The sequence below is a fragment of the Flagellimonas algicola genome (assembly GCF_005937185.1).
Classification (GTDB): domain Bacteria; phylum Bacteroidota; class Bacteroidia; order Flavobacteriales; family Flavobacteriaceae; genus Flagellimonas; species Flagellimonas algicola.
This window is the reverse complement of record NZ_VCNI01000002.1, coordinates 980,412-1,095,754: the sequence shown is the minus strand read 5'-3', so window position 1 is coordinate 1,095,754 and position 115,343 is coordinate 980,412. Positions and strand designations below refer to the sequence as shown.

The 115,343-nt window shown below is 42.0% G+C and carries 103 protein-coding genes and 1 tRNA gene (2 of these 104 cut by a window edge); 56 read left to right on the top strand and 48 right to left on the bottom strand.

Annotated elements, in window-relative coordinates:
* The 6 genes from FGG15_RS13790 to FGG15_RS13765 form a co-directional block, all read left to right on the top strand.
* Nucleotides 1-132 carry the end of a carbonic anhydrase family protein gene (locus tag FGG15_RS13790; RefSeq protein ID WP_138837199.1) on the top strand. 495 nt of this gene lie to the left of the window's left edge, so only the last 132 of its 627 coding nucleotides appear in the window; the start codon falls outside the window, past its left edge; it ends in the stop codon at nucleotides 130-132.
* 111 nt (nucleotides 133-243) lie between these two features.
* Nucleotides 244-2,100 carry a SulP family inorganic anion transporter gene (locus FGG15_RS13785; RefSeq protein ID WP_417936051.1) on the top strand — a complete coding sequence of 619 codons (1,857 nt, stop codon included), beginning with the start codon at nucleotides 244-246 and terminating at the stop codon, nucleotides 2,098-2,100.
* Nucleotides 2,101-2,106: 6 nt separating this feature from the next.
* Nucleotides 2,107-2,820 (top strand): ceramidase, encoded by a 714-nt coding sequence (locus tag FGG15_RS13780; protein WP_237561821.1) that lies wholly within the window; start codon nucleotides 2,107-2,109, stop codon nucleotides 2,818-2,820.
* Nucleotides 2,813-3,832, top strand: a complete 1,020-nt coding sequence (gene pheS, locus FGG15_RS13775; protein ID WP_138837197.1) for a phenylalanine--tRNA ligase subunit alpha — start codon at nucleotides 2,813-2,815, stop codon at nucleotides 3,830-3,832. The genes FGG15_RS13780 and pheS overlap by 8 nt, the downstream gene beginning before the upstream one ends.
* A gap of 7 nt (nucleotides 3,833-3,839) precedes the next feature.
* Entirely contained in the window at nucleotides 3,840-4,316 is a 477-nt protein-coding gene (locus tag FGG15_RS13770; RefSeq protein ID WP_138837195.1) for a GyrI-like domain-containing protein, read from the top strand.
* 116 nt (nucleotides 4,317-4,432) lie between these two features.
* Entirely contained in the window at nucleotides 4,433-5,728 is a 1,296-nt protein-coding gene (locus tag FGG15_RS13765) for a M20 family metallo-hydrolase (RefSeq protein ID WP_138837193.1), read from the top strand.
* A gap of 3 nt (nucleotides 5,729-5,731) precedes the next feature.
* Here FGG15_RS13765 and FGG15_RS13760 read toward each other — a convergent pair whose 3' ends face one another.
* On the bottom strand, nucleotides 5,732-6,400 hold the full coding sequence (locus FGG15_RS13760; protein ID WP_138837191.1) for a lysoplasmalogenase: 669 nt from the start codon (nucleotides 6,398-6,400) through the stop codon (nucleotides 5,732-5,734).
* Nucleotides 6,400-6,873 (bottom strand): CYTH domain-containing protein, encoded by a 474-nt coding sequence (locus FGG15_RS13755; protein WP_138837189.1) that lies wholly within the window; start codon nucleotides 6,871-6,873, stop codon nucleotides 6,400-6,402. Before FGG15_RS13755 ends, FGG15_RS13760 begins: the two co-directional genes overlap by 1 nt.
* A 27-nt stretch (nucleotides 6,874-6,900) precedes the next feature.
* Here FGG15_RS13755 and dinB point away from each other — a divergent pair, with 27 nt between their 5' ends.
* Together dinB and FGG15_RS13745 are read left to right on the top strand one after the other, a co-directional pair.
* On the top strand, nucleotides 6,901-8,001 hold the full coding sequence (gene dinB, locus FGG15_RS13750) for a DNA polymerase IV (RefSeq protein ID WP_138837187.1): 1,101 nt from the start codon (nucleotides 6,901-6,903) through the stop codon (nucleotides 7,999-8,001).
* A gap of 37 nt (nucleotides 8,002-8,038) precedes the next feature.
* The gene (locus FGG15_RS13745; RefSeq protein ID WP_138837185.1) at nucleotides 8,039-8,617 is read left to right on the top strand and encodes a TetR/AcrR family transcriptional regulator; all 579 of its coding nucleotides are present in this window, start codon (nucleotides 8,039-8,041) and stop codon (nucleotides 8,615-8,617) included.
* A gap of 48 nt (nucleotides 8,618-8,665) precedes the next feature.
* On the opposite strand, the gene FGG15_RS13740 is transcribed toward FGG15_RS13745, so the two are convergent.
* The 4 genes from FGG15_RS13740 to FGG15_RS13730 all read right to left on the bottom strand — a co-directional run bounded on the left by FGG15_RS13740 (nucleotide 8,666) and on the right by FGG15_RS13730 (nucleotide 10,760).
* Nucleotides 8,666-9,058, bottom strand: coding sequence for a cupredoxin domain-containing protein (locus FGG15_RS13740; RefSeq protein WP_138837183.1), 393 nt, complete (start codon nucleotides 9,056-9,058; stop codon nucleotides 8,666-8,668).
* Between the two features lie 27 nt (nucleotides 9,059-9,085).
* On the bottom strand, nucleotides 9,086-9,631 hold the full coding sequence (locus FGG15_RS13735) for a carboxymuconolactone decarboxylase family protein (protein ID WP_138837182.1): 546 nt from the start codon (nucleotides 9,629-9,631) through the stop codon (nucleotides 9,086-9,088).
* Nucleotides 9,632-9,661: 30 nt separating this feature from the next.
* Entirely contained in the window at nucleotides 9,662-9,820 is a 159-nt protein-coding gene (locus FGG15_RS20105; RefSeq protein ID WP_161991972.1) for a hypothetical protein, read from the bottom strand.
* 91 nt (nucleotides 9,821-9,911) lie between these two features.
* Entirely contained in the window at nucleotides 9,912-10,760 is an 849-nt protein-coding gene (locus FGG15_RS13730; protein ID WP_138837180.1) for a helix-turn-helix domain-containing protein, read from the bottom strand.
* Between the two features lie 174 nt (nucleotides 10,761-10,934).
* Here FGG15_RS13730 and FGG15_RS13725 point away from each other — a divergent pair, with 174 nt between their 5' ends.
* Entirely contained in the window at nucleotides 10,935-11,453 is a 519-nt protein-coding gene (locus tag FGG15_RS13725; protein WP_138837178.1) for a PAS domain-containing protein, read from the top strand.
* On the opposite strand, the gene pyk is transcribed toward FGG15_RS13725, so the two are convergent.
* From pyk to FGG15_RS13700, 5 genes are all read right to left on the bottom strand, one after another.
* Nucleotides 11,450-12,892 (bottom strand): pyruvate kinase, encoded by a 1,443-nt coding sequence (gene pyk, locus FGG15_RS13720; RefSeq protein ID WP_138837176.1) that lies wholly within the window; start codon nucleotides 12,890-12,892, stop codon nucleotides 11,450-11,452. The genes FGG15_RS13725 and pyk overlap by 4 nt on opposite strands.
* A gap of 2 nt (nucleotides 12,893-12,894) precedes the next feature.
* Nucleotides 12,895-13,359, bottom strand: coding sequence for an IPExxxVDY family protein (locus tag FGG15_RS13715; protein WP_138837174.1), 465 nt, complete (start codon nucleotides 13,357-13,359; stop codon nucleotides 12,895-12,897).
* A gap of 111 nt (nucleotides 13,360-13,470) precedes the next feature.
* The gene (gene rnc / locus FGG15_RS13710; RefSeq protein WP_138837172.1) at nucleotides 13,471-14,208 is read right to left on the bottom strand and encodes a ribonuclease III; all 738 of its coding nucleotides are present in this window, start codon (nucleotides 14,206-14,208) and stop codon (nucleotides 13,471-13,473) included.
* 12 nt (nucleotides 14,209-14,220) lie between these two features.
* Nucleotides 14,221-15,471, bottom strand: coding sequence for a beta-ketoacyl-ACP synthase II (fabF, locus tag FGG15_RS13705; protein WP_138837170.1), 1,251 nt, complete (start codon nucleotides 15,469-15,471; stop codon nucleotides 14,221-14,223).
* Nucleotides 15,472-15,571: 100 nt separating this feature from the next.
* Nucleotides 15,572-15,805 carry an acyl carrier protein gene (locus tag FGG15_RS13700; RefSeq protein WP_009778413.1) on the bottom strand — a complete coding sequence of 78 codons (234 nt, stop codon included), beginning with the start codon at nucleotides 15,803-15,805 and terminating at the stop codon, nucleotides 15,572-15,574.
* A 130-nt stretch (nucleotides 15,806-15,935) separates the two neighbouring features.
* On the opposite strand from FGG15_RS13700, the gene purN reads away from it, so the two are divergent.
* From purN to FGG15_RS13680, 4 genes are all read left to right on the top strand, one after another.
* Nucleotides 15,936-16,529 carry a phosphoribosylglycinamide formyltransferase gene (gene purN / locus FGG15_RS13695; protein WP_138837168.1) on the top strand — a complete coding sequence of 198 codons (594 nt, stop codon included), beginning with the start codon at nucleotides 15,936-15,938 and terminating at the stop codon, nucleotides 16,527-16,529.
* 1 nt (nucleotide 16,530) lies between these two features.
* A complete protein-coding gene (locus FGG15_RS13690; protein WP_138837166.1) occupies nucleotides 16,531-17,166 on the top strand; it encodes a ribonuclease H1 domain-containing protein in 636 nt (211 codons plus the stop codon).
* A gap of 96 nt (nucleotides 17,167-17,262) precedes the next feature.
* A complete protein-coding gene (locus tag FGG15_RS13685) occupies nucleotides 17,263-18,189 on the top strand; it encodes a PfkB family carbohydrate kinase (protein ID WP_138837164.1) in 927 nt (308 codons plus the stop codon).
* Nucleotides 18,190-18,234: 45 nt separating this feature from the next.
* Nucleotides 18,235-20,133 (top strand): amidophosphoribosyltransferase, encoded by a 1,899-nt coding sequence (locus tag FGG15_RS13680; RefSeq protein ID WP_138837163.1) that lies wholly within the window; start codon nucleotides 18,235-18,237, stop codon nucleotides 20,131-20,133.
* Between the two features lie 366 nt (nucleotides 20,134-20,499).
* On the opposite strand, the gene FGG15_RS20100 is transcribed toward FGG15_RS13680, so the two are convergent.
* The 4 genes from FGG15_RS20100 to FGG15_RS13665 form a co-directional block, all read right to left on the bottom strand.
* Nucleotides 20,500-20,673 (bottom strand): hypothetical protein, encoded by a 174-nt coding sequence (locus FGG15_RS20100; protein ID WP_161991971.1) that lies wholly within the window; start codon nucleotides 20,671-20,673, stop codon nucleotides 20,500-20,502.
* Between the two features lie 318 nt (nucleotides 20,674-20,991).
* Nucleotides 20,992-22,290, bottom strand: a complete 1,299-nt coding sequence (locus tag FGG15_RS13675) for an Ig-like domain-containing protein (RefSeq protein WP_138837161.1) — start codon at nucleotides 22,288-22,290, stop codon at nucleotides 20,992-20,994.
* Between the two features lie 507 nt (nucleotides 22,291-22,797).
* Nucleotides 22,798-24,360, bottom strand: coding sequence for an Ig-like domain-containing protein (locus FGG15_RS13670; protein ID WP_138837159.1), 1,563 nt, complete (start codon nucleotides 24,358-24,360; stop codon nucleotides 22,798-22,800).
* Nucleotides 24,361-24,771: 411 nt separating this feature from the next.
* Nucleotides 24,772-25,380 (bottom strand): superoxide dismutase, encoded by a 609-nt coding sequence (locus FGG15_RS13665; RefSeq protein ID WP_138837157.1) that lies wholly within the window; start codon nucleotides 25,378-25,380, stop codon nucleotides 24,772-24,774.
* Nucleotides 25,381-25,492: 112 nt separating this feature from the next.
* Between FGG15_RS13665 and FGG15_RS13660 the strand changes: the two genes are divergently transcribed.
* The 4 genes from FGG15_RS13660 to FGG15_RS13645 all read left to right on the top strand — a co-directional run bounded on the left by FGG15_RS13660 (nucleotide 25,493) and on the right by FGG15_RS13645 (nucleotide 34,092).
* Nucleotides 25,493-28,618, top strand: a complete 3,126-nt coding sequence (locus FGG15_RS13660) for a UvrD-helicase domain-containing protein (RefSeq protein ID WP_138837155.1) — start codon at nucleotides 25,493-25,495, stop codon at nucleotides 28,616-28,618.
* 10 nt (nucleotides 28,619-28,628) lie between these two features.
* Nucleotides 28,629-29,831 carry a glycine C-acetyltransferase gene (gene kbl / locus FGG15_RS13655; RefSeq protein ID WP_138837153.1) on the top strand — a complete coding sequence of 401 codons (1,203 nt, stop codon included), beginning with the start codon at nucleotides 28,629-28,631 and terminating at the stop codon, nucleotides 29,829-29,831.
* A gap of 104 nt (nucleotides 29,832-29,935) precedes the next feature.
* Nucleotides 29,936-31,294: an OmpA family protein gene (locus FGG15_RS13650; RefSeq protein WP_138837151.1), complete on the top strand. Its 1,359-nt coding sequence runs from the start codon at nucleotides 29,936-29,938 to the stop codon at nucleotides 31,292-31,294.
* Between the two features lie 71 nt (nucleotides 31,295-31,365).
* Nucleotides 31,366-34,092, top strand: a complete 2,727-nt coding sequence (locus FGG15_RS13645) for a PD-(D/E)XK nuclease family protein (protein ID WP_138837149.1) — start codon at nucleotides 31,366-31,368, stop codon at nucleotides 34,090-34,092.
* On the opposite strand, the gene FGG15_RS13640 is transcribed toward FGG15_RS13645, so the two are convergent.
* On the bottom strand, nucleotides 34,093-34,803 hold the full coding sequence (locus tag FGG15_RS13640) for an SDR family oxidoreductase (RefSeq protein ID WP_138837148.1): 711 nt from the start codon (nucleotides 34,801-34,803) through the stop codon (nucleotides 34,093-34,095).
* 175 nt (nucleotides 34,804-34,978) lie between these two features.
* Between FGG15_RS13640 and FGG15_RS13635 the strand changes: the two genes are divergently transcribed.
* Nucleotides 34,979-36,799, top strand: coding sequence for a sensor histidine kinase (locus tag FGG15_RS13635; RefSeq protein WP_161991970.1), 1,821 nt, complete (start codon nucleotides 34,979-34,981; stop codon nucleotides 36,797-36,799).
* Nucleotides 36,796-37,200 (top strand): response regulator, encoded by a 405-nt coding sequence (locus tag FGG15_RS13630; RefSeq protein WP_138837144.1) that lies wholly within the window; start codon nucleotides 36,796-36,798, stop codon nucleotides 37,198-37,200. The genes FGG15_RS13635 and FGG15_RS13630 overlap by 4 nt, the downstream gene beginning before the upstream one ends.
* Nucleotides 37,201-37,202: 2 nt before the next feature.
* On the opposite strand, the gene FGG15_RS13625 is transcribed toward FGG15_RS13630, so the two are convergent.
* Nucleotides 37,203-37,958, bottom strand: coding sequence for a sulfite exporter TauE/SafE family protein (locus FGG15_RS13625; RefSeq protein WP_237561820.1), 756 nt, complete (start codon nucleotides 37,956-37,958; stop codon nucleotides 37,203-37,205).
* 75 nt (nucleotides 37,959-38,033) lie between these two features.
* Between FGG15_RS13625 and FGG15_RS13620 the strand changes: the two genes are divergently transcribed.
* Nucleotides 38,034-39,842, top strand: a complete 1,809-nt coding sequence (locus FGG15_RS13620; RefSeq protein WP_138837142.1) for a sodium:solute symporter family protein — start codon at nucleotides 38,034-38,036, stop codon at nucleotides 39,840-39,842.
* A gap of 6 nt (nucleotides 39,843-39,848) precedes the next feature.
* Nucleotides 39,849-40,937, top strand: coding sequence for an acyltransferase family protein (locus FGG15_RS13615; protein ID WP_138837140.1), 1,089 nt, complete (start codon nucleotides 39,849-39,851; stop codon nucleotides 40,935-40,937).
* A 64-nt stretch (nucleotides 40,938-41,001) separates the two neighbouring features.
* Here the strand turns inward: FGG15_RS13615 and FGG15_RS13610 are convergent, their stop codons facing one another.
* Nucleotides 41,002-41,592 carry a riboflavin synthase gene (locus FGG15_RS13610; RefSeq protein ID WP_138837138.1) on the bottom strand — a complete coding sequence of 197 codons (591 nt, stop codon included), beginning with the start codon at nucleotides 41,590-41,592 and terminating at the stop codon, nucleotides 41,002-41,004.
* A 58-nt stretch (nucleotides 41,593-41,650) separates the two neighbouring features.
* Here FGG15_RS13610 and pdxA point away from each other — a divergent pair, with 58 nt between their 5' ends.
* From pdxA to FGG15_RS13575, 7 genes are all read left to right on the top strand, one after another.
* Nucleotides 41,651-42,703: a 4-hydroxythreonine-4-phosphate dehydrogenase PdxA gene (gene pdxA / locus FGG15_RS13605; protein WP_138837136.1), complete on the top strand. Its 1,053-nt coding sequence runs from the start codon at nucleotides 41,651-41,653 to the stop codon at nucleotides 42,701-42,703.
* A gap of 109 nt (nucleotides 42,704-42,812) precedes the next feature.
* The gene (locus FGG15_RS13600; protein WP_138837134.1) at nucleotides 42,813-43,346 is read left to right on the top strand and encodes a YceD family protein; all 534 of its coding nucleotides are present in this window, start codon (nucleotides 42,813-42,815) and stop codon (nucleotides 43,344-43,346) included.
* A gap of 6 nt (nucleotides 43,347-43,352) precedes the next feature.
* On the top strand, nucleotides 43,353-43,553 hold the full coding sequence (gene rpmF / locus FGG15_RS13595; protein WP_138837132.1) for a 50S ribosomal protein L32: 201 nt from the start codon (nucleotides 43,353-43,355) through the stop codon (nucleotides 43,551-43,553).
* Nucleotides 43,554-43,727: 174 nt separating this feature from the next.
* The gene (locus FGG15_RS13590) at nucleotides 43,728-44,723 is read left to right on the top strand and encodes a beta-ketoacyl-ACP synthase III (RefSeq protein WP_138837131.1); all 996 of its coding nucleotides are present in this window, start codon (nucleotides 43,728-43,730) and stop codon (nucleotides 44,721-44,723) included.
* A gap of 27 nt (nucleotides 44,724-44,750) precedes the next feature.
* Nucleotides 44,751-45,242 (top strand): acetyl-CoA carboxylase biotin carboxyl carrier protein, encoded by a 492-nt coding sequence (gene accB / locus FGG15_RS13585; RefSeq protein ID WP_138837129.1) that lies wholly within the window; start codon nucleotides 44,751-44,753, stop codon nucleotides 45,240-45,242.
* A gap of 80 nt (nucleotides 45,243-45,322) precedes the next feature.
* A complete protein-coding gene (gene accC, locus FGG15_RS13580) occupies nucleotides 45,323-46,675 on the top strand; it encodes an acetyl-CoA carboxylase biotin carboxylase subunit (RefSeq protein WP_138837127.1) in 1,353 nt (450 codons plus the stop codon).
* Nucleotides 46,676-46,739: 64 nt separating this feature from the next.
* Nucleotides 46,740-47,855: an NAD(P)/FAD-dependent oxidoreductase gene (locus tag FGG15_RS13575; protein ID WP_138837125.1), complete on the top strand. Its 1,116-nt coding sequence runs from the start codon at nucleotides 46,740-46,742 to the stop codon at nucleotides 47,853-47,855.
* 141 nt (nucleotides 47,856-47,996) lie between these two features.
* Here FGG15_RS13575 and FGG15_RS13570 read toward each other — a convergent pair whose 3' ends face one another.
* The 13 genes from FGG15_RS13570 to FGG15_RS13510 form a co-directional block, all read right to left on the bottom strand.
* A complete protein-coding gene (locus FGG15_RS13570; protein ID WP_138837123.1) occupies nucleotides 47,997-48,659 on the bottom strand; it encodes an ABC transporter ATP-binding protein in 663 nt (220 codons plus the stop codon).
* 30 nt (nucleotides 48,660-48,689) lie between these two features.
* A complete protein-coding gene (locus tag FGG15_RS13565) occupies nucleotides 48,690-51,050 on the bottom strand; it encodes an ABC transporter permease (protein ID WP_138837121.1) in 2,361 nt (786 codons plus the stop codon).
* A 40-nt stretch (nucleotides 51,051-51,090) separates the two neighbouring features.
* Nucleotides 51,091-53,400, bottom strand: a complete 2,310-nt coding sequence (locus FGG15_RS13560) for an ABC transporter permease (protein ID WP_138837119.1) — start codon at nucleotides 53,398-53,400, stop codon at nucleotides 51,091-51,093.
* A gap of 7 nt (nucleotides 53,401-53,407) precedes the next feature.
* Nucleotides 53,408-55,822, bottom strand: a complete 2,415-nt coding sequence (locus tag FGG15_RS13555; RefSeq protein WP_138837117.1) for an ABC transporter permease — start codon at nucleotides 55,820-55,822, stop codon at nucleotides 53,408-53,410.
* A 10-nt stretch (nucleotides 55,823-55,832) separates the two neighbouring features.
* On the bottom strand, nucleotides 55,833-58,232 hold the full coding sequence (locus FGG15_RS13550; RefSeq protein ID WP_138837115.1) for an ABC transporter permease: 2,400 nt from the start codon (nucleotides 58,230-58,232) through the stop codon (nucleotides 55,833-55,835).
* Nucleotides 58,233-58,281: 49 nt separating this feature from the next.
* Nucleotides 58,282-60,663, bottom strand: coding sequence for an ABC transporter permease (locus FGG15_RS13545; RefSeq protein ID WP_138837113.1), 2,382 nt, complete (start codon nucleotides 60,661-60,663; stop codon nucleotides 58,282-58,284).
* Between the two features lie 50 nt (nucleotides 60,664-60,713).
* On the bottom strand, nucleotides 60,714-63,086 hold the full coding sequence (locus FGG15_RS13540; RefSeq protein WP_138837111.1) for an FtsX-like permease family protein: 2,373 nt from the start codon (nucleotides 63,084-63,086) through the stop codon (nucleotides 60,714-60,716).
* A gap of 51 nt (nucleotides 63,087-63,137) precedes the next feature.
* Nucleotides 63,138-65,570 (bottom strand): ABC transporter permease, encoded by a 2,433-nt coding sequence (locus FGG15_RS13535; protein ID WP_138837109.1) that lies wholly within the window; start codon nucleotides 65,568-65,570, stop codon nucleotides 63,138-63,140.
* A gap of 34 nt (nucleotides 65,571-65,604) precedes the next feature.
* Nucleotides 65,605-68,040, bottom strand: coding sequence for an ABC transporter permease (locus tag FGG15_RS13530; protein WP_138837107.1), 2,436 nt, complete (start codon nucleotides 68,038-68,040; stop codon nucleotides 65,605-65,607).
* A gap of 50 nt (nucleotides 68,041-68,090) precedes the next feature.
* The gene (locus tag FGG15_RS13525; protein ID WP_138837105.1) at nucleotides 68,091-70,475 is read right to left on the bottom strand and encodes an ABC transporter permease; all 2,385 of its coding nucleotides are present in this window, start codon (nucleotides 70,473-70,475) and stop codon (nucleotides 68,091-68,093) included.
* 97 nt (nucleotides 70,476-70,572) lie between these two features.
* Nucleotides 70,573-71,268 (bottom strand): ABC transporter ATP-binding protein, encoded by a 696-nt coding sequence (locus FGG15_RS13520; protein WP_138837103.1) that lies wholly within the window; start codon nucleotides 71,266-71,268, stop codon nucleotides 70,573-70,575.
* 72 nt (nucleotides 71,269-71,340) lie between these two features.
* Nucleotides 71,341-72,591: an efflux RND transporter periplasmic adaptor subunit gene (locus FGG15_RS13515; protein ID WP_138837102.1), complete on the bottom strand. Its 1,251-nt coding sequence runs from the start codon at nucleotides 72,589-72,591 to the stop codon at nucleotides 71,341-71,343.
* An 8-nt stretch (nucleotides 72,592-72,599) separates the two neighbouring features.
* Nucleotides 72,600-73,940 (bottom strand): TolC family protein, encoded by a 1,341-nt coding sequence (locus tag FGG15_RS13510; RefSeq protein WP_138837100.1) that lies wholly within the window; start codon nucleotides 73,938-73,940, stop codon nucleotides 72,600-72,602.
* A gap of 204 nt (nucleotides 73,941-74,144) precedes the next feature.
* Between FGG15_RS13510 and FGG15_RS13505 the strand changes: the two genes are divergently transcribed.
* From FGG15_RS13505 to FGG15_RS13495, 3 genes are read left to right on the top strand one after another with little or no spacing between them, the layout of a single operon-like run.
* Nucleotides 74,145-75,506 (top strand): sigma-54-dependent transcriptional regulator, encoded by a 1,362-nt coding sequence (locus tag FGG15_RS13505; protein WP_138837097.1) that lies wholly within the window; start codon nucleotides 74,145-74,147, stop codon nucleotides 75,504-75,506.
* Nucleotides 75,507-75,509: 3 nt separating this feature from the next.
* Complete coding sequence (locus tag FGG15_RS13500; protein WP_138837095.1) at nucleotides 75,510-76,859, top strand: sensor histidine kinase; 1,350 nt, start codon at nucleotides 75,510-75,512, stop codon at nucleotides 76,857-76,859.
* A 7-nt stretch (nucleotides 76,860-76,866) separates the two neighbouring features.
* A complete protein-coding gene (locus tag FGG15_RS13495; protein ID WP_138837093.1) occupies nucleotides 76,867-77,319 on the top strand; it encodes a GreA/GreB family elongation factor in 453 nt (150 codons plus the stop codon).
* Between the two features lie 15 nt (nucleotides 77,320-77,334).
* On the opposite strand, the gene arfB is transcribed toward FGG15_RS13495, so the two are convergent.
* From arfB to FGG15_RS13460, 7 genes are all read right to left on the bottom strand, one after another.
* Nucleotides 77,335-77,739 (bottom strand): alternative ribosome rescue aminoacyl-tRNA hydrolase ArfB, encoded by a 405-nt coding sequence (gene arfB / locus FGG15_RS13490; protein WP_138837091.1) that lies wholly within the window; start codon nucleotides 77,737-77,739, stop codon nucleotides 77,335-77,337.
* Entirely contained in the window at nucleotides 77,702-78,712 is a 1,011-nt protein-coding gene (locus FGG15_RS13485; protein WP_138837089.1) for a sulfate/molybdate ABC transporter ATP-binding protein, read from the bottom strand. Before FGG15_RS13485 ends, arfB begins: the two co-directional genes overlap by 38 nt.
* A gap of 59 nt (nucleotides 78,713-78,771) precedes the next feature.
* Nucleotides 78,772-80,925, bottom strand: a complete 2,154-nt coding sequence (locus FGG15_RS13480; RefSeq protein WP_138837087.1) for a prolyl oligopeptidase family serine peptidase — start codon at nucleotides 80,923-80,925, stop codon at nucleotides 78,772-78,774.
* 73 nt (nucleotides 80,926-80,998) lie between these two features.
* Nucleotides 80,999-82,012 (bottom strand): aspartate-semialdehyde dehydrogenase, encoded by a 1,014-nt coding sequence (locus FGG15_RS13475; RefSeq protein WP_138837085.1) that lies wholly within the window; start codon nucleotides 82,010-82,012, stop codon nucleotides 80,999-81,001.
* Nucleotides 82,013-82,210: 198 nt separating this feature from the next.
* The gene (mscL, locus tag FGG15_RS13470) at nucleotides 82,211-82,612 is read right to left on the bottom strand and encodes a large conductance mechanosensitive channel protein MscL (protein WP_138837082.1); all 402 of its coding nucleotides are present in this window, start codon (nucleotides 82,610-82,612) and stop codon (nucleotides 82,211-82,213) included.
* Between the two features lie 78 nt (nucleotides 82,613-82,690).
* Complete coding sequence (gene alr / locus FGG15_RS13465) at nucleotides 82,691-83,800, bottom strand: alanine racemase (protein WP_138837080.1); 1,110 nt, start codon at nucleotides 83,798-83,800, stop codon at nucleotides 82,691-82,693.
* On the bottom strand, nucleotides 83,793-84,437 hold the full coding sequence (locus FGG15_RS13460) for a thymidine kinase (RefSeq protein ID WP_138837077.1): 645 nt from the start codon (nucleotides 84,435-84,437) through the stop codon (nucleotides 83,793-83,795). The genes alr and FGG15_RS13460 overlap by 8 nt, the downstream gene beginning before the upstream one ends.
* A gap of 157 nt (nucleotides 84,438-84,594) precedes the next feature.
* On the opposite strand from FGG15_RS13460, the gene FGG15_RS13455 reads away from it, so the two are divergent.
* The 13 genes from FGG15_RS13455 to FGG15_RS13395 all read left to right on the top strand — a co-directional run bounded on the left by FGG15_RS13455 (nucleotide 84,595) and on the right by FGG15_RS13395 (nucleotide 92,773).
* Nucleotides 84,595-85,269: a hypothetical protein gene (locus FGG15_RS13455; RefSeq protein WP_138837075.1), complete on the top strand. Its 675-nt coding sequence runs from the start codon at nucleotides 84,595-84,597 to the stop codon at nucleotides 85,267-85,269.
* A gap of 61 nt (nucleotides 85,270-85,330) precedes the next feature.
* The gene (locus FGG15_RS13450; RefSeq protein WP_138837073.1) at nucleotides 85,331-85,687 is read left to right on the top strand and encodes a DoxX family protein; all 357 of its coding nucleotides are present in this window, start codon (nucleotides 85,331-85,333) and stop codon (nucleotides 85,685-85,687) included.
* Between the two features lie 9 nt (nucleotides 85,688-85,696).
* Complete coding sequence (gene rsmI, locus FGG15_RS13445; RefSeq protein WP_138837071.1) at nucleotides 85,697-86,374, top strand: 16S rRNA (cytidine(1402)-2'-O)-methyltransferase; 678 nt, start codon at nucleotides 85,697-85,699, stop codon at nucleotides 86,372-86,374.
* Between the two features lie 8 nt (nucleotides 86,375-86,382).
* On the top strand, nucleotides 86,383-86,940 hold the full coding sequence (locus FGG15_RS13440) for a Crp/Fnr family transcriptional regulator (protein ID WP_138837069.1): 558 nt from the start codon (nucleotides 86,383-86,385) through the stop codon (nucleotides 86,938-86,940).
* A gap of 109 nt (nucleotides 86,941-87,049) precedes the next feature.
* Entirely contained in the window at nucleotides 87,050-87,250 is a 201-nt protein-coding gene (locus tag FGG15_RS13435) for a tautomerase family protein (RefSeq protein WP_138837067.1), read from the top strand.
* Between the two features lies 1 nt (nucleotide 87,251).
* The gene (locus tag FGG15_RS13430) at nucleotides 87,252-87,995 is read left to right on the top strand and encodes an SDR family NAD(P)-dependent oxidoreductase (RefSeq protein ID WP_138837065.1); all 744 of its coding nucleotides are present in this window, start codon (nucleotides 87,252-87,254) and stop codon (nucleotides 87,993-87,995) included.
* Nucleotides 87,996-88,005: 10 nt separating this feature from the next.
* Nucleotides 88,006-88,374 carry a nuclear transport factor 2 family protein gene (locus FGG15_RS13425; protein WP_138837063.1) on the top strand — a complete coding sequence of 123 codons (369 nt, stop codon included), beginning with the start codon at nucleotides 88,006-88,008 and terminating at the stop codon, nucleotides 88,372-88,374.
* Nucleotides 88,364-89,425, top strand: coding sequence for an NAD(P)H-dependent flavin oxidoreductase (locus tag FGG15_RS13420; protein WP_138837061.1), 1,062 nt, complete (start codon nucleotides 88,364-88,366; stop codon nucleotides 89,423-89,425). The genes FGG15_RS13425 and FGG15_RS13420 overlap by 11 nt, the downstream gene beginning before the upstream one ends.
* Nucleotides 89,426-89,503: 78 nt before the next feature.
* Nucleotides 89,504-90,556 carry a helix-turn-helix transcriptional regulator gene (locus tag FGG15_RS13415; RefSeq protein WP_138837059.1) on the top strand — a complete coding sequence of 351 codons (1,053 nt, stop codon included), beginning with the start codon at nucleotides 89,504-89,506 and terminating at the stop codon, nucleotides 90,554-90,556.
* Nucleotides 90,557-90,648: 92 nt separating this feature from the next.
* The gene (locus FGG15_RS13410) at nucleotides 90,649-91,002 is read left to right on the top strand and encodes a hypothetical protein (RefSeq protein ID WP_138837057.1); all 354 of its coding nucleotides are present in this window, start codon (nucleotides 90,649-90,651) and stop codon (nucleotides 91,000-91,002) included.
* Nucleotides 91,003-91,247: 245 nt separating this feature from the next.
* Nucleotides 91,248-91,721 carry a YHS domain-containing (seleno)protein gene (locus tag FGG15_RS13405; RefSeq protein WP_138837055.1) on the top strand — a complete coding sequence of 158 codons (474 nt, stop codon included), beginning with the start codon at nucleotides 91,248-91,250 and terminating at the stop codon, nucleotides 91,719-91,721.
* Between the two features lie 4 nt (nucleotides 91,722-91,725).
* On the top strand, nucleotides 91,726-92,079 hold the full coding sequence (locus tag FGG15_RS13400) for an SPW repeat domain-containing protein (RefSeq protein WP_138837054.1): 354 nt from the start codon (nucleotides 91,726-91,728) through the stop codon (nucleotides 92,077-92,079).
* 112 nt (nucleotides 92,080-92,191) lie between these two features.
* Complete coding sequence (locus FGG15_RS13395; RefSeq protein WP_138837052.1) at nucleotides 92,192-92,773, top strand: uracil-DNA glycosylase family protein; 582 nt, start codon at nucleotides 92,192-92,194, stop codon at nucleotides 92,771-92,773.
* A gap of 185 nt (nucleotides 92,774-92,958) precedes the next feature.
* Here the strand turns inward: FGG15_RS13395 and FGG15_RS13390 are convergent, their stop codons facing one another.
* Nucleotides 92,959-93,543, bottom strand: coding sequence for a Crp/Fnr family transcriptional regulator (locus FGG15_RS13390; RefSeq protein WP_138837050.1), 585 nt, complete (start codon nucleotides 93,541-93,543; stop codon nucleotides 92,959-92,961).
* Nucleotides 93,544-93,691: 148 nt separating this feature from the next.
* Nucleotides 93,692-93,964 carry a hypothetical protein gene (locus FGG15_RS13385; RefSeq protein ID WP_138837048.1) on the bottom strand — a complete coding sequence of 91 codons (273 nt, stop codon included), beginning with the start codon at nucleotides 93,962-93,964 and terminating at the stop codon, nucleotides 93,692-93,694.
* 268 nt (nucleotides 93,965-94,232) lie between these two features.
* Between FGG15_RS13385 and FGG15_RS13380 the strand changes: the two genes are divergently transcribed.
* Nucleotides 94,233-94,937 carry a hypothetical protein gene (locus tag FGG15_RS13380; protein ID WP_138837046.1) on the top strand — a complete coding sequence of 235 codons (705 nt, stop codon included), beginning with the start codon at nucleotides 94,233-94,235 and terminating at the stop codon, nucleotides 94,935-94,937.
* Nucleotides 94,938-95,000: 63 nt separating this feature from the next.
* On the opposite strand, the gene FGG15_RS13375 is transcribed toward FGG15_RS13380, so the two are convergent.
* From FGG15_RS13375 to FGG15_RS13365, 3 genes are all read right to left on the bottom strand, one after another.
* Nucleotides 95,001-95,570 (bottom strand): DinB family protein, encoded by a 570-nt coding sequence (locus FGG15_RS13375; RefSeq protein ID WP_138837044.1) that lies wholly within the window; start codon nucleotides 95,568-95,570, stop codon nucleotides 95,001-95,003.
* Nucleotides 95,571-95,927: 357 nt separating this feature from the next.
* Nucleotides 95,928-97,457 (bottom strand): dienelactone hydrolase family protein, encoded by a 1,530-nt coding sequence (locus FGG15_RS13370; RefSeq protein WP_138837043.1) that lies wholly within the window; start codon nucleotides 97,455-97,457, stop codon nucleotides 95,928-95,930.
* A 129-nt stretch (nucleotides 97,458-97,586) separates the two neighbouring features.
* The gene (locus FGG15_RS13365; protein WP_138837041.1) at nucleotides 97,587-98,189 is read right to left on the bottom strand and encodes a carboxymuconolactone decarboxylase family protein; all 603 of its coding nucleotides are present in this window, start codon (nucleotides 98,187-98,189) and stop codon (nucleotides 97,587-97,589) included.
* Nucleotides 98,190-98,244: 55 nt separating this feature from the next.
* On the opposite strand from FGG15_RS13365, the gene FGG15_RS13360 reads away from it, so the two are divergent.
* From FGG15_RS13360 to FGG15_RS13340, 5 genes are all read left to right on the top strand, one after another.
* Nucleotides 98,245-98,667: an OsmC family protein gene (locus FGG15_RS13360; RefSeq protein WP_138837039.1), complete on the top strand. Its 423-nt coding sequence runs from the start codon at nucleotides 98,245-98,247 to the stop codon at nucleotides 98,665-98,667.
* 74 nt (nucleotides 98,668-98,741) lie between these two features.
* A complete protein-coding gene (locus tag FGG15_RS13355) occupies nucleotides 98,742-99,095 on the top strand; it encodes a four helix bundle protein (protein ID WP_138837037.1) in 354 nt (117 codons plus the stop codon).
* 36 nt (nucleotides 99,096-99,131) lie between these two features.
* Nucleotides 99,132-100,835 (top strand): single-stranded-DNA-specific exonuclease RecJ, encoded by a 1,704-nt coding sequence (gene recJ / locus FGG15_RS13350; RefSeq protein ID WP_138837035.1) that lies wholly within the window; start codon nucleotides 99,132-99,134, stop codon nucleotides 100,833-100,835.
* Nucleotides 100,832-101,218, top strand: coding sequence for a VOC family protein (locus FGG15_RS13345; protein ID WP_138837033.1), 387 nt, complete (start codon nucleotides 100,832-100,834; stop codon nucleotides 101,216-101,218). The genes recJ and FGG15_RS13345 overlap by 4 nt, the downstream gene beginning before the upstream one ends.
* 3 nt (nucleotides 101,219-101,221) lie before the next feature.
* Nucleotides 101,222-102,493 carry an MFS transporter gene (locus tag FGG15_RS13340; protein ID WP_138837031.1) on the top strand — a complete coding sequence of 424 codons (1,272 nt, stop codon included), beginning with the start codon at nucleotides 101,222-101,224 and terminating at the stop codon, nucleotides 102,491-102,493.
* Here the strand turns inward: FGG15_RS13340 and FGG15_RS13335 are convergent.
* The 5 genes from FGG15_RS13335 to FGG15_RS13315 form a co-directional block, all read right to left on the bottom strand.
* The gene (locus FGG15_RS13335; protein WP_138837029.1) at nucleotides 102,490-103,257 is read right to left on the bottom strand and encodes a UDP-2,3-diacylglucosamine diphosphatase; all 768 of its coding nucleotides are present in this window, start codon (nucleotides 103,255-103,257) and stop codon (nucleotides 102,490-102,492) included. The genes FGG15_RS13340 and FGG15_RS13335 overlap by 4 nt on opposite strands.
* A 34-nt stretch (nucleotides 103,258-103,291) precedes the next feature.
* Nucleotides 103,292-103,720, bottom strand: a complete 429-nt coding sequence (locus FGG15_RS13330) for a DUF3592 domain-containing protein (RefSeq protein ID WP_138837027.1) — start codon at nucleotides 103,718-103,720, stop codon at nucleotides 103,292-103,294.
* Nucleotides 103,721-103,843: 123 nt separating this feature from the next.
* Complete coding sequence (locus FGG15_RS13325) at nucleotides 103,844-104,611, bottom strand: enoyl-CoA hydratase/isomerase family protein (RefSeq protein ID WP_138837025.1); 768 nt, start codon at nucleotides 104,609-104,611, stop codon at nucleotides 103,844-103,846.
* A 76-nt stretch (nucleotides 104,612-104,687) separates the two neighbouring features.
* Nucleotides 104,688-106,022: an MATE family efflux transporter gene (locus FGG15_RS13320; protein ID WP_138837023.1), complete on the bottom strand. Its 1,335-nt coding sequence runs from the start codon at nucleotides 106,020-106,022 to the stop codon at nucleotides 104,688-104,690.
* A 12-nt stretch (nucleotides 106,023-106,034) separates the two neighbouring features.
* On the bottom strand, nucleotides 106,035-106,535 hold the full coding sequence (locus FGG15_RS13315; protein ID WP_138837021.1) for a GNAT family N-acetyltransferase: 501 nt from the start codon (nucleotides 106,533-106,535) through the stop codon (nucleotides 106,035-106,037).
* A gap of 53 nt (nucleotides 106,536-106,588) precedes the next feature.
* Between FGG15_RS13315 and FGG15_RS13310 the strand changes: the two genes are divergently transcribed.
* From FGG15_RS13310 to FGG15_RS13285, 6 genes are all read left to right on the top strand, one after another.
* Nucleotides 106,589-107,386: a universal stress protein gene (locus FGG15_RS13310; protein WP_138837019.1), complete on the top strand. Its 798-nt coding sequence runs from the start codon at nucleotides 106,589-106,591 to the stop codon at nucleotides 107,384-107,386.
* A 55-nt stretch (nucleotides 107,387-107,441) separates the two neighbouring features.
* Nucleotides 107,442-107,515, top strand: a tRNA-Ala gene (locus FGG15_RS13305).
* A 736-nt stretch (nucleotides 107,516-108,251) separates the two neighbouring features.
* Nucleotides 108,252-111,308 (top strand): SusC/RagA family TonB-linked outer membrane protein, encoded by a 3,057-nt coding sequence (locus FGG15_RS13300; protein ID WP_138837017.1) that lies wholly within the window; start codon nucleotides 108,252-108,254, stop codon nucleotides 111,306-111,308.
* Nucleotides 111,309-111,320: 12 nt separating this feature from the next.
* A complete protein-coding gene (locus FGG15_RS13295; protein WP_138837015.1) occupies nucleotides 111,321-112,877 on the top strand; it encodes a RagB/SusD family nutrient uptake outer membrane protein in 1,557 nt (518 codons plus the stop codon).
* A 20-nt stretch (nucleotides 112,878-112,897) separates the two neighbouring features.
* Complete coding sequence (locus FGG15_RS13290) at nucleotides 112,898-114,361, top strand: hypothetical protein (protein WP_138837013.1); 1,464 nt, start codon at nucleotides 112,898-112,900, stop codon at nucleotides 114,359-114,361.
* Nucleotides 114,362-114,441: 80 nt separating this feature from the next.
* A protein-coding gene (locus FGG15_RS13285) for a glycoside hydrolase family 16 protein (protein WP_138837011.1) crosses the window boundary here: on the top strand, nucleotides 114,442-115,343 show its 5' portion. 106 nt of this gene lie beyond the right edge of the window; only the first 902 of its 1,008 coding nucleotides appear in the window; the start codon lies at nucleotides 114,442-114,444; the stop codon falls past the right edge of the window.

Below are 115,343 nucleotides of genomic sequence, written 5' to 3'. Positions count from 1 at the left end.
AAGAATGTCCAATTGACCATCGACAATATTAGAACCCAAAGCCCTGTTTTGAAAGAAATGGAAGACAATGGGGAGATTCTAATTGTTGGGGGCATGTACGACATCTCCAACGGTAAGGTGAGCTATATGTAAGGACCACTTTCCCCAACATATTTTAAAAGGCCAGTGTTTAACATTTCATTGGCCTTTTTTAATTTTCTAAAATCACTATCTTACATTACAACTTATAACCAACTGTCAGGTATGTTCAAGCATTTTAGAGGGGATTTATTTGGGGGGATAACCGCAGGAATTGTGGCTTTGCCCTTGGCACTTGCTTTCGGGGTAAGCTCCGGATTGGGCCCAAGTGCCGGATTGTACGGTGCAATTTTCATTAGCTTTTTTGCAGCACTCTTTGGAGGCACCAATACCCAGATCTCTGGGCCTACCGCACCCATGACCGCCGTGAGTATGGTTATCATTGGCGGGATTCTTGCAGTTCATGATGGAGATGTGAACAAGGCCTTACCCATAATTTTGGCCGTATTCTTATTAGCGGGTTTAATGCAAATTGGACTGGGGCTCATTGGCCTTGGCAAGTATATCAAATATATTCCGTACCCCGTGGTTTCTGGATTCATGACCGCAATTGGTGTGATTATTCTGGTTACCCAAATTCTTCCCGCAGTTGGTTACTATCCAAAAGAAGACTCCGAATATGTGAATCAATTTAAAGCAGCTGCAGAGGAGGAGATATTGGAAAACATCCTAAAAGAAGAGGCCGGTGAAGGAATTCTGGTATTGGAGGATTTTGAGGAAACCATAAAAAGGGCAAACCAAATCACCCCTGAAGATATGCAGAAAGAAGCCAAGACCTTAGCGGCCAAAGATGCCTCCGGGGTTTTAGGAACCATCAAAGTGCTTCCTCGCGCCCTGCAGAACATCAAATGGTTGGAATTGGGTCTGGCGTTGGCCACTATCTTTATCATTTACGGATTTAAAAGAATTACCACAGCAGTGCCCAGCACCCTTGTGGCACTTATTGTAGTTTCTGGTCTTGCTTATGGACTTGGATGGGGTTATAGACCCATTGAAAAAATTCCGGAAGGACTTCCAATCCTTCAAATGGACATCTTCACCCAGTTTAAATTATCATCGCTCACCCCATATATTTTTACAGCACTTACCCTTTCACTCTTAGGGGCAATAGATTCTTTGTTGACTTCTGTTGTTGCCGATAATATGACACAAACCAAACACAAGCCCAACAAGGAATTGGTTGGACAAGGAATCGGTAATAGTATTGCAGCCGTATTTGGTGGAATTCCAGGTGCCGGAGCTACCATTAGAACCGTGGTCAATATCAATTCAGGTGGTAAAACCCGTCTTTCCGGGATGATCGCAGGTCTTTTGTTATTGGTCATTCTTTTGGCATTAGGGCCCGTGGCTTCACAAATTCCAGCTGCCGTTTTAGCTGGTATTTTGGTTACTGTTGGTATAGGCGTAATGGATTACAAGGGCCTAAAAGCAATTCCTTATCTGCCAAAAGATATGAAGGTGGGACCCATTAAACTTAGTTCCGAAGTTATTGTGATGTTGGTGGTTTTGGTGCTTTCATCCGTTTGGAATCTGGTTTATGCAGTGGGTATTGGACTGGTGATTGCTTCCCTAATGTTCATGAAGAAAATTGGAGATCTTACGGCTACCCGCTCGGACGTTAAACCTTTAAAGGAACAGCCTTGGGCAGATGAAAGGGATTTTCCACAAAAACTTAGGGAAGAAGTGTTCATCAAACACATCAAAGGGCCACTTTTCTTTGGTTCCACTAGCGATTTTCAACAATTGGCTGAACAAATACCCCCCACAGCATCCAATGTTGTCATTAGAATGGACCGCATGCAATATATGGATCAATCCGGTTTATATGCCATGGAAGATGTACTACAAGATCTTCGGAAAAAAGATATTCATGTTTTGTTGGTGGGAATTTTGGACCAGCCCAAGTACATGATGGAGCGCATCGATATAATTCCCGATTTGATTCCAAGAGAAAATATCTTTGAAGGCTTTGACTCCTGTCTGGAGTGGATAAAGGAAAATGTCAAGGATACAGACGCCTAATAGGATTTGATTAAAGAATTTCTTTTGATTCCATTGACCAAATTCCCCAACGATACCGGGCCCATTTATTTGGAAACAATGGCAGGAAGATTTCCAGTGGAACCATTCAACACCTATAGTAATCTAATTTTTGTAGTGCTGGTGGTCTATTGGGGATTGAAGGTGTACAAAAATCCGAGCCAACAGCAGTTTCTGGCCTGGGTGCTCCCTATAATTGCCATAAGCTATGTTGGTGGTACCATGTTTCACGCAACACGTAGCCACGAGTTTTGGCTTCGATTGGATTGGATGCCCATCATGTTACTCTGTTTTGCCTTGGTCATCTATTTTATTTTCAAACTGGCTCAAACATGGTGGTCTCGATTGCTCTTGATTGTGGTTATTTTGGGAGCTTCCTTTTTGCTGCGAAACCTTCCCATCCCATCAGGATTGCGAATCTCTCTGGGTTATGTGATAACCGCACTTACCATCCTATTGCCATTGGGCTGGCATCTGTACAAAACCCAATGGAAAAATGTGGAGCTGGCTAGTTTGGCCTTCTTGATTTTTGCCCTTGCCATTTACTTTAGAAGTATTGATCTTACCCAAACTTTTTTTCCAATGGGCACCCATTGGTTATGGCATTTCTTTGGTGGGGTAGCAGTTCATTTTCTTATAGCCTATATATTCAAGGACAATTTGCTAAATTTGTCGGCCAATACAGCCAACAAAGATGATTGAGACCATAAAGGAGCATTTGATTGAAGTTGAGAACTTTACTTCTGCATCCAAAGATGAAATTGAGGCTTTTCGAATTAAGTACTTAGGGAAAAAAGGGTTGCTGAATTCCTTCTTCGCTGAATTCAAAAATGTTCCTAGCGAACAGAAAAAAGAATTTGGACAGGTGGTCAACCAATTGAAAACCTCAGCTACCGATAAGGTTAACTCCCTGAAAGACGCTTTGGAAAACCAAGCAGAGACTTCAGGTAAATTTGGAGATTTAACACGCCCAGGTGAACCTATTCCCTTGGGAGCCAGGCACCCCATTTCCATAGTGAAGAACCAAATCATAGATATATTTTCCAGAATTGGTTTCAATGTTTCCGAAGGTCCAGAAATTGAAGACGATTGGCATAACTTTACAGCCTTGAACCTTCCTGAATATCATCCGGCAAGGGATATGCAGGATACTTTCTTTATCCAGACTGACCCTGACATTCTTTTGCGCACGCATACCTCCAGTGTCCAGGTGCGGTATATGGAAAATAACCAACCGCCCATAAGGACCATTTCCCCTGGTAGGGTATATCGGAACGAGGCCATTTCTGCGCGTTCCCATTGTTTCTTTCATCAGGTGGAAGGATTGTACGTGGACAAAAATGTCTCTTTCGCGGATTTAAAACAAACCTTGCAGTATTTCACTTCGGAAATGTTCGGTAAGTCAAAAATAAGATTGCGACCATCCTATTTCCCGTTTACAGAACCAAGCGCAGAGGTGGATGTGTATTGGGGATTGGAAACCGAGACCGATTATCGTATGACCAAGGGCACAGGATGGTTGGAAATTATGGGATGCGGGATGGTAGATCCCAATGTACTGAAGAATTGCAATATTGACCCAGAAGTGTATTCCGGATTTGCATTTGGAATGGGTATTGATCGCATTGCGTTGCTACTTCACCAAATTTCAGACATACGGTTGCTGAGTGAAAATGACATTCGGTTTTTAGAGCAATTTAAAAGCTCGCTTTAAAAGGTAAATGGAACCCCAAATCACCGAACTTAAGGAGAAACATCTTGTGGGCATGCATACCACCATGAGCTTGGTTCAAAATAAAACCTTTGAGCTTTGGGGAAAATTTAGGTCAAGGGTCCATGAAATTGAAAATAGGTCTTCTTCTGATTTTATTTCGATGCAAGTCTACGACCCTTCCTATTTTGCAAATTTCAAACCCACTAACACTTTTGTAAAATGGGCCAGTGTAGAAGTCCCAGACCATGAAAATATTCCTTATGGAATGGACAGTTTCACCTTAAAAAGTGGACCCTATGCCGTTTTTCATTACAAAGGTTCCAGTGCGGACACTTCCATTTTTCAATACATTTTTACAGAATGGCTCCCCAATTCCAAATACCTATTGGACGACAGACCGCACTTTGAGGTTTTGGGCGATAAATACAAAAACAACGACCCCAATTCTGAAGAGGAAATCTGGATTCCGATTAAGGAAAAGTAGGTCGCCTGAAATTCCATTAAGCTGGTAATTTACGCTTAGCTGGTTTTATCCTATATTTATGAAGGTGCATTATTGCATCGGACTCTATTTGAGTTAATTTCAGAACGTTTTTGATTATGGGAATTCGTCTTCTTTTCATCTTGCTTTGTTTGGTCCATATTCCCATATTGGGTCAGGAAAGTGAAGTTCGTATCAATCAAAATCGATTGGAATCCCGAATTATGGAATTGGCCCAATTTGGGGTACAAGAAAATGGAGAAACGGAGCGGGTGGCGTTCAGCGATGCCGATATAGAAGCAAGGAATTGGGTGGTTCAAACCTTGGAAAATTTGGGCTTGGCCGTATCTATTGACTATGCAGGAAATATCATCGGACTTAGAAAAGGCAGAAACAAAGAAGCCAAAGCCATTTCCTTTGGTTCGCATATTGACCGCGTCCCCAACGGTGGAAATTATGATGGTTGTGTGGGTTCTATGGCCGCTTTGGAAATCATTGAAACGCTGAATGAAAACAACATCAAGACCAAGCATCCTTTGGAAGTCATTATTTTTTCCAATGAGGAAGGTGGTGTAATGGGCAGCCGCGCCATGTCAGGTCATTTAAGCAACAAGGCCTTTAGGGTAGCAAATTCCACGGGCTATACCATGGGAGAGGGAATTATGCGTTTGGGAGGAGATACGTCCCAAATCAAAAAAGTCGTTCGAAAGAAAAACTCCATGGCAGCCTTTTTGGAACTTCATATTGAACAAGGTGCCATCTTGGAAAAAGAAAATTTGGATATTGGTATTGTGGAAGGCATAGTCGGATTAAAATGGTGGGATGTGATCTTTATCGGATTTGCCAACCACGCTGGCACCACTCCAATGAATGCGCGGCAAGATGCCCTTCTGGCCGCAGCCAAATTCATAGTTGCTGTCAATGAGGTAACAAATAGTTTTGAAGGTGCACAGGTGGGTACTGTAGGCCGAATAAAAGCGGAACCCGGTGCACCCAATGTCATCCCCGGAAAAGTGGTGACCAGTTTAGAAATTCGAGACCTATCTTCCCAGGTAATAGAACATGTTTTTAACGCCATTCAAGCCAAAGCGATGGAGATAAGCAGCGCATCCGGTGTACAGATTGAATTTGTTCCCTTGGATACAACAGCTGATCCAGCATTGACCGACCCAGTGGTACAAAAGGAAATAGAAACTGTCTCCAAAAACTTGGGTCTTTCCTTTAAATATATGCCCAGCGGAGCGGGACACGATGCACAAGATATGGCCCATATTGCTCCTATCGGTATGATATTCGTTCCTAGCAAAGGCGGTATCAGCCATTCACCAAAGGAATTTACTTCGGCAGAAGATATGGCCAATGGAACCAACGTATTGCTTCAGACCATACTCTCTTTGGACCAAAAGTTGGATTGATCCCTATTTATCTTGTCCTTTTAGTTTTAGAAATGTTGCATTGGCGATCAAAGCAATGCTCATCCAATAGGTGCTCAGAATTACAACTCCAGCAAGAGGGAATGGAGATTTAAACTTATTGACAGCAATCATCATATCGGAAAACATGAACAGTGATACGGCAATTGCTATAAAAGCATAAGCAATTATCCTTTTTTTAAGCCAAAGCCCAATGCCTTGCCAAGCCATAAGACTGATAACAAAAATGTAGATGGTTACGGGCAGTTCCAGATTTCCCAAATCAGGTTTTAACCAAAAGAATATAGACAAGCCCAATACCAGAAAAAATAGACCGGAAATCCAATGAAACTGAAAGCCCTCCAATACCACAAATCCGTAAGTCAAAAGCAAGTGGGCTATCAAGAATGCCCCTAAACCAAATACGAAAAACTCGTCCTGAAGCAATAGAATATCCCCCAGCAAGCAGAAGATCAAGGCAGCAACCATAATATTCTTAAACTTGATCAAGCTTGAATTATTTGCAAAAAATAAAAGAGAAATGACCAAAACGGTGGTCAATGGTTTAAGGATTCGATAAAGCATTTCCCAGTTCATATAATCTGCGAACATAGCAGCGCATGCCGAGCAAAAAATCAGCAAATTTATCCCGGAACGAAGCCTAAGCTTTCCCATCACCAATTTTGAAATGGATTTATGCTGAGTTGGGAATTGTAATACCTAACATCCCCTGTTACTTCCTGCCCCAACCATTCAGGTTTGTCAAAGAACTCATCTTCATGTTGCAGTTCCACTTCGGCCACAACAAGTCCCTTGTTCTCTCCAAGAAACTCATCAACCTCAAAAACATGACTACCAAATGGTACTTTGTATCGGTTTTTTTCCAGGATAACAGCTTCGCACAAATCAATTAAGTTAGTCGCCTCGGCAACGTTGATTTCGGTTTCCCATTCAAATCGGGTTGTTCCGGAAACATTGCTTTCTCCCTTCACAGTCAAAAAGCCTTTATCTCCCTTGATTCTTACACGAACTGTACGTTGCGGTGCGGTATTTAAAAACCCTTGGACAATCCGGGTATGCTCATTGGCCTGATGCTTGTAACCCTCTGATTTGACCAAAAATTTCCGTTCAATTTCCAAGTGTTCCATCAAACTAAATATAGCCTAAATTTGGGTATGGAGCTGGACCTTCCATTGCGAAAAATTATTCATGTGGATATGGATGCATTCTACGCATCTGTAGAGCAGCACGACAATCCCGAACTGAAAGGCAAACCCATTGCGGTTGGTGGAGGCTCCAAACGGGGCGTGGTTTCCGCTGCCAGCTATGAAGCTCGAAAATTTGGGGTCAGAAGTGCAATGGCTGGTTATATCGCAAAGCGAAATTGCCCTGACCTTATTTTTGTTAGACCTCGATTTGACCGATACAAAGAGGTCTCCCAACAAATTCGGGAAATATTTTTTGAATACACCGATTTGGTGGAGCCCTTATCATTGGACGAGGCCTACCTTGATGTTACCGAAAACAAAAAAGGGAATCCTTCTGCCACGTTAATCGCCAAAGACATCCGTCAGAAAATTTTTGACAAAACTGGATTGACAGCTTCCGCTGGCGTCTCAATAAACAAGTTTATAGCCAAGGTGGCCAGTGATTATAATAAGCCCAATGGGCAAAAAACCGTTAATCCCGAAGAAGTTATTTCGTTTTTGGAAGAACTGGATATCCGAAAATTTTATGGAGTGGGAAAGGTTACAGCGGAAAAAATGTACAAGCTGGGTGTTTTCACTGGTAAAGACCTCAAGGAAAAGTCCCTGGAATTTCTAGATCAACATTTTGGAAAGAGTGGGCGCTACTATTATCATGTGGTACGGGGTGTTCACACCAGTGGGGTAAAGCCCCACAGAATACCCAAGTCAGTTGGAGCTGAACGCACTTTTAGTGAAAACCTAAGCAGTGAGGTTTTTATGTTGGAAAAGTTGGATCACATTGCCACTGAATTGGAACGTCGGTTAGTTAAATCGAAAATAGCAGGGAAAACCATCACCCTTAAAATAAAGTACAGCGATTTTACGCTTCAGACCCGCAGCAAAACCCTGCCCTACTTTGTGTCCAAAAAAGAACTCATTCTGGAAACTGCCAAGGAATTGTTGTACCAATCCGAGCTTGAAAACTCCGTTAGGCTGTTGGGTATTTCACTGGCTAACCTCAATACCGAGAAAAAAAAGGAGGAATCCCCCAAAGAATTGGTTGTTGTACAATTAAAATTTGATTTTTAAATTTGATGCAACCCCATTTCTTACTTAATTTGTATCAGTGCAACGTCCTGAATTACATGAACATATTATAACCACTGCTGGTAATCTATTTTACATTAACGGTTACAATTCCACGGGAATCAATGAGATTGTGGAGAAGAGTGGTATTGCCAAAGCTACGCTTTACAGTCATTTTAAATCCAAAGAGGAGATTTGTATTGCCTATTTGCAGCAGCGACATGAAGGGCTTTTGGGCTCACTAAAGAGTTTTATTTCCAAACGAAAAGTTGGAAACAACCAGCTTTTGGCCATTTTCGATTTTCTTAGGGACCTGTATCGCGAGGAGAATTTTCACGGTTGCTGGGGGCTTAAGACGTTTGGGGAACTTTCGCCAAAGCAAAAAAAGATCATTACCACCATCCAAAAACATAAGAAGGAACTACTACTTTATCTAGGGGAAGTGGTGGGTGAGAACATCTTCAATGTGTCCAAAGCGGAAATTGAAAAAATATCGGGAGGGCTTTATCTTTTATATGAAAGCGCCATTACCGAAAGCCATCTCTTCCAAAATGATTGGCCCATTTATATGGCAAAAAGCATGGCCCCTTCCCTTTTTGCCAATTCTGAGGTAAAATAAAAGCCCCTTCTTTTCAAAAGAGGCTTCTACAACCATACATCAATCCATCTACTTCACCGTCAAAAGATTGTCTGTTGATGTCGGATTCAAAGGACAGAAATATATATATTCACCCTTTTTTAATTCGGTAGGCTTGGATGTTTGCGAAGCACCAGTTGCAACCGATTTGGTTACATAGGCCGTTTGAATATGGTTTTCCGGCTTGCTCAAATCCTGCCCTTTCTTCACCAAAACAAACCCAACATCATGTCCTACACCGTTATTGGCAATGTCAAAAACATAGGTTCCTTCAGAAACGGTGATTTGCTTTTGTGTAAACTCACCAGAAGTTTGCTCCAAGGCAATAGTTTTCACTGTTTCACTTTTGCCCATCTTGTCCTGCGCTTGAACTGAAAATGCAGTTACCAACGCTACTACTAAAATTGAAATTGTCTTTTTCATAATTACTTGTTGTTTTCTTATTTAAAATTATACTGTTGCTTCTAAGGGTTGTGCCACTGGAAAATCCACTTGGATTTGGGTTGTGTTGTTGATATAATTGGAGATGGTTTTGTCACCAACCAATACTATGGTATCTATCAAATTTTCTTTGGTCCATCCTGCATCGAAGAAATTTTCAAGAACAGCAGCATCAGTTACTCCCCGGTTTTCGGTGATGTTTTTGGCTAATCTGGCCAAAGCGTCCAATTTGTTGTCAAAAGAGGCTCTTCCAGTTCTCAATTCCAAAATCTGATCATCCGTAAATCCATTCATCTTACCAATGGCGGTATGGGCAGATAAACAATATTCACATCCATTTACTTCACTAACTGCAAGGTTCACCGCTTCTTTCTCTTTGGCTTTAAGCGATGTTTTGGCGTTGGCAAAGGTTAGGTAATTGCCAAGGGCATTTTCTGAATATGCATAGGTTGCATAAAGGTTAGGTACAAATCCAACAGCTTTTTCCAAGTTGTCAAAAATGGCCTGATTGGCACTACTTACTTCTTCTCTTTTAGGTACATTAAAATTGCTCATGATTATAAATTCTACTAATTATTATATGGGTTAAAAATTCTTTACAAACGGTTTTTCGGCATCACAATAAAAATCGTGATGGTATTTCTGCTCGCAATGTGCGGGAGAAATAATCGACTTTGTTTCTGGTCTTCTTGTGGACCTGAAAATCTCAATGAGATTGAAAACAGATTTTTCCAGTGATTTCATCTTTACCTTTCTTTTAATTACTGAGCAAAGATGTGACGAAAAAGAGGGGAGGTGTTAGGAGGGATTTCCCGACCGCTTGCCAAAATTTCCCTTAAGGGGCAATCAGTAGGTTTTCTCGGTATTCCGAAGGACTCATATCCGTCATTTTTTTGAAAAAACGGCTAAAATGTGCCGGGTCATTAAACCCCAAATCGTAGGCAATTTCCTGATTTTGTTTTTCGGTAAAATGAATCAGACGCTTGGCTTCCAACATGAGTCGGTCCAATATGATCTGTTGGGGTGTTTTCTGATTGTAAATGGAAAAGAGGTTGGAAAGGGTCTTGGGCGACTTAAAGAGCATATCTGCATAGTCACTTACCTTTCTTTTGGTTTTATAGTGTATGTCCACCAGATAGTTGAACTTGCGAATAGTGTCAACTTGGGCATTGTCCAAACTCTTTACGATCAGTTGCTCCTTGGCCAATCGTGTGCTCATGATAATCAATCTCTTGAGCAACATTTGCAACATATCCCCTTGAATATTGTCCGGAGTGGAAAATTCTTCCACAAAGACTTCATACCATAGATTGAATTTCCGCTCTTGGTCAGCAGGTATGGAAATGATGGGCAAATCTTGGGTGCCAAAAAACAAGATACCGTTACAGGACACCTCGGCATCATGATCGGAGATACAGTAGAATTCCCTATTGAACAATACCGACGACAAGGGTAACTGGGTCTTGGCAAAAGAAACCTGTTGTAGATAGGTTACCGTTACAATTTGGTTGGGTTCCAAAAGTAAATCAAATCCATCTACCTCAAGACTTATGGGTTCGGGGTTTCGGTTCCACAAAAATTTAATGGTATTGGCCGTTGAAGAAAAGTAATCTTTGTCTTTTCTAATATCATCTGTAAGCCCTAATATAGCCCCCAGTTTTGGATCTGAATATTCGTATTTCATGATATGCTGGCTTGACTAATTTCAAGCTCCGATGGTAGTTTTTCTGGTCTTTAGTCCTCAAATACTGTTGATACTTACAGCCAATTTTCGAGCTATAACATGTAAATTCTTAAACAAGAGTGTTAATGTTATGCGTAGATTTTCTGATCAATATTCCTTTTTATAGTATTGGGTATGGAAAAGATGCGATTTTACGACGAAGCCGCACATACTTTTTACAATAAATTGGATGTGCATGGCTACCCTCTCCACTGCATGGATTTGTTTGCCCAATCTTTTGATCGACTTTCTGGCAATCTTGCCGATGTCAAAAGTTTGGAAAGCATGGCATTATCAGGAAAATGGCATAAGATGGCCAATTTTGGTGATGAGATTCTTAAAAAGGATCAGGTGGTGGTGGTTACGGATACCCATTTGAACATTGTTTATGCCACTAAGAATATGGTTGAAATGAATGGCTATCAACCTCATGAGGTTTTAGGCAAACAGCCTAGAATGTTCCAAGGAGAGGCCACCTGTAGGGAAACCACAAGTCAAGTTTCCAAAGCCATTAAGGAACAGCAGCCTTTTGAAGTAGTTTTGACCAATTACAGGAAAGATGGCACCACCTACGAATGCCATATCAAAAGCAGCCCTGTATTTGACAAGGCTGGCAAATTGGTCAATTTTATTGCTTTTGAAGAAGTAGCCTAGAAACTACAGCTCTCTATTTCCGTTACCCTAAGGGTATTCACCATTCCCTTGTCCTTGATGGGCATGGCAGCCAAGCTAATCAGCATATCTCCCACATCCAAATATCCTTTTTTACAGGCAATTTGGTTTACATCTTCAATGGTCTCATCCGTGGAAACATACTTGTCATACATGAACGCTTTTACGCCCCATAATAGATTCAGTTGGGTCAGAATTCTTCTGTTGGACGTAAATACCAAGATGTGGGCGCTGGGTCTCCATGCGGAAATTTGAAAAGCCGTGTAACCACTATTGGTCAAAGTTGATATGGCCTTGGCCTCTATTTCGTTGGCCATAATGGCAGCATGATAACAAACGGATTTGGTAATATATCTTTTGGTACGAATGTGGGGCGGTGTCTGTGGAACATTGATCAGATTGGAACCTTCCACACTCATTAAAATGCTGGACATTTTTTCGATAACCTGAACCGGATAATTTCCAACCGAGGTTTCTCCAGACAGCATCACAGCATCTGCCCCATCCATTACAGAGTTGGCCACGTCATTGACCTCGGCACGGGTTGGTGTAAGACTGGTTATCATGGTTTCCATCATCTGTGTTGCAATGATTACTGGAATTCTTGCTTTTTTAGCCCGCAATACCAATTGCTTTTGGATCAGAGGTACTTCATGCGCTGGAATCTCCACACCCAAATCACCCCGGGCAACCATAAGGCCATCACAATAAGCTACAATCTTGTCAATATTATCAACCGCTTCGGGTTTTTCAATTTTGGCTATGATAGGAATCTTGTGCTCGGAATGTTTATTAATCAAATTTTGCAGGTCCATAAGGTCCTGGCTATGCCGAACAAAGGATAGTGCCATCCAATCCACTTCTTGGGAAATGGCAAACTCGGCATCCTTAATATCTTTTTCCGTCAAGGCGGGTAGTGAGATATCTGTATTTGGGAGATTCACTCCTTTTTTGGATTTCAAAGGTCCTCCTTGTATTACAACGGCCTTTACTTCATCCTTCCCATTGGTTGATTTCACCTCAAAGATCAACTTTCCATCATCCAATAAAATGCGTTCTCCTGGTTTCACATCCTGGGGAAAGCTGGCGTAATTCATATACACCCTTTTGGCACTTCCTTCAAAAGGTTCTCCAGTCGCAAAGGTGATCTCATCCCCAGGCGCCACCACAGCTTCACCTCCCATTACCCCAACTCTCAATTTTGGTCCTTGCAAATCGGCAAGAATGGCGGTGTTGGTATCCAGTTCGTCGTTCAATTCCCGAATGAGCTTTATTCGCTCTGCAACATCATCATGTGAAGCGTGGGAAAAATTTATTCTGAAAACATCCACCCCAGCTTCCATCATTTGCTGAAGAACTTCCTTTTTGCTCGTGGCAGGTCCAAGGGTGGCTACTATTTTTGTTTTTTTAACGGTTGGCATTGTTAAAAGATTAGGTTTCTTTTTGATTTTAAAGTTTGTGTTTCAAGCGGGTACGCAGTAACCACTTTTGGAATAGTGTTGATGGCCTTTATTTTGTTTACCAGTGTAGGTCCGTCCACACCATCAACCTTCAAAAAGTAATCGACTTCTTTGCGTTCTTTGATCAAATAGTCCGCTCTGGAAGAAGTTCTATCCTGAAAAAGTCCAACGGACGGAATGGTCTCTTCAACAGCACATTTGTTGGACATTAGGGTCCAAAAAGTGTCACTCAATTCATCGTCCCAATCAAAGACCGAAAAAGCAAGATCTTGATCAAATTGCAGATCGTTTTTCCTTCTACTTAATTGAAGTCCGCAGGCTAGATTAACGGCATACCCCATCGCAAAATCTTCCAGCCCACTATGAATTGCAATAAGCTGAAAGTTGTCGTCATAAAAATCCTCAGATATCTTATGGGTCGTCAACATCTCTTTTACACGAACCCCAAATATACTCCTATTCCCTTTGACAGCCTAGCTTAATGGGGACAATACCCCTTTTACCACAACGAAAACGTTTGAGTTTACCTTAATTTAAAGTCAACTATTTTCTATTCTGCTCTGAAGTGCAAAATAGGCTCTTTTTGAGGCTTTTTCCTCTGCCTTCTTTTTGGATGTGGCCCGTGCTTTGGCCATAACTCTTTCGTTGATGGTCAATTTAACCGCAAAATGCTTTAGCTCATCGTTGCCGGTGTCTTCGTAAACATCGTAGTGAAAAGTTTTTTTCTGTTTCTGGCACCATTCAATGAGCAGGCTTTTGTAACTGATCACCTTTCCTTCCAACTGCTCAATGTCCACATAGGGCATAATGACTCTGGAATTGATGAATTTTTCGCAGTAGGCATAGCCCCTGTCCAAATAAATAGCTCCGACCAAGGCCTCAAAAACATTGCCGTGGATATTCTCCCCAAAGTGGGATTTGGGAATTCTGCTCTCCACATATTTTAGCAGTTTTAAATCCTTTCCAAGCTCGTTGAGGTGTTTTCTGCTAACTATTTTGGAGCGCATTTTGGTTAGGTAACCTTCATCTCCTCCAGGAACTTTATTATATAGGTGTTTGGAAATAATGGTTCCCAACATGGCATCCCCAAGAAATTCCAATCGCTCATAATTCATGGGATTACCGTCTTTATCCCTTTTGTTTACGGATCGATGCAGAAATGCCTTTTTATAAATATCAAGATCTTTGGGTTTAAATCCCAGAATTGATTTAATACCTAAAAAAAAATCCCCATCCGATTTCGGAGGGGAATTGAATATTTTGGAGGGGAATTTCATTACACTACAAAACTACCCTATTTTTTTGAACAGAACACACGCGTTGTGTCCGCCAAACCCAAAGGTATTGCTCATGGCCACATTTACCTCCCTTTCCTGAGCCTTGTTAAGGGTCAGGTTCAATGAAGGATCAATGTTCTCATCTACTACACTATGGTTGATCGTAGGAGGAACCATACTGTGTTCCATGGCCAAGATGGAAGCAATGGCTTCTATGGCTCCGGCCGCACCCAATAAGTGCCCTGTCATGGATTTTGTGGAATTAATATTAATGTTGGGAGCATGTTTCCCAAACACTTTGGAAATGGCCTTCAGTTCGGCCACATCACCTAAAGGGGTCGATGTTCCGTGGGTGTTTATATGGTCCACGTCTTCTGGTTTCAGTCCTGCATTTTCCAGACAATTCTTCATTACCTCCACAACACCAATACCTTCTGGATGAGGGGCTGTCATATGGTGGGCATCACTTGATAATCCACCACCTAAAACCTCGGCATATATTTTTGCTCCTCTTGCCTTTGCATGCTCATACTCTTCTAAAATTAAAGCCCCAGCTCCTTCTCCTAATACAAAACCATCCCTGGTTCCGTCAAACGGTCTTGAAGCAGTTTCCGGATTTTCATTTCTGGTAGATAATGCATGCATAGCATTAAAACCACCCATTCCAGCAATGGTAACCGCTGCTTCACTTCCTCCTGTAACAATTAGGTCACAGTACCCTAAACGTATCGAGTTTAAAGCATCGAACATGGCATTGGCAGAAGACGCACAGGCCGAAACCGTGGTGTAATTTGGTCCCATAAACCCATGTTTTATGGAAATATTGGCGGGTGCGATATCCGCAATCATTTTTGGGATAAAGAATGGATTAAACCTTGGGGTTCCATCCCCATCGGCAAAATCTAAAACTTCTTTCTGAAAGGTTTCCAAACCTCCTATTCCCGCTCCCCAAATAACTCCAACACGTAATTTATTTATCTCGTCCAGGTCAATTCCGGAATCTGCAATTGCCTCATCGGAGGAGACCAGTGCATATTGGGCAAATCTGTCCAGTTTTCTGGCCTCTTTTCTATCAAAAAAGTCCTGTGGTTCATAGCCTTTTAACTCACAGGCAAATTTGGTCTTGAACTTTTCCGTATCAAAATACGTGATGGGAGCGCAACCGCTTTTCCCAGTTTTTAGTCCTTCCCAATAAGCCTCCAAATTGTTACCTATAGGTGTAAGTGCACCCATTCCAGTAACTACAACTCGCTTTAACTGCATTGAACTATTTTTTACCCTTATGAACCTAAATTAAAAAAAAATTATCCATGTGATGATCATCACATGGATAATTTAAAATCTTTAGTAAAATATCATAAAATTACTTCGCTTCTTCTATATAGCTAATGGCTTGACCAACAGTTGCAATGTTTTCTGCTTGATCATCAGGGATTTGAATGTCAAATTCTTTTTCAAATTCCATGATAAGTTCAACAGTGTCCAAGGAATCCGCACCTAGGTCGTTGGTAAAGCTAGCTTCTGCTACTACTTCATTTTCATCTACACCTAGTTTATCAACGATGATAGCCTTTACTCTTGATGCAATGTCTGACATAATTATATCGGTTTTAAAAATTTAATCGGGGCAAAAATATAAAACTTTGGATTAAATACACCATTTGTCGATAAAATGTGCCTCAAATTAAACATATTAGATACGTGTGCAGTAATTTAGCCTTTTAAACATGAATAGCGATTTGCAGGAGAAAACCAACCTAAAACAGATAGTAATTCTGGCATCCGGGAGCGGATCCAATGCCGAAAAAATCATTACCTATTTTAGGGTACAGAAAACAGCCAAGGTCGCGGCGGTTTTTACCAATAAAAGTACTGCCCAAGTGCTGGATCGGTGCAAAAGACTGAAAGTTCCCGCCTACTGCTTTAATCGGGAATCGTTTGTGGGAACAGACCAGCTTTTGAATATGATCAAAAGTCTTGAACCAGACCTTATCGTTCTTGCCGGATTCCTATGGAAGATTCCTGAAAGTTTCATACGGGCATTTCCAAACCAAATTGTCAATATACATCCTGCACTATTACCCAAGTATGGTGGAAAAGGCATGTACGGTTCCAAAGTGCATGAGGCGGTAAAAGAAAATGAAGAAACGGAAACGGGTATCACCATTCATTATGTCAACGAACATTATGATGAGGGCGCCGTTATTTTTCAAGCCAAAACGGAATTGACACCAGAGGACACCCCGAATACCATAGCCAATAAGGTGCACGAATTGGAATACGAGCACTTTCCCAAAGTGATTGAAAAACTCTTAACCTAAAATGGCAAATAAGAAAAAATTCTATGTGGTCTGGAAAGGTAAACGGCCCGGAATATTTGAGAGTTGGGATGACTGCAAAGCTCAGATAACAGGTTTCAAGGGTGCTCAATACAAGTCCTTTTCAACTTTCGATGAAGCCAAAAAAGCATACAACGGAAACTATTTGGAGTACAAAGGAACTTCCAAAGGAAAAAAGGAGCTTTCTCCTGAAGAGTTGCTTAGAATTGGTGACCCTAATTACAATTCCATTTCAGTGGATGCGGCCTCCAGTGGCAACCCTGGTAAAATGGAATACCAAGGAGTAGATACAAAAACCAAAAAGCTCCTATTTAAACAGGGTCCTTTTGAACAGGGCACGAATAATATTGGTGAGTTTTTGGCCTTGGTCCATGGTCTTGCTTTTTTAAAGGAACGAAAAAGTGAGCGGGTCATTTACTCCGACTCTAGAATTGCCATTGGGTGGGTGTGCAAGAAAAAGTGCGGCACCAAACTGAAAAAAAACAACAAAAATGCCCAACTCTTTGAATTGATAGAGCGGGCAGAAAGTTGGTTGAAAAAAAACAGGTACAACACGCCCATTGTAAAATGGGAGACCAAAGCTTGGGGTGAAATTCCTGCAGATTTCGGAAGAAAGTAGGTTCATATTCAGCAGATTTCCAAGCATTTTCTTAATTAAATGCCAAGTGGTGGGAAATGGAATATCTAACCGTATATTTGCAGCAAATTTTAGCGCATGGGCAAATTGCTTATTGTAGGCAGCGTGGCTTTTGATGATATTGAAACGCCATTTGGGAAGAGTGATAAAATTCTTGGTGGCGCAGGCACCTTTATAGGTTTGGCAGCTTCACAATTTAAGGTAGAGTCTGCAGTAGTTTCCGTTGTGGGAGAAGATTTTCCTCAAGAATATCTAGATATTTTCACAGCACATAACATTGACATTTCCGGAATTGAGGTGGTAAAAGGAGGTAAGACTTTCTACTGGAAAGGTAAATACCACAACGACTTAAATTCCAGGGACACTTTGGTCACGGAGTTGAACACCATGGCCGATTTTAACCCCATTGTTCCAGATAACTTTAAGAACGCAGATGTGGTCATGCTGGGTAATCTTCATCCAAACATCCAGTTGGGTGTAATTGCACAGATGAAAGAACGACCAAAACTTATTATAGCGGATACCATGAACTTCTGGATGGACAATACTTGGGACGAGTTGATGGAGGTCATTGCAAAGATTGATGTACTTACCATCAATGATGAAGAGGCAAGACAGATGACCAGCGAATATTCCCTTGTAAAGGCGGCGGCCAAAATTCAGGAAATGGGACCCAAATATGTGGTCATCAAAAAAGGGGAACACGGTGCACTTTTGTTTCATAAGGAACATGTTTTCTTTGCACCCGCTTTACCTTTGGAAGAGGTTTTTGACCCCACTGGAGCTGGAGATACCTTTGCAGGTGGATTTGCGGGATATCTGGCCGAGTCCAAAAACATCTCGTTTGAAAGTTTGAAGAATGCCATTATCCATGGAAGCAATCTGGCCTCGTTCTCTGTTGAACGATTTGGCACGGAGCGAATGCTGGAACTGGAGAAGCATGAGGTGGAACGCCGCCTTATGCAATTTAAAGAATTGACACAATTCAATATTGAGTTGACATAAATAACTGCCCTGATACGTTTCGGGGCTTTTTTATTTTGGTTTGTTATGAGTGATGCTATTAAGCACGAGTGCGGATTATCCATGATCCGATTGCTTAAACCACTGGAGTACTACAAGGAAAAGTATGGTACTGCATTTTATGGGGTCAACAAGATGTACCTCATGATGGAAAAACAGCACAACAGAGGTCAGGACGGAGCTGGTTTTGCCAGTATTAAATTGGACATGAAACCAGGGGAGCGCTATATGAGCCGGGTACGTTCTGCCCAGCAACAGCCCATCCAAGACATCTTTGCTCAAATCAATGACCGAATCAACACAGCTCTGGAACAACATCCCGGTTTGGAAAATGATGTGGAGTTGCAGAAAAGTAACATTCCTTATATAGGAGAGTTGTTAATGGGTCATGTTCGGTATGGCACTTTTGGGAAGAACAGTATTGAAAGCGTTCATCCCTTTTTAAGGCAGAACAACTGGATGCACCGTAACCTCATTGTTGCAGGTAACTTTAACATGACCAATGTGAACGAGTTGTTCGAGAACCTCGTCACTTTGGGTCAGCATCCAAAGGAAATGGCAGACACGGTAACCGTGATGGAAAAGATTGGACATTTTCTTGACGATGCTGTAGCCAAATTGTACAAGCAGATCAAGAAAGAAGGATACAACAAAAGGGAAGCTTCACCCCTTATTGCAGAGCGATTGAATGTTGCCAAAATATTGAGAAAAGCCTCCAAAAATTGGGATGGGGGTTATACCATGGGTGGTCTATTGGGACATGGTGATGGATTTGTGGTACGAGATCCTGCAGGAATCAGGCCTGCCTATTATTACCAAGATGATGAAGTGGTGGTGGTAGCTTCGGAACGCCCTGCCATACAAACCGTATTTAATGTGCCCTATGATTCGGTCAAAGAACTGGATCCGGGACATGCTTTGATCATCAAGAAAAAAGGTGATGTTCATTTGGAGCAAATTCAAGAACCAACGGAAAGAAAAGCTTGTTCTTTTGAACGCATTTATTTCTCAAGGGGAAGTGACAAGGAAATCTATCAGGAAAGAAAGATGTTGGGGAAATTGGTATTCCCACAAATTCTTAAGTCCATAGATAATGATTTGGCCAACTCTGTGTTTTCCTATATTCCCAATACGGCGGAAACTTCCTTTTTTGGGATGGTCAAAGAGGCGCAGAACTACCTTAACAAACTTAAGGAAGAACAAATCCTAGCCCTTGGGCCAAACATTTCTGGTGAAGAGCTTCATCAAATCTTGGACGTTCGCCCACGGATAGAAAAAGTGGCCATTAAAGATGCCAAACTAAGAACCTTTATCACCCAAGACAGTAGTAGGGATGACCTTGTGGCCCACGTTTATGACATTTCCTATGGATCGGTAAAAAAGGGGGACAGCCTTGTCATCATTGATGACAGTATTGTTAGAGGGACAACCTTAAAGAAGAGTATCCTAAAAATCTTGGATCGTTTATCTCCAAAGAAAATCGTTGTGGTATCCTCTGCTCCGCAAATCCGTTACCCGGATTGTTACGGAATAGACATGGCCAAACTGGAAGATTTTGTGGCCTTCAAAGCGGCCCAAGCGCTGCATGAAGATCATGGCACAACGGACAAGATCCGAGAGATTTATGAAAAGTGCCTCACCCAAACCGAATCCAAGGACAAAGAGGTGGTCAACTATGTAAAGGAGTTCTACGCCCCGTTTACCGCAGACCAGATTTCGAAGAAAATTGCCGAAATCCTAAGTCCTAAAGGTATCAATGCCGAAGTGGATATCATCTACCAAAGTATTGAAGGGCTACACCAAGCCTGTCCAAAAAACTTGGGGGATTGGTACTTTACAGGCAACTACCCTACACCGGGAGGGAACCGGGTTGTAAACCGGGCATTCATCAATTTTTACGAGGGAAAAAACCAGAGAGCGTATTAGTTTTCCCAATATTGGGAACACCTGTGCATTTCATCGATGAAACGTGCAGATGAACGGATTTTTGCCTACTGGGCAACCTACAAACCTACTTTAGTATTGCCATAGCATAAGTAGGTTAAGTTCATGGTAAGATTTGGGGCAAAAAAGGTGGAAGCTATTCCACCTTTTTTATTTTCCATCCGGCCTTCCCCAACAAATTTCGTAGTCCTTTTCAACGACTATTGTATTTCACCCAAACAACTGGGCTTTCGTCTAAAAGCTTGCTCCCAAAGTGGTGCTCTGCCTTACTTTTGGAGGACCATAGCATAAGTAGGTTAAGTTCATGGTAAGATTTGGGGAAAGCGACCGGGGAATACTCCGGTCGCTTTATTTTTTAGGGGTTTCCATAATTCCCGTAGTCCTTTTCCTGAATTCCCGTACGTCCACACCCCGGCCCGATCCGTTCACCCAATTAACAGGAGTTTCATCTAAAAGCTTGTTCCCAAAGCCAGCCTCTGCCTTACTTTTGGAGCTACCATAGCATAAGTAGGTTAAGTTCATGGTAAGATTTGGGGAAAGAAGGCGGACAATGTCCGCCTTCTTTATGTTTGAACCCCAACGATTTACCAAAAATGTTGCTTAAATCTTCCCTTCCATTTTCGGCTCCAATTCAAAAAATTCTGCAAAAACTTTTGTTATTTCTCACAATACCAGTAATTTAGTTTCGCCATAGCATAAGTAGGTTAAGTTTATGGTAAGATTTGGGACGAAAAGGGTGAGGGCTTCCTCGCCCTTTTCTATTTGGGGTATTTAAGCACAAAAAAAAAGGGACGCCAAAGGCGCCCCCAATTGAAAAAAAATCCAATTACCCCAAAAAAATTATTTTACGAGGATGGAATAGGCATACGCTTCATCTCCCGCTTCCTTGGCAAGTTCTATGGTCTCTACAATTTGTCCTTGCATATTTATCTTCCACACTTTTGCCCAAGTTGGGCTATCATCATCTTCCTGACCAAACCCTGTCGCGTAAACATAATCTTCAAATTCAAAAACAGATCTGATATCAGCATTGCCAGTACTATTCGGTACAACCCACTCTGTTTTGTTTTTCCAAATTTTACCATACCGAACCTCTCCTAAGTCATGATATCCACCGACATATTCATCTCCATCCTCCCCAATATCCACGGATTTTGCTTGAGATTCACCTTCGCTGGTCAAAAAATAAGGGTCTTGATCTTCCTCCCAAACGACAGCCATATCTCCTCCATCTTCATTTTCTTCAAATCCAACGGCGACGTATTTTCCAGAACTCCACACATCAATTGCCAATGCTTCTGCCCAGTAATCTCCGCTACTTAAGCGTATGGCCTCCCCTCTGTCCTTCCATAACAAGGCATCATAGGATGGATAATTACGCCCCATACCTACTATGTATTCCCCACTATTGTTCACCATTAAGGAATGGGCACGAGCTCCAGAATGTTCTGGACCTATATCCAAAGCTATAGATGATCCATCCTCCCATAGGATGGCAGTTTCTTGATTATTTTCATCCCTTGTAAATCCAGCTACCAAAACCTCTTCTCCCTTTAACAGTATTCCATTGCCCGCAGCATCATTAAAATCGTTTGCCAAATCATTGGATATTTCATTTTCCCAGTATTTTACCGAAGCTCTTCCGTTTTCAAATTCCAATCCACATGCAAAAACGTCAGAATCGTTTATTTGTATTGATTTGATAACAGTTCCAGCTCCAAAGGAAGAGTGTATCTTTCCATTTTTCCAGACCTTTCCAAAATTTTTGTCATTTTTCCTAATATATCCTCCTACATAGAAATCAGGATTTACCGCCACACTAACACTTGCTGAGAGGTTTCCAGAAGTGACCGTTATAGTTGTTGTGCCTAAATCTATCCCAGTCACGACCCCATCATTGTTTACTGTTGCAACATTTTTGTCAGAAGATTGCCATTCTAGAGAGCTATTGAACTCATCAAGATTGCCAATTAAAATAGCCTCCGTTTCAGTTCTAAATAACTCCAAACTACTTTTATCTAGCTCAATAGCGGTTGGATTGGGATTGGGATCAGGCTCGGATCCATCATCCTTTCCACAAGACAGGACAAACAATCCAATGGACAAGAATACAATTCCTAAGTAGGTAATCTTTTTCATGGTTTAAACTTTTTTGGTTTAGGCTATAAAAGAAGTGTAATGCTCTTAGTCAAGAGTCTCCAAATTGATGAATGCCCCTTTTCAATTGACGGATGGGGGTTTTGGGTCAATACACCCTAGCTCATCTGCAGAGGAAATTTGATTTAAAAAGAAAAGGTCATATCGAGCCTGCCTTTGTCGGCAGACAGGCGCAGTCGAGATATCATTACACTTGCCTTATAAAGGCGTTCTCGACTGCGCTCGAACTGACATTTACATATTGCCTACTCACTTGAGAGGGAAATTGGTTTCTGTTGCTTTTGGTATGTACTCCCTTCTTGAGAAGGGAAGATTTCAGCAAGCTGAAATCAGGGATGTGTTTGTGCAGTCTTAGCAGAAAACCTAAACTATTTGGGAGGTTGGGTGTACAACCAAAAAACACACCCCTGGCCCCTCTCGAGAGGGGAACAAAAAAAGGGACGCCATTGGCGTCCCCTCATGAAAAAAAATCCAATTACCCCAAAAAAATTATTTTATAAATACTGCTCTGGCCCCAGAATTTTGATAGGATTCCGATAAGTCCTTTGTTTCAATATCATCACCTCTTTTAATCCAGAGTCTTGCTGCCCAATCTGGACCATTAAGGTTTTTCTGACCTGCTATATATACAGTTTTGTCTACCGGATCTACTTTTACAGAATTGGCGTTTGTACTCACTTCATTGCTCAAAGCAACCGCAGTTTCATCAATCCACAGTTTAGCAGTATTTCCATTCTCAAACTCATATTCGGTTCCCACGGTAAATACCACACCATTGTCCACAACAACATCAGAAGCGGAGGCGTTGTTATTCATGTTTTCGTTTAAGTCAACGCCTACATCATTCTCAACATCCCATCTCCTAGCCAATTGAACTCCATTTTCCTCTACACTTCCTACCACATAAATGTCTGTGCCGCTTAAAGCAACTCCGCTAGCATTAACATGTTGATTGTTTTCTGCCAAAATCTCGGTTTCAACATCCAGTTTCCAGAGTATTGCTCGGTCTAAGGTGTTAATCTCTTCTATCCCTGTTGCATATACATCACCGTCTGTATCCACAGCTATAGAAAATACCTTATCATTCACCTCTTCATCAGAAACCTCATGGGCAGTTCCATTTATCCAGACCATTCCATTATGGTAGGTCCCGTCCCATTCATAGCCGCCGACATAAAAATTGCCGGAATCATCAACCACTACAGAATGGGCGTATCCATGGGTATATCCAAGTTCATTCAAAACCTTGGGAACCCCATTGATCCAAACCATGGCCTGATATTTAAACCCGTCATGGGCATGACCAGCAATATAAACATCGCCACTATCCGTAACGAAAACATCATTTGCATAAGAATAGGAATCAAAGCCTTCCGGTAGCGCTAAAATGCTTGGGGTTCCATTCTTCCAGATTACGGCATTTTCATCTGCGGAGCCTACTACATACACATTAGGGTTAACGGTTACAACCATAGCAATGGTCATGTTATCCACGGTAACAGAAACTTCTACAGTCCCTGTTCCTTGTCCCGTTACATTACCCTCCTGATCAACGGTTGCCACCGTTTCATCATCAGAATGCCAAACAGGTGCGCTTGTGTTTTCGACTTCAGCATCTATGGTAAGCGAAAGGCCACCCATTTCGTTGGTAAAAAGCTCTAGGGTCTCTTCATCCAAGGTCAACTCATTTACTGGGCCATCTGCAACGTTTATAGAGCACGTGGCTGTGGCCTCACCAACTTTGGCAGTTATAGTTGTAGTCCCTATGGCCAGGGGGGTAACTTCTCCGTTAGCGTTCACGGCCGCTACATCTTCATTGCTGCTGCTCCAAGCAACCGTAGCGCTTCCAATATCGGTGGTTACCTGTAAACCTTCTGTATAAAAGGGAAAGGGGTACAGTTTTAAACTTGTCTTGTCCAATTCGATGGTAGTCGGGTTTGGATTGGGATTTGGGTTCGGGTCTGGTTTCTCCGGCCCATCATCTTTGCCACAAGACAGAACAAACAATCCAATGGACAACAATACAATTCCTAAGTAGGTAATCTTTTTCATGGATTAAACTTTTTTGGTTTAGGACATAAAAGAAGTGCTATATGTTTGGCAAAGAGTCTCCCAATTGATGAATGCCCCTTTTCAATTGACGGATGGGGGTTTTGGGTTAATACACGCCCCTGCCCCTCTCAAGAGGGGAATTGGTTGCTGTCGCTTTTTGGTATATGCTCCCTTCTTGAGAAGGGAAGATTTCAGCAGGCTGAAATCAGGGATGTGTTTGTAAGGTCTTAACGTAAAACCCAATTATTGGGATTCCTCCGCCTTCGGCGTTCGGAATGACAAGAAGGTGGTATAAATAGAAAAGGGCCACAGTAGCGGCCCTATTAATCAAGTACTTTTATCCGGTCTCCACTTCTCGATAATCCCGGAGTAAATTCGGGACACTCGAAGTGACGTACGAGAGTCTAGTTGTTATTTATTGGAAGCATATCCTTCTGCTACCTTATCCCAGTTGATTACATTAAAGAAAGCTGAAACATAATCCGGTCTGCGGTTTTGGTAGTTCAAATAGTAAGCATGCTCCCACACATCCAGTCCTAAAATAGGGTGTCCCGCACAACCCGTATCCGGCATCAACGGATTATCCTGGTTGGGCGTGGAGCAGATTTCCAACTTTCCGCCTTTGTGCACGCAAAGCCATGCCCATCCAGAACCAAATCGGGTGCCGGCAGCAGCACTAAACTGTTCCATAAAAGCATCAAAAGAGCCAAATGCAGCATCAATGGCAGCGGCCAAATCCCCGCTTGGGGAACCTCCACCAGCAGGAGACATTACTTCCCAGAAAAGGCAGTGATTGTAAAATCCTCCGCCATTGTTTCTAACCGCACCATTGGACATATCCAAATTGGAAAGAATGTCGTCTATGGACTGTCCCTCCAAGTCCGTTCCGGCAATGGCACCATTTAATTTGGTGGTATAACCGTTGTGGTGCTTGGTATGGTGAATCTCCATGGTCCGGGCATCTATATGTGGCTCCAAGGCATCGTATGCATAGGGTAATTTTGGTAATTCAAAAGCCATAATTGTATTGTTTTTAAGTTATTATTGATTCCTGTAAAAATACGGCTTTATAGCATATATTTCATGCTCTGTAACATTAAGTTGAGGTGGGTAATCCGTAATTTGCAGGAAAATGGTTTTGGAGACTCCCCAATTTAAAATATACAGCGCTTCTGCCGGATCCGGCAAGACCTATTCCTTGACCAAGGAGTACCTGTTGTTATTGCTAAAGGATGGTTCTCCTTCCAAATTCAGGCAGCTTTTGGCCATTACCTTTACCAACAAGGCGGTGGGTGAAATGAAATCACGGATTTTGGAAAGTCTGTATAGTTTTGGGTTGGACATGCCCCCGGAAAAAAGAGGTTCCCTTTTCAATGAAATTCGTGAGGAACTTTCCTTGAGTCCACAGCAATTACAGCAACGTTCCCAAACCGTGCTGCAACGGATTTTGCACAACTATTCCTTTTTTGAGATTTCGACTATAGACAAGTTCAACCATAAAATCATTAAAACCTTTGCCCGCGACCTGCAGCTTTCCCAAAACTTTGAAGTGGAACTGGATACCGATCTGCTGTTGCACGAGGCCATTGGTAGATTATTGGAAAGAGCGGGCAGCGATGAGGCCTTAACCCAGACCCTCATTGCATTTTCCCTGGAAAAAATTGATGAGGACAAAAGTTGGGACGTTTCTTATGATCTGATGGAAATTGGCAAGCTGCTTTTTCAAGAGGACCATGCAGACCACATTGCCTCCCTAAAATCCAAAACCATTGAGGATTTCAAGGACATCCAAAAGAAGATTTCCACTCAGATTCTAGCCTTGGAAACCTATGTAAGCAAACAGGCAACCGAGGTGCTTGGGGACATAGAAAAACAAGGGTTTGCCCCAGAGGATTTCCCCAGACAAACGCTCCCAAATCATTTCAAGAAAATAAGCGGAAAGGAATTCAACATCAAAGTGCTTTATGCCAATAAATTGGAAGAGTCCTTACAAGCAGGTCGTCTTTTAAAAGCTTCGGACAAACGGGACAGTTCCCATTTGGCCACCTTTATCTTGGACAAATATCTATCCATTAAAAAGGAGTTGTATCAGCGAAACTTTCTCCGGAACATCTATGGTAATATTGTCCCTTTAACGCTACTGAACGAAATCGCCAAGGAAATCAAGAACATTGAACTGGATAGGGAAGTCATTCCCATTTCTGCCTTAAACTCGATTTTGTCCAAAGAAGTCAGGAACCAACCTGTCCCCTTTATCTATGAGCGGATGGGTGAAAAGTACAGGCATTACTTTTTGGACGAGTTCCAAGACACCTCCAAAGTGCAATGGGAAAATCTGGTTCCTTTGATCGGGAATGCCTTGGAAAGCGTGAACGAGAAAAACGAACAAGGCACCCTTTTTTTGGTAGGGGATGTTAAACAGGCCATTTACAGATGGCGAGGGGGCAAAGCGGAGCAGTTCCTTAACCTAATCAGCGGCAAATCCAGACCCTTTTCCATTGCTCCCAAAACATTTGCATTGGATACCAATTGGAGAAGCTACAGTGAAATCGTTCAGTTCAACAACCAATTTTTCAGCACAGTTGCGCCTATATTAAAGAATACGGAATACCGCAATCTTTTCTTTGAAGGATGCAATCAGAAGCCCAATGACAAACAAGGGGGCTACATAGAACTTTCCTTTGTGGACATGGAGGTTGACAACAAAGCAGAAGAGCATTGCCATCAGGTGCTCAAGACCATTGAAAATCTACAAACCAAGGACTATGTGTATTCCGATATCTGCATTTTGGTGCGGAAAAACGACCATGGCATGCTGTTGGCCAACTTTTTATCCGAAAATCAAATCCCTGTTGTTTCCTCGGAATCGCTTTTGCTGAAAAACAATTCCACCGTAGGTTTTCTGATTTCTCTATTGAAAGTCATGGAAAATCCATCCGATCAGGAGTCAACCTATGCGCTTTTGTATTACCTGTCCAAATCAACAGTAGATCCCCATCTTTTTATTTCCAGTCATCTGGAAAAGGTAGCGGAATTGTTGTTGGATGCTTATGGTTTTTCCATACCCGAGCTCCAAACCCAGCCTGTGATCATCATTTTGGAAAAGGCTATTCGACATTTTAAGCCAGCGGATCAATCCCAAGCCTATTTGGTTTTTCTGTTGGACGAAGTGTTGGTTGTTGAAAAAAGGGAAGGTCCTGGAGTAGTTGCTTTTCTTAAGTATTGGGAGCAGAAGAAAGACAAGCTATCCATTGCAGCACCGGAACATATTGATGCCGTTAAAATCATGACCATTCATAAATCCAAAGGACTTGAATTTCCGATGGTAATTTTTCCATTTGCGAATGCGCTGATCCATGATCCCAGAAAGCAGAAGAAATCTTGGGTGGGTGCCTTACCAAAGGAACAGGAACTGGGTCTGGATGAATTCCTGATCAATAGCAGAAAGGAAATGCTCCAGTACAACGAAATAACTTCCAAGAACTACTTGGAAGAAATGGAAAAAACCGAGCTGGATGCGCTTAATGTACTTTACGTAGCCTTGACCCGGGCCGAAAAAGGGCTTTTTATTCTTTCCGAAACAGACAAAGCAGCCAACAATTTGGAACAATGCAACTCCTATTCCAACTTGTTCCAATATTTCCTAAATCAGAAAGGATTGGAAGAAAACAAGGAAGGAAAGTACACCTTTGGAGTATTGACCCATAGGGCTGAAGAACAGGAAGAACCGGCCATGCAAAGTACCAACATTCCATTTGCAGAAAAGGATGAAAAGGATACGGGGTTTGCCATATCCACAAGATCCGCTCATTTATGGGATGATGAACGCAGGGAAGCTATAGAACTTGGCAATTTGGTTCATCATGCCTTGAGCAAAATAAAGACCATGGAGGATGTTCCTTCCGTTTTGGATAATCTTCAAGAATCAGGGCAGCTTACAGCTGTTGATTCTGGATATGTCAAAGAAAAAATTATGGGGGTGGTTGAACATCCCCAACTTAGGGAATACTTTTCCCTGGCATACCAAATCCTAAATGAGCAGGAAATTCTACTGAGCAAAGGCAAAACATTAAGGCCCGATCGCATTGCCATAAAAGATGGGAAAGCCAGCATTATTGATTATAAAACAGGTAACCCCGCCCCTTCGCACCATGAGCAGATTATGGAATATGCCGATGCTTTAAAAGCCATGGATTTTACGCTCGGACATCTTATTATTGTATATATTGATCACGAAATAAAACCCCTTTTTCTTTAAACAAAACACTATGTACGGAACTATAAAAAATCATTTGACCCAAGAACTGGACAACATTAGGGAAGCTGGCCTTTTTAAGAAGGAGCGCATTATCACTTCCCCACAAGATGCTGTCATAAAAATTTCGTCTGGTGAGGAGGTCATTAACTTTTGTGCCAACAATTATTTGGGGCTTTCGTCCCATCCCGAGGTAATCCAAGCAGCTAAGGATACCCTGGACACCCATGGTTTTGGGATGTCATCGGTTCGCTTTATTTGTGGCACTCAGGACATCCATAAAAATTTGGAGCAAAAAATTGCTGATTTTTACGGCACCGAGGATACCATATTATATGCTGCGGCCTTTGATGCCAATGGCGGGGTATTTGAGCCCTTACTGACAGCAGAAGATGCCATTATCTCAGATTCCCTTAACCATGCCTCCATTATAGATGGAGTTCGTTTGTGCAAGGCCAAACGCTATAGGTATGCCAACAACGACATGGCCGATCTGGAGACCCAACTCAAACAGAGTCATGAAGACGGCTCCCGCTTCCGGATTATAGTCACTGATGGAGTATTCTCCATGGATGGCTTATTGGCTCCTCTTGACAAAATCTGTGATTTAGCCGATAAGTATGATGCCCTGGTCATGATTGATGAATGTCACTCCGCCGGATTTATTGGTGAAACAGGCAGGGGCACCTTGGAAGAAAAAGGGGTTATGGATCGGATAGACATTATTACAGGCACCTTAGGCAAAGCCCTGGGCGGTGCCATGGGAGGCTATACTACCGGGAAAAAGGAAATTGTAGAAATGTTGCGACAGCGGTCACGACCCTATCTTTTCTCCAACTCCCTCGCTCCCGCTATTGTAGGAGCCTCCATCAAGGTATTTGAGATGCTGGACAAGGACACCAGCTTGCGGGACAAGCTTCAGAAGAACACCGAGTATTTTAAAAAAGGCATGAAAGAGGCCGGATTTGATATCATAGATGGGGATTCTGCCATAGTCCCTGTAATGCTCTATGATGCCAAATTATCCCAAGAAATGGCCGATATGCTTTTGGAAAAGGGCATTTATGTGATCGGGTTCTTTTACCCCGTGGTTCCCAAGGGAAAAGCAAGGATAAGGGTTCAGTTGTCCGCCGCGCATGAGAAGCATCACTTGGACAAAGCCATAGCAGCATTCACCGAAGTTGGAAAAGCATTAAAAATCGTTGAACTGCACTAAAACTTCTATGTAATGCACCAAAAAAAAAGAAAATTTGATTTTGTTAATAAGTCTTAACAACTTACATTTGCTGCTGATAAACACTTAAACTTAAAATTTTGAGCATGAAACATCTTAGCAAATTATTAGTTGTTGCCCTAATCTTTGTGGGTTTTAACAACGTACAAGCGCAAGACGAGAATAATCCATGGCAGATCAGTTTTGGGGTAAACGCCATTGACACTTACCCAACCAACGACGAGGACAATCCTTTCTCAAGTACTACTTTGTTCGATGAGTATTTCAATGTATCTGATCACTGGAATATTTTGCCTTCCGTTTCTTATGTGGCTGTTTCTAAATATATAGGAGATGGTTTCTCTATTGGAGCAAGAGGTTCTTTGAACAGACTTGAAAAAAATGGTGATCAATCCATCGACGATCTTTCTCACTACGCTGTGGATGGTACCATCAAATACAACTTCCTTAAAAACACAACTATCGATCCTTTTGCAGAAATCGGTGGTGGTTATACTTGGATAGATGAAATTGGTGCTGGTACTGTTAATGGTGGTATTGGTGTTAACGTATGGTTCTCCGAAAACATCGGTCTTACTGTACAAACACAATACAAACATGCTTTTGAAGATTTCTTGGTAAGACATTTCCAGCATATGGCTGGTATCAGCATTAAATTTGGTGGAACTGACACTGACGGTGACGGAATCTACGACAAAGACGATGCTTGTCCAGAAGTTGCTGGTCTAGAAGCTTTCAACGGTTGTCCTGATGCTGATGGCGACGGAATCGAAGATAGCAAGGATAGCTGTCCTAACGAGGCAGGTTCCAAAGAAATGAACGGTTGCCCTGATACTGACGGTGACGGAGTTGCTGATAAAGACGATGCTTGTCCTAACGAAGCTGGTCTTGCTGCATTGGCCGGATGTCCTGATGCTGATGGTGATGGTGTAAGAGATGGAGATGATCAGTGTGTTAACGAAGCTGGTCCTGCTGAAAACAATGGATGCCCTTGGCCAGACAGAGATGGTGATAGCGTTCTTGACAAAGACGATCAGTGTCCTGACGTAGCTGGTACTGTTGCAAACAACGGATGCCCAGAAGTAACTGAGGAAGTTCAAAAGCAATTGAACGACTACGCTAGAACTATCTTGTTCGATACTGGTAAGTCTTCCATCAAAGCTGAGTCTACTTCAGTTATGGTTGACATCATCCAAATTTTGAACGAGTATCCTAACGCTAAGTTTACTGTTGAAGGTCATACTGACAGCGTAGGTAGCGCTAAATTGAACCAGTCTCTATCTGAGAAGAGAGCTAACTCTGTACGTGATTTCTTGATCGACAAAGGAATTGACGCTGGTAGATTGACTGCTATCGGATACGGCGAAGACAAGCCAATCGCTACCAACAACACAAGAGCTGGTAGAACGCAAAACAGACGAGTTGAAATCAACTTGATCAAATAATAAAAGGAACTTTTTAGTTTCCTTGAAAAAAGGCTCCCGATAATATCGGGAGCCTTTTTTATTTTTGGGCCATGCAACAAAGCTTCCTCGAATACGTACTCCATGACCTTCAGCAAAAGGGTGTGGACATTACCGAATGTTCCTATATACTTCCGAGCAAGCGATCTGGGACCTTCCTCAAAAAACACATGGCACAAATTATTGGGAAAAGCATTTTTAGCCCAACTGTCCTTTCTATTGAAGATTTCGTGACCCAAATCTCGGGGCTGTCCCAAGCTTCCAATGTGGACCTTATCTTGGAACTTTACTCTGTCTACAAAAAGACCGAAATAAAACAACACGATGATTTTGACACTTTTCTTAAATGGGGACAGACACTGCTTCAGGATTTTAACGAAATAGACCGGTACCTTATTCCGCCAAATGACATTCTCAATTATCTGTCGGCCATAAAGGAACTTAATCATTGGTCCATGCAAAAGGACAAATCTGATTTGGTTCGCAATTACCTTGCACTTTGGAACAATTTAAGCGCAATTTATAAGGCCTTTACCAAAACCCTTATAGATCAACAAAAAGGATATCAGGGTCTTATGTACAGATGGGCCGCAAAACGTACAGATTCGGGCGATTCCATCTTTCAGGAAAAACCAATTGTATTTATAGGGTTCAACGCCCTCAATACGGCAGAAGCCTTCATCATTCAACACTATTTAAATAATCCCTTAAATCATATGTATTGGGACATAGACGCCTATTTTCTGGACAGCTCCATACATGATGCCGGACTTTTTATCAGGAATTACAAGCAAGCTTGGCCCTATTATCAACGAAATAATCTGGAAGGCGTTCATCACAACTTTTTGACGCCCAAGGACATCTCGATTACCGGCGTTCCAAAAAGTATCAGTCAAGCCCAATATGCGGGACATCTATTGGCTAAAATCCAAGATGCCTCTCCAGAAGGCATCCAGGATACGGCCCTGGTTCTGGCAGACGAATCGTTGCTTATCCCAATGCTCCAGGCCCTTCCGTCGTCCATTTCCAAAGTGAACATCACCATGGGTTTTCCATTGAACAAAACGGTTCTTTATTCCTTCTTTCTGTCCTTTTTGGATCTACAGCTGGCAAAATCTGAAAAAGGGTGGTTTTTTGAAGATGTCCTTACCTTTTTTTCCAATCCGTTTTGCCTTTCACTTTCTTCTTCTGAAAAGGTGGATGCCCTTTCGCTAATTGCCAAAGATATTAAGCAGCACAACAGGCTTTATCTCAACCATCAATATCTTGAAAAATATTCGGCCCAATCAGAGCTCATGGATTTGCTTTTTTCCTCTGATTCTCCAACTCCATTGGATTGGATAAGTCGTTGTCTCCAACTCATCCAAAAGCTAAAGACCATTGGACAACAGCAAAAAAACGCCATGGAATTGGAGTATCTCTATCGATTCCATAAGTTGTTCAATCAACTTAAACAGCAGATAGAATCTGTCAATTTTATCAAGCATTTGAAATCCGTAAAAAGTTTTTTTAAGCAATTGGCAGCTTTGGAAACTACAGACTTTATTGGAGAACCCCTTTCTGGTTTACAGATTATGGGGATGCTGGAAAGCAGGAATTTGGATTTTGAAACCGTCATCATTACTTCTGTCAACGAAGGAATCCTACCAGCAGGAAAATCTGGCAACTCCTTTTTTCCTTTTGACGTTAAAAGAGAGTTTGGATTGCCCACCTACAAGGAAAAAGATGCCATATATACCTACCACTTTTATCGATTGATCCAACGGGCCAAAAACGTATACCTCATCTATAATACTGAACCTGATGTATTGGAGGGTGGTGAAAAAAGCCGATTAATTTCCCAGCTCTTAACAGACAAGAATGTTTCCCGTTATATCTCCCACTCCATTGCTTCGCCAGAATTGAAAATCGATGCTTCCCCCTCTCTACAAATTGAAAAGAGCAACTTACTAGCGGAAGACATCCGGGCATTTGCCAGTAAGGGATTTTCCCCTACTGCAATTACCAATTACATCAGAAATCCCATGGATTTCTACAAGAAGAACATTCTTAAAATTTACGATACCGAGGAGGTGGAACAATCCATTGCAGCTAACACCTTTGGTACCATAATTCATGACAGTCTGGAAGTGCTGTACAGCCCGTTAATCAATACGGCGCTTGAAAAAGTTGACCTAGAGTCACTCAAAACCCAAATTCCAAAAGTGGTGTCTTCCCAATTTACTACTACCCTTCCAGGAGTGGATATCAGCAAAGGGAGATACCTTTTAGTCTACCATGTGGTTTTAAAGTATCTTCAGAATTTCGTGGATATGGAAATCGCACAGCTTCAAAAACATGAGGTTAAAATTTTGGCGTTGGAAGAAAAATACGAGTCATTCCTGCAAATTCCAGGCCTTGATTTTCCTATCAAACTAAAAGGGACTTTGGATAGAGTAGATCAGGTAGATGGGACCATTCGCATTGTGGATTACAAAACTGGAAGGGTAGAACCATCCCATGTAAAAATTAAAGATTGGGACACTTTGATTACCAATTATGATAAAAGCAAAGCCTTCCAATTGTTATGTTATGCCTACTTGTACCATAGCAAACATGGCACCGAAACTCTTATTGCTGGACTGTATTCTTTCAAAAATTTAAAACATGGATTTCTGCCATTTTCTGGCTCAAGCACTTTGATCAATGCAGAGGTCCTGGCCACCTTCGAAAATTATCTCCAGCAAATCATTCTTGAAATCTGTGACCCAAAAATAGCCTTTACCGAAAAGCAACCCTGATTATTTTAGGTCAGGTCGGGTTGGTCTTACCTCAATTTTACTAGGCAAGGTTCTCGGATGCATTTGAAGCAGGTCCACTACCAATTTCCCAATGTCCTCCGCCTGAATTTTCCATGCGTCTTTCTCAGAAGGTTCATTTCCGTTAAAATAGGTGGCAACAGAGCCGGGCATAATAGTGGTCACTTTTACATTGTATTTTCTAAGATCCAACATTGCCGCTTGGGTAAAGCCCACAACACCAAATTTTGTGGCATTGTAACCAGCTCCCTGAGGGAAAAAGTTAGTGCCCGCCAAACTGGCCAAGGTCATATAATAACCTTCAGACTTTTTTAATGCCTCCACAGAAGCCTTTAATGTATAAAAAACACCATTGAGATTGGTATTGATCATCTGCTCCCAAGCTTTTTCAGAAAGTTCATCCACAGGTGCAAAATGACCAACCCCGGCATTCGCCAAGGTCAAATCCAATCGGCCCCAATGTTTCAGAATCTGTTCAACGGCCTGCTTCTCATCCAACAGCTGGGTCACATCAGATTGAACTCCCAGAACATTTTCACTATCTCCCAGTACCTCAACGGCCATTCTAACCCCCTCTTCGCTTCTTCCACTGATAGCTACCTTCATTCCTTCATCCAAAAGGCGTTTGGCAACACCAAGGCCTATCCCCTTGGTTCCACCAGTAATGTATGCCACTTTTCCTGTTAAGTCCATATTCGTTTATTTTCAACCTTAAAATTAGGGGAAGTCTGCACGTTTGAAAAACAATGTTCCTATAAATTCAATTTCAGAATGTCATTTCAAAGAATATGGCCGAGCTTGGGTCAATACCAAAAGGCAATATTAGGAATTTTCTTACGTTTGAATTTTAATGCTTTTTTCAAGCCGAATGAAAATCAATAAACAGCCTCTATCAACCATCCAAAACTTGCCCTTCCCCATTGTATTGGTTGACAAGCACATGCATATTAAAGACTGTTCCGATAGTTTCTACGAATTTTTTGGAATGGAACGTCCCAAGGACGGCTATTTGGAATTGGAAACTGTAATTGGCGAACTCCAACAGTCCCTTCTTAAAATTAAAAAGAACAAGCGTTTTCAGAAAACACAGGTTAATGAGTTCATTACCCACATCACTAGAAAAAACGAATTGAAATGGTACAAGATGGTGTTAAACCCATCTCCGGAATCGGCTCATTACTACATCTATTTTGATGATGTCACCAAAAAGAAGATTGCATTGGATTTGTCCTTGCAAGCGGAAAAGACTGCAAGAATTGGAAGTTGGGAAGTGGATTTGGTCAACAACAAAATTTTTTGGTCTGAGATGACCAAGGAAATTCATGAGGTTCCTGCCAATTTTGTTCCCGACTTGGAAACTGGCATCAACTTTTATAAGGAAGGGGAGCATCGTGACAAAATAATCGAGGTGGTTTCTGAAGCCATCGAAAATGGCTCGCCCTACGACGTAGAACTCATTATAGTTACAGCAAAAGGCAATGAAAAATGGGTCAGGGCCATTGGTAAAGCAGAAATGATCAACGGCAAAGCCGTGAGGTTGTTTGGGGTATTCAAGGATATTGATAAATCCAAACGTAGCAACGACAAAATCAAGGTGCTGACGAATCGGATGAGGGTTGCCGTTGAAAGTTCCAATATTGGAATTTGGGACTACGACATTGTGAATAATATTTTGGTGTGGGACGACAATATGTATGATCTCTACCAAATAGATAGAAACGAATTCAGTGGCGAGGTTGCCGCCTGGGAACAGACTATTCATCCAGAGGACAAAGAAAAAAGTTTAAAGGAGGTTGAACTTGCCATTGAGGGCAAAAAGGAATTCAACACTGAATTTCGAATTATCACTGCCGATGGCACCATTAGACATATCCATGGCAGAGGGAAAGTTTTTAGGGATGAAAATGGAACAGCACTACGAATGATAGGTGCGAACACCGATGTTTCCAGAATCAAAAAAGCGGACAATAGGCTACGGCAGTTATTGAGTACCACCGAAAAACAAAACAAAAGCTTGCTGAACTTTGCCCATATTGTGTCACATAACCTTCGGTCAAATTCCAGTAATCTTTCCATGCTTACAGGAATGTTGTTGGATAATATAGCACCTGCCAAACAACAACGCTTTCTGGAAATGATCCGAATATCATCAGAACGATTGGATGAAACCGTAGTACAACTGAACGAGGTTATCAAAATTCAAACAGACCATAACCAAAAATCCCAATGGGTTTCCATTAAAACAACTTTGGACAACGTGCTGGAAAGTATAAATGCACATATCGATGAAATCCAACCTAGCATTGAAATAGCTGTGCCAAAAGACCTCAAGGTATATGGAATGAGCGCCTACATTTCCAGTATTTTCCTAAACCTATTGACCAATAGTTTGAAGTACAGGGACCCCAAAAAGAAACTGGTCATTAAAATAAAAGCAAAAGGAGAGATTGATCAAACCGTCATTTCGTTCCAAGATAATGGCAAGGGTATCAATTTGGAAAAACATGGCTCAAACTTATTTGGCATGTACAAAACGTTTCATGGCAACAAGGATGCAAAAGGAGTTGGGCTGTTTATTTCAAAAAACCAAATGGATGCCATGAACGCCCAAATAGTCACCAATAGCAAAGAAGGTCATGGAGCTACTTTTACACTCACTTTTCCGAATCCCAAAAACAACAAGCAATGACAAAACCCAAGGTATTTGTGGTAGATGACGACTTTGTATTTCGTGAAGTGGCGGAGGTATTGATCAAAAGCTCAGGATTAACTGATGAGATTTCACATTTTGAGAATGGACTCCAAGTGTACCAGGAACTGGTGCATTTAGCAGAAACCCCTTCAAAGTTACCCGAGCTGGTGCTATTGGATATTAATATGCCTGTTATGAATGGCTGGGAGTTACTGGAAGAATTGAAAGACGGACCCGCAGCAATCAAAATGGGAGTCCAAATCCATATCCTTACATCTTCAATAGCCCCTGAGGACCTTAATCTTTCCAAACAATACGATTTTATCAAGGGATATATCACCAAGCCACTCACCAATGCTGACTTGGAAAAACTTTCTAAAGAATTGAACAACGGGTAGTCTTACCTGATCAGCATAACTACAGCGCCAATTCCAGTAACAATCAAAATAAAACGCTTATAGTTTTTGTCGTTGATCCTTTTTACCACCAAGACCCCGGTAATTAGCCCCAATGCGATGGCGGGCAGTAACTTTACATTGATAAGTAGCGTTTCCCATGTAATGGTTTTCCAAACAAAGATGTGAAAGGGCAGTTTAAAAAGATTGGTGATAAAAAATAGCCAGGCAGCCGTGCCCACAAATTCGTTTTTTGGAAGCCTCATGGCCAGAAAAAATATATTGGTAAATGCACCGGCAAGGTTCCCGATCATCGTACAAATTCCCGCCATAATTCCAATAGGTCCTGCAAACAACCAATGAGTTGGTATTTGGCTGGATTTACGTTTGTCCCACCAAATCAACAGTCCCAAACTGATAAAAATAACGATGACCATTCCCAGCTTAAATTCCTGTTCTGGCAAGTCTTTCCCAAGTATGACCCCAATCAAAATTCCGGAAATCATCCATGGCAAGAATTTGACAATGTACTTCCATTGGGTGTGCCTATTATAATAAATAACCGCAAAAATATCCCCCACAATAAGTAGAGGAATAATCAATCCGGTGGACATACGAGCCCCGAATGCCAATGCCAGTAAGGTTACGTTAAAAGTGGCGAGCCCCTTCAGCCCAGCTTTGGAAGTCCCCATTAAAAAAGTAGCTGTAAAAGCTAAGCTCCAAGCCATTAAAGAAGGCTCCAATGTTGTCGATAGGGTCAAAGTTGATGTTTAGCGAACAATGGGCAAAGGTATCCCAAAAAATCATACCTTTAGTGGTTAACCAACTTTAACCAAATGGACTTACGAACATTAGATTATTTCATAATCTTCGGATTTTTCGCAATTGTACTTTTCATCGGTGTGTACGTTTCCAAAAAATCCGGGAAAAACTCAACAGAATACTTTTTATCAGGCCGGAGCATGCCATGGTGGCTCTTGGGAATGTCAATGGTGGCCACCACTTTTTCAACGGACACGCCCAATTTGGTGACCGATTTTGTCCGTAACACAGGGGTTTCTGGCAACTGGGGTTGGTGGTGCTTTTTGCTCACAGGTATGTTGACGGTATTTGTTTATGCCAAACTATGGCGTAAGTCAAATGTCAATACGGATCTTGAGTTTTATGAGTTGCGCTATGGGGGCAAGCCCGCTAGTTTTTTGCGAAAATTTAGAGCTATTTATCTTGGATTGATATTCAATGTGATTACCATGTCCGCGGTAACCCTCGCAGCCATAAAGATTGGAGGGGTTATGTTAGACCTGGAGCCTTGGGTAACGGTGGTTGGTGCAGGATTGATTACGGTTATTTTTAGTGCTCTTGGCGGATTTAAGGGGGTTGTCTATAGCGATTTCCTTCTGTTTTTTGTCGCCATGGTAGGTGCCATCGGAGCTGCATTCTATCTTGTGAACCTTCCGGAAGTAGGAGGAGTAAGTGCTATGATGTCCAATGAGCTGGTAAAGTCCAAAATGGATATCCTCCCTGAACTTAGCGATACTAAAATGGTGATTACCTTACTGGTTATTCCATTAGCCGTGCAATGGTGGAGTTCCTGGTATCCTGGAGGGGAACCGGGTGGGGGTGGATATATTGCGCAACGTATGTTGGCAGCAAAAAATGAAAATCATGCCATCGGTGCCACCTTCTTTTTTAATATCATGCACTATGCACTAAGACCTTGGCCGTGGATTTTGGTTGCTTTGGCCTCCTTGGTTGTATATCCGGATATCGCCAGTATTGCTGAGGCCTTTCCAAACGTTAGTGAAGATAAACTAGGTCATGATTTGGCGTATTCAGCTATGCTTACCAAATTGCCCAGCGGGCTTTTAGGGCTGGTTTTGGCCTCTTTGGTAGCTGCTTATATGAGCACAATATCTACCCAATTGAATTGGGGGTCTTCGTATATCGTTTTTGATTTCTACAAGAAACAAATCAATCCAGACGCTACCGAAAAACAAATGGTTAACGTAGGCCGATTGTCTACCGTAATATTGATGGTATTAAGTGCCTTTTTGGCCTTGGCTATGCAAAATGCCATGCAGATTTTTGACATGCTTTTGCTTTTTGGAGCGGGAACAGGGCTCATTTTCATCCTTCGATGGTTCTGGTGGCGAATTAACGCCTGGACAGAGATTTCGGCCATGTTCGCATCGGGAATCTTGTCTATCCTTTTGAAAGCGACCCCTTTAGGCCCAATGTTATTTGCCACAGATGGAGGCGTTTTTCCGGATTGGGGAGAAATTCCTTTTGTAATGATCATTACCAGTATTATCTGGTTGACAGCCACTTTTGTTACGCAACCTGAGTCCAAAGAAGTTTTGCAGTCCTTTTACAAAAAAATACAACCTGGAGGCCCAGGATGGAGCAAGGTGGTTGATGAAGCCAAAACCTCAGGTATAGAAATTGATAATGGTGAAAAGTGGACGGTACCCTCAGGAATAAGTGCAATGCTGCTTGGGGTAGTTCTGATTTACTCCCTAATGTTCTCTACGGGACACTGGATTTATGGAAAAACCACTTCTGCAATAATCATGTCTGCCATAGCATTGGTTTCTGGATTGTTGCTTATTCGGGTTTGGGGTAAAATGAAAGATGACATATTATAGACTATCATGAAGAACAGGATTCTGGCAGTTGACATTTTTAGGGGTTTAACCATTGTTTTGATGATCTTGGTGAACACTCCTGGAACTTGGTCCAATGTATATGCACCTCTTTTGCACGCCAAGTGGCATGGATATACCCCAACAGATTTGGTGTTTCCATTTTTCCTGTTCATTGTGGGAACATCCATAGTTTTTGCCTATAAAAACAAAAAGGCTGAGGCCTCCACCTATAAAAAGATTACCATCAGAAGTCTTAAGCTTATAGGACTAGGATTGTTTCTTGGCGCTTTTACTATAAGTTTCCCCTTTATCAAGGAATTTGAGGCCATCCGTTTTCCAGGCGTGCTCCAACGTATTGGCGTTGTTTTCTTTTTTGCGGCCATCCTGTTCTTAAATCTTAATTGGAAAAAACTTATAGTGCTATCGGTTACCCTGCTGTTGGGATACTGGGCCTTGATGACGCTGATTCCTGTGGAAGGTGTTGCTTCTACCTTGGAAAGGGCTCCCAACAATTTTGCCAACTATTTGGATGTACAAATTTTTGGCACCCATAACTACAAACCGGATTACGACCCTGAGGGCTTGCTGAGTACTATTCCTGCCATTGTAAGTTCTTTACTGGGCATCTTTACAGGCTTGATCTTGACTTCAAAAAGGGAGGACAAAACCAAACTCATGTTGATTTTGGGTGCCGCACTAGTGGTTTTGGGACACCTTTGGGATCTAGCCTTTCCTATCAACAAAGCTCTTTGGACCAGTAGTTTTGTACTGGTAACCGCAGGTTGGGCCAACATATTTTTGGCTTTGATTTATTTCCTGACTGATGTAAAGAATATCCAGTTTGGAAGTATTTTCAGGTATGCAGGCGCAAACGCAATTGTCGTTTACTTTTTATCTAGCTTTGTTACCAAGTTGTTTTATCTAATCAAAGTGGACGGAGAAAACTCTATTCATGGGTGGTTGTTCAACAATCTCTTTGTGCATGATTTTATGTCCATGAAATTCTCATCCATGTTGTATGGTCTTGCTGTTGTTTCCTTCTACTGCCTTTTGGCCTATGTGATGTATAAAAGGAAAATCTTTGTTAAGGTATAGCACAAGAATCAAAACTCTAGACCGCTTCGTCAATAGACAATGGCCTTGGCACCTAGTCTTGAGTCTAGCCTCGCATGTCCAACAGACGAGCCACATACTTACCGATGACATCAAACTCCAGGTTAACCGTAGTTCCCTTTTTATAGGCATTAAATCTGGTATGCTCGTGGGTATAGGGAATAATGGCCACACTAAAGCTGTCTTTTTTGGAATCAACAACAGTCAAACTCACCCCATCAACCGTTATGGATCCCTTCTCAATGGTTACATTATTCAAACTTGAATCGTATTGAAAGGTAAATATCCAGCTTCCATCTTTTTCTTCAGATGCAACGCAAGTGGCAGTTTGATCTACATGACCTTGAACAATATGCCCATCCAATCGTGCTCCCAATACCATGGCCCTTTCAAGATTCACCTGATCACCAACCTTTAGTTCTCCTAAATTGGTCTTGTTCAGGGTTTCTTCAATAGCAGTTACCGTATAGGCATTCTCCTCTTTTTTGACCACGGTAAGACACACACCATTATGGGCCACACTTTGGTCAATTTTTAGTTCTGGAGTTATTTTGGATGAAATGGTAATATTCAAATTATCGCCCTCTCTTTCCAACTTTTCTACCCTTCCCAAGGTCTCAATAATACCAGTAAACATGAATCTTTTTAATTGAGTAGTTTTGTAGCGTAAATGTAGCCATAACGGCATAAATTTTATGAAGGAAAAGGGAAAAATAAAACTTGGAATCTCCATTGGGGATTTAAACGGAATTGGCTGTGAGGTAGCCTTAAAAACCTTTTTGGATCCACGGATGATGGATTTTTGTACCCCTGTAATCTTTGCCTCCAACAAAATCATTTCCCAACAAAAGAATGAATTGGGATTGAATGTTGGTTTTAATGGAGTCCGGGATGCTTCCCAAGTAATTGAGGGAAAAATCAATATCGTAAATGTGTGGAAGGAAGTTCCCAAAATTGAGTTTGGAAAAGCAACAGAGGAAGGGGGCAAATATGCAATTAAGTCCCTTCGGGCTGCAGTGCAAGCCCTAAAGACCGATAAAATTGATGTGCTGGTCACAGCTCCTATCAACAAAAACAATATCCAAGCCGAAGATTTTAAGTTTCCTGGTCACACCGATTTTCTGGCCCAAGAACTACATGGGGAAAGCTTGATGTTCATGGTAGCCGATTCGTTGCGCGTTGGATTGTTAACGGATCATATTGCCGTTAAGGATGTTGCCGAGGCCATAACACCAAAATTGATCCGAGACAAGGTAGCTACCATGGTCAATTCCCTTAAAATGGATTTCGGAATCAGAAAACCTAAAATTGCGTTGCTTGGAATCAACCCACATAGTGGGGACAATGGCACCATAGGGGAGGAAGACGATAAAATTCTTAAACCCGCAGTGCAAGAACTGTTCAACAAGGGAATCTTGGTTTACGGGCCTTATTCGGCGGACAGCTTTTTTGGCTCCAACACCCATGAAAATTTTGATGCGGTCTTGGCAGCTTACCACGATCAAGGACTTATTCCATTCAAAACACTCTCCTTTGGCAAAGGGGTGAATTACACAGCCGGACTGTCCAAGGTGCGAACCTCTCCAGATCACGGAACCGCCTATGAAATAGCTGGGAAAGGCGAAGCGGATGAGAGTTCCTTTAAGGAAGCGGTGTTTGCCGCCATACAGGTTTTACGGAACAGGGAAGAGTATATAAAGCTCAATAAAAATCCACTGCAAAAACAAAAGACAAAAAAGGCAAGTTAAAATTTACCGAACGAGGCCATAAATATGGTTTTGGAATTGTAGATTTATAAATAAGTAGTATCTTTGCCCCCGCCTTTATGGGGCTGGTACACAAACCTTAAGTGTATATATGATGGAGCTAAAGGAGTTTTTTATTCCTTTTTCAGGACTGAAGTTGGGAAAGCACACGTTTGAGTATAAGATTGACAATACGTTCTTTGAATCTTTTGAATACCAAGAATTTAATGATGCCGCAATAGGACTTATCACCATTTTGGACAAGATGAACAATATGATGGAGTTGGAGCTTGAGGCGGAAGGAACAGTAAACGTGGATTGTGATTTGACCGGGGAACCTTTTGATTTGCCCATTGCATCCCAGTTAAACCTGGTCATCAAATTTGGGGAGGAGTACAACAACGAGAACGATGAAATATTGATCATTCCCCATGGTGAGTACCGTATCAACATAGCCCAATATGTATATGAAATGTTGGCATTAGCGGTACCTCCAAAAAGGGTTCATCCCGGTGTTATGGATGGATCATTGAAATCAGAAATCTTGGACAAGCTGGAAGAACTTCAGCCAAAAGAAATCAAAGAAGAATCAGATAAAACGGATCCCAGATGGGACGATTTAAAGAAGTTATTAACGGATAAATAGGTTAAAATGGCACATCCTAAAAGAAAAATATCAAAAACCAGAAGGGACAAAAGAAGAACCCACTATAAGGCCACTGCCCCTACCATTGCCAAAGATTCTGTAACAGGAGAAATGCACCTGTACCACAGAGCGCATTGGCATGAGGGTAAATTGTATTACCGTGGTCAAGTCTTGATTGACAAAACAGAAGAGGAAACTGCTGCCTAATGGCGGATTTCTTACAAAGAAATTACAACTCCCGTTGATGAACAGCGGGAGTTTTTTTATGGATCGTACTTAAATCCAAAAAAACCCTTTTTTGCCTAAAAAGTCATATAAAATGACTAATTTTCACAGCTTTTGGGTCAAATTTGAACGTTTTTGACAAAAAAAGACACTAATATGAAGAAAACTACGGCAGCTATTACAGCTGTGGGGGCGTATGTTCCAGAATTTGTTTTGTCCAACAAAGTGTTGGAAACCATGGTAGATACCAACGATGAATGGATCACTACCAGAACAGGAATCAAAGAACGTAGAATCTTAAAAGAAGAGAACCAAGGCACATCCTTCATGGCCATAAAAGCCGCTGAGGATTTGATTGCAAAACGCGGGCTGGATCCATTGGAAATTGATTTTGTTTTGGTGGCTACAGCCACTCCCGACCTTCCCGTGGCCGCAACAGCCGCTTATGTAGCATCCGAAATTGGAGCTGCCAATGCATTCTCTTACGACCTGCAAGCTGCATGCTCTAGTTTTTTATATGGTATGTCAACCGCGTCCAGTTATATAGAGTCGGGCAAATACAAAAAGGTATTGTTGATCGGAGCAGATAAGATGTCCTCCATTATAGATTATACGGATCGAACCACATGTATCATTTTTGGCGATGGAGCTGGTGCAGTCCTTTTTGAGGCCAATGATGAAGGTTTAGGGCTGCAGGATGAACATTTGCGTACCGATGGTGTAGGGCGTCAGTTTTTGAAAATTGAAGCAGGTGGGTCTATTCTTCCCGCTTCTGAAGAAACGGTGAGGAACAAACAGCATTTTGTCAATCAGGATGGAAAATCGGTTTTCAAGTTTGCTGTGTCCAACATGGCCGACGTTTCTGCCTTGGTTATGGAGCGCAACGGACTTACCCATGAAGATGTAAACTGGTTGGTGCCACATCAGGCCAACAAAAGAATTATAGATGCCACAGCCAAACGGATGGGCTTGGAGCACGATAAAGTAATGATCAACATACATAAATACGGAAATACCACTTCGGCAACACTGCCCTTGTTGTTGCACGATTATGAAAAGCAACTTAAGAAAGGTGACAATTTAATTTTTGCTGCTTTCGGGGGTGGTTTTACCTGGGGCGCCATTTATTTAAAATGGGCGTACAATTCATAAATTGCACAACTAACTAAATCATATTCCATGGACATTAAGGAAATTCAGAGTTTAATCAAGTTCGTAGCCAAATCTGGTGCCAGCGAAGTAAAGCTGGAGATGGAAGACGTGAAAATCACCATCCGAACGGGTAGCACAACCGCTACACCAGAGACCACTATTGTTCAACAAATTCCAATGGCGCAAGCCCCGGCGGTGCCAGTTGCTCCTGCTCCTGCAGCACCTGAAGCACCAGCTCCTGCAGCCAGTTCTCCAGAACCCGCAGCGGATGATTCAAAATACATTACCATCAAATCTCCTATCATAGGAACCTTTTATAGAAAACCCGCCCCGGACAAACCAGCATTTGTTGAGGTGGGAAGTGCCATAAGCCAAGGAGACGTTCTTTGTGTTATTGAAGCCATGAAACTCTTCAACGATATTGAATCCGAAGTCTCTGGAAAAATTGTGAAGGTATTGGTGGAAGATTCCTCACCTGTTGAATTTGATCAGCCTCTGTTTTTGGTTGACCCATCTTAATTTAAATCACAATACCCAAGCTCCAAATACCAATAAACGCTTTGGAATTTGGAATTTGAGCATTGAAAATTCAAGGTATTATGTTTAAAAAGGTATTGATTGCGAATAGGGGAGAAATTGCCCTTCGAATTATTCGAACCTGCAAAGAAATGGGAATCAAAACCGTAGCGGTATATTCCAAAGCGGATGAGGAAAGTCTTCACGTTCGATTTGCAGACGAAGCTGTTTGTATAGGTCCAGCGCCAAGTAATGAGTCCTATTTGAAAATTCCCAATATTATAGCGGCAGCGGAAATTACCAATGCCGATGCCATTCATCCAGGATACGGATTTCTTTCGGAAAACTCCAAATTCTCCAAGATTTGTGCAGAACATGAGATTAAGTTCATTGGTGCGTCTGGGGAACAGATTGACAAAATGGGTGATAAAGCTACAGCCAAAGAGACCATGAAAAAGGCAGGTGTGCCCTGCGTCCCAGGATCTGACGGTTTGTTGAAAGATGTGGAAGATGCTAAAAAGACGGCCAAGAAAATGGGATATCCCGTTATGATCAAGGCCACAGCTGGTGGCGGAGGTAAAGGAATGCGTGCCATTTGGTCCGAAGAAGAAATGGAACCCAACTTTGAAAGTGCAGTGCAAGAGGCCACAGCTGCTTTTGGCAATGGGGGAATGTACATGGAAAAACTCATTGAAGAGCCACGCCATATTGAAATTCAAATTGTGGGTGACCAATTTGGAAAAGCCTGCCACTTATCGGAACGTGACTGTTCCGTGCAACGTAGACACCAGAAGTTAACGGAGGAAACCCCATCCCCCTTTATGACAGATTCACTTAGGGACGAAATGGGAAAAGCCGCTGTAAAGGCAGCTGAATTTATCAAATATGAAGGTGCAGGAACTGTGGAGTTTTTGGTGGACAAACACCGAAATTTCTATTTCATGGAGATGAACACCCGAATTCAAGTGGAGCATCCCATTACGGAACAGGTGGTGGATTACGATTTGATCCGGGAACAGATTTTGGTGGCTGGTGGTGTTCCTATATCAGGAAAGAACTACTTACCCAAATTGCATTCCATTGAGTGTAGGATCAATGCGGAAGACCCATATAACGACTTTAGGCCATCTCCAGGTAAAATAACCACTTTGCATACTCCAGGAGGTCACGGAATACGTTTGGATACCCACGTATATAGTGGGTATATGATTCCGCCAAACTACGATTCCATGATCGCTAAGTTGATTACCACGGCCCAGACAAGAGAGGAGGCCATCAACAAAATGCGAAGGGCACTGGACGAGTTTGTGATCGAAGGAGTGAAAACCACCATTCCATTCCATAGACAGCTCATGGACCATCCAGATTACTTGGCCGGTAATTATACCACCAAATTCATGGAGGATTTTGAGATGGATCCAAAATATCAAGATTAACCCTAACCCCGATTTACATCGGGGTTTTTTGTACTTTGAACTGAAAGAGTATAAATAGGATTTAATGCACCTAAGCTACTGGGAACATAAAACGTGGTTTTCTAAGGTAGACTTTACCATTGTGGGAAGTGGTATAGTAGGCCTTAACTGTGCCTTACATTTGAGGGAAAAGTATCCGCAAAGTAAAATTTTGGTGTTGGAAAAAGGGAGTCTTCCCCAAGGAGCCAGTACCAAGAATGCAGGATTTGCCTGTTTTGGAAGCATCTCTGAAATCCTATCAGACCTAAAATCACATTCAGAGGAGGAAGTGTTTGCGCTGGTACAAAGGCGCTACCAGGGCATCCAATTAATGCGAAAGCTTTTGGGCGATGACAATATTGGTTTTCAAGAGCAAGGAGGGCATGAACTCTTTCTTGACAGCGGTTCTACTTTGTTTGAACAATGCTTGGCAGAAATGGGTAGTTTGAACAAGCTACTTAAGCCCATTTTTGGACAAGATCCTTTTGTGAAAAGTGACAATCTCTTTGGATTTGGACAGATTCAATCCAACTACATTACGCAGCAGTTTGAAGGACAGCTGGACACGGGTCTAATGATGAAGACCCTTCTTCAAAAATGCCTAAAAAAGAGCATTCATATCCTCAATGGTATAACTGTGGAAGAACTATCCGATTTGGGGAACTCCGCTGTCGTAGGAACAAGTCATTTTAATTTTAAAAGTAAAAAAGTGCTTGTGGCCACCAACGGGTTTGCCTCAAAACTGCTTCCAACCGAAAACGTAGTGCCTGCCCGGGCACAAGTATTGATCACAGCCCCGATCAAAAACCTAAGGATCAAAGGCACTTTCCATTTTGATCAAGGCTATTATTACTTCAGGAATATAGATGACCGAATTTTGTTTGGTGGTGGCAGAAACTTGGATTTGAAAACCGAGGAAACCTCCAATTTTGGTCAAACCAAACTGATTCAAGACCATCTTGAAAAATTATTGAACACCGTTATTCTGCCCCAACAGCAAGTTGAAATCGCCCAAAGATGGAGTGGAATCATGGGCGTTGGAAAACAGAAATCGCCCATAGTCAAACAGCTGTCCAACAACATAAGTTGTGGTGTTCGTTTGGGTGGTATGGGCGTTGCATTGGGAAGTTTGGTGGGAAAAGAGCTAGCGGAACTGGCTTAGGTTACTTGCTTTTACCAGAATTAAAATATAAGCAATGGTTGGACACGAATTACACTAATTCGCTCGAAGATTTTTAAACAAGCAGGTTGGTTTTTCCATGCATTCCCGCATAGATAAGTGAATTCAACCAGCCCCTATTTTTCAAATCATTCTTCCATCCAACAAATTGATGATCCTGGAACCATAGGCTGCATTTTTTTCGGAATGTGTCACCTGAATGATGGTTACCCCTTCCTCATTCAACTGTTTGAACAAATCCATGATTTCTTCCCCTTGTTTGGAATTCAGGTTTCCTGTAGGCTCATCCGCTAGAATCAATTTTGGGTTGGAAATCAATGCCCTTGCTATCCCCACCAATTGCTGTTGACCTCCACTCAGTTGAGCAGGAAACAGATCCTTTTTACCCACAATATTAAATCGATCCAACATATCGGCAACCTTGGCCTTACGTTCAGCGCCTTTCAATTTTTTGTAAAGCAACGGCATTTCCAGATTTTCCTGAACAGTAAGATCGTCCAACAAATGATATTGCTGGAAAACAAACCCAATATATTCCTTGTATAAATTGGCGCGGTGCTTCTCCCTAAGGTTATGTACCGACTCATCCAAAAAATGGTATTCTCCTTCTTCAAACCCGTCCAGCATTCCTATGACATTTAGCAAAGTTGACTTTCCTGAACCTGACGGACCCATCACAGAAATAAACTCCCCTTCCTGGACTTCAAGGTTGATATCTTTCAATAAAAAGATACGTTGGCCTCCAGAGTTGACCCATTTAAATATGTTGTTTAGTTGTAATAACATAATCTGTTTTTATTCGTGTTGATTTATTTTTTATTCCTCCCTTAAACCTCCGACCGGGTTTTTATTTGCGGCACTTATGGTCTGGGATCCCACTGTTAACATTGCAATGACCATTGCTAATAGACCAGCAGACAAAAAGTACCAAAAATTCAAGGAAATATGATACGAAAAACTTGAAAGCCAATTACTGATCAATAGATAGGCAATGGGCAAAGCAATAATTGCTGATGCCAAAACCAATTTCGCAAATTCGCTTGAAAGCATGACTGTTATTTGCGAAGCTTTTTGGCCCAAAACTTTGCGAATACTGATTTCTTTACGCCTTCTTTCGATGGTAAAAATAACCAAGCCAAACAATCCAAGACATGAAATCAATACGGCCAAACCAGCAAAATACTTTGATAAAGAAGCCACACGCTGCTCTGACTTATAAAGCTTTTGAAAGTTTTTGTCCAAGAACTCATATTCAAAAGGCAAACTTGGGTTAAATGTTTTATAGAGATGTTGTATTTCAGCTAGTACCTCTTTTTCCATACCCGCTTCAATTCTGGCCATAATCTTTTTCGTGGCTTGGGGCATCATGGTCATGAACAACGGTTCTACCTTATCATGCAAGGATTTAAAATGAAAATCTTTGACCACGCCTATAATGGTTCCTTCACCATAAAAGCCCCGTACTATTTTGCCAATAGGATCTTTAATATTCATAGTTTGAATGGCTGTTTGGTTAAAAACTAGCCCAGTACTGTCAGCTCCAAATTCCCTGCTGAAACCTCGGCCCGCCACAATATCCATATCCATTGTCTCAATAAAATCATAATCAACACCAGCAACTTGAAAAGCTATGTTTCTTTCATCTCTTCCTTCCCAATCCAACCCTACCGACCAATTATGACCCACCATGTTGTGTGTGGTACTGGACGCATTTTGTATCCCTGGCAGCTTCTTTAGCTCGGCAATAAATGCTTCTCTTTGCTTTTTAATCTGTCCTTCTAGATTAAAATGGACAATATTGTCCTGTTCATACCCCAAATTTTGGTTTTGCACATATTGCATCTGCTTATACACCACCAACACTGAAGCTATCAATACAATAGAAAGTGAAAATTGTATAATTACCAACCCTTTCCTTGTCCAAATCTCGCCAAGAGATTGATCCAATTTTCCTTTAAGAATGGTAATAGCATTAAATCCCGAAAGGTAAATCGCCGGATAGCTGCCAGCAATTATTCCAGTGAAAATTGTAATCCCCAGAATGATAAAAATAAGATTGGCGCTAAAAGTTAAAGCCAACTGTTTTCCTACAATAACATTGAACTGTGGAAGAAAGAGTGTTACCATAGTAACTGAAAAAATCAACGCCATGAATGCCATTAAAAGAGATTCGCCAAGAAACTGCGTAATAAATATCCTTCGGTTTGCACCAACGGCTTTCTTTACACCAATTTCCTTTAGTCTTTTGGTAGCTCTTGCCGTGGAAAGATTCATAAAATTGATGCATGCTATGACAAGGATGATCAAGGCAATAATGGAGAATAGCTTTACATATTGGATACGACCCCCTACCTGTTTTCCATTTTCATAAGTGCCATGGAGGTAATGTTTGGAGAAAGGAACAAGTACTGCAGTTCTGATGGATTTTTCATTGGTGCTTTTTCGTAACCTATCCACCTTTTCATTAAATGCGTTGATGTTTGTCCCTTCTTTTAACAGCACGTAAACCTGAGGGCCGCTACCATTCCAAGAATGGAGGGAATTCCACGGAGGAAGGTCCTTATATGCGTGGGAAGATAGCGCAAAATCAAACTGGATAGTGGAATTCGAAGGAGTATCCTCATAAACTCCTGAAACCATAAACTGTTTGTCTTCCTCAAAAGATATCGCTTTGCCTATACTATTTTCAGTAGTGCCAAATAAGGATATGGCCAAGCTTTTGGAAAGTACTATTGAGTTGGGGTCCTTAAGTACTTGCGCTTTATTCCCTAAAATCAATCCAAAGGAAAAAATATTGAAATAGTCTTTTCCAACAATTTGACCAACGGCCTTGATACTTTTCTCGTCTGTTGAAAGATTATGTTTGCCAAACCAAGAAGGTGGAATCGCTTCCGAAGCGTATTCCACTTCGGGGAATTCCGTAACCAACAGTTCTGCCATTGGCCCAAAAGTTTCAATCATGGTCTGGACCCCGTCTGAAAAATTTAGATGCTCTATGACCTGAAAGATGCGATCATTTTTTTCATGAAATTTATCCACACCTAGCTCGTCCATCACCCAAAGTGAAATCAATAATGTACAAGCCATACCTGTTGACAGGCCTATCATATTGATGAGGAATGAGCTTTTACTCCTTTTGATGCTCCTAAAAAATACAATAATGTTATGCTTTATCATGATTCTCTTTGTTTTGATTGATCTCTAAAAGCCAATTCGTTTATTCATCTCTAAGCGCCTCAACAGGGTTGGCCGCTGCTGTTTTAATACTTTGCCAACTAACAGTTAATAGGGCAATACATAGTGCTGTTAAACCACTCAAGGCAAAAACCCACCAGCTAATGGTTGTTTTATATGCAAAGCCTTGCAGCCAACTTTGTAGCGCGTACCAGGATATGGGCACAGCTAAAACAAATGCAACTCCCACCCATTTAATATAATCCTTGTTCAACATGGACAGAATTTGCGTAATTGATGCGCCGTTCACCTTTCTGATTCCCACTTCCTTTCTTCGTTGCTGCATATAGAAAACAGACATTGCTACTATACCCATTACGGAAATAATAAACGATAACAGGGTAAAATATCCAATGATCTTCCCTGTTCGTTCTTCTTTGATGTACCAATTATTAATGGTTTCGTCCACAAACCTGACTTCAAACGGGGTTTTGTCCAAAAGACCAGCGTAAGTGGACTTTATCTCGTCCAAGGTTTTGAACATCCCCTTCCCATTAATCCGAACGAAGATGTTTTGGGGGTAAAAGGACTCTCCCAAATGTCTAAGCATTAATGGCCCAATATTCTCGCGTAAATGGTTGAAATTAAAGTTGTTGGTAATACCAATAATGGGTACGGTAAATTCCTCCATCTTGAATGACACTGGATCATCCGCAATTTCCAGTGCGCTGATTGCGGCTTCGTTCAGATACACCCCATTTTCCGCTTTAGCAGCTTGGGTAGGGATCATTTTTATATCGAAAACCTTGAAAAAAGAGGAATCAATAGCGATTTCTTGAAAACTCATAGGCTTTCCGTTATAATCAAAAGTCTGATTGCTGCCTCCATCAAGTGGGCTTTGCCAGGTCAGCGAAACATGTTCTACCTCTGGGATGTTGAGCAAGGCATTTTTAATGGTTGCCTTTTCGTTCATCGCCCCTAAATATTCAATTTGTACAATGTTGTCTTTTGAGAATCCCAGCTCCTTGCTGCGCAAAAAGTTGGTTTGCTTAACAATGATCCAACTACAGGTTAATAGGCCTATGGTAACCGTATATTGAAAAGTGATGAATACTTTACCATAAACTGTTTTTGCCTTTTTCCTTAATTGCCCCCGAACAACTTCAATGGGTCTAAAGCTTGATATTTTGAGTGCTGGGATAAACCCAGAAAATGCCCCAATAAAGCCAAATACAGATACGATTTTCAGCAAGTTCCAGAAACCAATTTTGGCATCCAGGTCAATTTGGGTGTTTAAAAGGGAATTGAAAACAGGTTCCACCAATTTCAATAAAAACAATGATAAAAACAGTGCAATACCCGTGAGGAGCATGGATTCCCTAACAAATTGAAGCAGCAAACTTCCTTTGGAGCTTCCCAACAGTTTTTTTATGGCCACTTCTTTACCCCTAAAGGTCGCTTGGGCTATGGTAAGGTTGATGTAGTTGCCGATGGCCAAAATCAAGATGAGCAAAACAATAATGGACAAAACAAGCACTAAGGTCTTGCTGTTACTCTGGGTCCCATTACCTTCTTTAGGGCTAAAATAAAGGTCTTGGAGTGGCGTAAACACCAAGGAGTTGGCCCAGCCATCCTTATAAAGCCAATAGTCCTTTTTAAACCGTTCCAAGATTTCTGGGGCTTTGGCTGGAAGGTTGGTATTGGGTTTTGCCAAAAAATATATGCTCACGGATGCAAATCCGTATTCTTCCAAAATGGTTTCAAAACCCCAGAGTGTTTTGAAGGCCTTAAAGTTAACAATGGCGTCTTGGGCCTTAAAGTGCGTATTTTTTGGAAAATCCTCCATGATTCCAGTAACCATAAACTTGTGCTCGGTGTTAATGGAAACCTGTTTGTCAACAACATCAAGGGTTCCAAAAAGGCGCAACGCCAAGGACTTGGACAAGACAATGCTATTGGGAGTCTGCAATACTTCTTTGGGTCTTCCTTTTATCAAGGGAAAGGAAAACATCTCAAAAAAAGAGGTGTCAACACCCAAATAATCAAATTTCATTTTTTGGCTATCCGCGGTGGAAATTCTGGCATCGCTGTCTAGAACCCTCGTAAAACTTTCAATTTCTGGGATGCTATTTTTCAGGTCTTGGGCAATTGGAGGTGAAAAATCAACCGCTTCATTCTCCATTCTATAAATTCGGTCTTTGTTGACATGAAATTCATCCACTGCCAACTCCTCCTGAATATAGATGCTCAGCAGTAAAACAAAGGTCATGGAAATGGCAAACCCGAGTACGGTGACAATACCATATAGCTTATTCTTCAAAAGATGTCGTATGTAAGATCTTATTCCCATCATTTAGTTTTTATTCGGTTCGTAAACTTTTAACCGGGTTTTGCGAAGCCGCCTTAATGGTCTTGGCACTAATGGTCAATAAAGCAATAATTGTGGCCAGCATTCCAGATGCCAGAAAAAACCAGATGCTCAAATCTATTTTGAACGGATAGTTTTGCAGCCATTCGTCCATAAACCACCAGGCTATGGGCGAGGCAATTAAAAATGAAATGAGCACTAGTTTTAAAAAGTCTTTGGTCAACAAAAAAGTAATGTTGGCCACACTGGCCCCAATAACTTTTCGCACACCTATTTCCTTGGTACGTTGCGTTACAATCAACAATGAAATGGCAAAAAGCCCAATACAGCTTAGGACAATAGCTATAATTGAACCAGAGGTAATCATTGTGTTTATTTTCTCTTCCTTTCTAAAGGTGCGGTTAACATTTTCATCCAAGAATGATCCTAAAAATTCCGCGTTCGGCTCAATTTTAGCCCATGCGTTCTCAATGGCGTCAAAGGATTTGGCTATGTTTTTAGGAGCAACCTTGACGTAAGCATAGAATAAAGGATAGTCCCTGCTCATCATCATGGATATGGGCTGGATGGTTTTGTCCAATTCTTCAAAATGGTAGTCTTTGACCACCCCGATCACAGGAAATCTTATGGAATCATTAAAACTTATATAGGCCGTCAAGGGGTCTTTTTCACCAAACTCTTTGGCCATGGCTTCGTTGATGACCACTCCTGAGCGGTCACTTGAATAGTCCCTACTAAAATTCCGCCCCGCAACAAGCTCTAGATCCAAAGTTTCCACATAATCATAGTCCACGGTCAGGTAGTGGGTATTTATGACCCTGTTCTTGTATTCAAAGCCAAACACACTTTTAGAAACACTCCCGTCTTTTCCATAACCCAGATTATTATCCGCCCCAGATATTTCCAATATATCGGGATTGCCCGCTAGTTCATGACGCAGAAGATCAAGGGCATCATAGCTGTTTTTCTTTCCATCCATGGGAAAAGAAACTACCTGTTCCTTGTTGAAACCCAAATCTTTGTTTCGCATGAAATCAAGCTGGCTCCTTAGCACCAATGTCCCCGTTATCAGGAGAATGGCAATGCTAAACTGAACTACCATAAGGGTGTCACGAACTCGATTTTCACCTGAGAGTTCAATTTTGCCCTTTAGTGACTGTAGGGTTCCCAACTTGCTCAATAGCAGGGCGGGATAACCTCCGACAAGTAGTGTGATCAAAATAACTGCCACAGCAAAAAACAATATAATGGTCGGGGTCATGATGACATCAAATGACACTTTTGTATCAAAAATGGTTTTGAACTGCTCTAGAAGCAAGACACTTAAAAATGCTCCAATCCCCAGAGAAACCAAAAAGACAAGAAGACTCTCATTCCAGAATTGAAAGAAAAGTTGCTTTCGCTTGGCCCCCAGCGTTTTTCGCATTCCTATCTCTTTCAGTCGTTGCCCACTTTGGGCGACACTCATGTTTATAAAGTTGACACAGGCAATAAAAAGAATCAAAAGGGCAATTCCCAAAACCAAGAAGGGCCCACTTCGAAGCACTTCCAAGGCACCATTTTTGAATCTTACAAAATTTTCATCTTCCAATGGTAAAAGTTCAAAGCGGTAGAACCTACCATCAGTATCCGGTAATGCACCATCACGTTTGGCACTTGCTATCCGCTCTGCAAAATTGATGTCTATGAGTGAGCGCGTGGCCGGGTCAAATTGCCCAGGAGCCATGTTTTTGGATAGTTGTAGATAAACGCTATGGTATCTGGAATTCCATGCGTCAATATTTTCTTGGTAGGAGGCCTCTTCTTCAAATCGCATTGCCACTTCAAAATCAATGCTGCTGTTTTCCGGGATATTGGCAACCACGGCACTAATGTTATAGGGTTTGTCCTTGCCATCAACAAGTGCCTGAACCGTTTTTCCCACGGCGTTTTCCTCCCCGAACAGCACTTGGGCCATTTCTTCCGTCAGAACAATGTCCGAACGTTTTTCCAATGGATTTTCCATTTTCCCCTTGACCACGGGAAATGTGAACATTGAAAAGAAATCGCTATCCACCCAACTAACTTCCATGTTGATTTCTTTCTCTCCATAGGAGATGATAACCTCTTCCTCTAAGTGCCGTGTCGCTTTTTCAATGCCCGGCACTTCTTTTTTTATAGTTGGCATTAGCGGCACCCCATGGCTTTCACTAACCTGTTGCCCTTTTGGATTTTGCCATATGGAAAACACTTTGTAAATAGCGTCACCATTCTCATGGAATTTATCAAAAGACAGGTCAAAAAACCCGGCCATGGACAGTAAAATAGCCGCTCCGAATGCAACGGATAGACCAATGATGTTCAACAAAGTGAAGACTTTGTTTTTAAGGAGGCTTCTCCAAGCGATTTTCAGATAGTTCCTGATCATAACGATATACTTACTCTGTTCTAAGACTCTTGATCGGATTGGACTTTGCCGCTCTAATTGCTTGAAAGCTTACCGTTACCACCGTGACCATCATAGCACCAATCATGGCCAAGGCAAAAATCCACCACTTAAGAATGACCCTGTATGGGTACTCTTGCAGCCAACCGTTCATGACATAATAGGCTATGGGTACCGCAATAAAACAGGAGATGATTACCAGCTTCAAAAAGTCTTTGGAGAGCATATTCCATACGTTGAATACTGTGGCACCAAGCACTTTGCGCACCCCAATCTCCTTGGTACGCTGTTCGGCCACAAAGGATGTAAGACCAAAAAGTCCCAAACAACTGATTAAAATGGCAAGGGCCGTAAAAATTCCTGAAAGTCGCCCTACACGTTCCTCCGCTGCAAACTTTTTACCATATTCCTCGTCTATAAATTGAAACTGAAACGGTAATCCAGGAAAATGCTGATTGAAGACCCGCTCGACAATAGCCAGGTTCTGGCTTGTACTTTGTTTGGGATTGAGTCGAAGGTTATAAAAATTGGTGTACTCTTCCCTATTAAAGGCATATACTGCCTGCTTTACTGGCTCGTACGGAGATTGCGCAACCATATCTTCCACTACCCCAATAATCTTTACTGGAGGGTCGGGGTCTGTGGGCGCATTGTCCTTCAGAAGTATTCCGATTGGATTAGTGAGCCCCATGTATTTCATTGCTGTTTCATTGATTAGGATTGCGGCAGAGTCAGAAGCAAATTCGCGGGAAAAATCCCTGCCTTTGATGATTTTCAAATTGAGCGACTTCGCATACTCTGGTGAGACGTCTGTCCATGCTAAATCTTCCTGGAATCCTTCCGGTTTGCCTTCCCAATCAAAACCATTCCGGTTGGACCATACCCTTGTTGTGGGAGAGCTGGAGGATGACATTTCAATGGCGGCTCCTGATGCCAAAAATTCGCTTCGCATTAAATCGTATTTGCCGGTAAAATCTTCACTAAATGTTGGGATTTGTATCAATCCTTCCTTGTCATAACCCACAGGTCTATTTTTTGCAAAGTTGATTTGCTGCATTACAATCACCGTTCCAATGATAAAGGCCACGGAAACCGTAAACTGCAAAACCACAAGAATTTTTCTGGGCATGCTGGCATATTTTCCAGCCTTAAAAGTTCCCTTCAACACACGCACCGGTTTAAAAGAAGACAGGTACAAGGCAGGATAACTTCCGGCCAAAAGCGCTGTCAAAAGCACAAAAATTAGTGAGATGCCCCAGAAATTAAAGCTGCTCCATGGAAATTCTATGCCCTTGCGGGACAGATCATTGAATCCATCCAAGGAAATCAAAACAATAAAAACAGCTATCAGAAAGGCCAACATAACCACCAAAAAAGATTCACTTAAGAACTGAGAAATAAGTTGTCCTCTTTGGGAACCAATGGATTTGCGAACACCTACTTCCTTAGCGCGTTTCTCTGATCGGGCCGTGCTCAGATTCATAAAGTTGATGCAGGCCAATAACAAAACAAATACACCGATAATGCCAAACAACCAGACATATTTGATTCTTCCACCAACTTGTTTGCCGTTCTCAAAGTTGCCTCGTAAATACCACTCTTCCATAGGAAAGAGAAAAAGTTGGGGGTCGAATTCTGCAATATCTTCACCGCTTTCTTTCTTTACATCCTTGATGGCGGCACTAATGGACGACATAGTCGTATTTTCCGCTATCTGCACAAACATTTGAAAAGAATTGTTTCCCCAGTTATCCTCGGAATTCTTAACCCATTCCATGGAGGCCACATACTTGTCCCAGGGAACAATATAGCTTAGGTGTTTGAACGAATTGTTTACGGGAATATCTTCATAAACAGCGGTTACGGTCATAGGGGACTCGCTATTAACGGTGATGATCTTACCTATGGGATCCTCATTCCCAAATAAAGCGTGAGCTGTGGATTGGTTAAGCATAATTGAATTTATATCCCGCAATCCGTCTTTTTCGCCCTTGAGAATATTTAGATCTAGCATATCAGGTGCCTCACTTTGCATGAAATTTCCATCTCTGGAAATACTGGTTTCCATGTATTCCAAATACTGGGAAGTACTCCAGGAAGACATCACAATGTGCTTAAAATTATCTCCGTACTCTTCCCGTAGAGCCTTTTCCAAGGGACGGGGAATAGCGGGACCCGTACCAATGGTACCATTAAAATTTTCTGATTGGTAGATTTGTGCGATTTCCTCCCTGTTTGAAAAGTAGCTGTTGTACGTAAGTTCATCTTCCATCCAAAGGCCGATAATCAGCGTAACTGCCATCCCCAAAGCCAATCCTCCAATATTGATAATGGTATAGGCCTTGTTCTTTATAAGGTTTCTCCAGGCTGTTTTTAAATAGTTCTTTAACATAATGTTCGTTTTCAACCCTTTGACACCTCGGCCTTCAGGTTATATTTGATTATTCGGTTCTTAGGCTTTTCACGGGATTTGCGGTTGCAGATTTTATAGCTTGGAAACTGACTGTAAGCAATGCAATAAACACTGATATTGTTCCAGCCATTACAAACACAATCCAGCTAATATCAATACGATAGGCAAAATCTCGAAGCCAATTGGACATGATATAATATGCTAATGGAAAGGCAATGACCAAGGCCACCAACACAAGCTTCATAAAGTCTTTTGAAAGCAATTGCACGATTCCCAAAACATTTGCGCCCAAAACTTTGCGCACCCCAATTTCTTTTTTTCGTTGTTCTGCAGTAAATGCAGCCAATCCAAAAAGCCCCAAACAAGCAATACATATTGCGAGTACGGAGAAAATTTTTGATAAACTTCCTATCAATTCTTCATTTTTAAATCGAGCATTAAACAAATCATTTTCAAACCGATATTCAAAGGGAAATACAGGGTTGTATTTTTTCAATACTTCCTCTATACTTTGGAGTGTTTCGGTCATGGCAATACCAGACTTGGTTTTTATATACATCTGTCTTGCCCATTCTGGTTTATTAAAGAACATTACAGGACCTGTGCTGCCATTACTGTATAAATTTCCATATCTAAAATCGTTTACGACCCCCACCACATTGTATGTGGTTTCATACCCTTGAATTGTTTTCCCAATAGCGCTCTCTTCCCCCATCAATCGGGCAAAAGATTGGGTAATTATAGTGTTTGTACTATCGGCAGCCATATTTTCTTTGAAGCCATGCCCTTCTAGCAATTCAATTCCCACCGTTTCAAAAAAGCTGGGGCTGATGTACCTAAAACGAACCAGTATATCTTTAGTATCCATTCCCCCTTGCCAAGTAAGTCCAGAGCCATTGTCGCCACTTGAAAGCACTCCGGAATTGATCAAGGAAACATTTTCAACCGTGCCCGATGAAATCATATCTTGTTCTATGGGTGCAAAATTTTTGATTATATCGCCGGTTACCGGAATATTAATCAAGTTCTCCTTATCATACCCTAAGTCCCTTTCTTTGGCATGCTGTACTTGTTTGTACACTATAATAGTACTTATGATAAATATTATTGATGCTGTAAACTGCATGATTACAAGCCCTTTTCTTATGATGGCTGTACCCCCTTTCTTTCTTTGCAGCCCCTTTAGTATTTGTACAGGTCTAAAAGATGATAAGTACAGGGATGGGTACCATCCTGCCAAAAGCCCACACATCAATGTGATACCCGCAAGGGAAAATAGATGCCCTGGGGAAAAAAGCTTTAGCTCAAGCTGCTTTTCAACTAGAGTATTGAAAAAGGGTAGTACTATCACCAATGTGAAAACACTCACTACTGATGCTAAGCTCGCTATCATGATGGCTTCCACTATAAATTGAGCTATCAGTTTTCTCTTGTCGGAGCCCAATACTTTTCGAACCCCAACTTCTTTACCCCTTTTTTCACTTTGGGCAGTTGAAAGATTCATGAAATTAATACATGCTATCAATAGTATGATAAAGGCGATAAGGAGCATCAGCCGTACAAACGTAATTTGCCCACCTACTTTCTTCCCATCCGAAAAATTGGAGTGTAAATGCCAGTCCTTGATTGAATGTAAAAAAGCATAGGTCTTTGAAGTATTTTCACTGTCCTTCATTTTTGAAGGAATCATTGCACGAACCTTTTTGTCCACTTCTGTGAAGTTGGCATTGGGTGAAAGCTCAACAAAGGTGTCCGCAAAATTGTTACCGTATACCCTTGCCCAAGATAAATCCTCTTCTCCAAACCCATAGCTCTCTATCGGTAACAGCCATTCAAATCCAAAAGTTACATTCTGGGGTAAATCTTCTATAACCCCTGTTACCGTAAAACTATGTTTGCCATTGACCTGTAATACTCGGTTCAAAGCATTGGTATTTTCACCGAAAAGGGCTTGGGCCGTTTTTTGGGACAAAATGATGGCATCTGGTCTATTAAGGAAACCTTGTACGTTGCCTGCCAAAAAATGTAGACTGAAAATATCTAGAAAGTCGGAACCTACAAATCTCCCCGCTCTATTGATTCCCTGATCTCCTTCTTTCAATAAAATCTCTCCCCTCGATGTAGTTGCTGACTTGGTAATTTCAGGAATTTCATCTTTTAAATCCTGAGCCAACGGTCCTGGTGTGGAGTAAAAAGTATATACCTCTCCATCGAAAGTTTGATTAGTAGGAACATAATAGATCTGATCTTGCTTTGGAAAAACTTTGTCAAAATTTATTTCGTCTTCAATCCAAAGTAATATGAGTGCAGCACAAGTAATCCCGATAGCCAGTCCTAAGATATTTATAGAAGTAAATACTTTCCTTTTGGCAAGGTTCCTGAAAGCAATTTTAAGATAGTTCCTAAACATGATGTTCGTTTTTCAACCCTTTGACACCTCGGCCTTCAGGTTATATTTGATTATTCGGTTCTTAGGCTTTTCACGGGATTTGCGGTTGCAGATTTGATTGATTGAAAACCTATAGTAAGCAATGCCACAAACAAAGTCAGTCCTCCAGCAAGAACAAAGGCAAACATTGGAATGTTTATGCTATAGGCAAAACCATTTAACCAGTTGCTCATAAAATAATACGCCAGTGGTGAGGCAATTAGAATGGCAATGGCAATAAGCTTAAAAAAGTCTTTGGATACCAGTACCGTTATATTTTGCACACTGGCCCCAAGCACTTTCCGAATCCCAATTTCCTTGGTGCGCTCCTTGGCGGTGAAGGCAGCTAAGCCAAACAACCCTAAACAAGATAGTAGGACAGAGATCAACGCAAAATATCGCGCCAAGGTTCCTGTCAAGATTTCTGCATTGTAATTGGCGGCATATTCCTCATCCAGAAAATCGTAATGCAACGGATTATCTGGGAGTACTTTGTCAAAAACTGCATGCACCGAAGCTAAGGCCGTTTTGGTTTGGTTTCCATCCAATTTTATCATCATCTCCCCGGCATCGTTGGGGTCCAAAAGAAATACGGTAGGCTGAATGGGTTCAAACAGCGACCGGTTATGAAAATCTTCCACTACTCCTATAATGTGCCTTTGGCTTCCCCATAGCTGCACCGTTTTTCCAATGGGATTGTCACCTAGGTCCATTAGTTGGGCTGCGGTGTAGTTGACAACCAAATTAAGTGTGTCTTGGGTTCCTTCGCGATAATAGGTTCCATGCTTTACGGGAATTTCAAATGCCTCTGGAAAATTGTGGGCCGTCCATAGCAAAGCAAATTCAATATTCTCCTGTTCCTGCGTTTTGCCCGGCCAACTTACCCCACTGCTAGAAGCTGGAGTTGATAATGGGGATGGCCCTACTAAGGTTACATCGGCTATGCCTTCCGAAGCCATAAGCTCATTTTTTAAGGCCTCATATTTTTGGGTCAGCACCTCATCTTGGTGAATGGAAATGATATGGTTCTTGGCAATTCCCAAATCCTTCTGATTGACAAAATCCACCTGCTTTTGGATGACCAGGGCCGAAATAATGAGCAACAGGGCCAGGGAGAACTGCAGCACCACCAATCCCTTTCGGAATGAAGTGGTGCTTTTTTGCTCTTTTCCCAATCCCTTTAAGGCCGCCACCGGTTTAAAGGAGGAAATAATAAACGAAGGGTACACCGCAGACAAAAATGTCGTCAACAGAAAAACACCCAGTAGCGTGAGCCAAAGCTGCGGCTCGGAAATGTCAAAGCCAAGATTCTTATTGGTCAGTACATTTACAAAGGGTAGCAGCAGCAAGGTAATCACTATGCCCGCCAAAAAAGATGTTGCAGTTATCAAGGAGGTTTCCGTAAAAAACTGTCCTATCAGCATGTTCTTTTTAGCGCCAATGGCTTTTCTGACCCCTATTTCGCTGGCTCTCTTAGTGGCATAGGCTGTAGAAAGATTTATAAAATTGATACAGGAAATGACCAAAAGAAAAATAGCGGCCCAAGTAAAAATTCGAACATATTCAATACGACCCCCTGAGACTTGCGCACGCTCATCAAATTGGTTGTGTAGGTAGTTGTCTGAAAACTTTTGAAGCAAAATCCCTTCTTTGAACTCCCCAGAAATATTTTCCCTGAACAGCGCCTCCACTTTGGGTACAACCTGTGCAATGTCTAAACCTTCACGCAACAAGAATGCACCCTGCATTCCGTTGTTGCCCCACTCCAATAACCAATCGTTCTGGCTAAGGTGGCGGTTGAAACCGTAATAGAAATCGTTTTGGATGGAAGATTGGCTTGGAAAATCCGCGTAGACCATGGCCACAGCATAATCGCCATTGTCATAAATATGCACCGGACTTCCCAGCGCTTTGGTCGCCCATTCCTCGCCCCAAAATCGCTTGGCCAAACTTTCGGAAATGGCTATGGATTCTGGCTTATCATCCAGGTCATTCACATTACCTAAAAGGATTGGAACTGTAAAATGTTTAAAAAATGCTGCATTGGTAAATGCTCCAGGAGCCCTAAAATCGGTATCCCCTATTCTAAGGTTGTCTTCAAAGGTGGCGCCCAATGTAATATAGTCTTCTACCTCCGGAAACTTTTCTTTGGCAGCGTTTAGCAATGGATAGGAAATGCCGGCATACACATCCAAGATGCCATCTTCCAAAGGAATGGTTCGCTTCACAAGATAAAGTTGATCATCTTTCTCGTGATATTTGTTCATGCTGTATTCGTCAAAAACCCAAAGCAACATGAGCACGGAAACAGCTATGGCGATGGATAATCCAACTGTGTTGATCAAGAAATAAACCTTGTTTTTTAAAAGATTTCTCCAAGCAGTTTTTAAATAGTTCCTAAACATGATTGTCCGTTTTTTTTCCCTTCGACACTTCGGCCTCCGGGCACGTTTTGATTATTCAGTTCTCAGGCTTTTTACAGGATTGACAATAGCCGCTTTTATACTCTGATAGCTCACCGTGAGAACAGCAGTTCCTACAGCTAGCATGGCGGCCAGAACAAATACCTCCCAGCTCATTGAAATTCGATATGAGAAATCTTGCAACCACTGGTCCATGGAAAACCAACCTACCGGTAACGCAATAAGGATTCCTATTCCAACAAGCCTCAGAAAGTCCACCGTCAATCGATACGTAATCTGACTTACAGTAGCACCTAGAACCTTGCGCACTCCAATTTCCTTGGTCCTTTTTTGCGCGTTGAACGCGGCCAAACCCAAAAGGCCAAGACAGGCGATCAAAATGGAAAGAACCGTGAAAATCATGAAAATTCGTCCCAGTCTTTGTTCAGCTTGATAGGTGTTATTAAAAGAATCGTCCAAAAAGTAGTAGTCGAAAGGTTGGCCCGGGGCCACTTGGTTCCATAGCTGTTCAATGCTAGAGATGCTTTGGGACAGATTTTCTGTGTTCAATTTTACAACCAAGGCATTTGAAAAAGTCCCAATGGTTAAGGACAAGGCCTCAATGGGTTGTCTTAGGGATTCAAAATGAAAATCCTTTACTACCCCGACAATTGTTGTAAAGGATGGGTTCTCTGAACCTAAGTCTGTTGAAATTCTTGTTCCGATGGCCTCATCGGGTACTATCCCGAGCACTTTTAATGCGGATTCATTCACAATGCTTGCAGAAGAATCTGTGGCAATTCTGGGGTCAAAATCCCTGCCAGCAACAATTTCAAGATCTAAGGTTGAGACATAATCATGGTCCACTCTCCAATTCTCCATGTTTATGGCATTTTCCTGGTCTCTCGCGCCTTCCTTAAAATAGGTGCTGCTGCTCCGAACGGACGGAGTTGGTAAATACCCGCTTAATGTGGCATTGGTTACCTGTGCAAGTTGGGTAACCTCCTCTTTAAAGGATTGCACCTGATTGCCCGCATTTCGCACATCATTGATCACCAAAACCTGACTTTTCTCAAATCCCAGTTCCTTGTTCTGAATAAAGCGCAGTTGTTGGAAAATGGTTAAGGTGCCGACAATTAAGAAGACAGAAATGGCAAACTGGAAAACAACAAGTGCATTCCGCACCTTACCTCCACCAATGCTATTTTGTCCTCCGGATTTCAACACCTTGACAGGGATGAATCTCGACATAAAAAAGGCAGGATATGTTCCAGAGAGAAAGCCCAAAATCGCAGCTGCGCCAATCAAAATCAACCAAAAGAATGGGTTGGAAAATGGGATGGACATATCTTTCCCGGCCAGCTCATTAAAATAGGGCATTGCTAACATTGCAATCCCAATGGCCAATAAAAGGGATATAAAAGAAACCAGCCCCGACTCCATTAAAAACTGTCTTACCAAGTCCGATTTTTGGGAGCCCAATGTCTTCCTTACCCCTACTTCTTTGGCTCTTTTGAGCGAATGGGAGGTTGATAGGTTCATAAAATTGACGCAGGCCAAGACGATAAGAAACAAGGCAATAAACGAAAGGATGTAAATATTTTGCATGGATCCATTTGGACTCAGTTCCGATTTTTTATTCGAATACAGATGAATGTCCTTTAATGGCATGGCGCTATAGTTGAGGTAATTTCCCGAGGCTGCGAATGATGCTTCCGTCATTCCAGGATAGAAAACCTGAATCCAAGGAATCAGGTATTTTCCAACCACCGACTTCAAAGGCCCTTCAATATCGGATATTTGAGCAGATGGAACCAGTTTAAGAAAAGTGTAAAAGTTATGATTCCCCCAATGACCCGGTTGCAGAAACGGGTAACTGGACATATTCAGAAAAACTGTATGATTTCGTAGAAAAGAGTTTTTTGGAAAATCCTCAATTACCCCGGTCACCGTAAAGGTCTGCGAATTGTTGATGACCATTTTTTGACCCATGGTATTATTAATGCCAAAATGTTTTTCAGCGGCGGTCCTCGTCATCACCAAAGTATTGGGATTGCTGAGTGCATTGTTGGGGTTACCAACCAACATAGTCAGGTCAAAAAATTTAAAAAGAGTGGAGTCGGCATAGGCCATATTTAGCTCCTTAATGTTTGTGGTAACATCACTTTTTCTGAGCAAGAGATTCCCACTATTTACGATACGTGTAACCTCCTCTATTTGCGGACAATCCCGTTTTAAGGCAGCGGCCATGGGTTCTGATACCTCTCCCAGTTCTTCGGCCAAACCACCAAATTTAACATCGGAGTTTATACGATAGATTCGATCGGCATCGGTAAACATGGTATCATAGCTCAGTTCATCATATATGTACAACGCAATAAGCAAGCTTCCTGCCATCCCAATGGCAAGGCCAAAGGTGTTTAAAAATGTAAAAAAGGGTTGCTTTTTAAGACTTCTCCAGGCAATTTTGATATGATTTTTTAACATGACTGATCGATTTTTGATTGATGATTTGCCTATTTCATTCTGTACGTAAACTTTTTACGGGATTAACAATAGCTGCTTTTATACTTTGATAGCTCACCGTGAGCAAGGAGATAACAACCGCCAGGACTGCGGCAAGCACCAAGACCCACCATTTTACCTCTATTCGATAGGAGAAGTCCTCCAACCATTGGTTCATGGCATACCATCCCACGGGCAATGAAATCACAATGGCTACCGCTACCAATTTCAAGAAATCGGCAGAAAGCTTGTAGGTAATTTGTCCTACGCTGGCACCTAGAACTTTGCGTACCCCAATCTCTTTGGTACGTTTTTCTGCATTGAAGGCCGCCAATCCGAACAAGCCAAGACAAGCAATTAAAATGGAAAGGGCGGTAAAGATGAAGAAGATTCTGCCCAACCGCTGTTCCGCCTTATAGGTATCGTTGAACGAGTCCTCCATAAAATAATAATCAAAGGGTTGGCCTGGCGCAACTCGGCTCCAGACGTCCTGCACCCCTGCAATGGCATTCTGAAAATCTGCAGTATGCAATTTAATGGCCAGGGCACCCGTGTCGTTTGCCAAATGGAGACTTAAGCCTTCAATATCTTCCCTAAATGGGGAAAAATGAAAATCCTTGACCACACCTATTACGGTGAAGAAGCGCGGGTCTGGCTGGCCCAAATCGGGAGTATACCGGGTTCCAATTACTTCTTCCGGAGGTAATCCTATAGTGGCTACAGCAGATTCATTAATGATAATACTAATAGAGTCATTCCCAAAGCGTTCATCAAAATTACGTCCCGCGACGATTTCAAAGCCCATGGTAGGGATGTAATCGCGATCAACACTCCATCGCTGCATGCTCAGGGCCCGCTCTTGATCCGTTGCACCATCTTCAGGGGCAAAGGTTGTATCCCCTCTGGCGGATGGCGTTGGGAAAAAACTGGACAGGGTGGCGTCCTTAACATAGCTCAACTTTTTGACCTCGTCCTTAAAAGATTGGGCTTTATTACCAACTGTATAAACGTCGTTCACAATCAAAACCTGATCTTTGGAAAACCCTAAATCCTTATTTTGGATGTATTTCAATTGTTGATAAACCACCAAAGTGCCAATAATCAAAAAGACAGAAATGGCAAATTGAAAAATGACCAAGCCATTTCTCACCTTGCTTCCACCCAAACTGTTACTATTGGAACCTTTCAATACTTTGACCGGAATGAACTTGGACATAAAAAAAGCAGGATAACTCCCGGAGAACAAGCCCAAAAACACCACGGATACCAATAGAATAATCCAGAAAACCGGATTGCCATAAGGCATGGAAATGTCCTTGTCCGATAAATCATTGAAGAAGGGAAGGGCAATAATAGCCACCACTATGGCCAATAATAGAGCGCCAAAGGAAACCAAACCTGACTCTACCAGAAACTGACGAATCAAATCCCTCTTGTTGGAACCCAATGTTTTCCTAACCCCTACTTCCTTAGCTCTTTTCAAGGAATGTGCCGTGGACAAATTCATAAAATTGACGCAGGCAAGCACAATCAAAAAAGCAGCAATAAAACTTAATATGTAAATGCTTTGGATATTGTTGTTTGGACTGATTTCGGCAACTCTATCCGAATGTAAATGGATATCCGTTAAAGGCATTGTTGAAAAAATCAGATGATTGCCCGCTGCCTTAAACTGTTCTTCCGTAATACCGGGCATAAACTGCTGAACCCCGGGAATCACATACTTGCCCAAAAACGCTTCAAGAGGTTCTCTAATGTCCATCACGTTTGCGGATGGGATAAGTTTGATATACGTTTGATAGTTATTACTTCCCCAATTCACTATTCTGGAATCCTCGTACCCGGCCATGGCCATAAAAACGGAGTGATCTCTTAAAAAGGAATTCTTGGGGAGGTCATCTATGACCCCGGTTACCGTAAAAGTCTGCGTATTATTCAGTTCCAAGGTCTTCCCTAACGCTTCTTGAACCCCAAAGTGTTTTTCAGCGGCGGTTTTGGTTAGCACCAAGGTGTTGGGAGACATCAGTGCCGTCTTTACGTCACCTACCAATAATTTTATCCCGAACATTTTAAAGAAGGTTGAATCCACAAATGTGGATTGCAATTCCTTCACATTGATGTTGGTTCCTGTGCGCTTGATCAAAACACTACCTCGGGTTCTGAAACGCGTGGCCAATTCCACTTCAGAGAAGTCGTTTTCCATGGATTCTGCCATGGGAGCCGGTGTAACGGCAAATTTTCGGTCCTCCCCTCCAAACTTGATATCGGCATGTACCCTGTGGATTCTATCTGCATCAGCAAACATGGTATCGTAACTCAGTTCGTCATGGATATACAGTGAAATAAGGAGTCCTCCCGCAATCCCAATGGCCAATCCAAATAAATTCAGAAATGTAAAAAAGGGCTGCTTTTTTAAACTTCTCCAAGCGATTTTTATATGATTATTAAACATGTCTGTTCGTTTTTCTGTTTGACCCTTCGCATTCGCTCAGGGCAAGTTGTTTATTCAGTTCTTAAACTTTTAATCGGGTTGGCTATGGCCGCCTTCAAAGTTTGGTAGCTTATGGTAATCAGGGTAATCACCATAATGGAGAAAATGGCAAGGGCAAAAACCCACCAATGAATCTCCGTCCTATAAGTGTACCCTTGTAGCCACTGTTCCATTAAATACCAAGCTATAGGAGTTGCAAACAAGCCTGCAATCAGGATAAGTTTGAAAAAGTCCATGGAAAAAAGTGCCAGTATGTTGGCAACATTGCTCCCCAAGACTTTGCGAATCCCAATTTCCTTAGTGCGCTGCCCCACATAAAATAAGATGAGACCATATAGACCCAAACAACCTATTAATATGGCCAATGCCGAAAAGACTTTGGACAATGATAGGTAGCGTTGTTCCGTTTCGTATTGTTCTGCCACTCTCTCATCCAAAAAGCGATACTCGTAGATATATTCCGAAAAAGCGTTGGACCATTCTTCTCCTATTTGCTCCAAGGTAAGCGCGGTATTGGTGTTGTTTATCTTGATGGCCAATTCCGAAAACCAGGAGTTTTTGGCACCAATAAAAACTGGATTGATAGCATGGGTAAAATCGGTGTCATGAAAATCCTTGACCACGCCAACAATGGTAGCTTTGACACTACCTCCACTGGCTTCAAATTTTTTGCCCAACATCTCCTCTGGAGAATTCAAGCCTAGTTTTTCTCCTAACCGTTGATTGACCAAAACTTCTGCAAGGGAATCATTTTCAAAAAAATTACGACCCGCAATCAACGGAATATCAAATGTGTTTAGGTAATTGGTGTCGCCCGCCTTAATCTCAATGCTAAATTCCTCTGGCTCTGCCTTATTGTGATATTTAATACTGGTTCCCCAATTGCTATTGGACCCCCCGGGACTACTTAAGCAAGCCGAAACATTTTCAACTCCCGTAATTTGACCTAGACGTTCTTTCAATCCCCTAAGTTGAACCGGATCTAATTCACTGGGTATATCCACCATAACAACAAAGTCTTTGTCAAAACCTAAATCGGTATTTACGGCATAGTCAATTTGTCTGGAGATAATCAAAGTGGCCGCAATCAAGGTGATGGAAATAGCAAACTGGGCCACCACCAATATTTTTCGGGTTGTTGCCCCCCCTGTATCATTGTGATCCAGTTTTCCTTTAAGGGCAAGTACAGGAACAATGCGTGACATAAGAATCCCAGGATAACTCCCGGAAAGGAAGGAAACAATCAACAATACCAGGGTCAAAAAGAAAATAAACTGTGCGCTCAATAGATTATACGCGGATAATTCAATTTGAAATAACGCATTAAACGATGGTAGAAACAGAATGGCCAATCCTACACCAATAAGAAGTGCAAACAACCCAATTACAAAAGTCTCTGAAAGAAACTGCCAAAATAGATGCTGTTTAAAGCTTCCCAAGACCTTGCGCACGCCTATTTCCTTGGATCGATAAAAAGCCTGGGCCGTTGATATGTTGATGAAGTTGATTGAGGCAATGATGATCAAGAAAAGCCCGATAACCCCAAATACCCAAAGAAGGGTTGGATCCAAACCTCCATAGACTGGATCTAAATGAGCGTTGGCTAAAGGCTGTAACCTATATATATGTTTGTTTTTACTTTTTGCCCGATGCTTTTTTGGGAGTTCCAAAAGTGCGGTTTCAATGGTGCCGATATCCTGATTTGGCCTAAGCAGGGAGTAGCACTGAAGATTGGTAGTGATCCCACCCCAGCTTTCCGACCCAGCAAACTCAAAGAAATCCTTGACATTGTCAAAGGAAACAAACAGCTCACTTTTTAGGAATGTAGTTTTTGGAAGGTCTTTTAAAACCCCGGTGATCTGAATTGTTCTGTCATTTTCCAGCACAAAGGTTTCGCCAACAATATCGGTTTTCCCAAATAGCCTGTTTGCTGCAGTTTCCGTTAACACGGCTGTATTGGGCGCCGCAAGGGAGATATTGTTGCTTCCGTCTACAAGAGGGTAATTAAAGATTTTGAAAAAATCTTCCTCCGCAAAAACAATGTCTTCCTTGAATTTGCTTTCTACCCCATTGATATCCGTGTCGACCACCAGCCCGTCATAGTTGACAATTTTCGCCACCTTTTCTGCATAATCGTATTCATTCAAAAAAGTCTTGGCAAAAGCGGGAGGAACACTGGGGTCATATTCAATGTCATCCCTGTGTTCCTCGGTGACCATCCTGTAGATCCGATCCGAATTTGCATGAAAATTGTCAAATGAAAGATGATAGTTTAAGAACAGGTAGATCAGGATACTACTACCAAATCCTACCGCAAGTCCAAGAATGTTGATTGCGGTAAATACCTTTCTCTTGATTAAATTTCTCCAGGCAATTCGGAAATGGTTCTTAAACATGGTTCTCGTTTTTTGATTGTTCCTGTGGTTTAACACAGGCTGATTTTTGATACTGAATCAAGTTCAGCATAGATTGATGAATAAACTCGGTTCGTTTCTAAGCCATTGCCCCCATGGGTTTATTTTGACTTTGGGTAACAATTTGCCCATCGAAGAGGTTGATGATCCTATGGGCGTAATGCGAATCCCGGTCAGAGTGGGTTACCATGACGATGGTAGTTCCTTCTTGGTTCAATTCGGTTAGCAGGTTCATGACCTCAATACCGTTTTTAGAGTCCAAATTACCCGTGGGCTCATCCGCCAAGATCAACTTTGGATTGGTCACAACGGCACGGGCAATAGCGACTCTTTGTTGCTGCCCACCGGAGAGTTGCTGTGGAAAGTGTTTTTCACGGTGCGCAATTTTCATTCGCTCCAGAACCTTTTTCACCTTCTCCCTGCGTTCGCTTTTGTTCATCTTTAGATAGATGAGTGGTAGTTCCACATTTTCATAGACGGTAAGCTCGTCAATCAGGTTAAAGCTTTGAAAAACAAAACCAAGGTTCCCTTTACGCAATTGGGTGCGCTGGCTCTCCCTAAGTCCGCCTACCTGATGTCCGGCAAATTCATAGCTCCCTTCGGTTGGGTTGTCCAACATGCCAATGATGTTGAGCAAAGTTGATTTTCCGCATCCGGAAGGGCCCATAATGGCAACGAATTCCCCTTCTGCAACGTTGAGGTCTACCCCATTTAGGGCCAGGGTCTCCACTTCTTCGGTTCTAAAGCTCTTTTTAAGTTGTTGTATTTGTATCATTTTTTGATTGTTATCTAATTTGACTTCTGTATGTAAAGACATCTGGTTTTAGCTTGATGTGACACTTCAATTTTATTTTAATACAATTCTTTCTGCGGTCCCAAAACTGTCATAGTTGGAGGTGATGACCCGTTCCCCTGGTTGGAGTCCTTCCAGCACTTCAAAGTATCTCGAGTTTTGTTTTCCTATTCTGATGTTACGTTTTAAAGCTTCGTTTTCATTTTCATTGACCACGAACACCCACTGTCCTCCGGTACTCTGGAAAAATCCTCCTTTGGGTAAAAGCAAGGCCTCATTGGATGCTCCCAATTGCAATCGGATATTATAGCTTTGCCCCGTTCTTATAGTTTCTGGCTTTTCTCCAGTGAAGACCAAGTCTACTTGGAACCTTCCATTTCTAACCTCTGGATAAACTTTGCGAACTCTAAGCCCATATTCGTTTCCATTGCGTTCCAAGGTGGCGGACAACTCCCGCTTTACACGATCAATATAATGCTCGTCAATTTCAGCTTCGATTTTGAAATCCGTAAGCACGTTAACTTGTCCTATACGTTGTCCTTGAGAGATGTTCTGTCCTATTTCGGCATCCAGAAAACCCAACTGACCATCCGCGGGAGCGCGTACATTTAGGTGATCCAAGCGTTCATAGACCATGGACAAGGTTTGTCGCATACGCTGTAGGTCCACATCCAAACTGGTCAAAGAGGTTTTACGCAGCTCGTCATCTTGCTCGGTCTGTAACTTTACAATATCAAATTGTCTTTTGGAAAGCTCATAATTCTCTTTGGACAACAAGTACGTCTCTTTGGAAATCAATTCATCTTTAAAGAGCGCTTCATTCTGCTCATAATTTCGCTTCAACCGTTGAAGGTCGTACTCCGCTGTGGCCAAATTTCGACGCCCCTCAACTTGTCTTGAATCAAAGGTGAGTTTGGTGGAACGAAGGTCGTTCTGCTTCAGGGCCAAATTACTTTCACTGGCTAGTATCTGTTCATAAAGGCCAATATTCTCCAACTTGAGGATAATGTCCCCTTTCTTTACCATGGTGCCTTCCTCAATCAGTTTTTCGGCAACCCTCCCTCCTTCGTAGGCATCCATATAAATGGTAGCTATGGGCGCCACATTGCCATTAATGGTAATGAAGTCGTCAAACTTACCTTCACTGACCTGCGCAATGGAAAGTCGTTCCTTTTGGGTTCTATAGGTTGATACCGAAGTGGAGAAAAGCAACCTCCATCCCACAAACAAAAGCAATAGCCCTAGGGCAATGTAGCCATAGTGTTTTGGACGCAGTCCTTTCTTTTTTTCGAGTTGTATATCCATTTTATTTTTTAGTTGATATTAAAAATTGGTAGTCCATTGTAGAAATCTATCGTGCTCTTGTTTATTTTCAATCGTAAACCTACCTGTAAATTTTCATTTTGTGCAACCCCATACAAATTCTTGGCCTGGAAAAGATCCAGGGCATTGATTAGCCCTTTCTCATATCTTTTTTGAGCAATGGTAAATGCAAGCTCCTGCGCCTGCACTCTTTTATTGCTCTGCTCATATTCAGCCACCAACGCCCGTTGCGTCTGAACCAATTGCTGTAACAACTGAAACAGCTCTTGTTCCTGAATTTCCAAGTTGTTCTTGGCCTGCAAATAGGCAATCTTCTGTTGCTTAACCTGAGAGCGATTGGACCAACCCAAGCTTATGGGTATGCTGACCTCCGCTCCTATAAACTTGGAGGTGTTGTCCTTGATCTGTGTGCTAAAGGGTATAAGGTTGCCATCCGCGTCCACATTGGTCTCGAAATAACTGGTCCCAATACCCGCAATGAAAGCAAGGGACGGGTACAGGTTTCCTCTTGTGGACTGCAACTGTTTTTTAGCTGCTTTAAGTCTGAACTCTTGGGATTTCACCAAGGGAACAAAACCTCTGGCTGTTTGGTAGAGCGAATCCAACGACACGTTTTCTGGGTTGGCATCACCAACCGATTCAATGGCGGTTTGCAATGTAATTTCCTCGTTTTCCGTATAGTTCATCTCTTGAAAAAGCACCAGTTTGGCATTGGCCAAAAGGTTTTGGTTTTGGGTCACGAGTAATTTATCCCCGAGCAAATTAGATTCTGCTTCGTAGAGGTCGGCTCCGGCCATCATGCCCAACTCCACTTGTTTTTGAACCAAATCGTAGTTGGATTGGGAAATTTCCTGTTGCTCCAAAGAATTGGCAACAACCCCTTCAAAAAATTTAATGTCATAAAAGGCGCTCATCACCCTAAAGGCCAATAAGAACTTTTCCTGGGTCACATCTTCTTGGGCCGCCTTATAGATAAACTTGGAAGCTTTGATCGCGTTGATTTTTTGAAACCCTCTGAATACATCTAAATTGGCTCCAAGCGAATAATTGTTTCTGAAAAACTCGGTGTTGACAAAATCGTTGGTGTTCGGGTCTTCGGATCTACCAAACTGTATTCTATAATCCGAGTAACCCGTAACACTGGGCAAAAGATTCCGAACCGATTGCCGATAACTTTCCTGATTGGAATCCTCTGTATAGGAGGTGTTCTTCACTTGAAGGTTATGCGCAATGGCATATGCCACACAATCATCCAACGTCCATGTTTTTTGACTTAGGGCAGCCGTTGAAATCATCAAGGCAAAGAAGAAAATATAAGGTTTTAAGGTCATTTTTTATATACTGTGCCAAACTTGTTGCTATTCCTATGCCAAATACTCAACATGTTGAATTTCAGCATATAAGAGGATGTTCTTAAACTATCACCACGCTAAAGTGTAAAATATTTATACAAAAAATGTCAAATTATTTTACACTTTTCCAAAACTATCTGGGTCAATTTGTAGATTTAGATCCAAAGTTGAAATAGATATTCCATGACGGATGCCAAAATCTTAGTAATAGACGACAACAAGAGCGTGTTGAGCGCCCTCGAAATTCTATTGCAATTTGAGTACAAAAGTGTGGAAACACTTTTTAACCCCAACCAAATTTCCTCCTTTTCCCACATGGATCAAATAGACATTGTGCTCTTGGACATGAATTTTTCGGCAGGGGTCAACACGGGCAATGAAGGATTGTATTGGTTGAATGAAATCAAGAAAAAATCCCCGCACACCTCTGTAATCATGATGACTGCCTACGGAGCGGTGGATCTAGCCGTTAAGGCTTTAAAGCAAGGCGCGTCAGATTTTGTATTGAAACCTTGGAACAATGAGCGTTTGTTGACTACGGTTAAATCCGCTTTTGAACTGAGAAAGTCTAAACAAGAAATTCATCAGCTCAAGAAAAAGGAAAATGAACTAAAGCAGGTCATTAACGAGGATAAGAATTTCATTATAGGAAATTCCCAAGCGTTGACTTCCGTTTTGAACTTGGTTCGGAAAGTAGCCAAGACCGATGTCAATGTTTTAATAACCGGTGAAAATGGAACGGGGAAAGAACTCATTGCCCGGGAATTGCATCGCCTATCCGTGAGAAAAGATGAGCTTTTCATCGGGGTTGACATGGGCTCTATTGCCGAAAATCTATTTGAAAGTGAGCTTTTTGGACACATGAAGGGCGCATTTACCGATGCCAAGGATGACCGTGCCGGTAAGTTTGAAGCCGCCCATCAAGGCACTCTGTTTTTGGATGAAATGGGCAACCTATCCTTGCAAATGCAAGCCAAATTATTGTCCGCCATTCAAAATAAATCTGTGGTTCGGGTAGGCTCCAATAAATCCATTGCCGTAGACATTCGTTTGATCAGCGCCACTAATTGTAACTTACCGCAGATGGTTGCAGATGGACTCTTTAGAGAGGATTTGCTCTATAGAATCAATACGATCAATATAGAAGTTCCACCGCTCCGGGAACGGGAAGGGGATATTTTGATTTTGGCCGATTTTTTCCTGAAAAAGTTCGCCAGCAAATATGATAAACAAGGATTGCGAATCAACAATTTGGCTCAGGAAAAGCTAATAGAATATCCATGGCCCGGCAATGTAAGGGAACTTCAACACACCATGGAACGGGCAGTAATTCTTTCCGAAGGAAACGTGTTAAAGCCAACGGATTTCTTGCTGCATTCCAAACCCTCCCAGTCTTTTGATGCTGGTCCGGCCACTTTGGATGAAATGGAGCAGCAAATGATTTTTAAAGCCTTGGAACAACATGACGGAAACTATAGCGCTGCTGCCGACCAGCTGGGGATATCCAGACAGACTCTCTACAACAAAATGAAAAAAAAGAAATAGGTAATGGCCAGTCGGAATTTTTATTTGCAGCTTATTTTCAGTGTAATTTTGATTACACTAACGGCTTTGCTTCTGGCCTGGTCTATTGTTAACCGCTGGTATTTTACTTTGGGTTTAACCGCCATATTAATAATTGCCCAAGTCCATGCCTTAATCCGGTTCATCAATAGAACCAACCGTAAAATCGCCTATTTTTTTGATGCTATCCGGAATGAGGACTTCACGCTCCGATTCCCGGAGAAGGTTACCATAAAGTCATTCAAGGAACTTAACCAAAGCCTTAATCGGGTCAACGGGCTAATCCAAGAAGTGCATTTGCAACTACAAATTCGGGAGCAGTATTATCAGGAGATTCTAAAGCAAGCAAGTATCGGAATCATGACCTTTAATGAAAATGGACATATCCTATTTTCCAACCCCACCTTGGAAAAACTACTGAACTATTCCCCCTTGAACCACATCAAACAATTGGCCCAGGTTGATGAGGGATTGTACGAAGTTTTTAGATCCTTCAAACCTTTTGAAAGACGTTTGTTCCAGCTGACCAATGAACGGGAACAAAACCAACTGGCGCTAAAGTCGACTCCTTTGGAGCTGGATGGTCAATCACTGTTATTGGTTGTGGTACAGGATATTCATGAAGAGTTGGATGAAAAGGAAACCGAATCTTGGGTACGGTTGATCAGAGTACTTACCCATGAGATCATGAATACCATTACCCCCATTGCCTCAATTTCAGACTCCATCATCAAATATTACAGCAAACAGGGAAAGCAAGTGGCGTTGGAAGATTTGGACCAAACCCAGATCAAGAATACCTTAAAAGGGTTGGAAGTCATTAAGGAACAAGGTAGCAGTCTTATGGATTTTGTACAATCCTATAGGAGTATGCTCAATGTCCCCGAACCGAATAAAGCCATTGTTAAAGGAAGTAAGCTCTTGGAGAAAATTCATGTACTTATGTCCTCCAAACTGGGACAAGAAACCGATTTTCAGGTTAGCTGTGACCCAGTGAATTTGGAGTTTTTTATTGATGAAAAGCAAATCTCACAAGTACTCATCAATTTGAGCAAAAATGCACTTCAGTCTGTAAAGGAAATAGAGAATGGAACGGTGCGATTACTAGCCGGCGAAGATGGTGATGGCAACAAAATTATTCAAGTTGTGGACAATGGGCCTGGGATTCCTGCTGATCTTATTGATGAGATTTTTGTGCCCTTTTTTACTACCAAGACCGAAGGTACTGGCATTGGCCTAAGTCTTTCCAGAAGGGTAGTGCAGCTGCACGGTGGAAGTTTGAAAGTACATTCCATTCCCCATCAAGAGACTGTGTTCAAATTAACTTTTGCCTAAAAACTCCATGGAAATCAAAGAAGCATTGTTGCAGTTTTGCCAAGACTATGTGCGTGATAAAAAGGAAGTGCTCAAAAAAAGAAGTGCTTCACTGCAGGAATCCTTGAATTCAGAAACCAAGAGCAGTGCTGGAGACAAGCATGAAACAGGACGGGCCATGGTACAGCTGGAACAGGAAAAGTTGGGACAGCAGCTACAGGAAATTGAAAAAATGGCCCAAGTCTTAAATCTAGTAGACCTAACTAGCTCAACCCATAAAATTGGATTGGGTAATCTGGTGCAGACCTCAACTGCACACTACTTCATTGCCATTTCTGCGGGAGCTTTTAAACCAAAAAACGGAAATCCCATCTTTTGTATTTCGCCAAGCACACCTATCGCAAAATTGTTGTTGGGCAAAGAAGCTGGGGACACTTTCATATTTAATGGGAAGAACCATAAAATCCTAGAACTGACTTAAGATTGCAGTTTTGTCCTAGTCCAATTCTGGAGGTTTCCGATTGACTTTTTTGTTCGCGGCTATTTTTTTGGATTTCAGTCTTTTTTCCACTGAAGATTTGGAAGGCTTTGTAGCTTTTCGTTTTTTTCTTTCCTTAAGCGCACTTTGCAATAAACCGTAAAAGCGTTTAGTGACGAGATTCCTGTTTTGATGTTGGCTTCTGGCTTCGTCACATTGCAATCTCAAGATTCCTTCCTTGGTCAATCTGGAATCCAATTTTAATAATAGCCTTTCCTTTCCCTGGTCTGATAGCCCCAAGGATTGGTGAATGTCAAAACTAAGTTCAACTTTGGAAGAGACCTTGTTCACGTGCTGTCCTCCGGCACCACTGCTTCTCACAGCCTTAAACTGAAGTTCTTTCTGAATCTGTTCCTTGTTCAACTTGGAGTCTGCTATTGATGGTTTCCAAAGATACGTTAAGGAAAACTGCTTCGCCTTGTTTTAGTTTCTTTTGAGAATTGAAGTACAATACAATCCCCTGCGCTTCTTCACATTCATTAAGGTAATGACTTCCCTTAAAAAAGGAATTGGTCACAACAACCTTTAGCCCCGAGGTCTCGGACACCTGGAATTCATGGGGGTAAACCAAAACAGATTTGTCGATTGCAGCATAAGATTTTAGCATCCTGATAGGAACTTCGTTGACCTCGCCAAATAATGAGGCCGTGTAATAGTTTGGAGGGTTTTGGTATAACTTTTTTGTTTTTTGGTTCGCAATAATTTTGCCGTTTTCCAACACTATCGTCCGGTCTGCATAGGGTAAAACATCATTGGGGTCGTGGCTGGCCGTAAGTACCGTAATTCCCTTTTCCTTTAAATAGGGAAAAAGATTTCTTCGGAGCGAATTCCGTTTAAAGTTGTCAATATGTCCAAAAGGTTCATCGAGCAATAAAAGTTCCGGTTCTTGGGCCAAAACCCTTGCCAGTGCCACTCTTTGTTGTTGTCCGCCGCTAAGGTTTTTGACTTTGGTCTTGGCAAAATCCTCAAGTTCAATAAGCAGTAAAAGTTCCTGTATGCGTGCCGTATGGTTTTCCTTATCAAATACCGATAAATGTTGGCCAATATTCTCAGCCACGGTCGTGAACGGCATTAAATCAAAATCTTGGGCCAGATACTTCATATAGGACTCACCTGGGACAAGATTAAAATTGGGGCCCAAAGCTTGCTTGTTGCCCCAAAGTACATGCCCGTTTTCTATATGCAAAAGCCCATATATGATTTTGAGTAGAGTACTTTTCCCCGAGCCACTTTCTCCGATTAAAGCCATATGCTCTCCCTTGTCCACTTCAAAGGAAATGTCCTTCAATGTGGCTTCATTTTGATAGGAAAAAGCATCAATCTGAACGCTGAGCATAAGGTTGAAAATAAAAATCCGTCTCTAATGAAACGGATTTTAAAGAGATTACTGTATGGTTAATCCTTAAATTCTTTCAATACCGCCTGATTGGGAAGCTTGTCAAAGCCCATATTGAACAGGGTAAACCCAAAAATATCAGCGTATTGTTCAATAGTCTTGCTTACCGGAGTACCCGCGCCATGTCCGGCATTGGTTTCAATCCTGATCAAGGTAGGATTATCCCCAGCTTGATGCTCTTGAAGCACCGCAGCAAACTTAAAACTGTGTGCCGGTACCACCCGATCATCATGATCCCCTGTGGTGACCAAGGTGGCAGGGTAAGCCGTCCCCTCCTTTACATTATGCACCGGAGAATAGTTTTTTAAATACTTGAACATCTCCTCGCTTTCTTCGGAAGTACCATAATCGTAGGCCCATCCGGCACCTGCTGTAAATGTATGATACCGTAACATATCCAAAACCCCTACCGCTGGTAAGGCTACTTGCATTAAATCTGGGCGTTGGGTCATGGTTGCTCCTACTAAAAGTCCTCCGTTGGAACCACCCCTGATGGCCAAATACTCCTTGGAAGTATATTGATGTTCAATCAGGTATTCGGCAGCGGCAATAAAGTCATCAAATACATTTTGCTTTTGCTGTTTGGTCCCGGCGATATGCCATTTTTTACCATATTCTCCCCCACCTCTTAAGTTGGGAACCGCATAAATTCCACCTTGTTCCATCCAAATGGCATTAGTTATGCTGAAGGAAGGTGTAAGGCTAATATTAAATCCACCGTAACCATATAGGATGGTGGGGTTTTTGCCATTGAGTTCCAAGCCTTTCTTATGGGTAATGATCATGGGTACTTTGGTACCATCCTTGGAGTTGTAAAAGACCTGGGTGGATTCATAATCCTCTGGATTAAAATCAATATCGGGATTCCAATACTGCTCGTAAACACCCGTTTCCACATCGTATTTATAGGAGGAGCTTGGGGTGTTGTAGTTGGTAAAGGAGAAGTAGAACTCTTGATCCTCTTTTTTGCCTCCAAAACCATTTGCGCTACCAACTCCGGGAAGCTTCACCTCCCGCACCAAGTTTCCGCCATAATCGTATTGCATTACTTTGGATATGGCATCGACCATATACTCTGCAAAAAAGTAACCTCCTCCAGTACCAGAGGTCAATACATGTTCCGTTTCTGGGATTACATCTTGCCAGTGTTCCGACCCTGGATTGGCCGCATCTGCAACAACAATCTTTTTGTTTGGAGCATTTCGGTTAGTCACCATATAGAGTTTGGAACCATCGGTATCAATGACATAAGTGTCAGAATCCGTATCGTCTAAAATAGTGACCAATGGATTGTCCAGCGAGGAAAGGTCTTTCATAAACAGCTTATTTCCTGAGGTGGATGTTGCCGCAGAAATAAACAGATATTTGCCATCCTCTGAAACGCTGCCTCCCACATAGCGATGTTTTTCTTCTGGAATGCCGCCAAATATAACCGGATCCTCGGATTGGGGGGTGCCCAGTTTATGATAGTACAATTTATGTTGGTCGGTTTTGGCGGATAACTCACTTCCATCAGGTTTGTCATAGCTGGAATAAAAAAATCCTTCGTTCCCCTTCCAGGAAATCCCACTGAATTTGATATCTACTAGCGTATCTTCAACTCTCTCCCGACTCTCAGTGTCAATCACAATTCCTTTTCGCCAATCGCTTCCACCTTCGGAGATCAAATAGGCGGCTTTGGAACCGTCTTTGGTAAAATTTAAGGACATTAAAGAGGTAGTTCCGTCTTCAGAAAATTTATTGGGGTCTAAAAAAACCTCTTCTTCCCCTCCCTCTTTTTTTCGGTACACCACATATTGGTTTTGGAGACCATTGTTTTTGTAGAAGTACGTATAATCACCCTCCTTAAAGGGAGAACCTAGTTTTTCGTAGTTCCATAGCTTTTCCAAGCGGTTTTTTAGATCTTCCCGAAAAGGAATCTGATCCAAATAACCAAAAGTTGCGGCATTTTGTTCCTTGACCCAAGCTTCTGTTTCTGAACTTCGATCGTCTTCAAGCCAACGATAAGAATCTTGGACTTCTGTCCCAAAATAGGTGTCAACTGTGTCCACTTTTTTAGTGGTAGGATACGTCACGATTATGGGTTCTCTCTGGTGTGTGTTTTGACAGGCCGTCATTGCGATTACAGCAGTTAATAGACTGAATTTTTTCATTTTTATCTGATTGATGCCGATAAAAATACGCAAATATGCATTTCCCTTAACGGTAAATTAAAACGCCTGGAATTTAGGACACAGCTTCAGAAGTATTGACCACCAAATTGTTTGCCACTAAGTATTCCGCAATCTGAACGGCATTGGTAGCAGCCCCTTTTCTTAGGTTATCGGCCACAATCCACATATTCAAGGTGTTTCGTTGAGTCTCATCCCTGCGGATTCTGCCGACAAATACATCGTCCTTCCCATGGGCATAGATGGGCATAGGATAGGTGTTGGTCTCCGGATTATCTTGTACAGTAATCCCAGGGGTTTTGCTTAGAAGCTGTCTTACTTCTGTCAAGTCAAAATCATTAAGAAATTCCACATTTACAGATTCGGAATGACCGCCAGCCGTCGGAATTCTCACAGCGGTTGCAGAAACAGAAAAAGTACGATCATCAAGGATCTTTTGTGGCTCACGGGCCAATTTCATCTCTTCCTTGGTATATCCATTTTCCAAGAACACATCGCAGTGGGGCAATGCATTTTTACCAATAGGATACGGATAAGCCATTTCACCTTCCACCCCGGCAATTTCATTCTCCAATTGTTGAACCGCCTTCACTCCAGTTCCAGAAACGGATTGATAAGTAGAAACTACCACCCTTTTCATCTGGTATTTTTTGTGCAAGGGATCTAACGCCAACACCATCTGAATGGTGGAGCAATTTGGATTTGCTATAATTTTATCCTCTGAGGTCAATTGGTCGGCGTTGATTTCAGGAACCACCAATTTCTTGCCCGGATCCATTCGCCATGCCGATGAATTGTCAATAACAGTGGTGCCCACTTCAGCAAATTTCGGAGCCCATTCCAATGAAGTGTCCCCACCAGCGGAGAAAATGGCAATCTCTGGTTGCGCTGCTACCGCATCTGCAAGGCCTATCACCGTATGTTCTTCACCATTATAAGATAGTTTCTTCCCAACTGAACGTTCTGAGGCCACCAACAACAATTCCGTTATTGGGAAATTGCGCTCCGCCAATACATTCAACATTACTTCGCCTACCATTCCAGTGGCTCCAACAACCGCTACTTTCATTTTATCTTATTTTGAGGGAACAAATTTAGAACAGAATAGGTTCTAAACAAGCATTTGGGCAAGTATTTGGGCAAGTATTAAGCAATAAATAACAAAATGTTACAAATAAAACAACCGCCAAGCTGTTAGCGACACAACTTGACGGCTTTTAGATTACAATTGTGGTGTAGCGGCTTCCCAATTGGGAAATCGTTTCCTCTATTTTTTTAAGGCATCCCGAATCTCAACCAGCAATTCTTCTGTAGTTGGTCCTTTTGGCGCCTCTGGAGCTGGTTCTTCTTTCTTCTTCATCTTATTGACTCCCTTTACAATCATGAACATCACAAAGGCAACGATGATAAAGTCGATTACATGGGTAACGAATTCTCCCCAAAGGATTGCCACTTCCCCTACTTTTTCCCCTGCGTCGTTCATGGTACCTTCTTTTATAATATACTTTACTTCCTTAAAGTCTGCATTGAACAGCAAGCCGATCAATGGTGATACAATTCCGCCCGTAAAAGAGGCCACTACCTTGTTAAATGCGGCACCCATAACGAAACCTACGGCGATGTCCACCAGGTTTCCTTTCATTGCGAAATCCTTGAATTCTTTCAACATAATTTTATAGTTTAAGAGGTTAATTGAGCTACAATGTAACCAAAAAAGAGGGTTTCTGCCAATTTAGAGTGTCAAGATCTAGGAGTTGATTATCACCCGTTTAACCCTTGGGGAAATGGCCGTCAGTATTTCATAGGAAATGGTTTGGGCAGAGGAAGCGAATGCTTCTGCGGAACGGTTGGGGCCGAAAACCAACACCTCATCTCCTTCCTTGCAATCGATTCCCGAAATGTCTACCATAATCATGTCCATGCACACATTGCCAATGATGGGTGCTTCTTTGCCCTTGACCATCACATGGGCATTACCATTTCCGTAGTGCCTGCCAATACCATCGGCATGGCCTAAGGGTAGGGTGGCTGTTGTTCTAAACCCTTCGGATGTAAATGCCCGGTTGTATCCAACACTTTCGTTGGGCTCAATCCTATGTATTTGGGAAATAACAGTCTTTAAACTCGCAACAGGCTTCAGGTTTTGATCCACTTTCTCTTCATTTCCATATCCATAAAGACCAATACCACTTCTAACCATCTCAAACTGGGCTTCTGGATAGTTAATGATTCCCGAAGTGTTGAGCATATGTCTAAAAGGGGTATATCTCAGTTTGCCATTAAGGTGCTCGCTAATTTTTTGAAATGATCGTATTTGCCTTTGGCTAAACTCTTTTTCCTGGGGATCCTCCGAGGCGGCCAAATGCGAAAACACAGAGACCGCCTTTATTTCATTTCGATTCTTAAGCTGCTCCATTATAAAGTCCACATCATTCTCCCAAAATCCCAATCGATTAAGCCCTGTATTGAATTTAAGATGGATGGGATATTCTAATTTCCCCTGTTCTTCCATAAACTGAAGGAACTGTTTTAAAAGGTTTGGAGAATAAATGCTTGGCTCCAGATTATGTTGAATGAGTTCTTCAAAGTTGGCTGGTTGCGGGTGCAGTACCAAAATGGGGCACTTTATACCAGACTCCCGAAGGAATACCCCCTCGCTAGTATAGGCCACTGCCAAATAATCAACCGCCAAATTTTCCATTTTTTGGGCTATGGCAAGCATGTCGCTGCCATATGCAAATGCCTTTACTACAGCCAAAAACTTGGTTTCTGGGTCAATCTTTGATTTTAAATACCTGAAATTATTCTCCAGCGCGGCCAGATCTATTTCTAACGTGGTCTCACCAATACTACCCATTGGCCGTTTTCTTTTTGGCGTCCACTTCTTCGGCCTCAACCTCCATTTGACTTACTTTTTCCTTCAGCATGGCCTTATAAAAAGCAGCCCTGCTTAGAGGTTCGTACTCTCCGGTCTCCCCAAGTAATACCAGGTTTTCATCGTTGGTTTTTCTAAAACTATAGTTGGCCAAGTTCCCTGTTCTTGTACAAACGGCGTGTACTTTGGTCACGTATTCCGCTGTAGCCATTAAGGCGGGCATTGGCCCAAAAGGATTGCCTTTAAAATCCATATCCAAGCCTGCAACAACTACACGAACCCCTCTATTGGCCAAATCGTTGCACACTGTAACTATCTCATCATCAAAGAATTGCGCTTCATCAATCCCTACTACATCACAATCATCTGCCAATAATCTAATGTTGGCGGCAGCTGGAACAGGAGTAGATCTTATTTCGTTGGAATCATGGGATACCACCATGTCCTCATTATATCGGGTATCAACCATGGGTTTGAAAATCTCTACTTTTTGCTTGGCAAATTGGGCACGTCTCAAGCGTCGGATAAGCTCTTCGGTCTTACCTGAAAACATGGAGCCACAGATAACTTCTATCCATCCGAACTGTTCTTTAGGGTTAACCGTATTTTCGAGAAACATACCGTACTTTTAAACGAAAATGGGTAGTTTTTTCGTTTGATTATAAGAAACACAAAACTACTAAAAAAATATGCCAAGGTTTTTGAACAAAATTTAACCTTTTGTTCGTAAGCTTGTAAGCAAAATCGAACTAAATTTATAGTAAAGAATAATGGCGATGATACGGAAATTAAGGGAGGAGTTGATCAAACTGTCCACGGACATTATAACAGCAAGAGAAGATAAAGAGCTTACAGAACTATACGACAAGGCCAAGGACATTTATGAAAAATTGGCGGTCTTGAAATTTATAGATGAAAAATTGGCAGATGTTGAGGTGGATGTATCCAAAAATGTGATAGCGAAGCGGTTCGAGAAAATGGCCAATGCCGTATTAAGTGGCAATATAGCAGTGCCCGAGACCAATCCCCATGAGGAAGACATCATCATTCCTGGAATGGACACCATTAAGGACATGGTTTCTGAAATGCCAACGGACACCGCCGTGGAACATGTTTTTACCGAGTTTGTGGCCAAGCCGGAAAGCGTAAAAAACGAGAAGGAAATCCTATCCGCTCCGGAAAGCGAAGTCAGCGGGACCAAATCTTTAAACGATACTCTGGTAAGGGATTTGAAAATTGGCCTGAATGACAAGCTTGCTTTCGTAAAACATTTGTTCAACGATAATATTGAGGATTACAAGCGGGTGCTTTCCCAATTGAATACCATCAATACGGAAGAGCGGTCCATCGCCTTCATTGAAAATATGGTGAAACCAGAATACAGCAACTGGGAGGGCAAAGAAGATTATGAAGCCCGGTTTATGGCCTTGATTGAACGCCGGTTTGCATAAAATCCTTTTTTCCATTTACTTTTTTTATTTTTAGGAAGACTTCAATCCTAAAGATTCTCCTATGAAATTCAAAAAGATTGCCTTTTGGTTATCAACTGGTTTACTGACCGCCTTGATGTGTTTTTCCGTCTTCAATTACTTTTTCAACCATGAAGCTATTAGAGGCTTTTTTGAGGCCATGGGCTATCCCACATATCTCATTTATCCCTTGGCCATAGCAAAGTTATTGGGCCTGGTCGCCATCTGGGGTAACTTTTCCAAATGGCTGAAAGAATGGGCCTACGCCGGATTCTTCTTTAACACACTTCTTGCCTTCTTTGCGCATTATATGATCAGTGATGGCAGTCAATGGGGGGCTGGAATGGCCCTTGTTTTTGTTTTGATCTCTTATTTCACTGGAAAGCAAGTAAGGCCTTAACTTTGGCCTATGGGAAAATTATTTTTGGTTCCTACCCCTATTGGAAATTTAGAGGACATCACCCTCAGGGCCATCAAGGTACTGAAGGAAGTTGATGTGGTTTTGGCCGAGGACACCCGAACCAGTGGAAAGCTACTCAAACATTTTGAAATTGACACACCTCTTCAAAGTCACCATATGCACAATGAGCATAAGCAGGTGGAATCCTTAGTGCAAAAGTTGAAAGGCGGCACCCAAATGGCGTTGATTTCGGATGCGGGAACTCCCGCTATATCCGATCCTGGATTTTTATTGACCCGTGCTTGTGTTGAAAATGGTATTGAGGTGGAGTGTTTACCTGGGGCTACAGCCTTTGTCCCTGCCTTGGTTAACAGCGGTTTGCCCAACGACCGATTTGTTTTTGAAGGATTTCTGTCTGTAAAAAAAGGCAGACAAACCCGATTAAAACTCTTGGCGGAAGAATCAAGAACCATGGTTTTCTATGAATCTCCGCATAAATTGGTGAAGACCTTGACCCATTTTGTGGAATACTTTGGTGATGATAGACCAGCTTCCGTTTCCCGTGAGCTGACCAAGATGTACGAGGAAACAGTTCGTGGCACCTTGACCGAAGTGCTGGAGCATTTCACCGCCAAGCCTCCTAAAGGAGAATTGGTTGTGGTTGTGGGCGGAAAGAAATCTTCGTAAATTTTAGGATGCATCCTTTACGTAGACATATTGAGGAAGTTATTTCCTTGGAAGACGCCGAGTTTGACCATGTCCTAAATCATTTCACTCCCATAAAAAAACGCAAACATCAGTACCTCATTCAGGAAGGGGAGTTAATTAATAAGGAATATTGGGTTGTCAAAGGATGTCTACGGGCATATGTGCTGGACGAGTCCGGACGGGAACATATCATTCAGTTTGCGTTGGAAGACTGGTGGGTTACGGACTACCAAGCCTTTGAAAAAGAAGTGACATCCCAAATCTATATCGACTGCCTGGAAGATTGCGAACTGCTTTATATCACCAAAAGCGACCGGGAGAAACTTAGCCAGGAATTCCATAAGATGGAACGGTTTTGGGCCAAAAAAACCAAGTTTGGCTATATCGCTTCCCAAAACAGGGTACTTTCCTTGCTCAAGAATACGGCTAAAGAACGGTACGAGCTTATGTCTGCACAATACCCAAATATCATCCAACGAGTTTCCAAAAAAATGATCGCATCCTATTTAGGCGTCTCAAGGGAAACCCTCAGTAGGCTCTACTAAGCTTCCCAAGCATCCAATTTGTGACCTACATCACTTGAAATTTGTGAGATAGCTCATTTCACACGGAATCTGTTGTTCCCAACTTTGCCTTGTTTTTAAAATAAACAAAATGCCTTACGTAAACATTAAGGTGACCGATGAGGGCGTCACCACAACACAAAAAAGGAAACTCATTCAAGGAGTAACAGAGCTATTGGTCAATGTCTTGGACAAAGACCCAGAAACCACACATATAGTTATTGATGAAGTGCCTATTGATAACTGGGGAGTGCGGGGAGAACAATATGGAAAATTATTAAAGCACAACTAAAATGAAAGGGGAAACAGTAATTGTAACAGGAGCTTCCACGGGCATTGGATTTGCCATTGCGAAGCTATTTATTGAAAAAGGAAGCGATGTAATCATGAATGCCAACAATCCCGAAAGATTGCAAAATGCTTATCAGGATTTAGGCAGTCCTTCCAATGCCATTCCCGTTAGCGGAGATGTAGGCCAAAAAACAACAGGACAGGAATTGGTGCGGGTTGCCCTGAAAAATTTCGGCTCGGTTGATGTGTTGGTGAACAATGCAGGCGTGTTTCACCCCAAACCATTTTTGGAGGTGGAAGAAAGCGACTTGGATCGCTACCTGACCACCAACTTTAAAGGGACTTACTTTACCAGTCAGGCTGTAATACCAGAAATGTTGAAACAAGAAGGTGGCAGTATCATCAATATAGGAACTGTACTGGTAGATCATGCCATTTCTGGATTCCCAGCTAGTGCGGCGGTTTCAAGTAAGGGCGCCATTCACACCTTTACAAGGCAGTTGGCTGCGGAATATGGGAAGGACAATATCAAAATCAACACAATTTCACCAGGTATCATAAGAAGTCCTTTGCAAGGTAAAATTGGAGTGGAAGATGCAGATAGCTTGGCGGGATTGCATTTGTTGAACCGAATTGGGGAGGCGGATGAAATTGCTGAAACGGCTTATTACCTGGCCCAAGCAGAATTTGTAACTGGCGAGACCATTAATGTGGCCGGGGGTCACACGGTTGGACATGCCATTTAAACCAGGGGTTATGTTTGGAAATAGTATCAAAGAAATAGAAACGGTCGTATCTGATTATTTCAATGGTATTTACCAAGGCGATGTAGAACTTCTGAGAAGTGTTTTTAGTAAAAACGCCATGCTTTATGGAGATATCAAAGGGCAACCCTACGAAAAGGAATTGGATGCGTATTTGGAGACTGTGAAGCAAAGGAAAAGTCCAAAAGATCTAAAGGAGGATTTTAAAATGGAGATTGTGGGCGTGGAGCTTATGGGAAGATTGGCAGTGGTCAAAGCGCATTTACCCATGCTCGGTTACAACTACTACGATTTTCTATCCCTATATTATACCGATGGAAAATGGTCCATTGTAAACAAATTGTTTGCCCATGTGGAATAAGACCAAAGTATCGGAACTTTTAAACATTGAATATCCCATAATTCAGGGGCCATTTGGCGGTAGATTTTCTACTGCCAAACTGGTCTCAACCGTTTCCAATTTGGGAGGTATGGGTTCTTTTGGATTGAATGCCTATCAGCCTGAAGAGATAATGGAAGTGAGCAAGGAAATCCAAAAAAGAACGGATAAACCATATGCCCTGAATTTGTGGGTGCCCCTAAAAAACGACCCCGTTAAAACCTTTACCAACGAAGATTTTGCAGCGGTAAAAAAACAGTTTTTGCCTTTATTTAAGGCTGAAAATGTGGAAGATCCAGACACAGTCTCCTCAAACGGACCTGATTATGAATATCAAATCGAAGCGGTAATCCAAACCAAACCCCCTGTGGCCAGCTTTATTTTTGGAATGCCCGATAGCGATGTAATCAAGGAGTTCAAAAAAGGGGGAAGCAGAATCATCGGTACCGCAACAACGGTAGAAGAAGCACAATTTATTGAAGAAAGAGGGGCAGATTTGGTAGTGGCCACAGGAAATGCTGCTGGCGGACATAGGGCAGCCTTTCTAAAACCCGACGCAAAGTCCTTTTTGGAAACCCAAGATTTGCTCCCAAAAACACTTGAAAAAGTAAAAATCCCTGTAATCGCTGCGGGAGGAATCACCACATCCAAGGATATCATAAAAATGTTTGCCCTAGGTGCCTCTGGAGTGCAACTGGGAACGGTGTTTTTGGCCACTGAGGAATCCGGCGCCAGTGGCGTTCATAAGAATCAGCTGTTTTCCAGGACCGGATATGAAACCACATTGACCAAAGTTTTTACAGGACGGTATGGCAGGGTGATTAAATCCCCTTTTGTTGCGGATAATGTGAACACCAAAGGTGCTCCCTATCCACTACAGAGTTCTTTTTTAGCTCCCCTTCGTAAAAAGTATGCAGAAAGCGGAAAAATGGATTTAATGGCATTTTGGGCAGGACAACCAACGGAAATTCTTAGACACAAAAGTGCAGGGGAGTTGTTCATTTCCTTGGTAAATGAGCTTAATGTGTCCTGATCGGGCGACGGCTGAAATTGGTGCAACATCGTTAGTTAGCAACCCCATTTGCGACCTAAATAGGACAGCCGCCCAACCATGGTTCAAAAACTCATTCCTGAAATAAACAAGGTATACTTCATCAACCAGTATACCCTCTTCCATATTTTATCAGGTTCTGGGAGCATTCAGGTGGACTTTAAAAATTACAATAATTGGCAAGACAAGGCCATCTATCTGGAAAAAGGGCAATACATTAAATTCCTATCTGGGGACTTTGTGGTGAGAACGATAGAATTTCCCAATCAAGAGATTTTTGAAAACCAAGAGTTCAGGGTGCTGTTCAAGCACCTCATTTCCTTGGGGTACATCAACTTTAATGAATGCGATGAATGCCAAAAGTATCTATCCACCACTGTTTTTGCAGAAAACACCAAAGGAATCATAGACGTTTCATTAAAGCAGTGGTATTGGCAAAATCCCTTTAACGCCAGTCAGAATGAATACCAGGTTATTTTTGACATTAAGGAAGTGGTGGACCAAGAATTTCAGAACCATTTGACCAATAGGGATTTGGTGGCCTTAATTCAAGATAATGGGTTCAATGCCCAAGCTCTTGTCAAGGACAAACTGGGAATCACCATAAAGACCATGTTGGCCAACAAATGGCTTACGGAGAGCAAAAAGGACATTGCTTTTACCGAAAAAAGCATTCAGGAGGTTTCTTATAATATGGGATTCAAGGATCCAGCTTACTTTAATCGTGTTTTCAAAAAAAGCACTGGTCAAAACCCCTCCGATTTTAGGGAACACTTTGATTTTAACCGAAAAGATCTCTTCATAGAAGACCTTACCCATCTTTTGCAACACCACCACAAAGAGGAACGATCGCTAGGATTCTACGCAGACAAGATGCACCTTTCGGTCAAAGCACTTTCCAAAAAAACAAGGGCAAAAATGAATATTTCCCTAGGTCAGCTCATAAGAAACGAGCTGATTTCCACCTCAAAAAAAATGCTTGCCCAAGACGCACCCGTAAATGAGGTGGCCTTCACATTGGGCTTTGAGGAAGCCAACCACTTTTCGCACTTCTTTAAAAAATACACAGGTACCACACCTTCTGATTACCGAATCAAAAAGTACAATTCTTAGCGTCTTTTTTGTAGGTCTTTAGGACCATTCCATGCTGAAATTTGCAATGTAATTACAAACTAAAATTTGTTTAATCATTAAAAATAAAAGCAATGGATATTAAATCATTAGCCACAGAAATGGACAGTGTTGTTGCCAAAGGTGCTATTGTAGATGCGGTAAAGCAATACTTTTCTGAGGATGCCACCACATCGGATTACAATGGTGTTGCAACCACCAACAAACAACAAATGGTTGAAAAAATGGAGGGCTTTGCAGGAGCAATTGCCCAAGTGAACGGCATTACACATCACCACACTATTGTGGATGGAAATGTATCGGCTTCTGAATTCACTTTTGACTTCAACATGAAAGATGACAGTAAAATTTACTGGCACGAAATCATTCGACGTATCTGGAACGAGAACGGAGAAGTAGTTCAGGAAGAATACTTTAACGCACAATAATGAAGTTGAGATGTATTCCACCAGCACTACACGCCGTGACCGATTGTTAAACCAGAAAAGGTTCGATTTTGGTGCTCTTTTTACGCGAGCGCAATGGATAACATCAACTGTATCATATGTAGATCATGAAGATACCAACTGTTTTGGAAACCCAAGCTTAAAGGTACCTTAAATAGGCAATGCCGATGCTTGCCTCGATTAATCAGAATTAAAAAACAATTAAGACAATTATTAAAAACAAAAAGATGAAAAATACAATTAAAACAACAGTACTAATTTTTGCTTTCGCAATGGGTTCCATAGCATTTGGACAGGACAAAAAAGCGAACAACATTGACAACAGCAATATTGCACTTGCGGGCTACAGCCCGGTATCCTACTTGGATTTGGGATTGGCACAGATAGGGAACAAAGCCTACAAATCCGAATACAAAAAGGTGGCGTATTATTTCACTTCCCAGGAGCAAAAGAAAACTTTTGACAAGAATCCAGAAAGGTACATGCCACAATATGGCGGATACTGTGCCTTTGGAGTTTATGCAGGAGCAAAGTTTAGAGTAGATCCCAACAAATTTATGGTGAAGGATGGCAAATATTACTTGTTTTTGAACAATGTGGAATTGGATGCCAAGCAACTATGGCTGGCAGAAAACAACCATGGCAAGCTAAAGGGTGCAGCGGATGCCAACTGGAAGCAGCTAAGTAAAACCTATAATTAGAATCATGAAGTTCGTAACAAAAAGAATACATGCATTTTTGGACTATCCGGTTGCAATTGCATTGATGGTATTACCCTTTTTGCTGGGCTTGGGAAGCTCCAATCCCTTGGCACTGCAACTCTCCGTTGTGGTGGGTGTTGCGGCCTTAGCCTTGACCTTGCTGACAGATCATCATTTGGGCGTATTTCGCGTAATTCCATATAAGTATCACCTATTGGTAGATTTTTTGGTTGCCGTGGTGTTTATCTTGGCTCCTTTTGTGCTGTCCTTTGAAGGGTTGGATGGATATTATTATTGGATCAATGGGATTGCCGTGTTAATTGTGGTGAGCCTGCACAAGCCTGAAGTGAGTAATTAAACCGTCTTGAAATTCAAATACATGGGAGTATTTGTGATGGGTTGTGTGATGAAGGATTGCCTTGACATTTAGTTGGGGCATTCCTCTTTTTAGGTATATTCAATGTAACCTTATGAAAGAACTACTAATTAAAATCCGCAAGTGTGAAATTTGCAAGGCCTACCTTCCTTTGGGGCCTAGACCTATCGTTGCTGCACACCCCAATGCCAAAATCCTTATTATCGGTCATGCGCCAGGAACAAAAGTGCATGCAACAGGAATTCCCTGGGATGATCCAAGTGGCAAACAACTCCGAAAATGGATGGGCGTTTCGGATGAGACTTTTTATGATGAAACCCAAATAGCCCAGATGCCCATGGGTTTTTGTTATCCTGGAAAAGGAAAATCAGGGGATCTGCCCCCACGACCCGAATGTGCTCCCCAATGGCACCAACAGCTTTTAGATAAGATGCCCAACTTAAAATTGACGATTTTGATTGGCCAGTACTCGCAGCGCCATTATTTGGGAAATCGAATGGAAAAAAACTTGACGGAAACGGTTCGGAATTTTGGCAACTACGCTCCTGAATATTTTGTATTGCCGCATCCTTCCCCCAGAAACCGATTTTGGTTGAGCAAGAACCCTTGGTTTGAAAAGGAGGTGATTCCTGAGTTTCAGGAACAGATAGCAAAACAACTAACTTCTGGCAATTAACAAGTCAAAACGTCAATTCGAGTGAATTTCATTCATGAAATGAGTGAAATTTGTATCGAGAATTTATCGCATCATAACTCGTTCTCGATACAAAATTCTTATTACTTCACCTATGCTTACGCTAAAGCTTCAGCGACACGCGTACGCTCAGCAACTAAGAATTTTACTCGAACTGACGCCAACTTTCAATAGGAAGTACATGACCGCAACCGACTAAAAGTCTCTGGTTTCATGTTGAGGTAGGAGGCCAAATACTTCTGGGGAATTACCTTAAGCTCATCTGGGCAGCGTTGCATAAAGGTTTTATACCGTTGCTCTGCGGATAAGGTCAAAAGCTCCACTTCCCTATGAAGTCGCCCAAACAGAATATTTTGAAAAAACTGATGTCCCCACTCATAAAAAGCAGGGTGTTCTTCAAACAAGCTTTGATAATCTTCATAGGAAATCGCCAGCATTTTTGAAGGTTTTAAGGCCTCCAAAAAAGTATCCGAAGCTTGTTTTTTGATGAACGAATCAAACGCTCCAGAAGGACTTCCCGAATACGAAAAGCCCAGCACCACTTTCTCCCCTTTTTCGTTAAGAATGTAGATCGCTTGTACCCCTTCCAGCACAAAATAGAAATAGCGTTCAATATTCCCCGCTTCGGTGATGAGGTCGTATTGGTTAAACGTCTTTACCGACCACAAGGACCTAAAGTGATTCTCCTCTTCAGTAGTAAATTGTACTTGGGGAAAGAACGCTTTTAGTTGGGTAAATGAGGCTTCATCCATAAACAAGGGATATTTACCCTAAAAGTACTAAGGGTTTGTGATTCATCTGACATCTGCATTCTGATATCCCATATTGGAGGTCAGAAATCAGATGCCAGACACCTCGTGCCTACCACAAATTTGGCAAGCCCACAATGAAAGTTCAGCATTACTTCTTAAAAGTCTCTTCAATAAGTTGCCAAAGCACCTTTACTTGGTACAGCGCCTCTTTTTCCTCACAGTACAAGGGTTCGTTGGAGTCGTAGACCACCACATCGTGAACCCATTTTAGGGCCTTAACCCTATTGGGCCCATCCAGGGCATCTACATACTGTAACAGTTCTACTTGTGCGGGGGTAAGTTTTGATACGTGCCGTGTATCATTCGAAGTCATTGGCGAATTGCATTTGGGACACCGCTGATCGTCTTCACCGTTTCTCATAATAAGGTGATTAAAAAGTTAAACAAAAAGGAAATGGAATTGTAGAATGTGTAAAGGTATTGCCTTGCACAGTCCTGGGGTTTGTATCCATTTACCTATACCATATCTAGTTCGACCATAGTTATAGGCATCTGCAATAATACGTTTCGCACTTTAAAGATACGGCTTAAAATAAAATGGTGGGATTTTTAGGTCAAAAAGGGGTAACTTCACTTATCGTAGGATACAAGTCGTTAAAACAAGCAATATCTTAAACGTTACCAGCAAGTTGAAAAAAACACTACTGAACATATTGACATTGTTCATTTCATTGAGTTCAATTGCTCAAATTAATGGAAAGTTCAAACATAACATTTGTGAATTTGGACCAAACTGTTTTGTTTATGAATTCAAAAAAGATGGAACTTTTCAATATAAATACCACCAAGACATTTTAGGTAGCGGAACACTGACTGGAACTTATATGAAAACTGGAGACACGTTAAAACTCAATCCTGACAAAGTTCTTTTTGCATCGGAATCAAAAATTATTGAAGAAAATTATAAAAATCCTGATTCGACAAAAATTCAAATCTCACTTCAAAGACTTTCACCTAAAGAAAAAGTAGATATTGACCGATTACATTGGTGCATTTCAATTAACGATGGAAAATACATTGAAACAAATGAAAATGGAATGATTTTAATTCCCAAAACCAAAGTCGAGAAAATAGAAATTAAAGATATCTTTCAAATTAAATTGAAAAATAGCGAACCAATGCTAAAATTAACTGACTCTATTTTCAGACCAAAAACTGACAAAAACTATATTGAAATTTTTGCGTCTGAAAGTGAGGAAAACGGAGATTTGGCAATAACGGAATGGATGACAAAAGCTTTCATTTTAAAAGGTGGAAAATTATACCCTTTGACCTTTGAACCCGAAGTTGGGTTTTTAGGACAGAAAAAAACATATTATAGAAAAATTGAATAAAAACCAGCTGGCAACAATGGCTATAATTCACCTACCTGCCGGCACGCAGGTTGTGGTTTTGCGCTACCCCAAAATCTCATCAATCTGGACCATATGTCGTTCCATATGGCAGAGCAAAAACTCAAAACATTCTGGCAAATAAAAGTTCACAATAGGCCCAACGGCCGAGGTGATCTTTACTTCCTTCACGTCCTTGTTTCTACTTTTAAGAATGGCCTCTTTAAGGTGGGCATGGCGGGTAAAAAAGTTTTCAAAAACAGCATCAATTTTTTCTTGGGTCAGTGTTTCCTTGTCCAACAAAGGCTCAAAACGTTTTAGGGTTTTCATTTTCCATTTTCGCTTTCCATTTTTGGGCCGTTGCCCTGCAATCACAATTTTCTGCCATGTTCTGGCCTTAAATTCGTTTGGGGCAGCATCAAGGCTCGGCATTTTGGAAAAAGCTTCATCCAGTTTGGGCATATAAATCCCATAGGCAATGTTTAAATGTTCAATGACCTCAACAACATTCCATGATTTTGCATGGGGCGGAGAGGTCAATTGAGCCGTCTCCAATTCTTGAAGCTCTTTTACCTTATTGATTATATGGTTCAAACGCTGAATCTGGTTTTCGGAAGTGATAAGCAAGCTTGCCATAACTGTTCGTCTTTTGATACCAACAAAGTTCAGGCAAGTTGGGCCAATAAATGTTGATACAAATCAAGAAATAGCGCTTTCAGAAATCTGAGATCAGATTTCAGTACCTGCATTGGATTCTAACCCAAAACGTCAGTTCGAGTGATTTTGAGGAACGAAAAATCTTATCGAGAACTGCGGTTGAGTTGAAATTCTTGTTTTCGATACATCCCGAACCCTGTTCGGGAAACTCAAACTGATGAATTTCATCAAACTACAACAGGGGAGTAATATCTAAAAGCGAAGCGGTCTTGTCTCTAAAATCTAATGTCTAACATTGAGATTCGCCGTGTTTCTCTTTTTCCAACCAATTCACCGCTATTCCTTGAGCTGTTTTAATCGCTCAACCGCATTTTGGTTTTGGGCATTTAATTCCAGCGATTTTTCAAAACTTTCAATGGCTTTTTCCTTGTTCCCTATAAACAGGTAGCCTTCGGCCAAACTATCAAATAAATTGGCGGAATTGGGATACAATTTCGCGGCCAGCAAGAAGACATTTATGCCCTGCCCCGAAGTTTCAGGATTAAAAACCAACTGCATTCCCAGTGTATTTAGGTTTCCCTCTGCAAGTGCCAGGGATGGATGCGTCCACTTCAAGGATTGATAGAGCTCGTACAGGTTTTCATAGTGCTGCTTTGACGCTAGATCATTAAAATCCTGAAAGGAGAAGGATTCCGGCTTAGGTTCTTTGAACTTATGGGACATCAATCCGTTTTCAATTCCGTTCTCGGAAGGTTTGTTTTGGATGAAGGCCAAAGCGACATCGTCATTCTTTAAAAAGGCATTTAAAAAGTTTAAGGCATAAACAGAAACCCATTTATAGGATTGCATAATTTCAGCATCACTTTTATCTTGCCTTGTATCCCTATGCTGAAAAAGCACCCCAAGCGTACTAAAATAGGAGTGGGTCAGATTATGAAATTTTAACCGGTACGCCCTGCTGTTGGATATGTTGTCATACAAATCGAATATGGTATTTAGCTCGGCATCAATATTATCTTCTTTAAGTACGATGTCTGGAATGTCCTTTTGAGCCATATGGATGTATGGGACATTTATTCTGCTGGCATTGAAGAATGGAGATTTTGTTAGCAGTGCATACTGATACCTTTCCGTTCCATCCAGACTTACAACTGCTTTAATGTTTTTGTTCCTTGTTTGCGCAAGGATGTTGGCCAGACCACCAAAGCTAAATCCCATCACCGAAATGTTGTCCATATTGGCCTGCGGGAATTTGGAAATCTCCTTTATTAAAAACTCCACATCCCTGGCTTGGGTTTCCATTTCCTTAGGGTTGTTATTGCTAAACCATCGATTTTCGGTTCCACGGCTGGGGCTTGCTATCACAATGTAACCATGACTGGCCAGATATTCGCAAAGTGCGAAGTTCTCTATAGATGAGGCCTGGAAACTTGGGGCATAGACCACCACTGGGAATTTGCCCTTGGCAAATGATACATTGGGGTAAGCGCTTGATTTTTCTTTTAGGTGTTTCTGATTGGCTGGGGTGTTGGCATAAGAAAACCAATTCAATATTTGCTCATCTGGAAGGTGTTCCCATTCCTCTTCTTCCTTTAAAATTGAAAGGTAATCCAGAACCTTTAGCGGGGAGGGTTCATCTTCATTTTGATTTGCCGGATACCAAATACTTATGGGAATTGGTCTGGCTAGTTTAGCGTTGCTATAATCGTAGATTTTACTATAGGTTCTGGTGCTATCAGCCGTAGTATAATGGAGAAACCCTACTTTGTGCTTTCCATTGTTGAGGTCTATTTGCTTAAATGAAGTCTGACCGAGTATTTGGTTGGCCTGAAATAGGATTAGAATAAGAGCAATTCGTAATAGCATGACAGGATAGTGTTTCAAAAAAGACATTGTAATTCATTGATTGTTACAGTCCTCTCCCAAACTTAGCCATAATTATGCTTGATCATAAGAATCTAAAAGCGAAGCGGTCTTATATCTAAAATCTAACGTCTAATATCTAGACCCATCATGCTTTCCTTTTTCCCATCCAATTCCCCCTAAATATTGCTCCGCGCTTTCAACGGCACCATCTTCAATGGAGGTTCCCATGGAATCGTTCCAACGGTTGAGGTATCCAAACAGCGAAATCACCCCGAGCATTTCCACAATTTCCCCTTCATTCCAATGCTCGTATAAGCGCGCTTTAATGTCCCCATTCACCGTATTGGGCACCTGGGAGGCTGCCAAGGAAAAATCCAATGCCGCACGTTCTGCTTCCGAAAAAGCAGGGTGGGTTCGGTATTCCCAAATATTGTCCAATTGCTCTTGTTCTGCCCCATAACGTTCAGCGGCTCGGATTGCATGTGCTTGGCAATAACGGCATCCAGTGGCATTGCTGCTCACCCAGGCAATCATTCGTTTTAAGGCTGAGGTCACCCTACCCTCATTGGCCATTACCGCTTTGTTCAAGTTGATAAATGCTTTTGAAATGGCAGGTCGGTGCTGCATGGTCAAAACCGAGTTTGGACAGAAACCCAAGGTTTCGTTAAAGAATTCAGCCAGCTTTTTGGTCTCTGCGTCGTGGTTCGGGTCAAGGGGGGTTACTAATGCCATAAGTGCGGTTTTAAATCGTATTTTTGAAAGCTACAAGAAACAAAAATTTGACTTCATGACAAATCATATCACTACCAAATGGTTGGGCGAAATGGCCTTTGAAAGTAACAACCCGTCGGGACACACTTTTAAAATAGATGCAGGCCCTGATGATGGCGGAAAAGGAGAAGGATTTAGGCCCAAGGCACTTATGTTATCCTCCTTGGCAGGATGCTCTGGATTGGATGTGGCCTCCTTGATCAAGAAAATGAAATTGGAGGTGGATGATTTCCAAATTGAGACCATTGCCAATCTTACGGATGAACATCCGAAGTACTACGACAAAGTGGTAATCGAATACCATTTTTATGGGAGCAACTTAAAAGAAGCAAAGCTTCAAAAGGCCATTGATCTTTCTGTTGAAAAGTATTGTGGAGTAATGGAAATGTTCAGAAGATTTGCCGAACTGGATATCAAAACGGTTTTTCATCATAAGTAAGCACAAGCGCAAGTTCAAAAAATTTGTGTTACATTTAATTCATAAGTCAACCTCAAAATCGAATCTATGGAATTATGGTTCATGGGAAATTTGATTTAGAGGAAAGATTTGTTAGCCTAGCAGCGAACATAGCCCTTTTTTGCAAAGATTTGCCTCCGGATTTTACTGGCCAGTATTATGGCAATCAATTACTTCGTTCAGGAGGAAGTGCCGCATTGAATTTTGGGGAAGTCCAAGGCACCTACACAAACAAGGATTATTGCCATAAGGCATCGGTGGTTTTGAAGGAGCTGAAGGAATCACGGGTTAATTTAAAAATCTTGAAAAGAATAAATTATGGTTCGACGTCTATTAAGAATACTCTTTTAGATGAAATCGAACAGCTGATAAAAATTACCTCCACCATTATTCGAAACAAAACACCTTGAACCTGCACTTGATTTTTGAACTTGAACTTTGCCTTTATGCGCTGGACCATAAAACCTACACCTGACCCTGAAACAATCGAACACCTGACCAAAGAATTAAGGGTAGAACCGTTGGTGGCACATTTACTGGCCCAAAGAGGAATCTCTACTTATGAAGAGGCCAAAACCTTTTTCCGCCCTGAATTGGAACACTTGCACAATCCATTTCTTATGCGGGATATGGACAAAGCAGTTGAACGAATTGAATTTGCCATTGAAAACAATGAAAACATATTAGTTTATGGCGATTATGATGTGGATGGAATCACCGCGGTGGCCTTGGTATCATCTTATCTTTTGCAAAATTATCCCAACGTAGCCACCTATATCCCTGATCGTTATTCTGAAGGCTATGGGGTCTCGATAAAGGGGATAGATTTTGCAGCGGACAATGACATTTCCTTGATTATTGCTTTGGATTGTGGGGTAAAAGCCATTGAACAGGTCAAATATGCCAAGGAAAAGGGAGTTGATTTCATCATTTGTGATCACCATAGACCTGGTGATAGACTGCCGGAAGCTGTAGCAATTCTGGATCCAAAACGAGAGGATTGCGAATACCCCTATAAAGAACTCTGTGGCTGCGGGGTCGGATTTAAACTGATTCAAGCTTTGGCCTCCAAACAAGGATTGAAAACCGAAGACCTTCTTCCCTATCTGGACTTGGTGGCCACTGCCATTGGTGCAGATATTGTTCCAATTACCGAGGAAAATAGAGTGTTGGCTTTCTTTGGACTTCAGGTCATAAACAACAATCCAAGAACAGGTTTTAAGGCCATCATTGAGCGCATCAACAAGAATTCCTTATCCATTACGGATGTGGTTTTTATCATTGCCCCTAGAATAAATGCCGCAGGGCGAATGAAACACGGGCAACATGCCGTAAACCTATTGGTAGAAACGGATTTGGATATTGCCAGACAGTTCGCTTCGGAAATAGAGGAGTACAATGCCGATCGGAAAAATCTGGACAAAAAGATTACAGAAGAAGCCTTGGAACAAATTCGAAACCATGGTGAGGAGGATCAATTTACCACGGTAGTATTCCATGAAAGCTGGCACAAAGGAGTCATTGGTATTGTAGCATCCCGACTAATTGAAACCTACTACCGACCCACCTTGGTTTTTACCAAAAGTGGGGACAAACTAGCGGCTTCCGCACGATCCGTAAAGGGATTTGATGTGTACAATGCCCTGGAAGCATGCTCAGAATATTTGGAACAATTTGGAGGGCACAAATATGCCGCAGGGTTGACACTCTCGGAAGAACAGTACAAAAACTTCAAAACCCATTTAGAAAAAGTGGTGTCGGAAACCATTAACCCAAAGCTGTTGGAACCCGAACTTTCCATAGATGCTCAGATTGACCTGAATCAAATAAGTCCAAGATTAATGCGTATCCTAAAACAATTTGCTCCCTTTGGTCCTGGAAACATGACGCCTGTTTTTATGGCTGAAAAACTAATGGATACCGGATATGCCAAAGGGGTAGGTGAAGACGAAAAGCACTTAAAACTTAAGGTTAAGTCAGCCAACCAGCTGAGTGGTATTGAAAAGTCATATGGTGCTATAGGATTTAACTTGGGTTACCGATTGGACAAGGTTAAAAACAAAAGTATTTTTAATGCGGTATTTTCTTTGGAAGAAAATGAGTGGAACGGGCAGGTAAGCCTACAACTGAAGTTACGAGATCTCCGATGAGAATAGAACATTTGGCCTTATGGGTCACAAATTTGGAATCTAGCTGTGCATACTACGAAAAGTACTTTGGGGCACAGCGGGGTGAATTATATACCAACCCAAAGAAAAACTTTTCCTCTTATTTTCTAAGCTTTTCCAATGGCGCACGCTTGGAATTGATGCACAATCCTGAGATCCCAAACCTGGTGGGTCAGGATTTGGAGCGGTTGGGCTTGGTTCATTTTGCCGTATCTGTGGGCTCTAAGGAAAAAGTAAATGCGCTTACCGAAGAACTTAGAAAGGATGGGCACGCAATAATTGGTGAACCTAGAACCACGGGTGATGGTTACTATGAAAGTGTAACTTTGGATCCTGAAGGCAACCGAATAGAGATTACAACCTAACCTATGACCAAAAACGCCATTGACCCCTACGCGGCGCTCCGATTCAAAGAATTCAATATTTTTTTGGTGGTGCGGTTCGCTATGGTTTTTGCATGGTCCATGCAATTCATCGTTATTGAATGGCAGGTGTATACTTTGACCAAGGATCCCCTCTCCCTTGGTATCATTGGATTGATGGAAGTTATTCCAGCTGTTGGCATGGCCCTATTTGCAGGTCACGTGGTGGATCAAAAGGAAAAACGGAACTTGTTGATCAAATGCATTTTGGCGTTTTCCGTAGTTAGTCTTGGGCTTTTTTTTATAAGTGATCCCGAATTGGAAACCCAATTGGACTCTCGAACTATTTTATATACCATTTACTTTTTGGTGTTTCTTGGGGGGCTGGTACGAGCATTTATTGGACCCACAGTATTTTCCTTGATTGCATTGATTGTTCCCAAAAAGATATACCCAAATGCCGCCACCTGGAGCAGTTCCACATGGCAGGTGGCCTCAGTTATGGGTCCCGCTTTAGCTGGTTTTAGTATTGGTTGGATTGGGGTGCATTGGTCCATGTGTTTGATTTTTGGGTTTTCATTGGTCGCGCTCATTTTCCTCCTCCGGATTTCCAGAAAACCCATTCTAAATCCCAAAATTGGTGAACCCGTAATACAAAGTCTTAAGGATGGACTGCAATTTGTTTTTAGCAGCAAGGCCATTTTTGGTGCTCTCACCTTGGACATGATTGCGGTATTGTTTGGAGGAGCTGTGGCCCTTCTTCCCATTTATGCCCAGGATATCTTGCATGTGGGCTCAGAAGGATTTGGTGTTTTGAGGGCCGCACCAGCTGTTGGGGCTGCTCTAACCATGTTGGGGTCCACCAGATTTCCATTGCACAAAAACGCTGGGAGCAAATTGTTGTGGGCTGTGTTTGCTTTTGGGGTCTGTATTATCGTTTTCGGGGTTTCCACCTCTTTTTGGCTGTCTGTTGCAGCCTTGTTTTTAAGCGGCGCTGTGGATGGGGTTTCCATGATCATCAGACAGACCATTTTACAATTAAAAACTCCTGATAACATGCGTGGGCGTGTCGCTTCGGTCAATTCCATTTTTGTAGGTTCCTCCAATGAATTGGGTGCTTTTGAGAGTGGGTTGGCGGCCAAGCTTTTAGGAACGGTAACAGCAGTGGTCTTTGGAGGGGTTATGACCATATTGACCACAGGGACAACCGCCATTGTTTCCCCAAGCTTTAGGCGATTGGATTTGTCCAAAGACATCGCTGAGCACGAAAAGGACTAATCCTGAAGTTTGGTTAAGAACAGCTTCTCTCCATCAAATACCGCATAGGTAAAATAAGATATCCAATCCCCTAGGTTCGTATAAGTTGACTTTTCATTGAGCTTGATTTCCATTGGAAGATGTCTATGCCCAAAAATGAAATGGTCGTAATGCTGTTGTTCTAACTTGCGTTTGGCATAGAGCACTAACCATTCTTTGTCTTCTCCCAGAAACTTGGCATCCGCATCCCCTGAGATAATTTTATTGTTGACCGAAAGATGCTTTCCCAAACGAACACCCAAATCTGGATGAAGCCATCTGAACAACCATTTGGCAAATGGGTTGGTAAAGACTTTTTTCATCCGCTTGAAGCCCTTGTCATCAGGACCCAAGCCGTCGCCATGACCAATAAAAAAAGAAGTGTTATTGATTAAAAACTGCTGGGGTTTGTGGTAGACCGGAATGTTTAGTTCTTCCTCAAAATACCCATTCATCCAAAGGTCATGATTGCCCACAAAATAGGTGATTTGGATACCCATATCCGAAAGTTCCGCCAGCTTGCCAAGTGTTCTGGTAAACCCTTTTGGGACTACGGTCTTATATTCAAACCAAAAATCAAAGAGGTCCCCCATTAGAAAAATGGCTGCCGCATCCTGCTTAATGGAGTCCAGCCAATCCACGAATTTTTTTTCCCTGGGCATACTGTCTTCGTTGGTGGGTGCTCCCAAGTGATTGTCACTGGCAAAATAGACTTTCTTTCCTTCTGGTACTACTAGGTTTTTCATTGGGGTTAAAGATAACCAATAACTGAGCGGAAACTTATCTGTAGGTGTAAAGCAAATAGCTGCCTCCTATGACCAACAGGGGCGACGCAATCATGAAAAGGATGACGCTGACTCGATAGAGCCCCCAGAAATTAACCGTTTTTACATTGGTGCTATCACTACGGTCATAGACTATTTTCACTTTATCTCCCACACGATACGCCGGCGGACTGGAGCTAATTGGGCTTTTATAGGTTTGGGTGGTGTTGGATCGGTCCTTGAACTCAAAAACTGGGGTATACGTATTGCCATCGCTATCACTGTTGGTCAAAAGCGAAGTGACCACAGCCGTTGTCCTAATGCCTTCTTCAAGCAATTTTTGGGTCTTCTGATATTGCTGCGCTGCAACAGAGGCCAGAATCAAACCTAGAACAAAGAAGAATCCATACAACAAAATCCACATGGTGTACCTTTTTGCTGCCATTTCGGCTATCGTTTATATCTTCTCTTGTTCCGAACCCGGGTTACAATATAAACCGCAATGACCAGTAAGGCCAAAATGGGAAAAACAAGATCACTATTTAAATATGAAAGAATGTCCATGCAATTATTTTTTGAACTTTTCCAATGCTGCTTTAGTGTTGGGTGATAACGCCAGCTTCCCGGATGCCTCCGCTCTGTCCGTAAGCAATTGATCCCAGTGCGAAGTGCCTTCCCAAAGTACACGCTTCATTTCAGCAAGTGACTCGGCATTATATGTTGCCACTTTTTGAACGTGAAACTCCAACTCCTTGTCCATTGAGGCAATGGAGTCAAATACCTTGGAGTACAGCCCTTTTTCCTTGGCCCAATATGCATTTTTCCATTCTGTGGGCGCATAAGAAAGTTCTGCCAAGCCGGATTTCCCAATTTTACGCTCCACCGCTGGTGCAATGACCATGGGTGCTATCCCGATAGAAACTTCGGATAGCTTGATCGAGGCAGCTTCAGTGGCGTACACATAGTCGCAGGCCGAGGTAAGACCTACTCCGCCACCAACGGTTTTACCTTGAACCCGTCCAAAAACGGGTTGACTACATTTTCTCATAGCGTTAATCACGTTGGCAAAGCCCGCAAAGAAAGCCTTACCTTCCTCCATATTGGAAATGGCCACCAATTCATCAAAAGAGGCACCTGCACAGAAAGCCCTGTCCCCTTCCGATTTTAAAACAATTAAGGAAACCTCCTTGTTTTGGGAAATCTTATCAAGTTCAGAAGCCAGTCTGGCCAGCAATTCAGAAACAAACGAATTACTTGCTGGATGTCCAAACTCAACCCAAGCAACATTATTTTCAATTTTAGTGTAGAGGCTTCCGTTTGTTCTGTCAGTTGGCATCTTATATTTTCAGTATGAGTATCGTAATCAGTTTTCAGAGTTCAAACATCAAGACTCCGAACATGATTGTACTAAATTAAGAGTTTTGCACCAACGGCTTAAATTTTCTTCTGAATTTCCAGACCAATGCCAGTCCTCTGATCATCATCCAAACCACAAAGGCAATCCAAATGGCATAAAATCCCCAACCCAGGTATTTGCCTATATACAAAGCTGGAATAAATCCTATAAAAGTAGCTGATAGCAAAACGTTCCTTAAATACTTCATTTCCCCAAGTCCTTTAAATAGGCCATCAAAAACAAAAGCCATAGTGTTCATGGGCAAGCCAAGAATAACAATAAAGAAAATGCTATAGAAGGTGTTCAAAACAATCATATCATTAGAGAAAATCTCTCCTACGGAGTAGTAAAATATAAAACCGAGAAGCATCAGAATGAGGCTCACGACCATTCCGTACTTCATAATCTTTGTTGCCAGTCGCCAAAGTCCTTTGTAATCCTGGGCTCCCAACAATTTTCCGCCCATGCTGTTCCCTGCCGCGCCATATCCGTCGATAAAAAAGGCGGCAAACAGCCATAGGTTAATTGCAATGGTGTGCGCCCCGATGAACCGGTCGCCCAAAGCTGTGGCTTCCCTAACTGCTATGATCAATGCCGCATTCAGCGCCAAGGCCCTAACGAACAAATTGAGGCTCATGAAAATCAGTCGCTTTAGTTCCTTGTTTAATGGGAAGACCAGTTTTAGACTTATTTCAGTTTTTTTGATGAGCAATATAAAAACCAACAAGGCCATTACGGCTTGAGAAATTAGGCTGGCCCAAGCCGCGCCATCCAAGTACATAGCCGGGATAATTCCTTCTATACCATATACAAATGCAAAGTCCAAAACAATGTTTAGAACTGCCCCGATCAACGCAATGATCATAGGATAAAAAGTATTCTGCAACCCTCTAAAAATGCCAAAAACAGCAAAAGTGAATAGCGTCAGAGGAAACCCCCAGACCCTTATAGAATAGTACGAGATACAATACTCCAAGATTTTGCCTGTGGCTTCAAACAAACTAAAAATTTCCTCGACAATGAAAATTGTTGAAAGAAGGACCACAATGCTCAGCAGTATATTGAAAAAAATAGCTTGAGCTGGTAGGTTTTTTACCTCCTCCAATTTTCCAGCACCTAAATATTGTGAGATAATGGCCGAAATAGAGCTACGTGTTTGGCCCAAAACCCAAATGAGCATGGATAAAAACGAGCCTACTATGCCTGCTGCGGCAAGGGATTCAAGTCCATCAACAGGAATATTGCCCACTATTGCTGTATCCGTAATGGATAGAATAGGTTCCGCAATCCCTGAAATGGTGGCCGGAATTGCCAGCTGATTGATGCTTTTTAAGTTAACTGCAGTTGCCAAAGTTGGTGCAAGTTACAGCACTAGTTCGTAACAATGAAAAGGATGGCTACTTTGTTTTGGAAAGAAGATATCCCCCAGTTTTTGATATCCTCTTTGTTCATAAAACCGTTGATTTCTCTTATTCTGGGAGAAGGTGTCCAGCCTTACAGAAGCAAAGCCTTTCTCCCTAGATTGTTCTTCTGCAAAATCCATTAATTTTTGGGCATGTCCTTTGCCCTGAAGTTTAGGGTCCACACAAATTCGATGAATATAGCTGCTGTTACAGTTGGGGGTCAACCATTGAACAGGGACATACTCTTCGTCCATAAATGTGGATACAACAATTGCCCCAACAAGCTTGCCGTCGACTTCTTTTATATAAAGTTCACCTCTTTCCAAATCCTTTAAGAAGGCTTGTTTTGAAGGGTAGTGTTCATTCCATTGATAAATTCCATCGCCCTGCATTTTTGCCGCGCAAGAGCGCGTAATTTCAAGAATACCATCAATATCTGAGATCTTTGCAAGTCTTATCATTGATTGATTTCAATTTAATTGTAAATTTAAGCTATAATCATAACCACCATCCCATGAACAATATTCTTGTACCCATTGGAACATCCCCTAATTCTTCCGACACACTTCAATATGCCATTGACTTTGCCGCTAAGTTTGGGGCGCAGGTCTATGTAATGGATGTGATTACGGTTATATCCGCAGCTGGAAGTTTAGCCAACGTGGAACAAAAAGTGGCCCAAAGTAGCAAAGAGCAAATAAAGGAAATCATTGACACGGTGAACACCGGTAAGGTCGACATCAAAATAGCCACATACAATGGAGATATTGTAGATGGATTGAAAAGCATACATAAGGAGCTGGGTATTGATTTGATTATTATGGCCCCGCGAAGCAATGATATCAAAGAAGAGCTTTATTTAGGGAACACCTCTGGTAGAATCGTGAAACAAACTAACATACCTGCACTATTGGTGCCCAAAGGAACCAAATTCAAACCCATAAAAAGTATAATGACCGCCTTTGGTTCCGGAATTTTGAAACGGAACAGAGTTTTAAATCCCTTGGTGGCCATAAAGGATAAGTTCAGAGCCAACATAAGTTTACTTTTGGTAAAAAGGCCGGGGTATTCTGAGGAGGATTTACAGGTTAATACCGCCTTGTTGGATCTTAGTCAAAAATTGAATATTACGGAACAGGCATCTACTTATTTAGGAGTGTTGGAATACTTCCAAAAAGAGCAACCGGATATGTTATGTGTATTCCGAAGAAAACGTGGGTTCTTCAAGAAATTGTGGGAAAAGAACACAGTTCCCAAATCCGAATTTTTTGTTCCCATTCCTGTTTTGGTCCTAAGCGTAAAAAAAGTCTAGGCTTAGGCAATCCTATTTTGAAACTTTCATAAAAAGTCTTTCCTTTGCGCTCTGCGGGGGATTAGCTCAGTTGGCTAGAGCGCTTGCCTGGCAGGCAAGAGGCCACCGGTTCGAATCCGGTATTCTCCACCTAGTAATCATAGGCCTTCACAGATGTGAGGGCTTTTTTTGTTTTTCAAAATGCACAGTTTGTGCACACTTTTGAAATTTTCTTTGAGATTAAGTGAAATTTAACATTAAAAGAGCCATAATCTATCAAGATGTTATGCTTTTCATCTAATTTTCAGGAGTTCTCTACGCTAACTTTTTTAAAACCACATCACTCTAAACTTACGAATACTTAAGTTCCAAAAATTGACATAAGTCCCTTTATTTTCTTTTTCTATTATTTCAATTGTGGATTTGTCCTCCAGCTTCAACGTAGCTAGAAACTTATCCTTTTGTTTGTCCTGGTAAGTTTTGGGCGTAAATCAATTCCAGCAAACTTGTCATTAGGGTATAGAACTATTAAAATATCACCGATATTTTATTTTCCTATTCCGATAAATTGGAATTATTCAAATTTCTACACCCATTTCTGATAATCAGGCAAAATCAACTAGAATTTTCGAAAAATTTACGTAAACGGTTAAGTTAAACTTTCGTTAACAAAGTAATTAAGATGTAAAAGACTGATAATCAATTCAATGCGATTGTTCAAAATTCTTGACCATAGTCTTCACAAAATTGTCCAAGGCCAACCTACCTCTGTTAAAAAAGCAAACATTCAGACCACCTTCAAATAGTTTTGACTTGAACATTCAGCAGTATTTGAACGCGCAAAATACTTCTGACAACTCAATTACTAACTAAACACTCGAAGCTCATGAGTACAAACTATGTTGTTCTTTTATTCATGCTACTACTCGCGGGAATAGGATTTGACGCTAGTGCGCAAACCATTACCGGAAACGTCTCGGACAGTAATGGCCCGTTGGGTGGGGCAACTGTCGTTGAACAGGGGACGACCAATGGCACTCAAACAGATTTTGATGGAAATTTTACCATAACCGTCTCTGATAGCAACGCCTCGTTGGCCATCAGTTATATTGGTTACAATTCGCAAACGATTGCTCTTAATGGCAACACCAACATTTCCGTTGTGTTGACCGAAAGTGCCGAAACCTTGGACGAGGTGGTGGTCTTGGGTTATGGACAGACCCAAAACAAAAGACTGGTCACCACGGCAGTTGCTACAGTAAAAGCAGCCCAGATAAGGGAATTGCCAATTTCCCAGGCGGAAGCGGCCCTACAGGGTACCGTGCCAGGAGTGGTAGTCCAACAGAATTCCGGTTCGCCAGGTTCACCACAAACGGTACGTGTTCGTGGAATTGGAACACTAAACAATTCGAACCCACTTTACATTGTGGATGGAATCCAGGTTCCCAATTTGGGATTCCTAAATCCTAATGATATTGTTTCGCAAACTGTGCTTAAAGATGCTGCTTCCACAGCTATCTATGGTTCGCGAGGTGGTAATGGAGTTGTCTTGGTAGAGACATTGAAAGGTTCTAAAAGAGCCATGAAACCAGAGATTACCATTCGAACTTCGTATGGTATCCAAAGTTTGGCCAACAAACCAGAATTGATGAACAGGGACCAATATGTACAATACTATAATGAGGGTGTAGCTGCAGCGGGTACCCCTGCAGCGGGCTTCCGTGGTGCTTTTACTGATGCGGAACGGGCCCTATTGCCAGACACCGATTGGTATGACGTATTGTTTGACGATGCCCCAGTGCAGAACTACTACGGTTCCATCGTTGGTGGCTCCAATAAAATTGCCTATTCGGCTTCCGGAGGTTATTTCGGTCAAGAGGGAATTCTTGGTGGTGAAGGAAAAGCAGAATTTAACAGAAGAAACATAAGAGCCTCCCTAAGCGCAGACATTACCGATAGAATTTCGTTCAGCGCTTCGGCGCAATACCAAAACCAAGATCGGTTTGTGATTCCGCAAAACACCGGGGGAGCTGGAGTGGGAATCAGCAGTTTTATCAATGCCTTACCTGCCATTTACCAACCGTTTGATGAAGATGGTAATTTTGCAAACCCCTTTTTGAACAATGGGGTGCCAACGGCAAATGGGGTTCCATTGAATAGCTTGGGTGCGGTCCAGAATCCATTGTTCTCCATTGCGGCTACCAACAACCAGATTACACAAGATGCAACCAATTTAAATGTTTCGTTGGATTATGATGTCTTGGATGACTTAACCTTAAGAGGCTGGTATGGATCATTCCATAATTCCATTTTCAATAGGACTTTTACCCCCTTAATCCAACAGCCTACCCAGGAATACGATACGTCTACCGGAGTGTCATATTCTGAAGTGAAAAGTACTGCGGAAAACAGGCAGTGGGGTGGAACGGCCAAATATTCGTTTGATGAGCTATCGGACACCAATCATAATTTAAGCACCCTCGTTGGGTACGAATTGGTCAAAACCAATTTCTTTGGAGGAGACTTGATCAACGATACTGGTGCGTTTTTTACTAACGATTTTGGGCGTGTCAATTTTGCCTTATCGGACAACATCACCGATGCAACGGTTACCCCGGGAGTTACCATCCAAAGGTTTTTGGAATCTTTCTTCGGAAAAGTGGACTACAATTTCAAGGAAAAGTACCTGCTAAGCGCAGTATTGAGAAGGGACAAATCCTCAAGCTTTGGTTCTGATAACCGTGTGGGATGGTTTCCTGCGGTATCAGCAGGCTGGGTTTTATCCGAAGAAGACTTCTTAAGCGATTCGGGTGCCATCGATTTACTAAAAGTACGTGCAGGTTGGGGAATTAGCGGTAATGACCAGTCCCTCGGTCCATTTGACTATCTCGCACAATTGACCACGCAAGCCGGTTATGCTGGGCAGCCTGGAATTGCACAAATCAGTTTGGCCAATCCGGCCCTTGGTTGGGAGGAACTAACCCAATTCAATGTTGGATTGGACATTAATGCTTTCAGTAACAAATTGGGAATTACAATTGATTACTATATCAAGGAAACTTCCGACATCTTATTGGCGGCAACAACACCTTTGACCTCCGGTCTAAACCCCGCTTCTGAAAACACGGGTACCATTGAGAACAAAGGATTTGAAATTTTACTTACTTATCGTGAAAATTACGATAGTGGTTTTGGTTGGAATGTTGGTGCCAATCTTGGTTTCAACGATAATGAGGTTACCAGTTTAGGGGAAACTTCCTTTATAAACAGTGCCCAAATCCAGCCGCAATTCAATGATTTTGCTTCGCGCTCCAGTGTTGGTAACTCCGTGGCAAGTTTTTATGGATTCGTAGTTGAAGGAAGGGATGCCAACGGCAACCTGATCTTCGCTGATTTGGACGGAAGTGGCAACAATCAACTTGTACCTGATAGTGGTGATAAAGCCATAATTGGCGACCCCAATCCGGATGCAACGGTTGGATTCAATCTAGGATTGAATTACAAAGGCTTTGATTTCTCCGCCTTCATGTCCGGAACTATTGGAAATGACATCTTGGATGCCACCATCCGATATGATGCACTTGGAACCAATAGGCCAGCGTCTTATGTAACGGAACCGGGAGCTCCAAGAAATGTTGTAGTTAGTACTGCAGGAAATGGGGAAAATCTGATTTCTGATTTCCATATAAAAGATGGTACCTATATGAAATTAAAAAATGTGACTTTGGGATATAACCTTCCCGATAGTGTACTGGAAACCTTGGGAATGAAGGGTCTTAGATTATTTGTTTCAGGTCAGAACTTGTTCGTGTTAACTGAATACCCAGGTATTGACCCAGAGATTGGTCAAAACAATGTAAACACATCATTGAATATAGGAATCGATCAAGGATTCTTTCCTCAGCCCCGTCAGATTCTTCTAGGCGCTAGTATAAACTTTTAATAAGCTTTGAAAATGAAAGACACACAAAATACAACTAAGAAAATCGCAAAGTTCCTATTTGTTGCCCTGATGGTTTTGGGAACAGCCTGTAGCGATATAGAAGACCTTCAACCAGCCACATCAATATCCATTGATACGGCTTTTGAAACAGAGAATGCCGTGATATCCAGTTTAAATGCGGCGTATGATCCCTTGCAATGGCAACAGATTTTGGGGAACCAGACCTTTCCATTAATGGCGCAAGGAACCAGAGCTGACGACTGTCATTCACAATCCGCAAGCTTCTGGGCCATTGGAGCACAATGGGATCAATTCAGTACCATTATCCCTTCGCTGCCAGCCGTTGCCTCCTTGTGGGCCAAGTGGTATAGGGGCGTTTCACGTGCCAACTTTACCATTGAATTGGCATCAAATTTTGAACGCTTTGACACTCCAGGATTACAAGATCAAATTGTTGGGGAAGCAAGATTCTTAAGAGGATTATACTATTTCGAATTAGTAAAACTTTGGGGAGGCGTGCCGCTGTTTGAAGAGGCGGTCACCTCAACGGATCAAGAGATTTTTAAACCAAGGGCATCTGCCTCTGAAGTATACGCCTTTATTGAAGCAGACTTGCAAGCCGCTGCTGCCATACTTCCGGTTAAAGGTTCAGAGCGGGTACAAGGTTCTGCTACCTCAGGTGCGGCATTGGGATTGTTGACCAAGGTATTTTTATATCAAGAAAAATGGTCCGAAGCAGTCAATGCAGCCGAACAAGTGATGGCTCAGGGGGTTTACAGCTTGGAATCCGATTTTAGAAACAACTTCTTACAGACTACTGAATTTGGCCCAGAATCCCTTTTTGAAATCAACTATCAAGATGGACTTTCAGCAAATGGTCCTGGGGTTACCCAAGAAGGCTCCGCCATGTGGAGATGGTCTTTCCCATTCCTTTCTGGAACTTATCCCTCCTTCAACAATTTCATTCCCAGACAGGATCTAGTGGATTTCTTTGACGATAGTGATCAGCGTAAAGCAGCTACATTTTTACTCCCGGGTCAGGTGTTGAATTCCCCCGGTCTGGCCGCTTTGAATTTTGATCCAGTACCAGACAACTTTGGCTATGCCATTGGTGTAAATACCGGAGCAAAAAAATACTTCTTGACTTTTGAAGAAGTCCAGGTACTCCTGGGCCCTCCAAGTTCTCCGCTAAACGAAAAAATACTGCGTTATGCAGATGTTTTACTAATGCATGCTGAAGCTTCCATTATGGGAGGTGGAGGCGATGGAGCTTCGTCTTTCCAGCAAGTTTTGGATCGGGCTTATGGCCTTGGTAACACAGCGGCACCTGCATATACCGTACAAGGGGTGCGTGATGAACGTAGAAGGGAACTCGCTACGGAAGGCTGGAACCGTTTTACCGATTTGGTTCGCTGGGATGGTGTTGATGGTGGGGGCGTAATTGCGCCTGCACTGGCGGCTGTAGGTAAGACAGACTTCGCTGCTCCTAGAGATTTGTTGTTGCCTATTCCTCAACAAGAAATAGATACGTATCCAGCGGGTATGTTGGAACAAAATCCAGGATACTAATTAATCCAAAAAACAGAAAAATGAAAAAAGTATATAGCATAAAAACATCATCGCTTAGGCTTACAGCTATAGTAATTGCTCTGGGAATTTTTGGAGTGGTTATTTCCTGTGATGACGAAAAGTATTTTGAACAGCTCAATGCAGTAATTGCCTCGTATAGTGATGGTATCCAAAACCTGGACGAAGAAGGTATTGACTGTGGTGGTGGAAGTGGTGTGGTCTGTCCGTCTTGCACGGATGGTATTCAAAACCAAGGTGAGGAAGGTATCGATTGTGGCGGCCCATGCGAAATGTGTGTGCCTACCCCAAGGGCAGATGATTTGGCAGGCGGTTCGCTGCCGTATTACTACACCTTTGAAGCCAACGACCCTGATTCAGGCCGCAACTTGGTTCCTCTGGCTCAAGCAAACCAAGGGGTAACCTTTAATTTTGGTATGGCGGATCCGGCTGGGAGTGACGAATTGATTGGTCACATACTTAGACCGGAAAATGGACCATTTGGGGGATTTGAGGATTTCAAATTCCAACCGCAACCTGCACCCATAGATTTCTCCAGTTATAACAAATTCACCTTGGACGTTTACATTCCATCCAGCAATGATTTCTCAGGAAATCTTCAGCCGCTCGTAGAAGTGGTCTTGCATGATAATGTGGATGGTAACTTCTGGCAACGTTGGACGATACTTCCAATAACAGTGGATCCAGCGGACTTTGATTCCTGGGTTACCCTACGGTTTGATGGGACTGCGGCTGGCGCCGTATCCGCCGATGCGGGTGTTCCTCTTGCGGACAACACTACTTATGATAACATTACGCTTAGGTTCGGAGGTAGTGCCCATACCGAAGCCGGTGAATTTTATATTAGGGATTTTAAACCCACTACAAGTTTTATCGCCCCAGGAAATCCGAGAGCCGATGCGTTGGCAGGTTCTGGTCTACCGGTGTATTTTACCTTTGAATCAGGGGATGCGAGTTCAGGCGCCAATTTGGTTCCAAATGATACCCCATCACAAGGTGTGGTTCCCGAATACAGGGTTTCAGATCCTGCTGGAAGTACTGATGCGGTTACCTTGATCAATAGACCTGAAAATGGCCCATTTGGTGGCTTTGAAGACTTTAAATTCCAACCCCAACCTGAAATCATTGACTTTTCGGTTTATCACAAATTTAATCTGGATGTTTACATCCCATCCACTAACGACTTTTCAGGAACTTTAGATCCTGTGGTAGAATTGATTCTTCATGATAATGTGGATGGCAATTTCTGGCAGAGATGGACGGTTTTGACAGCTACTGTAGATCCAGCAGATTTTGATTCCTGGGTTACCTTGGAGTTTGATGGAACAGATGCCACTTCTGCAGCTGATGGTACAACCTTGTTGATGAATAATACCACCTACGATAATTATACCCTTAGATTTGGCGGTTCCGGACATCCAGAACCGGGACAATTCTATATAAAGGATTTTATCCCATTTGAGTAAGGTTAGATAGATAGAGTTATTAATTAGCCTTTGTTGGGGAGAAATTTGTTCTCCCCAACTATTATGACGCAACTTTTGATATGATCTACCAATTAAAGAGTCATTTATTCTTTGCTTTCGGTTTGCTTTCACTCTTTTTTGCCTGTTCATCAAGTGATGATAGTACTGGCAATGTTGATGACGAGGTTCCGGTACCTCAAGCCAGTTGCTCTGATGGTATACGAAATGGGGATGAGGAAGGTGTGGATTGCGGAGGTACCAACTGTGAGGACTGTACTTCCAATTTGGTCATTCCTGATTCGGGTTATAGTACTCCGGATTCATATACTGGCTATACTTTGGCCTGGTCCGATGAATTTGAAAGTGAAAGCTTGGACAGGGACAAATGGGATTTTCACTTGGGAACGGGATGTCCTAATCTCTGCGGTTGGGGTAATAATGAACTTCAAGCCTTTACGGACCGAAGTCAGAACCTATACTTTGTCGAAGGAAATTTGGTCATGGAGGCCAAAAATGAATTTAATTTTGGACAGGAATACTCCTCATCAAGAATCCATACGGATGACCTTTTCGAGTTTCAGTATGGCAGAGTAGATATCCGCGCTAGCATGCCCTCTGTTGCTGGAACTTGGGTAGCGTTGTTCATGTTAAACAAAGATTATACTATTGAAGACCCTGGCGCCTATTGGCCCAGTGGAGGGGAAATCGATATAATGGAATACCTAGGGGAAGACAGAAATGATATTTTGGGCACGGGACATTATGGCATCAACTTTCCCGCCAATCACCGTTTTAACTCGGTCCATTTTGATGCATTGGACGGAAATTCCTTTGATGAAGTATATTATGTTTTTTCCATAATTTGGGAAGAAGATAAAATTACTTGGTTGGTCAATGACATTGAATATCATACCATGACGCCAGCAACTACGCAAGCCAATGGGCAACCATATCCATTTAATGATCAATTTTACTTCGTTTT

What these genes read in the sequence shown, in the direction of transcription:
- FGG15_RS13425 (WP_138837063.1), top strand. Translation starts at nt 88,006, where the DNA reads ATGTTTGGAAATAGTATCAAAGAAATAGAAACGGTCGTATCTGATTAT.
- FGG15_RS13755 (WP_138837189.1), bottom strand. Translation starts at nt 6,873, where the DNA reads ATGGAACACTTGGAAATTGAACGGAAATTTTTGGTCAAATCAGAGGGT.
- FGG15_RS13535 (WP_138837109.1), bottom strand. Translation starts at nt 65,570, where the DNA reads ATGTTAAAAAATCATATCAAAATTGCCTGGAGAAGTCTTAAAAAGCAA.
- FGG15_RS13520 (WP_138837103.1), bottom strand. Translation starts at nt 71,268, where the DNA reads ATGATACAAATACAACAACTTAAAAAGAGCTTTAGAACCGAAGAAGTG.
- FGG15_RS13560 (WP_138837119.1), bottom strand. Translation starts at nt 53,400, where the DNA reads ATGATGGGAATAAGATCTTACATACGACATCTTTTGAAGAATAAGCTA.
- pdxA (WP_138837136.1), top strand. Translation starts at nt 41,651, where the DNA reads ATGAAGGAAAAGGGAAAAATAAAACTTGGAATCTCCATTGGGGATTTA.
- accB (WP_138837129.1), top strand. Translation starts at nt 44,751, where the DNA reads ATGGACATTAAGGAAATTCAGAGTTTAATCAAGTTCGTAGCCAAATCT.
- FGG15_RS13785 (WP_417936051.1), top strand. Translation starts at nt 244, where the DNA reads ATGTTCAAGCATTTTAGAGGGGATTTATTTGGGGGGATAACCGCAGGA.
- FGG15_RS13340 (WP_138837031.1), top strand. Translation starts at nt 101,222, where the DNA reads ATGACCAAAAACGCCATTGACCCCTACGCGGCGCTCCGATTCAAAGAA.
- dinB (WP_138837187.1), top strand. Translation starts at nt 6,901, where the DNA reads ATGGAGCTGGACCTTCCATTGCGAAAAATTATTCATGTGGATATGGAT.
- FGG15_RS13355 (WP_138837037.1), top strand. Translation starts at nt 98,742, where the DNA reads ATGGTTCATGGGAAATTTGATTTAGAGGAAAGATTTGTTAGCCTAGCA.
- FGG15_RS13455 (WP_138837075.1), top strand. Translation starts at nt 84,595, where the DNA reads ATGATACGGAAATTAAGGGAGGAGTTGATCAAACTGTCCACGGACATT.
- pyk (WP_138837176.1), bottom strand. Translation starts at nt 12,892, where the DNA reads ATGCCAACCGTTAAAAAAACAAAAATAGTAGCCACCCTTGGACCTGCC.
- FGG15_RS13615 (WP_138837140.1), top strand. Translation starts at nt 39,849, where the DNA reads ATGAAGAACAGGATTCTGGCAGTTGACATTTTTAGGGGTTTAACCATT.
- FGG15_RS13290 (WP_138837013.1), top strand. Translation starts at nt 112,898, where the DNA reads ATGAAAAAAGTATATAGCATAAAAACATCATCGCTTAGGCTTACAGCT.
- FGG15_RS13430 (WP_138837065.1), top strand. Translation starts at nt 87,252, where the DNA reads ATGAAAGGGGAAACAGTAATTGTAACAGGAGCTTCCACGGGCATTGGA.
- FGG15_RS13760 (WP_138837191.1), bottom strand. Translation starts at nt 6,400, where the DNA reads ATGGGAAAGCTTAGGCTTCGTTCCGGGATAAATTTGCTGATTTTTTGC.
- FGG15_RS13630 (WP_138837144.1), top strand. Translation starts at nt 36,796, where the DNA reads ATGACAAAACCCAAGGTATTTGTGGTAGATGACGACTTTGTATTTCGT.
- FGG15_RS13725 (WP_138837178.1), top strand. Translation starts at nt 10,935, where the DNA reads ATGGAAAAGATGCGATTTTACGACGAAGCCGCACATACTTTTTACAAT.
- FGG15_RS13375 (WP_138837044.1), bottom strand. Translation starts at nt 95,570, where the DNA reads ATGGCAAGCTTGCTTATCACTTCCGAAAACCAGATTCAGCGTTTGAAC.
- rpmF (WP_138837132.1), top strand. Translation starts at nt 43,353, where the DNA reads ATGGCACATCCTAAAAGAAAAATATCAAAAACCAGAAGGGACAAAAGA.
- FGG15_RS13715 (WP_138837174.1), bottom strand. Translation starts at nt 13,359, where the DNA reads ATGTTGACGACCCATAAGATATCTGAGGATTTTTATGACGACAACTTT.
- FGG15_RS13330 (WP_138837027.1), bottom strand. Translation starts at nt 103,720, where the DNA reads ATGGCAGCAAAAAGGTACACCATGTGGATTTTGTTGTATGGATTCTTC.
- FGG15_RS13550 (WP_138837115.1), bottom strand. Translation starts at nt 58,232, where the DNA reads ATGTTAAAGAACTATTTAAAAACAGCCTGGAGAAACCTTATAAAGAAC.
- FGG15_RS13510 (WP_138837100.1), bottom strand. Translation starts at nt 73,940, where the DNA reads ATGACCTTAAAACCTTATATTTTCTTCTTTGCCTTGATGATTTCAACG.
- recJ (WP_138837035.1), top strand. Translation starts at nt 99,132, where the DNA reads ATGCGCTGGACCATAAAACCTACACCTGACCCTGAAACAATCGAACAC.
- FGG15_RS13620 (WP_138837142.1), top strand. Translation starts at nt 38,034, where the DNA reads ATGGACTTACGAACATTAGATTATTTCATAATCTTCGGATTTTTCGCA.
- FGG15_RS13670 (WP_138837159.1), bottom strand. Translation starts at nt 24,360, where the DNA reads ATGAAAAAGATTACCTACTTAGGAATTGTATTGTTGTCCATTGGATTG.
- FGG15_RS13385 (WP_138837048.1), bottom strand. Translation starts at nt 93,964, where the DNA reads ATGAGAAACGGTGAAGACGATCAGCGGTGTCCCAAATGCAATTCGCCA.
- FGG15_RS13505 (WP_138837097.1), top strand. Translation starts at nt 74,145, where the DNA reads ATGACGGATGCCAAAATCTTAGTAATAGACGACAACAAGAGCGTGTTG.
- fabF (WP_138837170.1), bottom strand. Translation starts at nt 15,471, where the DNA reads ATGCAGTTAAAGCGAGTTGTAGTTACTGGAATGGGTGCACTTACACCT.
- FGG15_RS13730 (WP_138837180.1), bottom strand. Translation starts at nt 10,760, where the DNA reads ATGAAATACGAATATTCAGATCCAAAACTGGGGGCTATATTAGGGCTT.
- FGG15_RS13555 (WP_138837117.1), bottom strand. Translation starts at nt 55,822, where the DNA reads ATGATCAGGAACTATCTGAAAATCGCTTGGAGAAGCCTCCTTAAAAAC.
- FGG15_RS13435 (WP_138837067.1), top strand. Translation starts at nt 87,050, where the DNA reads ATGCCTTACGTAAACATTAAGGTGACCGATGAGGGCGTCACCACAACA.
- FGG15_RS13770 (WP_138837195.1), top strand. Translation starts at nt 3,840, where the DNA reads ATGGAACCCCAAATCACCGAACTTAAGGAGAAACATCTTGTGGGCATG.
- mscL (WP_138837082.1), bottom strand. Translation starts at nt 82,612, where the DNA reads ATGTTGAAAGAATTCAAGGATTTCGCAATGAAAGGAAACCTGGTGGAC.
- FGG15_RS13640 (WP_138837148.1), bottom strand. Translation starts at nt 34,803, where the DNA reads ATGGACTTAACAGGAAAAGTGGCATACATTACTGGTGGAACCAAGGGG.
- FGG15_RS13600 (WP_138837134.1), top strand. Translation starts at nt 42,813, where the DNA reads ATGATGGAGCTAAAGGAGTTTTTTATTCCTTTTTCAGGACTGAAGTTG.
- FGG15_RS13485 (WP_138837089.1), bottom strand. Translation starts at nt 78,712, where the DNA reads ATGCTCAGCGTTCAGATTGATGCTTTTTCCTATCAAAATGAAGCCACA.
- FGG15_RS13610 (WP_138837138.1), bottom strand. Translation starts at nt 41,592, where the DNA reads ATGTTTACTGGTATTATTGAGACCTTGGGAAGGGTAGAAAAGTTGGAA.
- FGG15_RS20105 (WP_161991972.1), bottom strand. Translation starts at nt 9,820, where the DNA reads ATGAAATCACTGGAAAAATCTGTTTTCAATCTCATTGAGATTTTCAGG.
- FGG15_RS13765 (WP_138837193.1), top strand. Translation starts at nt 4,433, where the DNA reads ATGGGAATTCGTCTTCTTTTCATCTTGCTTTGTTTGGTCCATATTCCC.
- alr (WP_138837080.1), bottom strand. Translation starts at nt 83,800, where the DNA reads ATGGGTAGTATTGGTGAGACCACGTTAGAAATAGATCTGGCCGCGCTG.
- FGG15_RS13450 (WP_138837073.1), top strand. Translation starts at nt 85,331, where the DNA reads ATGAAATTCAAAAAGATTGCCTTTTGGTTATCAACTGGTTTACTGACC.
- FGG15_RS13650 (WP_138837151.1), top strand. Translation starts at nt 29,936, where the DNA reads ATGAAACATCTTAGCAAATTATTAGTTGTTGCCCTAATCTTTGTGGGT.
- FGG15_RS13480 (WP_138837087.1), bottom strand. Translation starts at nt 80,925, where the DNA reads ATGAAAAAATTCAGTCTATTAACTGCTGTAATCGCAATGACGGCCTGT.
- FGG15_RS13530 (WP_138837107.1), bottom strand. Translation starts at nt 68,040, where the DNA reads ATGTTTAATAATCATATAAAAATCGCTTGGAGAAGTTTAAAAAAGCAG.
- FGG15_RS13515 (WP_138837102.1), bottom strand. Translation starts at nt 72,591, where the DNA reads ATGGATATACAACTCGAAAAAAAGAAAGGACTGCGTCCAAAACACTAT.
- FGG15_RS13635 (WP_161991970.1), top strand. Translation starts at nt 34,979, where the DNA reads ATGAAAATCAATAAACAGCCTCTATCAACCATCCAAAACTTGCCCTTC.
- FGG15_RS13680 (WP_138837163.1), top strand. Translation starts at nt 18,235, where the DNA reads ATGAGTGATGCTATTAAGCACGAGTGCGGATTATCCATGATCCGATTG.
- FGG15_RS13370 (WP_138837043.1), bottom strand. Translation starts at nt 97,457, where the DNA reads ATGCTATTACGAATTGCTCTTATTCTAATCCTATTTCAGGCCAACCAA.
- FGG15_RS13345 (WP_138837033.1), top strand. Translation starts at nt 100,832, where the DNA reads ATGAGAATAGAACATTTGGCCTTATGGGTCACAAATTTGGAATCTAGC.
- kbl (WP_138837153.1), top strand. Translation starts at nt 28,629, where the DNA reads ATGTACGGAACTATAAAAAATCATTTGACCCAAGAACTGGACAACATT.
- FGG15_RS13700 (WP_009778413.1), bottom strand. Translation starts at nt 15,805, where the DNA reads ATGTCAGACATTGCATCAAGAGTAAAGGCTATCATCGTTGATAAACTA.
- FGG15_RS13300 (WP_138837017.1), top strand. Translation starts at nt 108,252, where the DNA reads ATGAGTACAAACTATGTTGTTCTTTTATTCATGCTACTACTCGCGGGA.
- FGG15_RS13405 (WP_138837055.1), top strand. Translation starts at nt 91,248, where the DNA reads ATGAAAAATACAATTAAAACAACAGTACTAATTTTTGCTTTCGCAATG.
- FGG15_RS20100 (WP_161991971.1), bottom strand. Translation starts at nt 20,673, where the DNA reads ATGAACTTAACCTACTTATGCTATGGTAGCTCCAAAAGTAAGGCAGAG.
- FGG15_RS13685 (WP_138837164.1), top strand. Translation starts at nt 17,263, where the DNA reads ATGGGCAAATTGCTTATTGTAGGCAGCGTGGCTTTTGATGATATTGAA.
- FGG15_RS13460 (WP_138837077.1), bottom strand. Translation starts at nt 84,437, where the DNA reads ATGTTTCTCGAAAATACGGTTAACCCTAAAGAACAGTTCGGATGGATA.
- FGG15_RS13475 (WP_138837085.1), bottom strand. Translation starts at nt 82,012, where the DNA reads ATGAAAGTAGCGGTTGTTGGAGCCACTGGAATGGTAGGCGAAGTAATG.
- FGG15_RS13660 (WP_138837155.1), top strand. Translation starts at nt 25,493, where the DNA reads ATGGTTTTGGAGACTCCCCAATTTAAAATATACAGCGCTTCTGCCGGA.
- FGG15_RS13360 (WP_138837039.1), top strand. Translation starts at nt 98,245, where the DNA reads ATGACAAATCATATCACTACCAAATGGTTGGGCGAAATGGCCTTTGAA.
- FGG15_RS13400 (WP_138837054.1), top strand. Translation starts at nt 91,726, where the DNA reads ATGAAGTTCGTAACAAAAAGAATACATGCATTTTTGGACTATCCGGTT.
- FGG15_RS13540 (WP_138837111.1), bottom strand. Translation starts at nt 63,086, where the DNA reads ATGTTTAGGAACTATTTAAAAACTGCTTGGAGAAATCTTTTAAAAAAC.
- FGG15_RS13390 (WP_138837050.1), bottom strand. Translation starts at nt 93,543, where the DNA reads ATGGATGAAGCCTCATTTACCCAACTAAAAGCGTTCTTTCCCCAAGTA.
- FGG15_RS13665 (WP_138837157.1), bottom strand. Translation starts at nt 25,380, where the DNA reads ATGGCTTTTGAATTACCAAAATTACCCTATGCATACGATGCCTTGGAG.
- FGG15_RS13315 (WP_138837021.1), bottom strand. Translation starts at nt 106,535, where the DNA reads ATGATAAGACTTGCAAAGATCTCAGATATTGATGGTATTCTTGAAATT.
- FGG15_RS13365 (WP_138837041.1), bottom strand. Translation starts at nt 98,189, where the DNA reads ATGGCATTAGTAACCCCCCTTGACCCGAACCACGACGCAGAGACCAAA.
- rnc (WP_138837172.1), bottom strand. Translation starts at nt 14,208, where the DNA reads ATGAAATTCCCCTCCAAAATATTCAATTCCCCTCCGAAATCGGATGGG.
- FGG15_RS13295 (WP_138837015.1), top strand. Translation starts at nt 111,321, where the DNA reads ATGAAAGACACACAAAATACAACTAAGAAAATCGCAAAGTTCCTATTT.
- FGG15_RS13325 (WP_138837025.1), bottom strand. Translation starts at nt 104,611, where the DNA reads ATGCCAACTGACAGAACAAACGGAAGCCTCTACACTAAAATTGAAAAT.
- FGG15_RS13565 (WP_138837121.1), bottom strand. Translation starts at nt 51,050, where the DNA reads ATGATAAAGCATAACATTATTGTATTTTTTAGGAGCATCAAAAGGAGT.
- FGG15_RS13335 (WP_138837029.1), bottom strand. Translation starts at nt 103,257, where the DNA reads ATGAAAAACCTAGTAGTACCAGAAGGAAAGAAAGTCTATTTTGCCAGT.
- FGG15_RS13690 (WP_138837166.1), top strand. Translation starts at nt 16,531, where the DNA reads ATGGCAAATAAGAAAAAATTCTATGTGGTCTGGAAAGGTAAACGGCCC.
- FGG15_RS13645 (WP_138837149.1), top strand. Translation starts at nt 31,366, where the DNA reads ATGCAACAAAGCTTCCTCGAATACGTACTCCATGACCTTCAGCAAAAG.
- accC (WP_138837127.1), top strand. Translation starts at nt 45,323, where the DNA reads ATGTTTAAAAAGGTATTGATTGCGAATAGGGGAGAAATTGCCCTTCGA.
- FGG15_RS13310 (WP_138837019.1), top strand. Translation starts at nt 106,589, where the DNA reads ATGAACAATATTCTTGTACCCATTGGAACATCCCCTAATTCTTCCGAC.
- FGG15_RS13525 (WP_138837105.1), bottom strand. Translation starts at nt 70,475, where the DNA reads ATGTTTAAGAACCATTTCCGAATTGCCTGGAGAAATTTAATCAAGAGA.
- FGG15_RS13420 (WP_138837061.1), top strand. Translation starts at nt 88,364, where the DNA reads ATGTGGAATAAGACCAAAGTATCGGAACTTTTAAACATTGAATATCCC.
- FGG15_RS13545 (WP_138837113.1), bottom strand. Translation starts at nt 60,663, where the DNA reads ATGTTTAGGAACTATCTTAAAATTGCTTTCAGGAACCTTGCCAAAAGG.
- pheS (WP_138837197.1), top strand. Translation starts at nt 2,813, where the DNA reads ATGATTGAGACCATAAAGGAGCATTTGATTGAAGTTGAGAACTTTACT.
- FGG15_RS13395 (WP_138837052.1), top strand. Translation starts at nt 92,192, where the DNA reads ATGAAAGAACTACTAATTAAAATCCGCAAGTGTGAAATTTGCAAGGCC.
- FGG15_RS13740 (WP_138837183.1), bottom strand. Translation starts at nt 9,058, where the DNA reads ATGAAAAAGACAATTTCAATTTTAGTAGTAGCGTTGGTAACTGCATTT.
- FGG15_RS13500 (WP_138837095.1), top strand. Translation starts at nt 75,510, where the DNA reads ATGGCCAGTCGGAATTTTTATTTGCAGCTTATTTTCAGTGTAATTTTG.
- rsmI (WP_138837071.1), top strand. Translation starts at nt 85,697, where the DNA reads ATGGGAAAATTATTTTTGGTTCCTACCCCTATTGGAAATTTAGAGGAC.
- FGG15_RS13415 (WP_138837059.1), top strand. Translation starts at nt 89,504, where the DNA reads ATGGTTCAAAAACTCATTCCTGAAATAAACAAGGTATACTTCATCAAC.
- FGG15_RS13570 (WP_138837123.1), bottom strand. Translation starts at nt 48,659, where the DNA reads ATGTTATTACAACTAAACAACATATTTAAATGGGTCAACTCTGGAGGC.
- purN (WP_138837168.1), top strand. Translation starts at nt 15,936, where the DNA reads ATGAATAGCGATTTGCAGGAGAAAACCAACCTAAAACAGATAGTAATT.
- FGG15_RS13410 (WP_138837057.1), top strand. Translation starts at nt 90,649, where the DNA reads ATGGATATTAAATCATTAGCCACAGAAATGGACAGTGTTGTTGCCAAA.
- FGG15_RS13440 (WP_138837069.1), top strand. Translation starts at nt 86,383, where the DNA reads ATGCATCCTTTACGTAGACATATTGAGGAAGTTATTTCCTTGGAAGAC.
- FGG15_RS13590 (WP_138837131.1), top strand. Translation starts at nt 43,728, where the DNA reads ATGAAGAAAACTACGGCAGCTATTACAGCTGTGGGGGCGTATGTTCCA.
- FGG15_RS13675 (WP_138837161.1), bottom strand. Translation starts at nt 22,290, where the DNA reads ATGAAAAAGATTACCTACTTAGGAATTGTATTCTTGTCCATTGGATTG.
- FGG15_RS13495 (WP_138837093.1), top strand. Translation starts at nt 76,867, where the DNA reads ATGGAAATCAAAGAAGCATTGTTGCAGTTTTGCCAAGACTATGTGCGT.
- FGG15_RS13575 (WP_138837125.1), top strand. Translation starts at nt 46,740, where the DNA reads ATGCACCTAAGCTACTGGGAACATAAAACGTGGTTTTCTAAGGTAGAC.
- FGG15_RS13735 (WP_138837182.1), bottom strand. Translation starts at nt 9,631, where the DNA reads ATGAGCAATTTTAATGTACCTAAAAGAGAAGAAGTAAGTAGTGCCAAT.